Annotated in this window: 92 protein-coding genes and 1 pseudogene (1 of these 93 running past the window's edge); 56 read left to right on the top strand and 37 right to left on the bottom strand. The window is 57.9% G+C overall.

The annotated features are described in order from the left end of the window. From VM554_10440 to purK, 19 genes are all read left to right on the top strand, one after another. Positions 1-344, top strand: partial view of a hypothetical protein gene (locus tag VM554_10440; protein HVJ08793.1) — the 3' portion only. It extends 181 nt beyond the left edge of the window; 344 of the gene's 525 nt are visible here — the last part of the coding sequence; the start codon falls outside the window, past its left edge; the stop codon is at positions 342-344. Between the two features lie 203 nt (positions 345-547). Beyond that, positions 548-931, top strand: a complete 384-nt coding sequence (locus tag VM554_10435) for a hypothetical protein (protein HVJ08792.1) — start codon at positions 548-550, stop codon at positions 929-931. Further along, the gene (locus tag VM554_10430; protein ID HVJ08791.1) at positions 928-5532 is read left to right on the top strand and encodes a hypothetical protein; all 4605 of its coding nucleotides are present in this window, start codon (positions 928-930) and stop codon (positions 5530-5532) included. The genes VM554_10435 and VM554_10430 overlap by 4 nt, the downstream gene beginning before the upstream one ends. Before the next feature lie 71 nt (positions 5533-5603). Then, a complete protein-coding gene (locus VM554_10425; GenBank protein ID HVJ08790.1) occupies positions 5604-7139 on the top strand; it encodes a hypothetical protein in 1536 nt (511 codons plus the stop codon). 371 nt (positions 7140-7510) lie between these two features. Next, entirely contained in the window at positions 7511-8383 is an 873-nt protein-coding gene (locus VM554_10420) for a HipA family kinase (GenBank protein HVJ08789.1), read from the top strand. An 84-nt stretch (positions 8384-8467) separates the two neighbouring features. Then, a complete protein-coding gene (locus VM554_10415; protein ID HVJ08788.1) occupies positions 8468-9292 on the top strand; it encodes a DUF3037 domain-containing protein in 825 nt (274 codons plus the stop codon). A gap of 27 nt (positions 9293-9319) precedes the next feature. Beyond that, on the top strand, positions 9320-10678 hold the full coding sequence (locus VM554_10410) for a phage portal protein (protein HVJ08787.1): 1359 nt from the start codon (positions 9320-9322) through the stop codon (positions 10676-10678). A gap of 25 nt (positions 10679-10703) precedes the next feature. Next, positions 10704-11315 carry a hypothetical protein gene (locus VM554_10405; GenBank protein ID HVJ08786.1) on the top strand — a complete coding sequence of 204 codons (612 nt, stop codon included), beginning with the start codon at positions 10704-10706 and terminating at the stop codon, positions 11313-11315. Continuing rightward, the gene (locus tag VM554_10400; protein ID HVJ08785.1) at positions 11306-11746 is read left to right on the top strand and encodes a hypothetical protein; all 441 of its coding nucleotides are present in this window, start codon (positions 11306-11308) and stop codon (positions 11744-11746) included. Before VM554_10405 ends, VM554_10400 begins: the two co-directional genes overlap by 10 nt. A gap of 164 nt (positions 11747-11910) precedes the next feature. Continuing rightward, a complete protein-coding gene (locus VM554_10395) occupies positions 11911-12879 on the top strand; it encodes a hypothetical protein (protein ID HVJ08784.1) in 969 nt (322 codons plus the stop codon). Positions 12880-13081: 202 nt separating this feature from the next. Further along, positions 13082-13708, top strand: coding sequence for a hypothetical protein (locus VM554_10390; protein ID HVJ08783.1), 627 nt, complete (start codon positions 13082-13084; stop codon positions 13706-13708). A 173-nt stretch (positions 13709-13881) separates the two neighbouring features. After that, complete coding sequence (locus VM554_10385; GenBank protein HVJ08782.1) at positions 13882-14157, top strand: hypothetical protein; 276 nt, start codon at positions 13882-13884, stop codon at positions 14155-14157. A 13-nt stretch (positions 14158-14170) separates the two neighbouring features. Next, the gene (locus tag VM554_10380; GenBank protein ID HVJ08781.1) at positions 14171-14659 is read left to right on the top strand and encodes a hypothetical protein; all 489 of its coding nucleotides are present in this window, start codon (positions 14171-14173) and stop codon (positions 14657-14659) included. Beyond that, on the top strand, positions 14656-15609 hold the full coding sequence (locus VM554_10375; GenBank protein ID HVJ08780.1) for a hypothetical protein: 954 nt from the start codon (positions 14656-14658) through the stop codon (positions 15607-15609). Before VM554_10380 ends, VM554_10375 begins: the two co-directional genes overlap by 4 nt. Positions 15610-15703: 94 nt before the next feature. Then, positions 15704-18016, top strand: coding sequence for a hypothetical protein (locus VM554_10370; protein ID HVJ08779.1), 2313 nt, complete (start codon positions 15704-15706; stop codon positions 18014-18016). A 79-nt stretch (positions 18017-18095) separates the two neighbouring features. Further along, positions 18096-18335 carry a hypothetical protein gene (locus VM554_10365; protein HVJ08778.1) on the top strand — a complete coding sequence of 80 codons (240 nt, stop codon included), beginning with the start codon at positions 18096-18098 and terminating at the stop codon, positions 18333-18335. A gap of 125 nt (positions 18336-18460) precedes the next feature. Beyond that, positions 18461-18718 (top strand): hypothetical protein, encoded by a 258-nt coding sequence (locus tag VM554_10360; GenBank protein HVJ08777.1) that lies wholly within the window; start codon positions 18461-18463, stop codon positions 18716-18718. A 100-nt stretch (positions 18719-18818) separates the two neighbouring features. Then, the gene (gene purE, locus VM554_10355) at positions 18819-19310 is read left to right on the top strand and encodes a 5-(carboxyamino)imidazole ribonucleotide mutase (protein ID HVJ08776.1); all 492 of its coding nucleotides are present in this window, start codon (positions 18819-18821) and stop codon (positions 19308-19310) included. After that, positions 19307-20455 carry a 5-(carboxyamino)imidazole ribonucleotide synthase gene (purK, locus tag VM554_10350; protein HVJ08775.1) on the top strand — a complete coding sequence of 383 codons (1149 nt, stop codon included), beginning with the start codon at positions 19307-19309 and terminating at the stop codon, positions 20453-20455. Before purE ends, purK begins: the two co-directional genes overlap by 4 nt. 72 nt (positions 20456-20527) lie before the next feature. Here the strand turns inward: purK and sucB are convergent, their stop codons facing one another. The 5 genes from sucB to VM554_10325 form a co-directional block, all read right to left on the bottom strand. Next, positions 20528-22213 carry a 2-oxoglutarate dehydrogenase, E2 component, dihydrolipoamide succinyltransferase gene (gene sucB / locus VM554_10345; GenBank protein ID HVJ08774.1) on the bottom strand — a complete coding sequence of 562 codons (1686 nt, stop codon included), beginning with the start codon at positions 22211-22213 and terminating at the stop codon, positions 20528-20530. Between the two features lie 106 nt (positions 22214-22319). After that, on the bottom strand, positions 22320-23153 hold the full coding sequence (gene lipB / locus VM554_10340; GenBank protein ID HVJ08773.1) for a lipoyl(octanoyl) transferase LipB: 834 nt from the start codon (positions 23151-23153) through the stop codon (positions 22320-22322). A 57-nt stretch (positions 23154-23210) separates the two neighbouring features. Then, entirely contained in the window at positions 23211-24647 is a 1437-nt protein-coding gene (lpdA, locus tag VM554_10335; GenBank protein HVJ08772.1) for a dihydrolipoyl dehydrogenase, read from the bottom strand. 315 nt (positions 24648-24962) lie between these two features. Then, the gene (gene hemB / locus VM554_10330; GenBank protein ID HVJ08771.1) at positions 24963-25952 is read right to left on the bottom strand and encodes a porphobilinogen synthase; all 990 of its coding nucleotides are present in this window, start codon (positions 25950-25952) and stop codon (positions 24963-24965) included. Positions 25953-26050: 98 nt separating this feature from the next. Further along, positions 26051-26584: a zinc ribbon domain-containing protein gene (locus VM554_10325; GenBank protein HVJ08770.1), complete on the bottom strand. Its 534-nt coding sequence runs from the start codon at positions 26582-26584 to the stop codon at positions 26051-26053. 97 nt (positions 26585-26681) lie between these two features. Here VM554_10325 and VM554_10320 point away from each other — a divergent pair, with 97 nt between their 5' ends. Next, positions 26682-29159 (top strand): Smr/MutS family protein, encoded by a 2478-nt coding sequence (locus VM554_10320; protein ID HVJ08769.1) that lies wholly within the window; start codon positions 26682-26684, stop codon positions 29157-29159. Between the two features lie 124 nt (positions 29160-29283). After that, positions 29284-29925, top strand: a complete 642-nt coding sequence (locus VM554_10315) for a cytidylate kinase-like family protein (GenBank protein ID HVJ08768.1) — start codon at positions 29284-29286, stop codon at positions 29923-29925. 395 nt (positions 29926-30320) lie between these two features. Here VM554_10315 and VM554_10310 read toward each other — a convergent pair whose 3' ends face one another. From VM554_10310 to dnaA, 4 genes are all read right to left on the bottom strand, one after another. Then, the gene (locus tag VM554_10310; GenBank protein ID HVJ08767.1) at positions 30321-30851 is read right to left on the bottom strand and encodes a GNAT family N-acetyltransferase; all 531 of its coding nucleotides are present in this window, start codon (positions 30849-30851) and stop codon (positions 30321-30323) included. 175 nt (positions 30852-31026) lie between these two features. Beyond that, entirely contained in the window at positions 31027-32205 is a 1179-nt protein-coding gene (gene dnaN, locus VM554_10305; protein HVJ08766.1) for a DNA polymerase III subunit beta, read from the bottom strand. Positions 32206-32733: 528 nt separating this feature from the next. Continuing rightward, a complete protein-coding gene (locus VM554_10300) occupies positions 32734-33801 on the bottom strand; it encodes an alpha/beta hydrolase-fold protein (protein ID HVJ08765.1) in 1068 nt (355 codons plus the stop codon). 223 nt (positions 33802-34024) lie between these two features. Continuing rightward, positions 34025-35437 carry a chromosomal replication initiator protein DnaA gene (dnaA, locus tag VM554_10295; protein ID HVJ08764.1) on the bottom strand — a complete coding sequence of 471 codons (1413 nt, stop codon included), beginning with the start codon at positions 35435-35437 and terminating at the stop codon, positions 34025-34027. 542 nt (positions 35438-35979) lie between these two features. Here dnaA and rpmH point away from each other — a divergent pair. The 6 genes from rpmH to mnmE all read left to right on the top strand — a co-directional run bounded on the left by rpmH (position 35980) and on the right by mnmE (position 41580). Next, a complete protein-coding gene (gene rpmH, locus VM554_10290; protein HVJ08763.1) occupies positions 35980-36135 on the top strand; it encodes a 50S ribosomal protein L34 in 156 nt (51 codons plus the stop codon). A gap of 523 nt (positions 36136-36658) precedes the next feature. Then, positions 36659-37126, top strand: a complete 468-nt coding sequence (gene rnpA, locus VM554_10285) for a ribonuclease P protein component (GenBank protein HVJ08762.1) — start codon at positions 36659-36661, stop codon at positions 37124-37126. Next, positions 37123-37431: a membrane protein insertion efficiency factor YidD gene (gene yidD, locus VM554_10280; protein ID HVJ08761.1), complete on the top strand. Its 309-nt coding sequence runs from the start codon at positions 37123-37125 to the stop codon at positions 37429-37431. Before rnpA ends, yidD begins: the two co-directional genes overlap by 4 nt. 120 nt (positions 37432-37551) lie before the next feature. Beyond that, positions 37552-39318 (top strand): membrane protein insertase YidC, encoded by a 1767-nt coding sequence (gene yidC / locus VM554_10275; GenBank protein HVJ08760.1) that lies wholly within the window; start codon positions 37552-37554, stop codon positions 39316-39318. A gap of 186 nt (positions 39319-39504) precedes the next feature. Continuing rightward, the gene (locus tag VM554_10270) at positions 39505-40068 is read left to right on the top strand and encodes a R3H domain-containing nucleic acid-binding protein (GenBank protein HVJ08759.1); all 564 of its coding nucleotides are present in this window, start codon (positions 39505-39507) and stop codon (positions 40066-40068) included. Between the two features lie 114 nt (positions 40069-40182). Beyond that, positions 40183-41580 (top strand): tRNA uridine-5-carboxymethylaminomethyl(34) synthesis GTPase MnmE, encoded by a 1398-nt coding sequence (mnmE, locus tag VM554_10265; GenBank protein HVJ08758.1) that lies wholly within the window; start codon positions 40183-40185, stop codon positions 41578-41580. A gap of 217 nt (positions 41581-41797) precedes the next feature. Here the strand turns inward: mnmE and ftsH are convergent, their stop codons facing one another. Further along, positions 41798-43765: an ATP-dependent zinc metalloprotease FtsH gene (gene ftsH / locus VM554_10260; GenBank protein HVJ08757.1), complete on the bottom strand. Its 1968-nt coding sequence runs from the start codon at positions 43763-43765 to the stop codon at positions 41798-41800. Between the two features lie 353 nt (positions 43766-44118). Here ftsH and VM554_10255 point away from each other — a divergent pair, with 353 nt between their 5' ends. Together VM554_10255 and VM554_10250 are read left to right on the top strand one after the other, a co-directional pair. Further along, complete coding sequence (locus VM554_10255; protein HVJ08756.1) at positions 44119-44349, top strand: VCBS repeat-containing protein; 231 nt, start codon at positions 44119-44121, stop codon at positions 44347-44349. Positions 44350-44594: 245 nt separating this feature from the next. After that, positions 44595-45455: a phosphatase PAP2 family protein gene (locus VM554_10250; GenBank protein HVJ08755.1), complete on the top strand. Its 861-nt coding sequence runs from the start codon at positions 44595-44597 to the stop codon at positions 45453-45455. Here VM554_10250 and VM554_10245 read toward each other — a convergent pair. Beyond that, the gene (locus tag VM554_10245) at positions 45377-46477 is read right to left on the bottom strand and encodes a radical SAM protein (protein ID HVJ08754.1); all 1101 of its coding nucleotides are present in this window, start codon (positions 46475-46477) and stop codon (positions 45377-45379) included. The two genes, VM554_10250 and VM554_10245, sit on opposite strands and share 79 nt — an antisense overlap. Before the next feature lie 582 nt (positions 46478-47059). Next, positions 47060-50494 carry a DUF1349 domain-containing protein gene (locus VM554_10240; GenBank protein ID HVJ08753.1) on the bottom strand — a complete coding sequence of 1145 codons (3435 nt, stop codon included), beginning with the start codon at positions 50492-50494 and terminating at the stop codon, positions 47060-47062. Positions 50495-51088: 594 nt separating this feature from the next. Between VM554_10240 and VM554_10235 the strand changes: the two genes are divergently transcribed. Beyond that, positions 51089-51577, top strand: coding sequence for a nuclear transport factor 2 family protein (locus tag VM554_10235; GenBank protein HVJ08752.1), 489 nt, complete (start codon positions 51089-51091; stop codon positions 51575-51577). Between the two features lie 155 nt (positions 51578-51732). On the opposite strand, the gene VM554_10230 is transcribed toward VM554_10235, so the two are convergent. After that, complete coding sequence (locus tag VM554_10230; GenBank protein ID HVJ08751.1) at positions 51733-53736, bottom strand: GxGYxYP domain-containing protein; 2004 nt, start codon at positions 53734-53736, stop codon at positions 51733-51735. A gap of 286 nt (positions 53737-54022) precedes the next feature. Continuing rightward, the gene (locus VM554_10225; GenBank protein ID HVJ08750.1) at positions 54023-57901 is read right to left on the bottom strand and encodes a galactose oxidase early set domain-containing protein; all 3879 of its coding nucleotides are present in this window, start codon (positions 57899-57901) and stop codon (positions 54023-54025) included. A 150-nt stretch (positions 57902-58051) separates the two neighbouring features. Here VM554_10225 and VM554_10220 point away from each other — a divergent pair, with 150 nt between their 5' ends. The 10 genes from VM554_10220 to VM554_10175 all read left to right on the top strand — a co-directional run bounded on the left by VM554_10220 (position 58052) and on the right by VM554_10175 (position 70056). Beyond that, the gene (locus tag VM554_10220; protein HVJ08749.1) at positions 58052-58258 is read left to right on the top strand and encodes a hypothetical protein; all 207 of its coding nucleotides are present in this window, start codon (positions 58052-58054) and stop codon (positions 58256-58258) included. A 530-nt stretch (positions 58259-58788) separates the two neighbouring features. Beyond that, positions 58789-60183, top strand: a complete 1395-nt coding sequence (locus tag VM554_10215; GenBank protein HVJ08748.1) for a class I SAM-dependent methyltransferase — start codon at positions 58789-58791, stop codon at positions 60181-60183. A 536-nt stretch (positions 60184-60719) separates the two neighbouring features. Next, a complete protein-coding gene (locus tag VM554_10210; protein HVJ08747.1) occupies positions 60720-61778 on the top strand; it encodes a sulfatase-like hydrolase/transferase in 1059 nt (352 codons plus the stop codon). A gap of 318 nt (positions 61779-62096) precedes the next feature. Beyond that, positions 62097-63464, top strand: coding sequence for a flippase (locus tag VM554_10205; GenBank protein HVJ08746.1), 1368 nt, complete (start codon positions 62097-62099; stop codon positions 63462-63464). Continuing rightward, a complete protein-coding gene (gene glf / locus VM554_10200) occupies positions 63461-64564 on the top strand; it encodes a UDP-galactopyranose mutase (GenBank protein ID HVJ08745.1) in 1104 nt (367 codons plus the stop codon). The genes VM554_10205 and glf overlap by 4 nt, the downstream gene beginning before the upstream one ends. A 33-nt stretch (positions 64565-64597) precedes the next feature. Beyond that, a complete protein-coding gene (locus VM554_10195) occupies positions 64598-65791 on the top strand; it encodes a glycosyltransferase family 4 protein (GenBank protein HVJ08744.1) in 1194 nt (397 codons plus the stop codon). A 208-nt stretch (positions 65792-65999) separates the two neighbouring features. After that, positions 66000-66962 carry a glycosyltransferase gene (locus VM554_10190; GenBank protein HVJ08743.1) on the top strand — a complete coding sequence of 321 codons (963 nt, stop codon included), beginning with the start codon at positions 66000-66002 and terminating at the stop codon, positions 66960-66962. Positions 66963-67021: 59 nt separating this feature from the next. Continuing rightward, positions 67022-68086, top strand: coding sequence for an EpsG family protein (locus tag VM554_10185; GenBank protein HVJ08742.1), 1065 nt, complete (start codon positions 67022-67024; stop codon positions 68084-68086). Next, entirely contained in the window at positions 68028-68933 is a 906-nt protein-coding gene (locus tag VM554_10180; GenBank protein HVJ08741.1) for a glycosyltransferase, read from the top strand. Before VM554_10185 ends, VM554_10180 begins: the two co-directional genes overlap by 59 nt. Next, positions 68923-70056, top strand: a complete 1134-nt coding sequence (locus VM554_10175) for a glycosyltransferase (protein ID HVJ08740.1) — start codon at positions 68923-68925, stop codon at positions 70054-70056. The genes VM554_10180 and VM554_10175 overlap by 11 nt, the downstream gene beginning before the upstream one ends. 186 nt (positions 70057-70242) lie before the next feature. Here VM554_10175 and VM554_10170 read toward each other — a convergent pair whose 3' ends face one another. The 5 genes from VM554_10170 to VM554_10150 form a co-directional block, all read right to left on the bottom strand. Further along, the gene (locus VM554_10170; protein ID HVJ08739.1) at positions 70243-71490 is read right to left on the bottom strand and encodes a Wzz/FepE/Etk N-terminal domain-containing protein; all 1248 of its coding nucleotides are present in this window, start codon (positions 71488-71490) and stop codon (positions 70243-70245) included. 195 nt (positions 71491-71685) lie between these two features. After that, a complete protein-coding gene (locus VM554_10165) occupies positions 71686-72207 on the bottom strand; it encodes a HyaD/HybD family hydrogenase maturation endopeptidase (GenBank protein HVJ08738.1) in 522 nt (173 codons plus the stop codon). 13 nt (positions 72208-72220) lie between these two features. Then, on the bottom strand, positions 72221-73006 hold the full coding sequence (cybH, locus tag VM554_10160) for a Ni/Fe-hydrogenase, b-type cytochrome subunit (GenBank protein ID HVJ08737.1): 786 nt from the start codon (positions 73004-73006) through the stop codon (positions 72221-72223). A gap of 17 nt (positions 73007-73023) precedes the next feature. Next, positions 73024-74733, bottom strand: a complete 1710-nt coding sequence (locus tag VM554_10155) for a nickel-dependent hydrogenase large subunit (GenBank protein ID HVJ08736.1) — start codon at positions 74731-74733, stop codon at positions 73024-73026. Between the two features lie 3 nt (positions 74734-74736). Further along, positions 74737-75885, bottom strand: a complete 1149-nt coding sequence (locus VM554_10150; protein HVJ08735.1) for a hydrogenase small subunit — start codon at positions 75883-75885, stop codon at positions 74737-74739. A 213-nt stretch (positions 75886-76098) separates the two neighbouring features. Between VM554_10150 and VM554_10145 the strand changes: the two genes are divergently transcribed. Then, complete coding sequence (locus VM554_10145) at positions 76099-76881, top strand: fused MFS/spermidine synthase (GenBank protein ID HVJ08734.1); 783 nt, start codon at positions 76099-76101, stop codon at positions 76879-76881. Between the two features lie 25 nt (positions 76882-76906). Here the strand turns inward: VM554_10145 and VM554_10140 are convergent, their stop codons facing one another. The 8 genes from VM554_10140 to VM554_10105 form a co-directional block, all read right to left on the bottom strand. After that, positions 76907-77419 (bottom strand): hypothetical protein, encoded by a 513-nt coding sequence (locus VM554_10140; protein ID HVJ08733.1) that lies wholly within the window; start codon positions 77417-77419, stop codon positions 76907-76909. A gap of 7 nt (positions 77420-77426) precedes the next feature. Next, positions 77427-78974 (bottom strand): NADH-quinone oxidoreductase subunit C, encoded by a 1548-nt coding sequence (locus VM554_10135; protein HVJ08732.1) that lies wholly within the window; start codon positions 78972-78974, stop codon positions 77427-77429. 5 nt (positions 78975-78979) lie between these two features. Then, complete coding sequence (locus VM554_10130; GenBank protein HVJ08731.1) at positions 78980-80431, bottom strand: hydrogenase 4 subunit F; 1452 nt, start codon at positions 80429-80431, stop codon at positions 78980-78982. Between the two features lies 1 nt (position 80432). Further along, positions 80433-81098, bottom strand: a complete 666-nt coding sequence (locus tag VM554_10125) for a hypothetical protein (GenBank protein ID HVJ08730.1) — start codon at positions 81096-81098, stop codon at positions 80433-80435. Positions 81099-81103: 5 nt separating this feature from the next. Then, a complete protein-coding gene (locus tag VM554_10120) occupies positions 81104-82057 on the bottom strand; it encodes an NADH-quinone oxidoreductase subunit H (GenBank protein ID HVJ08729.1) in 954 nt (317 codons plus the stop codon). Then, complete coding sequence (gene hyfB / locus VM554_10115; GenBank protein HVJ08728.1) at positions 82048-84093, bottom strand: hydrogenase 4 subunit B; 2046 nt, start codon at positions 84091-84093, stop codon at positions 82048-82050. The genes VM554_10120 and hyfB overlap by 10 nt, the downstream gene beginning before the upstream one ends. Before the next feature lie 289 nt (positions 84094-84382). Beyond that, positions 84383-84565: a hypothetical protein gene (locus tag VM554_10110; protein HVJ08727.1), complete on the bottom strand. Its 183-nt coding sequence runs from the start codon at positions 84563-84565 to the stop codon at positions 84383-84385. A 58-nt stretch (positions 84566-84623) separates the two neighbouring features. After that, on the bottom strand, positions 84624-84959 hold the full coding sequence (locus tag VM554_10105; protein ID HVJ08726.1) for a metalloregulator ArsR/SmtB family transcription factor: 336 nt from the start codon (positions 84957-84959) through the stop codon (positions 84624-84626). A 103-nt stretch (positions 84960-85062) separates the two neighbouring features. Here VM554_10105 and VM554_10100 point away from each other — a divergent pair, with 103 nt between their 5' ends. Continuing rightward, positions 85063-86475 carry an MBL fold metallo-hydrolase gene (locus VM554_10100; GenBank protein ID HVJ08725.1) on the top strand — a complete coding sequence of 471 codons (1413 nt, stop codon included), beginning with the start codon at positions 85063-85065 and terminating at the stop codon, positions 86473-86475. Between the two features lie 87 nt (positions 86476-86562). On the opposite strand, the gene VM554_10095 is transcribed toward VM554_10100, so the two are convergent. After that, positions 86563-88074, bottom strand: coding sequence for a sigma 54-interacting transcriptional regulator (locus tag VM554_10095; GenBank protein ID HVJ08724.1), 1512 nt, complete (start codon positions 88072-88074; stop codon positions 86563-86565). Positions 88075-88774: 700 nt separating this feature from the next. Between VM554_10095 and VM554_10090 the strand changes: the two genes are divergently transcribed. Then, complete coding sequence (locus tag VM554_10090; GenBank protein HVJ08723.1) at positions 88775-89194, top strand: hypothetical protein; 420 nt, start codon at positions 88775-88777, stop codon at positions 89192-89194. A gap of 162 nt (positions 89195-89356) precedes the next feature. Continuing rightward, on the top strand, positions 89357-90178 hold the full coding sequence (locus tag VM554_10085; protein HVJ08722.1) for a hypothetical protein: 822 nt from the start codon (positions 89357-89359) through the stop codon (positions 90176-90178). A gap of 129 nt (positions 90179-90307) precedes the next feature. Here VM554_10085 and VM554_10080 read toward each other — a convergent pair whose 3' ends face one another. Beyond that, entirely contained in the window at positions 90308-93985 is a 3678-nt protein-coding gene (locus VM554_10080; protein ID HVJ08721.1) for a TonB-dependent receptor, read from the bottom strand. 341 nt (positions 93986-94326) lie between these two features. On the opposite strand from VM554_10080, the gene VM554_10075 reads away from it, so the two are divergent. Further along, positions 94327-95565: a tetratricopeptide repeat protein gene (locus tag VM554_10075; GenBank protein HVJ08720.1), complete on the top strand. Its 1239-nt coding sequence runs from the start codon at positions 94327-94329 to the stop codon at positions 95563-95565. Between the two features lie 64 nt (positions 95566-95629). Here the strand turns inward: VM554_10075 and VM554_10070 are convergent, their stop codons facing one another. Next, a complete protein-coding gene (locus VM554_10070; protein HVJ08719.1) occupies positions 95630-97696 on the bottom strand; it encodes an alpha-L-arabinofuranosidase C-terminal domain-containing protein in 2067 nt (688 codons plus the stop codon). A 263-nt stretch (positions 97697-97959) separates the two neighbouring features. Here VM554_10070 and VM554_10065 point away from each other — a divergent pair, with 263 nt between their 5' ends. The 3 genes and pseudogenes from VM554_10065 (at position 97960) to VM554_10055 (ending at position 100782) form a co-directional block, all read left to right on the top strand. Then, on the top strand, positions 97960-99153 hold the full coding sequence (locus tag VM554_10065; GenBank protein ID HVJ08718.1) for a tetratricopeptide repeat protein: 1194 nt from the start codon (positions 97960-97962) through the stop codon (positions 99151-99153). A 173-nt stretch (positions 99154-99326) separates the two neighbouring features. Beyond that, positions 99327-99557, top strand: a pseudogene (locus tag VM554_10060) (phosphopantetheine-binding protein). A 1-nt stretch (position 99558) separates the two neighbouring features. Further along, entirely contained in the window at positions 99559-100782 is a 1224-nt protein-coding gene (locus tag VM554_10055; protein ID HVJ08717.1) for a beta-ketoacyl-[acyl-carrier-protein] synthase family protein, read from the top strand. Positions 100783-100786: 4 nt separating this feature from the next. On the opposite strand, the gene VM554_10050 is transcribed toward VM554_10055, so the two are convergent. Then, positions 100787-101776: an NAD-dependent epimerase/dehydratase family protein gene (locus VM554_10050; protein HVJ08716.1), complete on the bottom strand. Its 990-nt coding sequence runs from the start codon at positions 101774-101776 to the stop codon at positions 100787-100789. A 1-nt stretch (position 101777) separates the two neighbouring features. Continuing rightward, positions 101778-103076 carry an aminotransferase class I/II-fold pyridoxal phosphate-dependent enzyme gene (locus VM554_10045; GenBank protein HVJ08715.1) on the bottom strand — a complete coding sequence of 433 codons (1299 nt, stop codon included), beginning with the start codon at positions 103074-103076 and terminating at the stop codon, positions 101778-101780. Positions 103077-103426: 350 nt separating this feature from the next. Between VM554_10045 and rfbA the strand changes: the two genes are divergently transcribed. The 4 genes from rfbA to rfbB are packed head-to-tail and all read left to right on the top strand — an operon-like array spanning position 103427 to position 106915. Next, a complete protein-coding gene (gene rfbA / locus VM554_10040) occupies positions 103427-104362 on the top strand; it encodes a glucose-1-phosphate thymidylyltransferase RfbA (GenBank protein HVJ08714.1) in 936 nt (311 codons plus the stop codon). After that, positions 104359-104901 (top strand): dTDP-4-dehydrorhamnose 3,5-epimerase, encoded by a 543-nt coding sequence (gene rfbC / locus VM554_10035; protein ID HVJ08713.1) that lies wholly within the window; start codon positions 104359-104361, stop codon positions 104899-104901. The genes rfbA and rfbC overlap by 4 nt, the downstream gene beginning before the upstream one ends. 24 nt (positions 104902-104925) lie before the next feature. Beyond that, the gene (gene rfbD, locus VM554_10030; GenBank protein HVJ08712.1) at positions 104926-105816 is read left to right on the top strand and encodes a dTDP-4-dehydrorhamnose reductase; all 891 of its coding nucleotides are present in this window, start codon (positions 104926-104928) and stop codon (positions 105814-105816) included. Positions 105817-105838: 22 nt separating this feature from the next. Next, positions 105839-106915, top strand: coding sequence for a dTDP-glucose 4,6-dehydratase (gene rfbB, locus VM554_10025; GenBank protein ID HVJ08711.1), 1077 nt, complete (start codon positions 105839-105841; stop codon positions 106913-106915). A gap of 62 nt (positions 106916-106977) precedes the next feature. Here the strand turns inward: rfbB and VM554_10020 are convergent, their stop codons facing one another. Both VM554_10020 and thrS read right to left on the bottom strand, forming a co-directional pair. Beyond that, on the bottom strand, positions 106978-107529 hold the full coding sequence (locus tag VM554_10020; protein HVJ08710.1) for a pyridoxamine 5'-phosphate oxidase family protein: 552 nt from the start codon (positions 107527-107529) through the stop codon (positions 106978-106980). A 122-nt stretch (positions 107530-107651) separates the two neighbouring features. Then, the gene (gene thrS, locus VM554_10015) at positions 107652-109721 is read right to left on the bottom strand and encodes a threonine--tRNA ligase (GenBank protein ID HVJ08709.1); all 2070 of its coding nucleotides are present in this window, start codon (positions 109719-109721) and stop codon (positions 107652-107654) included. 369 nt (positions 109722-110090) lie between these two features. On the opposite strand from thrS, the gene VM554_10010 reads away from it, so the two are divergent. Then, entirely contained in the window at positions 110091-110831 is a 741-nt protein-coding gene (locus tag VM554_10010) for a hypothetical protein (GenBank protein HVJ08708.1), read from the top strand. 43 nt (positions 110832-110874) lie between these two features. Here VM554_10010 and VM554_10005 read toward each other — a convergent pair whose 3' ends face one another. After that, a complete protein-coding gene (locus VM554_10005; GenBank protein HVJ08707.1) occupies positions 110875-111810 on the bottom strand; it encodes a Kdo hydroxylase family protein in 936 nt (311 codons plus the stop codon). Between the two features lie 2 nt (positions 111811-111812). Continuing rightward, positions 111813-112151 carry a hypothetical protein gene (locus VM554_10000; GenBank protein HVJ08706.1) on the bottom strand — a complete coding sequence of 113 codons (339 nt, stop codon included), beginning with the start codon at positions 112149-112151 and terminating at the stop codon, positions 111813-111815. 54 nt (positions 112152-112205) lie between these two features. On the opposite strand from VM554_10000, the gene VM554_09995 reads away from it, so the two are divergent. Together VM554_09995 and ruvA are read left to right on the top strand one after the other, a co-directional pair. Then, complete coding sequence (locus VM554_09995; GenBank protein ID HVJ08705.1) at positions 112206-112964, top strand: hypothetical protein; 759 nt, start codon at positions 112206-112208, stop codon at positions 112962-112964. Between the two features lie 204 nt (positions 112965-113168). Continuing rightward, complete coding sequence (ruvA, locus tag VM554_09990) at positions 113169-113756, top strand: Holliday junction branch migration protein RuvA (GenBank protein HVJ08704.1); 588 nt, start codon at positions 113169-113171, stop codon at positions 113754-113756. Between the two features lie 64 nt (positions 113757-113820). Here ruvA and VM554_09985 read toward each other — a convergent pair whose 3' ends face one another. Next, on the bottom strand, positions 113821-114288 hold the full coding sequence (locus VM554_09985; GenBank protein ID HVJ08703.1) for a hypothetical protein: 468 nt from the start codon (positions 114286-114288) through the stop codon (positions 113821-113823). 167 nt (positions 114289-114455) lie between these two features. Here VM554_09985 and VM554_09980 point away from each other — a divergent pair, with 167 nt between their 5' ends. Further along, positions 114456-115304: a DUF2461 domain-containing protein gene (locus VM554_09980; GenBank protein ID HVJ08702.1), complete on the top strand. Its 849-nt coding sequence runs from the start codon at positions 114456-114458 to the stop codon at positions 115302-115304. The last annotated feature ends 39 nt before the right edge of the window (positions 115305-115343 follow it).

Genomic DNA, 115343 nt, shown 5'->3' with positions numbered 1-115343 from the left:
GCAGGGTGCCGTCGGTTCTAGGCGAGTGCATGTTCCGGGGACGCGTGTCGAGCTACCGGGTACGGAGTTTTGAAGACGCGGTGATCTTTGTCTTCGACATCGAGAAGTGCTTGAAACGCCTGGACCAGGTACACCAAGGGCTGATCGCACGGATCGCGCTGCAAGAATACACGCAGGGCGAAGCGGCAGCACTGATGGGCATGAGTCTACGTTCCGTAGTGAGGAAATATGGCGAAGCGCTGGACAGGCTTACGGCAATTTTCCTGAGTGTGAAGCTGCTGACGATTCCAGGAATGGATTCGTGTCAAGATGCAGCGAAGAATGGGAGGCGGCCAAGAGGCTGAAACCATTGCGCTGAACCGTGTTGCAGGCGGCTGGCGTAACTAACTCTCGCCAGTTGCTATTCTAAGAACAACAGTGAAAGAAAAGAGGGGCAAGGGGGACGCGATCGGCGTCCCTCTTGCCTTTTTTGATGATGCCAGTGCAGAAGAAGAAAAGCGGGAATGCAGTAACGGGTCCGGTGGAAGACGAACTACGAGAAGCTAGCTTGAAGTCGAGAGCAAAGAAGACCGGCGCAACGAAGAAGAGTACAAATCCACCTACGCCGAAGAAACGAATTAGAAACTACAAGGCTCATACAAAGAAGGAGCTATCGGAGGCATTTCCGGAAATTGTGGATTCGTCGATCGAGCGAGCGAAACATGGGAGCCTGACACACACGAAGTTTCTGATTGAGATGGCCGGCGTGAAGGATGAACGGACGAGCCGTGGGAAGAAACAACGGCATGTAAGCCTGGCAGAGATGCTGATGAAAGAACTCGCCAAGCGCAACGATATGGAGACTGAAGTCGAAGATCCGAAGGATCAGGAGACGCAGGCGCAGCAACACGGACCGAAAGCCGCTGATACGCGGAGTGAGGATGAAGCATGACATTTGTGAAGAGGTTGCCGGGAGTTGTTGCGTGGCTGGGAATACTGTTAGCTTTTTTGCCTCAGAGGGCTTTGGCGGTGGCAACGGATACGGTGCAGGGTACGGTGTATCGCGCGGATGGAAGCGTGGCACAGGGGACGCTGCTGCTGAGCTGGCCCGCATTTACGACGAGTGCAAATGAGGCAGTGGCATCGGGCAGTAAATCAATCCCGATTGGAGCTGACGGATGGGTGGCGATTGGTCTCGCTCCCAATGCCGGAGCTGCTCCGGATGGAACGTACTATACGGCCGTCTACCATCTGAATGATGGGACGACAAGCACCGAGTACTGGGTTGTTCCCTCTGCTGCGACAGTCAGCCTGGCGTCGGTGCGCGCGAAGGTGATGCCAGTAGCAATGGCGGTGCAGGCAGTCACGAAGCAGTATGTGGATACCTCGATTGCCGGCGTAACTACAGGTTTTGTACCTTCGAGCGGCGGCACAATGACGGGGCCTCTGTTGCTGAACAGCGATCCAATTACCGTTCAGCAGGCAGCGTCGAAGCACTATGTGGATCAAGCAGCCTCCGCGCTGCTGCCAATGACAGGAGGCACGATGAAAGGATCGCTGACGCTAGCCAACGATCCTGTCGGGAACTACGACGCAGCCACAAAGGAATATGTCGACCGCGCATCGTCTGCTTCTGTCTCCAAGGCGGGAGACACGATGACGGGGCCTTTGACGACTCCTGTGGTGAATGGGAAATACTTTCCAGAGGGAACCACACTTCAGCAGGCGATCAATGCGGCGGGAGCTACAGGTGCGGTGGAGATCCCTGCGAATTATGCGGGCACCGACACTTTCACGAATCCATACGGCATACCCGTAATTGATTTGCGAGTCATGGAGTACCGGTCGGTCACTGACTGGGGCGTGAAGTGCGATTTCAACGGCAGCACAGGGACGGACAATTACCAAGCGCTGCATGATGCGTTCGTTGCCGCGATCAATCCCTACAAGCCCTTTGGCCTGAAGTTTCCGGCTGGGAAGTGCTATACCTCGAAGCCATTGCCCTACACCTGTCAGTATCTAAAAGGCGTGGGAACAGGACTCTCTGTATTGGTTGGTGGCCCAGGGCAGGACATCATCAGCAATATGGACCCGAACGACCGAACAACAGACGGATTGCCGGGTGGCGGAGGCAATGGCATTTGCGGTTGGCAGGGCATCGTGACCAAGGGCAAGATTCAGGATCTCACCTTGCAGGTGGATACCAGTGTGGACGTGACACAGCTTTACACCACGCTGACGAATGCGATTGGAGCCACGGATACTTCTCTGACCGTTGGCTCGACGCAGTATTACCGTCGCGCGGGTTTCGTGCTGGTGGATCAGGAATTGATTCACTACACGACAGTAAGTGGCAACACGATCACGACCAGTAACGCGGTAGATCGCGGATATGGTGGCACGGTTGCGGTGGCACACGCGGCGGGTGCTCCTGTGCACTACCTGGGCGATCTGTCCTTTTCCGGGCAGGGATCGGCGTGGGCAAACAAGCCGTGGGTCAGCTCTATCTCTCATGCTCCGGCGAGTACGCTGCGCACCTGGCCCACTGCAAACATTGGAGCAACCGATACCTCGATTACACTGGCCAGCATTGCGGGGCTTCCTACCTCTGGAGTCATCCAGCTAGGTGGCGAGTTTGTCAGCTATACCGGGATCAGCGGGAATACCCTTACGGGGCTGACCCGGGGACTATATGCAACCACTGCGGTTGCACATAACGGGATAGGTGGAAATTCGGCAGGGGAGACTGTTGTCTACTCCAGTTATCTTCCTGGAGTGCTTGGGGCGACTGCCGCTGCGGGCTCTACATCGATTACGCTGGCTTACGCGCCGATTGGCTTCCCTGCTTCTGGAACGCTGCTGATTGATTCGGAGCGTATCAACTACAGCGCCATTTCGGGCAACACCATTACCACGACGGCCACTGCACAAGCGCATGATCCCGGGGCAGTCGTCAACGTGGTGGACGGTATTGCTGCCAGCCAAACAACAATCGCCATCACGGATAATCCAGCCAACACGCCGCTAGGCTACGCGGACTTTGGCGGATACGGCGAGGTGATTGGGGCGATCGGCATAGACTACGGAACAGCCTCGAACGAGTATGCGACCTATACGGATGGCATACCGTTCATTATTCCGGGAACGACTCCGACGAAATACTTCCTTGTCTATCTCGGAGTGAAGCGCGGGCAGACTTCGACAACTGCTGTGGCTCACGCTTCCAATGCGGTCATCAATGCCGTCAATCCTTTTACTTTCACGACTCCAACACAGAACGGGAAACACAACGGAGTTATTCCTGCATGGAACATTGGCAACTGCGGGCTGGCCTTCCATTACTCCGATGGTTCGCCGGCGGGTGCGCTGGTTACCAACCCGACGTTGGGAAATCCGGACCTGGAAAATATTGAGTTTCTCGGATCATCCTCAAACAGCACAAGCTCCTGCAGCATTTTCTACCAGAGCTGGCCTTACTCGGTATCTGTGAAGAACTATCACATCTGGCACACGAACTACGGCATTGTATGGGCTATGGCCGGCGTGAACGACGCGGCGCAAGCCTACAACGGCGCCGCCGGATGGACGAATACCAGCCCCTATAACAAGTTCACCAACGGTATGGTGGATACGCCAGTGCCCTGGTTCTCTATCGCCGGACCGCAGATTATCGATGAGATGAATATCGAGAGCGGGCCGAACACCATCAATAACGTGGACCAGCCGTTTTCAGAATCTCGGCAGCCCAGCGATGGTCTTGTGACGGACGAAGCAGGATACGTAACGGGCAGCGACCTGAAGCTGAAGGGCGTCAGTGGAGAATTCAACTTAGGCACAGGCTGGCACATCAATCCGTTTTATCCTGCAGGGATTCTGCATAACGGGATGACCAGCAATGCGGAAACGATCCTTGGACCTAGCTGGTTCACGCAGCAGCCGTTCTATCTAGACACCTCGACGGCGGACAGCAAAGGACAGTTTCTTGGGAATGTCATCCTGACGGATTCATCGTTTGCGAATAACCTGGCCACTGCTCCGGCTGCCGATTACGGCAAGGACAACACGGTAACAGGTATCGCCACGGCAAATGCAGGCTATCGCAAGCTGAATGGTATAGCACAGATCGAGAACGTGGGTCAGTCGCGGCCGGATGCTTTCCTGATGGGCAACATTAACAATGACTGGTTCAACTCCCTGGTGGATATGAAGATTGAACCAGAAGACTTGATGAGCACCCTGGGAAGCCCGCGGGGTGTGAATGGAAGCATCTACTCCGATGCCACAGTGCCGCTCGGACGAGGGAAGGCGCTGCATATTCCGTATCACGGCCAATGCTGCGGATGGCAAGGAGGAGGGTGGCTGCAGGATAGCGGTGTGCCGCTGAATCAGCGGATCAACTATGGGAAGGGCACGATGTACCTTACGTTGAAGGCCGATTATGGCCCGACAACGCAAGGGTGGTCGCTCAACCTGGGAACAACCACGACCTGCAACCTGACTCCATCATGGTCGGTGTGTGCCGTTCCTTATGACACAACCATCAACGGTAGAGGATGGTTTAACACCAATGGGGGCGTAAATATCAGTTCTCAGGGGACAGCGAATGGTTCGGGTATTTCTTTAGGTCCTATCGTGTTCTCGCCTAAGTGGGACTCGATCAATGTAACGACAGCAAATGTGGACAATGTTGTTGCCAAGACTGTGAGCACGTCGAGTCAGGTCGGGACTTCGGTAGCCTCGACCATCAACACGAATCTAGGCTCCACTTCGTTGTCAACGGACGGTATTCCTTTGACAAGTACGTGCAACCCTAATTCGGTTCCTGTGAATTATACTCAGCCGGCATTTGGTGTACCTGGACAGGCAGTTATCGATAGCGAGGTAATCTCGTGGGGATCGGTGCATTGCCGTGGCGATTACAGCGTCTCTTTGGATAACTTGTCCAGAGGTTTGTTGGGCACGACTGCAACGACGCACAGCTTTGGTGCAGCGATTTCAACCATCCCTTACTCCCTGCTGATTAACAACGCATTGCAGGAGCTATGCACCTCAACGGGGTGTAACTTTGGACCGGGCAGCCCTACGTATCCTCTGTCCTTTGGCGGGGTGTACGGTGGGGATTTAAGCGGGAACTGGCATACGAATACGTTGATCTCCAATGTTGCCACGGGAACCGCTCCTATCTCGGTGACCTCTACTACCCCGGTGGCGAACCTGACGCTGGCCAGCCCTTCGCAGGTATCGGGTTTATTTGCAGAGGCGGATATAAGTTACTCGGCAACTCCAACCTTCTCGTCAACGGGAAGCGTGAACTATCTGTTGCTGACAGGGAACGTCACCTCTTCCACAATTGGAGCAGGCGCCAGCGGCCAGAGCATGACGTTTGTTGTGTGCCAGGACTCAGTTGGCGGACACACGTTTGCGTGGCCTGCGAATGTTCGGGGTGGGATGACCATCGGCGCGACAGCATCGACATGCAGTTCGCAGAGCTTCTCCTATGTAAGTGCGCTCTCGAAGTGGGTCGCTGGGAATGCGGGAGTCGCAAACGAATAGGCGCCGGTCAAGAGCGGCGGGCGGCATATGAGCCGGTGGTTCAACGAGACGGTAACTGAATCGGAGAAGAGATGAAGGCCCAGGATGTGCCGGGGGATCTGGGAGAACTGTGCGGCCTGGGGGTGGTGCTGGACGAGAGGCTGGCCACACTCAAGGAACAAACGACGGGGATGTTTTTGGCGGAGGCACTGCTGAAGGTTCGGGATCGGCGCGGACAGTGCGTGGCGTTCGTTCCGAACCGGGTGCAGAGGGAGTTTGAAAGAAGACGCGGGCGGCGAAACATTGTGCTGAAGGCCAGGCAGATGGGCATCAGCACGTGGGTTGCCGGCCGCTTTTTTCTGAAGACGATTACAAAGCCGGGGACGTTGACGGTAGAGGTCGCGCATACGCAGGAAGCGGCGGAAGATCTCTTCCGCATGGTGCACCGTTTTTGGGAGTATCTTCCAGAAGGGTTGCGGCAGGGCGCGCTGCGGACATCGCGGTCGAGCGCGCGGCAGATGATCTTTCCTGCGCTCGACAGCGAGTACCGCGTGGAGAGTGCCGGGGATACAAATGCTGGGCGGGGGATTACGATCCAGAATCTGCACTGCTCGGAGGTCGCTCGCTGGCCGGGGAATGCCGGAGAGACTTTGGCCGGGCTACGGGCCGCGATGCCTCCTGATGGAGAGATCGTGCTGGAGTCTACGCCGAAGGGGGCTTCGGGGTGCTTCTTTAACGAATGGCGCCGGGCAGGCGAGACGGGAACGGTGCGGCACTTTTTCCCCTGGTGGTGGGAGAGTGCCTATGTAACCGAGGCGGTTGCAGAACATACGCTGACCGCCGAGGAAGTGGCGGTGCGCGAGCGGAACGGTCTTAGCCTGGAGCAGATCGGGTTTCGCCGCAAGCTCAGGGCTGACTTCGATATTTTGGCGAAGCAGGAATTTGCGGAGGATGCGGAGGAATGCTTTCTGGCCAGCGGCGCCTGCGTCTTTGATGCGGATGCTATTGCCGGCAGGATTCGGGATGCGGCGGATGCCATATCGACGAGGCTGGGCGGAGCGCTGCAGATCTGGTATCCGCCGGTGCCGGGCCGGAGCTACATTGTGGCGGCGGACCCTGCGGGAGGTGGCGCTGAGGGGGACTACTCCGCTGTACAGGTGGTGGAGTTGGAGACAGGACTGCAGTGTGCCGAATTGAGAGCGAAGTTGGATACGCTGGAGTTGGCACGAGAGGCTACGGCCCTGGCGAAGGAGTATAACCAGGCACTGCTGGCAGTAGAGAGGAACAATCATGGTTCGGGGGTGCTTGCTTACCTGGGAAGTGTCTGCCGCTATGAGAGGCTTTATATGCAAGGCGGGCAGCATGGATGGCTGACCACGTCGGTTTCCCGGCCGGCAGCGTTGGCAAGGATTGGAAGCGCCCTGGTTGAGGAGCCGGAGATCTTCCAGAGCCGGCGGTTGCTCGAGGAGTGCTGCAGCTTTGTTCGCCATGCCAATGGGAAGACTGGGGCGCGGGCGGGAGAGCACGATGATTGCGTGATGGCGATGGCGATCGCGATGGGCGTGCGAGCGGAGTTGCTGGAAGGCGGGGAAAGCAGGTCCTTCGCTTCGCTCAGGATGACAAAGTAAGTCTCAAGACGACGCAGGAACTCTCGAGACGACAAAGTAACTCTCAGGGTCACAAAGGAATGCTCGAGGCTGCAAGGAACGTTCGAGACTTGTAAGGAACGTTCGAGACTTGCAAGGTGCGTTCGAGACTGCAAGGACGTTCGAAGCGACAAGCAACGCTCGGGAAGACAAAGTAAGTCTCGAGACGACACAGGAACGATCAGGGTCACAGAGTGACGCTCAGGATCGCACAGTGTGACGACCAGCTAATGTGGCATTCCTCCACTGGCCGCGCACGGTGTGGAAGGCGGTGGCCGAAGGTAGTGGGGCGGGCAGGTTCGCAGGATAGAATTTGAGGATAGACCTTAAGAAGGGGAACGACGGATTTGGCAGTGCTGGTAGTGCAGGAGATTCGGCGGATGCGGGGGGGAGCACAGAGTCATCTGATGCTGGGCGCAGACACGAACCTGTACGTGGTGAAGTTCCAGAACAATCCGCAGCATGTGCGCGTGCTGGCAAACGAGTTTCTGGCCACGAGGCTGGCAGAGGCGGTGGGGTTGACGGTGCCGCCGTGCGAGGTGGTCGAGGTGACCGACTGGCTGATCGACCATACGTCGGAGCTGAAGATGGACCTGGGGCGATCGCAGGAGAGGTGCAGGGGCGGCTTGCAGTTTGGATCGCGCTTTGTGGGTGGGCTGATGCCCGGGCAGGTAGTGGATTACTTGCCGGAGGAGATGCTGCTGGAGACGCGGAACCTGAAGGAATTTGCCGGCATGCTGGCGCTGGACAAGTGGACCTGCAACGTAAATGGGCGCCAGGCGGTATTTGTGAAGAAGCCGCGGGAGCGGCGGTATGCGGCGACCTTTATTGACCAGGGGTACTGCTTTCACGCAGGGGAATGGAAGTTTGTGGATGCTCCGCTGCGGGGTGTGTATGCCCGCAATCCGGTATACAGGGACGTGGTTGGATGGGAGAGCTTTGAACCCTGGCTGAGCCGCATTGAGACGTTTGCACCGGAGAAGGCCTGGGCGATTGCGGAGGCGGTTCCTCCAGAGTGGTACGGCGGCGATACGGCGGAGCTGGAGCAGTTGGTAGAGCAACTGCTGGAGCGCAGGCTGCGGGTGCGGGAGCATATTGATATGTTTCGGGAATCTTCGCGGAAGCCATTTCCAAATTGGATGCGGCCAAAAGAAAAGCTGGTGAAAGGTGGGTTTCCGGACCCGAAGCAGGTACAGGATACGGAAGGCCCGAAGTGGATGATGTAGGACGCGGGTGCGGGACGAGCGGGAGCTGCCGATAGAAGAAGTAGAATTCGGTTGATTTTGCAGATTGGGCGAGAAGGGGCGCGAGTGGTAGGACGCAGGCAATGCGAGTTCTTCCTGATCCGGTACGTTCCGGATGCTGTGAAGAACGAGTTTGTGAACATCGGAGTGATGCTACGGGAAGCCGGGCATACCGAGGTGCGTTTTACGCGCGACTGGCAGCGAGTGCGCTGCATCGATCCGGATGCGGATACGGCCATGCTGGAGGCGCTTGAGGTAGAGGTACGGCGCAGGCTGGCTGAGGCGGCAGATGGAACGAAGACGGTGATGCAGGTGATTGAGGACTCCTTCTCAAACGCGGTGCAGATGACCGAGGCGAAAGGATGCCTGGCGGAGTCGATTCCTGCGGAGCTGGAGCAGTTGATGCAGCTTTATGTCGATCCGCAGAAGCGGCAGCGCGAGGTGCGTAGAAGCGGGCGGGGCGCGCTGCTGAATCGGATGCGCAACCAGTTTGACAGGGTGGGCGTGTGGGACCTAATGCGCAAGCGGATCGCGGCCTCGGATTATACGAAGCCGGGCGATCCTATGCGGATTGATTGCGGGTACAGGCCGAACGGCGTGGTGAAGATGTTTCACGCAGTCTCGCTCGAGAGCGACGCGGAGATGGCGAAGGTGCTGGCGTTCAGCGCGCCGGCGCTGGTGGAGGGAGTCGCGCGGGTGGAACAGGCGAAGCTGGAATTGACCGCGATTATTGAGCCTCTGGCAGAGATCAAGGGCGCGAGCGAGGACGAGGACCGGATATCGCAATACCGATTTGCGGTAGAGACGATGGAGCAGCAGACAATTCGAGTTCTGACGACGAGCGACCTGGTGCGGGTGGCAGAGACGGCACGGAGAGAGCTGCGGGTTTGAGCTAGAGCGGAGCAGGATTCGAGAGGCATGGCGATCAACGCCATGCCTTTTGTTTTTTGGGCCAGGGTGGCGGAAGCAGTGGCGGCATTGAATGAATTTTGGAATCAGGAAAAAGGGGCGAGCACATTGAAGCTGATGGAACCGATACGAAGTGCGTGGAAGCGTCTGAGTGGCGTGGAAGCCGGGGAAGGCCAGAAGACGGAAGGACAGCGCAAGACGCTGATGCTGCCGTCGATCTTGTCGCCACACCCATCCTCTACCAACCTGATGCCAAAGCCGACGCCAGCGAATCTGCGCAAATTTGCGGAGACGCCGGTAGTGCGGCGCGCGATCAACGTGATCAAGGATCGCATTGCCAGTCTGGATTGGCAGATCAAGGTGAAGCGCGGTTACGTGCCGGCAGAGGTTGCAGACCTGGATGCGCGCATGGCGGCGATCCGCAGGGCGCTAGAAGAACCGAACGACAGCGACTCCTTCCGCACGCTGGTGGAGCAGGTGCTGGAAGACGCGCTGGTGGGCGGGTTTGGGGCTATCGAAATCGACCTGACGGGCGATGGGGAGCGGCCGTTTGCATTGTGGCCGGTGGATGGCGCGACGATCCGTATTAATCCCAAATGGGATGGCACGCAGGAGACACCGCGCTATGCGCAGATGACAGGCCGCATGGGGACGGACGGGCTGATTTCGCTGCGTGATGATGAGCTGATCTATCTGCGAATGAATCCTCGGACGCATACACCATTTGGCCTGGGCCCGCTGGAAGTTGCATTTGAAACAGTGAACGCGTTTTTGAGCGCGAACCGTTTTGCCTCGAAGCTGGCCAGCAACTCCGTGGTGCAGTATGCGCTGTGGTTGAACGAGACGACTCCGGCACAGCATGAACGGCTGATCCGCTGGTGGCAGGATGAGATCGAGGGTACGGGTCGGGTTCCGCTGTTGAGCTCGGAGCAGAAGCCGGAGGTATTGCGCTTCAGCTCCGGCACGGATGCAGACCTGCGGCTGAACTGGCAGGAGTTCCTGATGCGATTGGTGGCGAATGCATTTGGTTTGCCGCCGATGATGCTGGGGCTGGAGCACGACGTGAATCGCTCGACAGCCGCAGAGCAAGGGAACGAGGCGTTTCGCAGTGCAATTGCACCGCTGGCAAAACTGCTGGCGGAGCACCTGACCCGGGATGTGTTGGCCAAGAGGCTCGGTTGGCGGGAATTTGAGTTCGTCTTCAACGAACTGGATGCACGCGACGAGATGACGGAAGTACAGATACAAACTTCATTGCTGAAGGCGGGCGTTCTGACGGTCGATGAGGTGCGATCGATGCGAGGGTTGGGGCCGTTGCCAACGACTCAACAAGATGGGATTGCGGGCGAGTCGCGGGGTGAGCAGTAGAAGCAGAACGCGAGTGGGAGAGTGAATGAGACTTGAAGCAATGGCATTAAAGATTCCTGCAGTCGCGGGCCATCCAAACCGGATTCCCTTTGAAGGCGTGTTGACGCTGGTGGATGTAGCCAGCGACAAGGCTCCTTCGGGGGCGAGAGGCCATCGTGTGCTGTTAACACGTGCGGCAGCGATGGCGGCATTGCCCTCCCTGCTGGGAATGGCAGTGGACTATCGGCCGGGTTGGGATGGACACGATGCGCGGAGGAAATGCGGAATTATCACCGAAGCAAACGTCGAAGGAAATGAGTTGCGCGTGAGCGGTTATCTCTTCGGAAGAGATTTTCCGGAAGTGGAGGAGCAGATGACTCGCGGCCAGGAAGGGACGATGGGGATGTCCTACGAACTGGCGGATGCGCACGTGGAAGATATGCGAGCCGAGGTTTGGAGGCTAAGCAAGGCCACCTTTACAGGTGCGGCGATTCTGTTGCGGGATAAGGCGGCTTATCGCAGTACATCGTTTCGCTTAACGCAGTGCCGGTCGATGACGCGACGGCCGGTGCGGTTGGCGGCACGATGCTCGGCATACGGTTCCTCAACGGGAATGGGTGAGACGGTGAGAGAAAGGGAAGGACACTTATGGAATTAGACAATCGGGAAGTATTGGACTCGGAAGCGGGCAGCCTGGAACGGCTGGAGGCTGCTGCAACACTGCTGGAGAAGACAGTGGCATTGCTGGAACAGGGACGCGCCGCGTTGGCTGGAGATGTGCAGAAGATTGTGGCAACCGTTGAGCAGAACAACGAGGGCAGCCGCAGAGAGCAAGAGCTGGAGCAAAAGCTGATGGCGGCGGAAGAAGAGATTGCCGAGTTGAGGGCACAAGCGGCTCAGCGCGAGGTGAAGACCTCCGCAGCGCGTAAGACTCTGCCTGCTGCCACGGTGCAGTTGCTGAGCAAGCAGGGTCTTGAGGATCTGGATCGAGTGGAAGCCGGCTCACTGGACGCTGCACTTGCGGGCTTGAGCCTGGAGCAGCGAATCGCGGTGAAGGCACAGCTTCTTCGCGCTGGCTCGCTGCGCTAACACCTGGAGCTCCTCCTAAAGAAGTAGAGTGCTCTGGCAAGTTGCCTGAGAACTGCGAACGATTTATGGGGGAGTGTACTGTCGTTTTTTCAGGATGGGCAATTGCTCCTCCTGAGAATCCACGAACCACGGAACTACCGCCTGGGAGCAGGCAGAAAGAAATTATGACCGCAAATTTTCTCGACATCCATTCCGCTGCTGACTTCATTGGACCTGGCGCCATCGAACTGCCGTTGTACCAGACTGAGATCACGGATATTGTTCGCCGCCGCGGATTGTTCGGGCAGCGCATCAAGCAAGTGCCGGCGACGGGCCATCCCTCGCGCTTCTTCGAAGAGATTGGGATTCCATCTCCCAGCACATCCGGATTTGTAGATCCACGGAACATTGTCGCTCCGGTTGTAAGCCCAACGCGCGTGGAACGTAGCGTTCCATTGAAGGCGCTTGTGGCGCAGCTGAATTACAACCTGTTTGACATTGAGCTCGGAACGCAGCAGAAGCAGTTTGCCTATCTGCAGGCGAAGGACCTGGTGGACACCATCGATGGCGTGATGCGCACGCACGACGTTGCACTGTGGAATGGCGCAGACACATCGTTGAGCACTCCGACGTCGACCCAGTATTACGGCGCGTCGGCGCAGATTGCTGCCGGTGGGAATACGACGACGATCGGCACGACACAAAGCATTGTAGATGGCTTGAAGTCCACGGTTGCGCAGATGGTCTCCAACAGCGGCTTTGCGGTTCGCCCCACAGCGATCTATGCCAATCCGGTACTACTGGATCTGATTGACCGTGAGATGAAGAGCGAGTTCAACGTTGTCCTGAACTCGAAGGAAATTGGAGCAGGGTTCACGGTCAAGACGCTTTCGACCCAGGCCGGCGACCTGCCTCTCATTCCTGAATGGGCGCTGAGCTATTCCGGTACCCCGGGATCGGGAACAGCGGTGCTGCCTGCCTACATTGTGACGGAGGATCTGATTGAGTATCACTGGCTGAGCGATTCTTCTCCTCGCGTCTTCCAGCTTGGAGTACCTGGATCGCTGGCTTCGCAGTATGTCGTCGTGAAGTTTGGCGGCGTTGTGGTGAAGGGCGCCAACTATGCCCACTACCAGGTTCTGGTAGATCGCTAGAGTCCTCCCTCCACGAGATAGTGTGAGGGAATAAAGGAATCCAGACTGGGTCGAGGCAACCACCTTGAGCCGAGTTTATCTGGATGCGTAGATACACGGCCAGACCCGATGGGAATATCGGGTCTGGCCTTGATGCGTTCTGGGAGATGGAGCAACAACGATACGGCACAGTAACTGTGGCGTATTGAGATGAAGGGTAAAGATGGGATATCTGCAGCCGACGGACTACGAGAATTTTGGATTGGCTCCGAACACGACGGATGACTGGATCACGGCGGCTTCCGCATTGATGGATGCTCACTGCCGGCGAACCAGCCTGAGTGTGACGCAGTATGTGGAGAGATTGCGCGTCGTGGAGGGAAGCCAAAGTATTCGGCTGAGTTACCTTCCACTGGCAGTCGTTGCACCGGGAACCTCACCATGGATCACGGTAAGGGCCCGATATGCGCGGCCCAGACGCGGAGAGATCGTTCTAGAGCCGATGAGATCGGAGATTGCGTGGGCATTTTCCCTTCCGGGAACATGGACGATGCTCGATAGCTCGACGCTGGACTTTGTGGCCGACACGGGTGAGGTGACGCTGCCTTATAACCTTCTCGGGCTTCCATACAACGAAGTGGAGGTTACTTATACGGCGGGGCTGACTGTGATTCCCAGTGCCGTGCAGAGCGCGTGCGCACAGATTGTAAAGAATGCGCAGGCGACACCTTCGCTCAACGTGAAATCGACAAAGATGGACACGATGCGTATGGATTACTTCGCAGCGACGCTGCTTGACGAGCAGGTGAAGGCGTTGTTGCGGCCGTATGTTTCGTGCCGGTTGGGGTAACTGATATGGGAGCGGATGTAAGTGTACGGAATCCAACGGAGGCTGCACAGCGAGCCGCGGATGCGCTGTTACGGTCGCTTGGAGGCACTTCAGTTCTACTGCGATTGCCGACCGCACCGTGTGCCACGGACGGCGATCAAGTGGGCCTAGACAGCGGTTCTTATCAAGATCTGGTGCTTAGCCCTGTCGTATTTCGCCGCGTGCGGGCAACGATGGTCGAGGGCTCGGAGTACAGGTGGGAACTGCTGCTCTCGGCATGTGCCGTGGAGGCGCAGCTCAGCGCTTCCCAACTGGGCTCCGCGGAAGCTCTATTCGCCGAGGCGGTCTCCATACTGGTGGGGACGAACACATTTCTGATTGAATCTATCTCCGCCTCGGAGTGGTGTGGGCGGATATACCTCTACAGGCTGCTTTTACGCGAAGCCTTGCCGAAGGCGCAGGGGATATAAGCGAGGCGAAAGAATGTTGGATGCGAAGGACACGTTTTATATCGCGCTGCGGGACAGATTGGCAGTGGTCAATCCCCAACGCACGATGATGGTGCGTGGAGCGCTGAGACCAGGAATCCTGGTAGAGGACGCCGAGCCGGTGGCAGCAAAGATGCCGCGGAACGTTTTTGTGCTGCGATGGACCGTGCTGGAGAAGGACCCGGTGTTGCCACAAACGATGGCAATCCTAGGATGCGAAATCCACTATGGGACGGTGGGAACCGAGGCGGCACTCGGCCTGGATCGCGGACGGCTCTTGGCGATCATGGACGAGGAATTGCTGCAGATCCTTAGACCGCTATCGGCACCAGTCATGAATTACAGCGTGGTCCCTGCGACGGCTACGGGAATGACTGTCTTGTGGACCGAACCTGTATTCGGCGCGACGACCATGAGTCGCGATTCCCTGGAACGCGTGGTCAAGGTCACAGTTCTAGCCCGGCAAGCAGGAGGAGTGCAATGAGCACAGCAACGACTCAAGGTTGTGCTGTAAACGCTTCGGCGCCCATCACTCGTCGCATTCGGGCATATTTTGCGCCGGTTGACCGCACGCTGCCTGCTCCGGTTCCATTTGATGCTGCACAGTTCGGGAGATTCGATCTCGAAAATCCTCCGGCGCCATGGATAGATCTTGGCTGGGTGGATAACTTCAGCAGGAAGTCGGCGAGCGAGATTGGCTCATTGGCTGCAGGTGCGCCTGGTGCCAGCAAGGTACAGGTACGGCAAAAGATCGACGCCTCGGTATCGCTGCGCTTTCTGCACTGGGGAAAGCTGCAGATGGCCCTGGCCGCAGGGTCGGATCATTGGAATCTGCTTACTCCTCCGGGCACGAACGCGGTATCTCTAGTCGCAGGGTCGACTGCAACGACGTTAATGATGAGCTCTACCGATGCAGCAACGTTCAGCGTTGGACAAAGAGTTGCGGTTGATGTGGATTACACGGGGCAGACGGGATATGTGGGAAGTGGCGCCTCGTGTGCGTACATCAGAAATGCAACGGCAGTGCAGGGCGATGTTCACTATGTGCGGCGACTGACATTGAACGTCTCCCGTGTTGCCGCGGTCGGAGCGGGTTCCGTTCAACTTGAAGAGCCACTCCTTGCTGGTGCGCCATCTGCGGCGATGCGCGTACAGACCGTAGCCGGATTCATGGATCGCGAGGGCGGAACATTCTTCCAGGAATGGTCTGCACTTTTCGTCATGGATGGGGAGGAGGGCGAGCGCATTCTCTACAACTATCCGCGTCTGCAGGCGATGAAGGGCGGACAGGAGTCTACGCATCCTGTAGCTGGAACGCTGGAGAGGATCTGCCTAGCGGCGGAGTTTCGGGCTATGCCTGTAGTGGATATCAAGGATGGACAACCGGCATTGTGCTATCGCAGCTTTCTGCCAGCGGCAGGGATGCCTCTCTAATTTTCGCTGCTGCTACTTTCTGTGAAGAATCGCGAAGGGCAGCGTCAACCAGTTCGCGGAACCACGGTGCGGGGACCATCGAGAAGGATCGCTTGTGAAGATAACCATTGATTTGCTGGACGGGACAGGACCGCGTGACTACAGCTCGACGATAGATGCGAAGCACCCTCTAAAGATTGTCAGAAAGCTCAACGAGCCATCAACCTGCACCTTCGGTGTACTTTCGACAGGCACGTCACCAACACTGTTACGAAATTCGCGAATCGTAGTTGGCAACGACAGTGGGGTTCTTTATTTTACGGGCTACGTAGCAACGGAGCCGGTGCTGGAGTATCTGGGCGCTGGAGTCGAGGGGACAACATTTAGTGCAGTTATTTTCGCGATCAGCGATGAGCTTCTGCTGGATAGGCAAGAGCTCTCCCGTAGTAGCAATACCTCGGGACAGCCTGCTTCGACGCTCATGAGCACTCTGATTTCCCGGGCAGGAGGTTTGCTCCAACTAGCGGGCGGTACTGGCTCGCCGTTGCTCGGGAGGTTCAGCCCCCAGGAGACGGAGAGCTGGTCAAAAAACGCGCAGGTGGTGGCTTCAACAGCACGGTCCTCCTACCGAGCCCTGAATGGTAGTGTGAGTCTGGCGCCGATAGGCACGACGGTGCACCAACTGAGCGAGGCAGATGGAACGCTGCAGGTTCAGACGCTGACCGCAGCGAAGACGAAGATGCTCGTGAATGACGCAACTCTCTGTGGAGAAGAAGAGCCTTCAGCCTACGTGACCGAACTTTTTCAGGGAGATGGAACGACCGCGGTGTTCAACCTGACGGCCAAACCATTTACCTCTACGGGTAGCGGCAAGACCTGGTATCAGGATGACTTCAATAGTCCAAGCATCGATACCCGGATGTGGCAGGTGGTGGATCCGGGATCCCATCTGGCCGTGACCGCCGCAGGACTTACTTTTAATGGCGGGAGCGGGATTGAGGGACAAACCTATCTCTCCTCGGTAAACACGCTTGAGATTGGCGGGTCACTGCTGCTGGAGGCGAGCGGAGTAAGTCTGGGTGCCGGGAGCGATGGATTGCTGCTTAGCCTTTGCCGGGGAGCCAGCACGGAGGCAAATTGCTTTGCGGGTTTTCGCGTGAAGCAGGTTTCCGGGAGCACATGCCTTGTACCAGTAGTCGGTGGCACCGAGGCAGGTGCTGCTTTGCCGATCAGCACGGGCAATTTGTACACGCTACGGTTACGTGTTTACAGCGTAGAGGCTCAACGTGTGTTGGAGAGCTTCTACTCTCTGGGGGATGCGGGGCTGGAGCAGTTTGGCGGGAACTTGATTCCTGCGGCTGCAAGCGTGTTGATGGAAGTGCAGGAGACCGTGAATGGGATTCCTGGAGTAGCGACGATTCTATATGACGGATCGATTAGCCAGGCTCCGGCGGTATGCAGCCTGGTGCTCGCGAGCAGCACTAGCTTGACGGGGAGTTTGCGGAGCATGCGGGTATGGGAACGCATTCCTGTATGGGTCCAGGTCGAGCCGCAAGGCGGAGGGTGGGCAAGCAAGCGAGTCGGCACGAAGAGCACCGATGGCGATTGCAAACTGGATTCGGCGGGAACGCTGCGATTCTTTGCCGGTTCTGTTCCGCCAGCGGGATCAAGTATCAGCGTTTGTTACAGAACACGACGGCGTGCCATCGCCAGGCTCTCTCAACCAGCGAGTGTGACGGCGGAGAGCAGGGGGGCGATCCCTGGAACTTCTCGTCTGACAGGCACGCTGACGCGGCCCAAGGCGAGGAGCTCCGCAGACTGCGAGAACGGCGCACTGGCATTGCTAAATACTTCCTGTAGCCGGTCGGCTGCTCTTGAAGGTAAGTACACAATGGCTGTGCTTGACGGAGACACGACACAGGCTGATGTGTGGCCGGGAGATCTACTCGCTATCAACTTTGCATCCGGTGCTTTTCAATCTGACGTCGTAGTTCGCGAGGTCAAATTGGATCTGACGCCGAGTGCGCCGGAATTACTGCAGTACACCATTGATGTTGCGAATGACTGGGCACGAGAGCTTTCGCTGGCGGTTTCCTCCGCAGTTCCAGCGGATGCGTGGATTCCACAGAGTCCTGACATTCCGGTGCTGAGCAATCTTCCGAATCTGAGCGCCCAGGTGAGTGGGGGGACAATCGCGGTGGATGCAGGCATGGCTCCTCCGACAGGGGGAGGGTTCGAGGTGCGGCGGCGCGACTGGGCTTTCGGTCCGGGTACGGACAGTGATCTGGTCCTGCGCAGCCCGGTTCAGCACTTCAACATTCCACGCTGGGCAGCGGCTGAACAGTACTACATTCGCATGTACGACGGATCAACCCCACCTGTGTATTCGCGCTTTTCCAGCGCGGTGTTTCTGAACTTACCAATGTAAGAGAGGGCGATAAGCCCGAACGTTCGAGAGAGTTGAGACCGGGAGACGATCGTCTCCGTTGGTCAGCAGGGATAGAGAGATGAACGAGTTTGAGGCGCAGGTGCTGGCGGACCTGTGCGTATTGAAGAATCAGATGGCCACATTGCTAGGGGATGGCCAGACTGGCCGGCTAGGTGTTCTGGAGGGGCGCGTAGAACGGCATGAGTTGCAGTGGCAAAGAGCCAAGGGCTTTGCGGCAGCGATGGGAGCGCTTGTCACTTTGTTGCATTTAGCAAGCGAGGTAATGCGACGCCATTCCATCAGCTTCAGCTTTCTCTGAAGCGACAAGGATCGATGGGGAGCTTGTTCGCTTTGGGGGCTCGAAGCTGGAGTTGGGGATAGCTCGATGGTCGGGATGAGAAGTTTTTTGAATTGAATTGTGAACCGAAAGAAGAAGGAGCAAGAATGAATTTTTTGAATATGTTTCTGCGTGGTCTGGCAGTTCTGCCTGGGATGATTCAGGGTGTGGAGAGTTTTGTTGGGAATGGCAACGGGGATCAGAAGAAGGCGGCGGCCTTGTCGATGGTGGGATCCGCCATCAATCTGACCGATGCTATTGCCAATAAGCATGTGCTTGATCCGGCGCAGTTCCAGGGTGGTCTGGGCAAGGTAATCGACGGCATTGTGGATTGCCTGAACTCCAGCGCCTGGAGCAAGCTCTAAGCAGGCGGACTGAATGGCGGGGCGCGCCGGCCGGTTGGCGCGCCCCAGCCTTCCATTTTTGCGGTAAGAACAGAAAAGCCGGCGAAGTATAATCAGCATCATGGAACAAGCGCCGGTGGTCGGTGTAGTAATGGGCAGCAAGAGCGACTACGAGGTGCTCAAAGCCGCCGTAGACCTGCTGAAAGAGTTTCTCATTCCTTGTGAAGTGCGGGTGGTATCGGCACACCGCACGCCAGATTGGCTATTTACCTATGCAGAGCAGGCTGAGACCCGCGGACTTCGCGTGATCATCGCCGGTGCCGGTGGCGCTGCGCATCTGCCAGGGATGCTGGCGGCGAAGACGCTGGTTCCCGTGCTGGGGGTCCCAGTACCCGCGACGATGCTGAATGGCATCGACTCGCTGCTATCGATTGTCCAGATGCCGAAGGGTGTTCCGGTAGGAACGCTGGCGATTGGCAAGCCGGGCGCGGCGAATGCTGCCTTGTTTGCGGCGGAGATACTGGCGGTGACGGATCCCGAGTTGAGAAACAAGCTACGTGCATGGCGCGAACGGAATCGGCAGGAAGTGATGACTATGGAGCTGCCCGAGTGAGTGCAATTCTTCCAGGTTCGACAATTGGAATTCTTGGCGGCGGGCAACTGGGACGCATGACCGCCATGGCTGCGCGTACTCTCGGCTACCGGGTGCAGGTGATGGATCCTGATCCTTCCTGTCCGGCTCGTTTTGTAGTGGATGCCTGCTTCGAAGGGGCATGGGACGATGCGCGCACGGCGGCCAACCTGGCGCGAGGATGCGATGTAGTCACGCTGGAGATCGAGCAGATTGCGATTGCATCGTTGCAGGCGGCGCAGAAGTACGCGCCGGTGCGGCCAGGACCAGGGTTGATGCGGATGGTTCAGGACCGGATCCTGCAAAAGACCTGGTTGAAGGATCAGGGCTTTCCGGTAGGAGAATTTCGCGCAGCACGCACAGAGGAAGAACTGGTCAGGGCGATTTCCGAGTTGGGTGGCCGCTGTTTTGTGAAGAGTGCGCGAGGGGGCTACGACGGGCGCAGCCAGGTAAAGGTTGGATTCGAGCCTACGTCGGCCTCCAGCGAAGAAGTGGGCCGCGAGACCTGGGCCCTCCTGGGGAAGGCGCCCTGTGTTGCCGAGAAAGCGGTGGATCTGGACCAGGAGATCTCGGTGATGGTCGCGAGATCTCCGCGCGGACAGATTGTCAGTTTCCCTTCTGCGTCGAACCATCATGAGAACCAGATTTTGGTGTGGAGTGTTCTACCTTCCTCGATTCCACCGGAGTTGGAGTCAAAGGCACAGGAGATGGCTCGCGATCTAGGGTGCCAGCTGATGCTGGAAGGACTGCTGGCGGTGGAGATGTTTCTGACGCGGGATGGCGCGCTGTTGATCAATGAACTTGCCCCTCGTCCACATAACAGCTACCACGCCAGCGAGAGAGCCTGCGTAACCAGCCAGTTTGAGCAAGCGGTGCGCGCCATATGCGATCTTCCGCTGGGCGACACGAGTATCCTGCGGCCGGCAGCAATTGCAAATCTTCTGGGTGATTTGTGGCTGGATCATGAACCAAGATTCGATCAGGCATTGGAGGTTCCCGGCGTGGGGCTGCACCTTTATGAAAAGTCTCAGCCGCGGAAAGGGCGGAAGATGGGGCATCTCTCTGCAGTAGGAGCCACTCCGGAAGAGGCGGTCAAGCGGGTTTTAGAAGCGCAACAGTTGCTGTGACAATTAGAGATAAGACAAGCAAAAGGGGGCAGGCCAGGCTGGTCTGCCCCCTTTTACTGTTTACGAATTAACCTAGCCGATATCCTCGTTCCAATTCTCGAGATACTTCTTTACCTCAGACATAAACTTCCCTGCATCCGCTCCGTCGACGATACGGTGATCAAAGCCCAGCGTCAGGCGAACGATGCTGCGGATGGCGATGGAGTCCGAACCGTTCTCATCTGTAACAACGGTTGGTTCTTTGAAGAGACCTCCGACGTCGAGGATGGCGCTCTCGGGCTGATTGATGATCGGCGTGCCAAATTGTTCGCCGAAGATGCCGGGATTGGTGATGGTGAAGGTACCGGAGCCGACTTCATCCGGCTTGAGCTTCTTGTTGCGTGCGCGACTCGCGAGATCCGCGATCGCGCGGGCAATGCCGAGGAAACTCTTCTCCTCCGCCTGCTTGATGACGGGAACGATGAGGCCCCAATCCAGCGCAACGGCGATGCCGACGTTCACGTTCTGGTGATAGCGGATGGCTTCGCCCTCCATCGAAGCGTTGACGATGGGCATCTTGCGCAGGGTGGCGATGACGGCGCGCGTGATGAATGGCATGTAAGTCAGCTTGACGCCGTTGCGCTGCTCATACTTCGACTTCTCCTTCTCACGAAGGCGCACGATGCGCGTGAGGTCGATCTTGAAGCAGGTATGGACGTGGGGGCTCGTGCGCTTGGACTCAACCATGCGCTGCGCAATGATGGAGCGCATACGGCTGAGTGGCACCAGGTCTCCTGCGACGGGAGCAGCGGAAGGAACCGGTGCGGCAGGCGACGGGGCAGCAGCAGCGGCGGCGGCTGGTGCTGAAGCCGGAGCCAGAACGGAAGCCGCCGGTACAGGGGCGGCGGGAGCGGGTTTCGTTCCACGCTGCTCAAGAAAGCCGAGTACATCCTCTTTCGTGACACGACCCGCTGAGCCGGAGCCCTTTACCTGATGCAGGTCCAGATTGTTTTCCTTCGCAATGCGGCGCACGAGCGGCGAGGAGCGAACGGGTTCCCCTAACGCCGCTGCAGCGGGTTCCACTGCGGCAGCCGCTTGCGGTTGGGAAACGGGCGCCTGGGCCGTTGGCGGAGCAGAAACCGAAGGTGCCGCTGCGGGCTGTCCTGTGGCCGCGCCACCGAGCACAGCGACGACGGTGTTGATCTGAACGGTCGTACCCTCGGGCACCTTGATCTCGGTGAGCACTCCGGCGGCGGGCGACGGGATCTCGGCGTCGACCTTATCCGTCGATATCTCAAACAATGGCTCGTCCCGCTGTACTGTATCGCCTACCTTCTTGAGCCATTTCGTAATGGTCCCCTCAAAAATAGACTCCCCCATCTGGGGCATGACCACGTCAGTCGCCACACCAGAGGCTGCTGCGGGGGCAGGCGCCGCTGGGCTGGCTGTTGCGGGAGCCGCCGGTGCGGGCGCGGCCTTGGGGGCCTCTGCCTGAGCCGGAGCAGGGGCGGGAGCCGCAGGTGCAGAAGCCACTGCGCTTCCTGATTCGCCAAGGGTGGCGACGACGGTGTTGATCTGAACGGTCGTGCCCTCGGGCACCTTGATCTCGGTGAGCACTCCGGCGGCGGGCGACGGGATCTCGGCGTCTACCTTATCCGTCGATATCTCAAACAATGGCTCGTCTCGCTGTACCGTATCGCCTACCTTCTTGAGCCATTTCGTAATGGTCCCCTCAAAAATAGACTCCCCCATCTGGGGCATGATCACGTCAGTCGGCATCGATTCCCTTTCCCAATTGCTTTACAAAACAAGTCTGCTGGATACCCCGTATGAGCGGATTCAGCCGTCGCAAGGTGGATTATAAACGCCACGCTCAACCTATAGCTTATGCAAGAAACGAATCCTCTTCGCCGTGCAGCCTCCGCAGTTCCTGGGGCACGCGAAGGGGAGTGTCGTCCGGAACTCGCTGTATTTCCTTCACAGGCGTTTCCGTTAAATGTTCAGATGCACCCTGCGCGCTGCTGCCTGCGAGGAGATCGTCGAGCGACTCAACCGCGAGCACCTGATCCTTGAATACCCACCCGAACTGGCGGGCCACTTCATTTGCCGCCTGTTCGAGGCTTGGAACGCGTTGGCAGGTCTCATTCTCCAGACTGGTAACGTCTTTATCCGCAATGCCGCAGGGGACGATCAGGCCAAAGTCGCGGAGATCGGTCGTGAGGTTGAGAGCAAACCCATGAGAGGTGATGCCGCGCGAGATGTGAACGCCGATTGCAGCGATCTTCTTTTCTTCTGCAGCACAATTTGGCGTGGTCCAGACGCCGGTGCGCCCCGCGATGCGGCCGGTGGAAACGGCATATTCCGCGCAGAAGCGGATGAGAGCTTCTTCCATAAGGCGCACAAACTCGATCGCTCCTAACCGCGGCGTGAAGCTTCTAAGATCCACAATCGGGTAGCCGACGAGTTGTCCCGGGCCGTGATACGTGACGTCGCCGCCACGATTGATCTCGTGAACCTCCACTCCGCGGCGCTCCAATAGTTCGTCGGATGCAAGGATGTTCGACCGGTGGGAATTGCGGCCAAGTGTCAACACTGGCGGATGCTCGAGGAACAGGAGCGTGTTGCCGATTCGCTGCTGGTGACGTAATTCGACAAGCTGCTGCTGCAGGGCGAGTCCGCGAGCGTAGTCCGTGCGGCCGAGATACAGATAACTGAACATCCGAACCTTTGCTGCGTAACCGTGAAGAGCCTGTCACGCGACAGGCTCTTCGAAGTCTTACGCGTTGATCGCCATTCCTTCGACGCTGCCATAGGCATCGAGGAAGGCTTCCGCCAGCGTCGGGTGGGCGTGAATGGTAAACATCATTTCCTCAATCGTGGCTTCGAGCTCAATCGCCGTCACCGCTTCCGCAATCAACTCCGTCGCCGAAGGACCGATGATGTGCACGCCGAGAATCTCGCCATGCTTGCCATCGGAGACGATCTTGATGAAGCCATCGTGCGAGTCAATGATGGAAGCCTTCGAGTTGGCGGAAAACGGGAACTTGCCCACCTTCACGTCGTAACCCTTCTCTTTGGCTGCGGCTTCCGTCAGACCAACGCTAGCGACCTGCGGCTCGGTATACGTACAGCCTGGAATTCGGTTCCGATTCACCGGACGCGCGTATTTGCCTGCCAGGTGTGCGGCGACGACCATACCGGCCATCGATCCCACATGAGCCAACTGCGGAAGGCCAGCCACGATGTCTCCAACTGCGTAGACGCCCGGCTCCGCAGTCTCCATCCATTCATTTGTCGGAATGAAGCCACGGTCTGTCTTGATCTTCGTCTTCTCCAGGTTGAGGTTTTCCGTGCGGGGTGCGCGGCCAACGGCCACCAGCACCTTCTCCGCTTCCTTCACCACGGGCTTTCCATCGGCACTGGTAAAGGTCACCTTGACGCCATCCTTGGTCTTCTCCACCTTCTCCACCTTCGCGCCGACATTGATGTCGATACCGCGCTTGCGATAGAGGCGCGCCAGTTCCTTGCTGATGTCTTCGTCTTCGACGGGAACGAGACGCGGCAGATATTCGATAATCGTCACTTCGGTGCCATAGCTGCGAAAGATGGAGGCAAACTCCACCCCGACCGCCCCGGCTCCAATCACGATCAGCGACTTGGGAACCTCATCCAGGTTAAGGATCTCCATATTCGTCAGGATGCGATTGTCGGCCTGCAAGCCGGGAAGCAGCTTCGCGTCAGAGCCGGTTGCCAGGATGATGTTTCTGGCCTTCACCTGACTCTGCTTCGCCGCGGGGTCGCCAGGTGTTCCGGCGGTAACCTCAACCGTATGGACCCCGTCCTTGACTGGGCCCGTCAAACGGCCATAGCCGGAGATCACGGTCACCTTGTTCTTGCGCATCAGGAAATCAAGACCCTTGGCATGCTTGGTGACGATGCCGTTCTTGCGCTTGAGCACCTCGGGCCAGTTCACCTTCACCTCTCCCACGCCCTCGATGCCGTACTCCTTGGCATGCTTCAGGTGGTCCCATATCTCGGCGTTGAAGAGTAGAGCCTTGGTGGGAATGCAGCCCCAGTGGAGACAGGTGCCCCCGAGCTTGCTCTCCTTTTCAATCAAGGCTACTTTCAGTCCATATTGACCGGCACGGATGGCCGCCGTATATCCGGCCGGACCTCCGCCGATAATTGCCACGTCATAAATTGTTTCTGCCAAGGGATGCTCCATTCGGTGGTGATGCGTGGTGGGTCGGAAGGGAACTCCGCCAATACAACCCCAGTGTACCGAATTATCTGATTACGATCTGGCCCGGAAGGATGCAACAACCTCTGAAGGACCACACGCAATACTCGCCGCGCTGGAGATGGAAGCGATACGCATATCTGGATCGTGGACCCAGCTCTGCGTATCGCCTATCAGGGCACCTCTGCCGGTTTTGAGCGGCACGGAACGGCGAACTCTCTATGCCGGAGACGCCGATCCCCGTGGTGCTGGCCGATTTATTTGCGGAACTGGACCGGGTAGCGGCTCCTAAGCCAACGCCCTGGCCGCCTCCTGCGCAAAGTAGGTGATGATGAAGTCCGCACCGGCCCGGCGAATGGATAACAACGACTCCAACATCGTCCTCTCCGGCTCCAGCCATCCGCGCTGGAATGCGGCCTGAAGCATGGCATACTCGCCCGAGACCTGGTAGGCGCCCAGCGGAAGATCGAAGTTCTCGCGGGCTGCGCGGATCACGTCCAGATAGGGCATCGCGGGCTTCATCAGGATCATGTCCGCTCCCTCCCCAATATCCAGATCGATCTCCCGCATCGCCTCGCGCAGGTTTGCCCCGTCCATCTGGTAGCTGCGGCGATCGCCAAACTGGGGAGCCGAGTCCGCGGCCTCGCGAAATGGCCCATAGAAGCCCGAGGCAAACTTCGAAGCATAGGAAAGGATCGGCGTCTGTTCCAGTCCGGCGTCATCCAGGCCGTCGCGAATGGCGGCCACCCGGCCATCCATCATGTCCGATGGCGCAACGATGTCAGCGCCTGCCTTGGCCAGCGAGGTTGCGGTGCGCGACAGCAGTTCCAGGCTGGAGTCGTTCTCAATCTCATACTCGTCGCCCGTCTTCTTCACAATCCCGCAGTGGCCATGCGAGGTGTATTCGCACAGGCATACATCGGCGATCAGGACGAGATCTTTCAAGGAGCGAAGCTGCTTCATGGCCCTCAGTCCGCGTTGCACGATGCCATCCTCGGACCACGCGCCGGTCGCCTCTTCGTCTTTTCGCTCTGGCAGGCCAAAGAGCAGCAGTCCTCCAACGCCGAGCGCCGCGGCTGCTTCCGCATCCTTGACCGCTTCGTCGACCGAGAGGTTGAAGACGCCGGGCATGGAGCCGATCTCGCGGCGAATCCCCTCGCCGGGACACAGGAAAATCGGGGCGATCAGCGCTCCGGGATGCAGGTGAGTTTCGCGCACCAACGCGCGCATGGCCTCGGTTCGGCGCAGGCGCCTGAGTCGTGTAATGGGATAGTCCATAGCTTAGATTCTACTCGGGCGCGCTGAACTGAGGAGCAGGCACATCTTCTTCAGCCGGCAATCCCGAGGAAGCCGATCCCACCCGGTAGCGAAATTCCCTACCCCACCAGTTCCTCGTACTCGCGCGCCGACTCCGACGGCAGAAGCACCCAGAGCGTATAGATTCCCAGCGCCGTGCCACTTAACGGCTTGATCAAGGCGAGGAATCCAGCCACCAGGGCCAGGGTTCTCCCCCAACGCTCATGGCGAATGAGCGCGATCCCCGTCAGAATCCCCAGGATGGATCGGCCGACCAGCATAAACGTGATAAAGGGCAGCATCCAGGGCATATGCATGAATGGAAAGCCGGGCCCGAAGGGACCCATCGGGCCAACTGGACCCCAGGGGCGGTGCATGCCAAGCATTCCGGCAAAGAACGTGGCTGCGAAGGCCCAGGTAACCAGCAGCCAGCCCGCATAGACCAGCCACAGGATGGCGAGCGTCTGCACGTGCCGCTCCACTCGCGAGGGGAATAAGCCGGCTGGCGGCGGTCCTGCCTGCGTGGCAGCCGGTGGCATCGTGACCGGCCGACCGCACTTCGGGCATACCTGCTGGCCCTCCTGGAGTTGTTGACCGCATGTGCTGCAGTACATGGAATCCCTCCCTGACGACGATGGCTGACAAGCCTAAGCCGCTCTGTTTGAGGTACGCAAGCGGCAGCACCCGGGTTCCCGGCATTACCATAGACGAGTGGCACTCCTGAACCCCATTCCGTCGCCAGTCGAGGAGACCGGCGGCGCGGTCCTCGAATGGCCGCGCCTGCTCGAACTCCTGGCGGGCTATTCGCACTCCGCACTGGGCCGCAAGTGGATTCTCGACCTTGTCCCCTCCAGCGATCGCGTGTGGCTGGAGCGCCAGCATGGACTGGTAGACGAGATGCGCCTGCTGCTGGAGCAGGGAGCCTCGGTTCCTCTTTCCTCGCTCTTCGATCCGACAACCTTGCTGGACAAGGCGCGCATTCCCGGCGCGGCGCTGGAGCCGGAAGAGCTGCGCGCGCTGATCAACCTGATGGATGACATCGGCTCCTGGCAGGGCCTGATGAAGACTCCGCCTGCGCGCGTGGCGGATCGCCTGCCCCAGCTCCTGGCCCTTAGCGCACCGCTGCTTGTCTCCGACCTGAAGCCGCTGCTCGATTCGCTGCGGGAAAAGATCCTGCCCGACGGTTCCTTAGCGGACAATGCCTCGAGCGACCTGCGACGGATCCGCCGCGAGCAGGAGCGGCAGCAGCGCCTGATTGAAGAAGGATTGCGCGCCACCCTGCGCAGGCTCTCCGAAGGCGGCAGCACACAGGACGATCTGATCACCATCCGCGGCGACCGTTTTGTCATCCCCGTCAAAGCGGAGTGGAAGCGGCGCGTCTCCGGCGTCGTGCACGGCGCCAGCTCCAGCGGACAGACCGTCTACGTGGAGCCGCTGGAGACCATTGAGCAGAACAACGAACTGGTGCGCCTGCTGGAAGAGGAACAGGCGGAGATTCACCGCATCTTTCTCGCCATGACGCGACAGGTAGCCGGATATGCGGCCACCATCGGTCCCGGAGCCGCCGTGCTCGCCGAGGTAGAGTCGCTCGTCATCCGGTCGCGCTTCGCGCACGACTTCCAATGCGTGCGTCCACACTTTGCCGATGCGGATAACCCCGCGCTGGACCTCACCAATGCACGCCATCCGCTGCTGGAGAAGCGCCTGCGCGCATCCGGTGGAAGAGTGGTGCCCCTGTCCATTGCGCTTACCGGCGATGCGCGGCAACTCATCATCAGTGGGCCGAACACCGGCGGCAAGACCGTCTCCCTCAAGACGACAGGGCTCCTGGCGCTGATGGCGCAGGCGGGAGTCCCCATTCCTGCCGACTATGCGGTGCTGCCCGTCTTTCGCAGCCTGCTGGCGGATATCGGCGATTCCCAGTCGATCGAGCAGAACCTCTCCACCTTTTCCGCGCACATCCTCAACATCGACCGGATCTCGCATCTCGCCGGCACCGATTCGCTCGTTCTGCTAGACGAGCTCGGATCGGCCACCGACCCGGAAGAGGGTGCAGCACTGGCGGTCGCCATCGCGGAATACTTCCTTAACGCCCGCGCCTGGTGCCTCATCTCTACCCATCACACCTCGCTCAAGGTCTATGCCGCGAATGTCAGCGGCGTCCTCAACGCGGCGGTTGGCGTAGACGAACGAACGCTGGTGCCGAATTACCAGTTGAGGCTCGGCGTTCCGGGAACTTCGGCGGGCATCAACACCGCGGAGCGCCTGGGCCTGAACCACGCCATCGTTAGCGGGGCGCGCGCCAGGCTGGGATCGCAGACCGAGGATATTGCCCACTTTCTGGAGCAGCTCCACCGCCAGCTCGAAGCCGTTACCCAGGAACGCGCACACCTCAGGCAGCGCGAGCAGGAGGTGGCGCGGGAGAAGGCACGGCTGGAGGCCGAAGGAGCCAAGGAAGCGCGCGCCAAGACGCGGGAGATGGAGTTGAAGCTCACCTCCCTCCTCAAGGACTTCGAATACCAGGCGCGGGAGACCGTTCGCGTCATCGAGGATCGCGCGGCGCAGCAGAAGCTCTCCAAAGAAGCCGAGCGGCGCATCGCGCGTCTGCGTCGCGAGTTCAGCGAACAGTTCAACGCCACCGTGGTTGCGCACAACACCGGAGCCGACCGGGGAGATGCCAACGCACAGCCGCACGTCGTGCGCCACGTCGCCGTCGGCGATATGGTAAAGCTTCGCTCCATGGGCAAGACCGCGCTGGTAAAGCGGCAAATCGATGAGAGCACCTTCGAGGTCTCCATTGGCGCGATGAAGATGCGGATTGCCCGTGACGACATTGCCGAGGTGGTTTCCACTCCCCAGCAGGCCGGTGGCACTTCGAGCAGCCCGTTACAGGCCGCTCGAAGCCGTGGTGTCTCCGTCTCCGTCAGCGAACCCGATGAGAACATGCGTGCGGAAATCAACCTGATCGGCCGCACCGCGGACGAGGCCACAGACGAGCTGCGGAACTTCCTCGACCGCGCCTTCCTGGCCGGACTGCCGCGAATTCGCGTGGTTCATGGCGTCGGCATGGGAGTGCTGCGCCGCACGCTGCGCGCCTACCTGCAACAGCATCCGCAGGTAGCTTCCATCGCCGAACCGCCGCACAACGAGGGCGGAGCAGGGGTGACCCTTGCCGAATTGAAGCAGTAGGTGCTTGATAATGCTGACTGTTCTATGTGCCTGGCACCAATTCCTAAAATAGTTCTGGAAATAGAACCGGCATTTGCGTCATCGTAAGAAACAGCGCAGATCCATCGCGCTGCGAGGCAAGGAAATGATCCGGATCATTACAGTGGAACGGGAGTACGGCAGCCAGGGTGCTGAGTATGCCATGCATCTGGCGCGCAAGTTGAACTGGAAGCTGATCGACCACTGTCTGATCGAAGAAATCGCTCATAAGGCAGGCATTACCAGTTCGCTTGCGGAGCAATACGACGAGCGCCTCGACCCCTGGTACTACCGCGTCGGCAAAGCCTTCTGGCATGGCAGCCTGGAGCGTCTGCCAGGCATCCCTGATGCCGAGGTCTTCGACAGCGAACGCATGGTCGGCTTCGTCAAGAATGCACTCCTGGAGGCTACGGAGAAGGGAAACTGCGTAGTTGTGGGCCGGGGAGCATCCTGCGTGCTCAGCGGCGTTCCCGGCGTCTTCCACGTCTTCGTCTATGCATCCATGGCGCGCCGAATGCGCTGGTTTGAAAAGAACTTTCCCGAGCAGGCAAAGATTTCCGAGCAGGAGATCCTCGCCACCGATAAGCGCCGCGCCGCCTATATCCGGCGTTTTTACGACCGCGACTGGACCGACCGCCACATCTACCAGCTCATGATGAACTCCTGCATGGGCTTCGATGCCATGGTGGGAGCAACCATCGAAGCTGCCGGGCTGGTGCAGGCCGCAGAACAACAGCACGTCGGCTAAGGCCTTTTCTCCGAATACTATGGCGCGGGAAGGAACCGCTACGCCAAACCCAGGCCCTCGCCTGCCCCCTGTCTTCGACGAACCGATGCGTTCCGGTGTTTTATCATGGTCGTGATATGCCTTTCCCCATCAAGATTTGCGCTATTTGCGGTGAAGAGTTTGAGCTGAGACCAGGTAAACCCGGCTTCGCGAACCAGTGTCCGCCGTGCAGCACATCCGAATCCGCGGACTCCGACGGTGAGCAACATGTAAGCGCTGACGAACGCAAGGCTCAGAGCGAAGTGAACGATGCCAGGCGGCGAGCGATCCGCGAGCTTCTATACCGCAAGGATCAATAGCTGCTCCCAGAGAACAGGTTCAGAACATAGCCCGGTCTTCAGCCGTCGGAGCGCATCTTAGTTTTCTTTGGCGAGCTCTGAGATTTCTTTGCGAAGAAATACGGTCGCTTGCGGATTATCGTTATAACGTTCGCACGGACGATACCCGCGTTTCCGATAGAGATCGAGTGCGGCTTTCAGATCGTCATAACTGTCCAGGTAGATCCATCGCAGGCCCTGGCTCCGGGCGAAATCCTCCAGTGCATCCAGCAGCACCCGGGCAATACCATGTCCGCGGGCCTCCGGCCGGACATAGAGACGCTTACACTCTGCGGCGAACGGAATGGAAACGAGCTTTCGAAGCACGACGCATCCGACAGCTTTGTCGCCTGCTTCATTTCCCGCCGATTCCTTTCCGGCTCCTTCGTCTCTTAGATAGCCGAGCCAAACGCCAGAGGAGGGGTCATCGATAATCTTCTGGATCGCCGCAGGAGTGTCCCGCTGGACAACGTTGATTGCTTCGTAATACTCCTGCAGCAGCCGTAACGCATCCTCATTGGCTTCCATCAAGCGAACGATCCGAACGGCGCTGCCTTGATCTTCGTTCAATAGAGCACTCTTTCTCTCAGCCTGTTTCTCTCCGCCTCACCTCGTCGATAGCTCAGGCTTACAGCGGTCAGGCCATTCGACTGCATGCAAACAACCCATAAGCTGGCCAACGGGCCAATTTATGGGTTGTTTTTTCCATCATTCCCTCTTGTTGTTGTTCTTGGCTGACCGTGCTTCAAATCCTCATCGGCATGATGATGTAGCGGTACTTGTAATCCTCACCGGGATCTTCCGGACGCATCTGCCCTGCCGATTGTGCGTCTTTGAACTCCAGCCGTACCTCTCCTTCAGATCCAACCGCCTTCAGAAAATCAATCATGTAGGAGGAGTTGAATCCGACCACGATGGGATCGAAGTTGTAGGGAGTCTCGATGGTGTCTTCCGATTCGCCGGAATCGGTGGAGGAAGAGGAGATCCTCAGCTCGTTCTGTTCCATCCGCAACTTGATGGCTCCCGAGCGCTCGTCGGCAAACTGCGCAACACGCTGAATGGAACCACTCAGGTCCTGGCTGCGCACCACGACAAATTTGTTGTTATCGCGTGGCATCACAGCCTCGTAGTTGGGGAATTGCCCGCTCAGCTTGCGAGTCGTGAGCACGCGATGCCCGATGCGGAAGAAGAGCGTGTGCTCATCGTCGGCAAAGTCCACAAACTCGCTGTCTCCCGATCCCAGCAGAGATTGCAACTCAGCCAGAGCCTTACGCGGAATCAGGGTCTTCCGCTCCCCGCTCACATTGCTCAGCGTCTCGCCGCTCTTTTCCACGTAGGAGAGCCGGTGTCCATCGGTTGCTACCATCGCCATGCTCTCGGCCTTCAGGATCAGCAATGCGCCATTGAGCGTATAGCGGGATTCCTCATTCGAGATAGCGAAGATCGTCTTGTTGATCATCCCCTTCAATGACGAAGCGGGGATGCGCGTAATGCCTGCCTCCGGGAATACCGGCACTTGCGGAAAATTAGCGCGCGCCATACCGACCATCTTCGTATTCGAACGGCCGCTACGAATCTGTACCCAGTGGTTTTCCATCAGCTTGATGCTGATATCCCCGTCGGGTAGCAGCTTGATGTAGTCGTACAGCTTGCGCGCAGGAATGGTGCACGAACCGGCCTTCTTCACCTTGGCCGCACATGAGGTCTTGATGCTTTGATCCAGATCCGTTGCGGTGATAGCGAGATGATCCTCGTCCGCTTCCAGCAAAAAGTTCGACAGGATCGGGATGGTGGTCTTACGCTCCACCACACTCTGCGTAGCTGTCAGCTCGCGCAGGAGGTCCTGCCGGCTAACGCTGATTTCCATTGCCGCGCTTTGCGCCAGCGGTCGTTCCTGCTCAGTTCCCACGCCCGGCATGCTCATCCGCCCCCCATCCAACCAGATTGGCCCCACTCTACAACACTTTCGTTACGATCCTGAAACGCAGAGTGCAGCCGAAACCATTCTAGTGACAAAAGCCCTTGCATGGCTCGATGTTTCTTTCTGGAAAAACGGTATGCCGAAGTGGAAAGAAGGACGGGACGGGGAAGCGCCGGAAAAACGCAAAAACAACGGCTGCTACGGCTAAGACAAAAAAGAGATTTATATAGTTTCTTTCCAGTAGCAGTAACAGTTCGGCGCGGAAAAGTGGAAAGGTTGCCCCAAATGCCTTTGGACGCGGGTTTGCGAAGGGACCCTTTTTTAGAAAACTCGTCCGCAAAAATAGCAAAAGCAGGAAGACCGTGTGAAATTCCCGCCACCCCTCCCCAGTTCCCCGCAGCTTGCACAATCCGATTTCCGCATTGTGCAAGGAAACCAGGGACCGGAAGTGGAAATTGCGTCCCAGGGCGCATCTGGAGCGGCTTTGAATCTCCTACGCTTTGCACATGGAACGCGATTTCCTAGTCTTCCTCAGCGCGCCCGGGTCCAGTGTTCTTCGTGGCGATCGTCCCGGTACAGCAGCCCTCGAATTTGCCCCGTTGCATCTTTTTCGAAGCAGAGGCGTGTCGATCCGCCCCAGGGGTAGAAGAAAGTCGTCGGGCTTTCCGGCTGCAACTCGGTCACTTCACCGTGCCCGTTTTTCTGGAAGAGAGAGTCTCCCTGCCGGAATATGGTCACCATCACCACATTTTCGTCACGGTACTCCCCAACATAGGCGTCGTAGATCGCAGGATTGATACGCGCCGGAGTGGGCTGAGAGGGAATCAGCAGACGCTCCGCCAGCGGTTCGGTGTGGGCAATATCCGCGAGACGGTGCGCGAGCAGCCAGCGAGGCAGCTCCGGCTCGGCATAGCCCTTATCCCAGGCGCTGTGCTTGACGCCCACATACTCCCACAGGCGCACGCAGCCGCCGGAGGCCTTCAGCGCCTCATAGAGCAGGACCGACTGCTTCGGGGAGACGACCGTGTCCTCGGTGCCATGAAACATCCAGACAGGCGTGCGGCCGATACGGGAGGCATATTCCGCTGGCAGGGAAGTATCGCGCCAGCGTTGCGGCGGTGCATACGACCAGTAGACACCACCAGAGATGGGTACGATCGCCGCAAAGACCCCGCGGTAGGTCTTTGCCAGCTCCCATGTGCCATAGCCGCCCATGGAAAGGCCCGTCAGGTAGGTGCGCTGCGGATCTCCGTTGAATTCCCCGGACTCCGCACGGAGCGCGGCCATCGCCATCTCCATCATGTCCGGATCGGTCCACCAGTGATGGTTGAAAGGCACCTGCGGCATGACCACGACGAAGGGCCAGCGCTCTGGATGGGCCCGGATCGCTGCCGGAAGACCTACCTGCGTCTGATCCAATCCATCGGAGCCACGCTCCCCGCGCCCGTGCAGAAACAGAATGACGGGCCAGCGCTGCGAGCTGGACCACTGTTCCGGCACATAGACCTGGAATTTGTAGGTGGTTCCGCGAAAGACAATCCGGCGGTTGAGGAAGCCGGTATCGCGCGGATGCGCGAGTGCTGGCGTGGCGAGAAACAAAGCAACCGCAAAAAGGAGAGTGTGCTTGAAAGGTGCCCAGTACCGCATACCGGAAGGATACAGCGGGTCAGCAAGTCAGCGGGTTAGCAAGTTCGCAAGAATATAGCTACGCCCGACAGCCCCTACCTCCCCGCTCGCCCTGCTTCAGCAGCCTTGAACAGCAACCTTGAGCGGTCCGCCGGCCTGCTGACCGGCTTTTTCACTGATTTGCTGATCCGCTGCCTTAGGTATTCAGCTTCTCCATCAGGTCGTTGACCATGGCGTTCATGCCCTTGTCAGTGCGGCGTTGCTCGTCAATCTTGGCGATCGAATGCATCACCGTCGTGTGATGCTTGCCGCCAAACTGGCGCCCAATCTCGGGCAGGGATGCCTCGGTCATCTGCTTGGCGAGGTACATGGCGATCTGCCTGGGTACAACGACCTCGCGGGAATTGTTCTTCTGCTTGAGCTCCGCCACGCGCTTGCCAAAGTGTTCCGCTACGGCCCGCTGGATGGCCTCGATGGTGATCTTGCGCACCTGGGTATCGATGAACTGCTTCAGGCATTGCTGCGTGGTTGGCAGCGTGATCTCCATACCGTTCAGGCTGCACCATGCAAAGAGCCGCACCAGCGCACCCTCCAGCTCACGGACGTTGGTGCGTACATTCGATGCGATGAAGAGGGCGACATCCGTCGGTAAAACGACATGCTCCGACTCAGCCTTCTTTTGCAGGATGGCGACCTTGGTCTCCAGGTCTGGCGGCTGAATGTCGGCGATCAATCCCCACTCAAAGCGGCTTCGCAGCCGGTCTTCAATCTCGGGCAGCTCCTTGGGTGGCCGGTCAGAGGCGATGACAATCTGCTTCATGCTGTCGTGCAGCGCGTTGAAGGTGTGGAAAAACTCCTCCTGCGTGCGTTCCTTCTGCGCGAGGAACTGAATATCGTCGATCAGCAGTAAATCCACCGAGCGATACTTGTCGCGGAAGCTCGTCATCTTGTCGTAGCGCAACGAGTTGATCATCTCGTTGGTGAACTTCTCGCTGGAGACATAGCAGATGGAGGCTTGCGGCTGGCGGGCCTTCATCTCGTGGCCAATGGCCTGCATCAGGTGCGTCTTGCCCATGCCCACTCCGCCGTAAAGAAAGAGCGGGTTATAGGCCTTCGATGGGCGCTCTGCCACCGCCTCCGCGGCAGCGCGGGCAAACTGGTTTCCGTTGCCGATGACGAAGTTTTCGAAGGTATAGCGGGGATTGAGCTGGGCGGCCGAGCTCCAGTCAAACTTTGCCTGGTGCGGCGCGGTCGCGCGGGAATTGTCCTGACGGGGGGCATTGGTGGCATGCGACGGCACTGGCGCAAATCCTCCATCTTCCCGCACCCGCGGCGCTGTGGGATCCTCTTCGGCCGTGACGAAGGTTACATCCTCAAAATCCAGCTCGAGAGCTTCCATTGCCTCCTGAATCAGGTCCGCATAGCGATCGCCAATGTGCTGAAACTCGGGCGTGGGGATCCGCACGTACAGCATCTTTGCAACTGCATGACTGAAGCGCGTCGGTTTCAGCCAGGTGTCGAAGGACTGGCGGTTCACTTTCTTCTCGAGAGCTCCGAGGATTCTGACCCATGGATTCAGGGTGGTCGTGGCCGTTGGTGCAAAAGACATATGTTTCCTTACGCGCTACATCCGCGTGACTTGATGCTATCGCCGCAAGTAAGAAAAGACTGCTCAGCGCGCTGGCATATTCTCAGGCGCGCTGCGATCTCTCCAATAGCGGGGATTGCGCGGGTCACGAAAACCCCTGCGCAAAGCGAGATGCGTCAAAAGTTCAAGGCAGCTGGACGTGCAGAAAATTACTCTTAAACGCTGCCGATACTAGCACAATTGCATGACCAGAGAGCTACTCTTTCTTGCGAAATCGAAGTTTTGGACTGGAGTTGCACCACCCTATGTGAAGTTTCCTGCTAGAGCGCGCTGAGCCATGCCTCAAGCATCACCCCCGGTAGCACTGCGGTCACAGTCCCCGGTCACCACTGCCTTACTCCCTATGCTAGCCTCCTGTGCTAGCCTCTCGTTCCATAGTGTGTTCCCCATAGTGTGTCGCAGCCTGCATTTCATGCGGTCTTTGCGGCTTTTTCCTCAATCGGTTATACTCAGGACTTGCCCTATTGGCAGAAATCTCACACTAGATTCAGGAGCGCAGTTCGATGCCTAAGCGCACATTTCAACCCAACCGTCGCCGTCGTGTAAAGGTGCACGGATTCCGGGCTCGCATGAAGACCAAGAGCGGCGCAGCCGTTCTCTCCCGCCGCCGTGCACGTGGCCGTGTCCGCGTTGCCGTCAGCGCCGGTTTCCGCGACTAGTTCCGTTTTTCTCACGACTTCGAGCAGCCGTTTGTGACAGAAGCAGTCCACCTCGCCGAGGCGCGAAATCTCCTCCAAGAGTTCTGGTCACCCAGGGTCATCGGCAGCGTAAACGACCGATTTGTAAAGATTGGCAAGGCGAAGGCGACTTTCCCTGGCATAAGCATGAGCACGAGGATGAGCTTTTCCTGGTGCTCAGCGTTCTGGTGTTCAGCGGCAAGCTCTCGATCCATCGCGAACCTGCCGATGGCGGCACGATACCATTAGGCCCCGGCTAGCTGTTCGTGGTTCCTCATGGCATGCGGCACAGCACCTCGGCCGAGGAAGAGACATCCTGCTGGTGGAGCGGAAGACCACAGCTCACGCCGGCACGACGAATACCTCTCTGGCACGAAGCATCTCCGAGCAATTGGGCCAGGAGTAATTGACCCATCTGTGACGAGCCGGGATGCGGTGAGGCCTCGGGGTCTTCAGCCTCTGGCGGGTGGGACGATCTCCCGGTTACGACGATCCGGATACGACCATGACGACGCATCTGCAGCGTCCCCGAACACCGCCTGATTCGACCGCCGCGGCACCGCTCACCATGCGCGGCGCCCGGTTGCAGAAGCACGCCGATTATCAGCGCGTCTACAAGTCCAGCCGCAAGCATTTCGCGCCGACCATGGCGTACTTCTTCACCCCGCGTACCCAATCCTTGCCTGCTCAGCCATTGACGACTCCGAAGGGCCCACGAGTGGGGCTGACCGCCGGCAAGGTGCTCGGCAATGCGGTGGAGCGAAACCGCATCAAGCGGCGCATGCGCGAGGCGGTACGGCGCCACGTAGCTCTGCTGCCGGCGGGGGTAGACGTGATCCTCCATCCCCGCAAGTCCGTGCTGACCATCGAATTTGAGCGCCTTGACCGCGAGGTGGAGCGGATCTTTACGACTATTCAGCAGGCCCTGGCGACGCTGCCCGCGAAGGAGCCGCAAAGGAGGCCCGGTCCATGACTGTCCGCGTGGCCTCTGCCGCACATGCGCTGTATAAGAGGACGCTCTCGCCTCTGCTGCACTCGGTAACGGGGACCTCCGGGGCCTGCCGCTTTCAGCCCACTTGTTCGGAATACGCGGTGCTGGCCGTGGGCAAGCACGGTTGGCTGGTTGGCAGCGGGATGGCCGTTCTGCGAGTCCTGCGCTGCAACCCGCTCTTCCGCGGTGGATTCGATCCCGTCCCCGGAACCTGGCCTCCGCCGGACCATTTGCCGGTAGAGGATGCGACAGACTCCTGCAGAGTTGGGCCGCGCCAGTTACCATAGGAGAGCGTGGAATAGGCGGCCATTCCGGTCGTCGGCACGGTGTACACGATTGGCCTGGCGAAGCATCCGCCCGGCACGCATCGACAAAGTTTTGACCGTTGATACTTAGGAAAAGTTCACTTGGCAGAAATTAAGAACCCGAATCAGCAGGGCGGTGGGCAGGATTCGCGCACCATTCTCGCGTTTTCCACGATCTTTCTCCTGATCTTCCTTGGGCTGCAGTACCTCAAGCAGAAGAAGGGGCCGGAGCCGCCACCCCAGCAGCAGCAGCAACTACAGGGTGCGAATCCCGCTGCGCCGCCGGCCACGGCCATCGTGCCCTCCAGCGCACCTGGAGAAGCGGTAACATCCAGCATCCAGGCAGCGAGCGAGAGCGAAACGATCCTGGAGAACGACCTGTACCGTATTCGCTTCTCGAACCGCGGCGCGCAGGTCACCTCGTGGATTCTGAAGAAGTACACGAACGAAGCCGGCAAGCCGTTGGACCTGGTGAACAATGAGGCCGCGTCGCAGCACGGGTATCCGCTGTCGCTCTACACCTATGATTCGGCGCTCACGCGGCAGCTTTCGCAGGTGCTCTATGAGCCCTCCGCGACCGGCACCCTGACCGCGCCTGCCAAGCTCACCTTCACCTATGCCGCGGGCAACCTGAAGGTCACGAAGACATTCAGCTTCGACTCCAGCTATGTGGTCAGCGCCGATGTCCTTGTGACCAACAATGGTGTGCCTGTCAACGCAATGCTCGCGTGGCCTTCGGGATTGGGCGACCAGGAGACGCTGCAGAGTTACAACACGAACTCGCAGTTCGATACCAGCCTGAACGGGAAGTCTAACTATGAATCCCCGAAGAAGGTTATAGGCGGAGCGACGCTTGCGAGTCCCTACGACTATGCAGGCATCAGCGATCTCTACTTCGCTGCCATCTTCCTGCCTGAAGCTCCGGCGCGCACCACTGTCGTCACGCTGCACAACAAGATCGCCATTCCGCGCAACCGCAAGGAGCCGAATGTGACCGATCAGGCTTCCGTATTGGGCGCGGCCGTGGGAGACAGCAGCGGGCATACCCGCGTGCGTCTCTTTGCCGGGCCAAAGGTCATCGAGGTGCTCGCCTCTGTGCGCGCAACCTCGCCGGATGGCTCCTTTACCGGCCCGGACCTGGAGCCGATTATCAACTTCGGTTGGTTGAAGGTCATCGCAAAACCGTTCTTCCTGGCGCTCCGCTGGATCTATCAGCACATCGTCCACAACTGGGGATGGGCGATCCTCGTCCTCACCCTGTTCATCAATCTGGCGATGCTGCCGACACGCGTGCAGATGATGCACTCCGCGCTGAAGATGCAACGCATTCAGCCGGAGATGGATGCCATCAAGAATCGCTACAAGAACTACAAGATGAACGATCCTCGCCGCCAGGACATGAACAAGGAGATCTTCGAGCTGCAGAAGCGGGAGAAGGTCAACATGTTCGGAGGCTGTCTGCCGATGCTGATCCAGATGCCTCTGCTCTTCGGCTTCTATAAGATGCTCTCGAATGTGATCGAGCTGCGTCATGCGGACTGGATGTGGCTGCACGATCTCGCCGCACCGGATCCGCTGCACATCCTCCCCGTCTTCTTCATCGTCACCATGTTTCTGGTGCAGTTTCTGACGCCATCGCCCGGCGTGGATCCGGCACAGCAGAAGATGATGGCCTTCACGATGCCGGTCTTCTTCGGCTTCATGACCTGGAATCTGGCCTCCGGGCTGGCTCTCTACTGGTCCTTCGGCAATATCATCAGCGTCATTCAGCAGACGATCATGAACCGCACCAAGCTGGGCCGCGAGATGAGGGAGATCGCCGCGCGCCGAAACGCCAAGCGCCTCGGAAAAGCCGCCGCTCGAAAATGAAGCGTCAATTAAAAAGATAAAAACTGAGTACCTATAAAAAAGTTAAGTTTGGGGCGCCAGAGGGATTCCTCCCTGGCGCCCCTTCTGTTTTCCGCAGGTCGATGCCGCGACCGCGAGCACAAGGAGCGCCGACGAATTGCATCTCCCGCTGACGAATTGCACCCCATGGTGCGATACTGTCTAGCGATGCCGATTGACGATTACACAGCCGCAGCACACAAGATTGCAGACTTCCTTAAGACCCTGACGACAACCGGCGGCCTGCGCCTGAAGTACAGAATCACCGCTGGCAGCGGAGCCGCGGACCCGGATGGCCTGGAGAATCGCGAGATATACGTGGAACTGGCAGGTCCCGATGTCCCGCTCCTGACCGAGCGCGGTGGCGAACTGCTGCGTTCGCTCGAGCACATCGCCGCCAAGATCATTCGCCTGGAGCCGGAAGAGCACGATAAGGTCTCCTTTGACGCCGCCAACTTCAAGGCGATCCGCGCCCGGGAGCTGCGTCTTGCCGCCGAGACGGCTGCCGAAAAGGTTCGTCGCGGAGGCCAGCCCTACAGCTTTTCGCCCATGAGCTCTCGTGAGCGGCGCATGCTGCACCTTGCCCTGCGCAGCTATGAAGACCTGGAAACAGCCAGCAGTGGCGAAGGAGCACGGCGCTTCGTCGTCCTGTATCCGCGCGGCTGGCAGCATGACGAACCTGCCCCCCGGACTACCTCACGGGCAAGCCGCGACGCCAGCCGTAGCCGGTAGGCCATCGCTCGCAGCGCAGCCCTGCACACGTCTTCCAGGAGGAAGCGTGGAGGCTGCGCTTCCAGAGTCTTTGCCCGGCGGTATTCGTCCCGCAATGTTTCACGAAAAGACGCCATGCAGCGAAACGATCCAGCCACCGCCTCGCAGCCCTTGCAGAACGACACGATAGTCGCCATCTCCACGCCACCCGGTCGCGGAGGCATCGGCATCGTGCGGCTCTCCGGGCCGGAGGCAGCGCCTATCGCCTGTCGGCTGGTGCGTTCGCGCCATCCGCTCGCCCACGCCCAGGTTCGTTTTGCCGAGGTGCTGGACCCGGATAGGCCCAGCGACGAGGAGCGCATCGATGAGGCGCTTGTGACCTGGTTTGCTGCTCCGCACAGCTACACCGGCGAAGAGCTGGTAGAGATTGCGGCCCATGGTTCGCCCGTCGTGCTCGACATGCTGGTTCGCCAATCGATCCTGCATGGCGCGCGCCTGGCGGAGCCGGGTGAGTTTACACAGCGCGCCTTTCTCAGTGGCCGCATCGACCTGACCCAGGCCGAAGCCGTACGGGATCTAATCGATGCACAGACGCTCTATCAGGCTCGCGTGGCAGCCCAGCAATTGGGCGGAGCCCTCTCCCGCCGCATCCATCCCATCAAGCACCAGCTGGTAGAAACGATCGCAACGTTGGAAGCAGGGATCGACTTCGCCGAAGACGATGTCGATGTCATCAGCGATGACGAGATCCTCCGGAGAATCGCCCAGGTCGAGCAACCGCTTGCCGCTATCGCCGCGACCTTTACGCAGGGGCGCATCGTCCACTCAGGATTAACGCTGGCAATCGTAGGCCGTCCAAACGCGGGAAAATCGTCTCTCTTCAATCGCATTGCGGAACGCGAGCGCGCCATCGTTACCGCGATCCCCGGAACCACGCGCGATCTGGTTACAGAGCGCGTCTCCATCGGCGGCATCCCGGTAGAGCTCGTCGATACCGCTGGCCTGCGCGAGGCGAGTGATGAAGTCGAGTCCATGGGAATTCAGAAGACGCGCGAGGCCTTGTCGGATGCGGACATCGTGCTGCTTGTGCTCGATGCAACACAACCGCGAAATGCCGAAGAGACGGAGTTACTCGCAGCCATAGTGCATCGCCCGGCGCTGGTCGCCTGGAACAAATCGGATCTGGGAAACGAGAGTGACCTTCCCGCAGATCTCTCCTCGCTCACCGTGGTGCACACCTCAGCGTTGACGGGCGAAGGCATCGACGAGTTGCGCCAGCAGGTTCTGGCCAAGGCTGGAGCGAGTGGCGAACCGCAGAGTGGATTGTTGACGAATCTGCGCCAGCATCAGGCCGTCACAGCCACACTGCAGGCAGTGTCCGCTGCGGCGAGTGCCGTTTCCCATCGCACACCACACGAGATGCTGCTGATGGATCTCTACCAGGCCCTTCGCCAGCTAGACACCCTGACCGGCGAAACCACCCCCGACGACATCCTGAACCTGATCTTCTCCACCTTCTGCATCGGAAAGTAACGGCTCTTCCAACGGCATCCAGCAGAATCCAGGTTCTCGTCGTAACCCCGTATGTATCAATGAAACGCTGTCCAGCCTCGTCCGGTTTCTGAAGCGAAGATTCCAGAAAAGCCGCTGTGCGGCAGGACGTCAGCTCCAGCGGGTCAGGCAGTGAGGGCAGGGAGGAATCTGGTCTCCGTGCTTTCGGAAGAAGGCCTCGTGTCTTCTCAGCGCCTTCTCATAGGAACTGAGGGCTGGCTTTTCCGGAGGGAAGGGTGGCAGGGGTTGTGCCGCTCGCCGAAGTCAGAGATGTTTTCGCCAACGCATCTTTCACGACGCTTCCGCTCACCGTCTCCTGCTTCAGCAGTTGCTGGGCCACCGTCCTTAGAGCGGCGTCGTGACTCTTCAATAGTTCCTGGGCACGAACCAATTGTTCAGTTACCAGACGCTGGACCTCTCCGTCGATGGTTAGGCGGGTTTCTGGACTAATCTGGCTATTGTCCTCAACCGATTTTCCAAGATATTGGAGCTGCTGACCCGCATAGCGCACGGAGCCGAGTTTTTCGCTCATACCAAACTCTGTCACCATGCGGCGAGCCAATTCAGTCGCACGCATAATGTCATCGCTGGCACCGGTACTGATAGTCCGGAATTCAACCATTTCCGCTGCACGTCCACCCAACATAACGGCGATCCTGTCCTTCAACTCATCGATTGTGAGCAAATAACGATCTTCAGTTGGCATTTGCATGGTGTAGCCCAAGGCACCTCGACTGTGAGGAACGATGCTGATTTTGCTGACCGGCTCGCCATGTGGAACCAACTCAGCGACCAACGCGTGGCCAGACTCGTGGTATGCGACTGTGGTTCGTTCTTGCTCATTCATTACCCGGCTCTTCTTCTCCGAGCCCGCAATCACCCGTTCGATAGCAGCCTCAAAATCGTTTAATGTGACCGCAGAAGCCTTGCGCCGTGCAGCTAGTAAAGCCGCTTCATTTATGGCATTCGCCAAATCCGCGCCACTGAAACCAGCCGTCATCCGAGCAGCTTGCTCCAGTTCAAAACCTGGATCCAGCTTCACGTTCTTGCTATGAATTCGCAGAATCTGTAATCGGCCAATAAGGTCCGGGTTACCGATGGCGATCTGTCGGTCAAAGCGACCCGCGCGCAGGAGCGCCGGATCGAGAACCTCTGGGCGGTTCGTCGCAGCCATGATGATTACTGGGGCACTAGCATCGGTCTTGAACCCGTCAATCTCGGCCAGCAACTGGTTGAGTGTTTGCTCGCGCTCGTCATCGCTGCCCAGGCGCGCCACGCCTCCCCTGCTTTGGCCGATGGCATCAATCTCGTCAATGAAAACGATCGCAGGAGCGGCCTTGCGCGCCTGCTCGAAAAGGTCTCGCACGCGTGCTGCTCCCACACCCACAAACATTTCAACAAATTCGGAGCCGCTCGTCTCAAAAAAAGCGACTTGCGCCTCCCCGGCGGTGGCCTTGGCCAGCAGTGTCTTGCCCGTGCCCGGTGGCCCGACCAGCAACACCCCCTTGGGGATGTGACCGCCGAGTTGAGTGAACTGCTCCGGCGTCTTCAGGAACTGAATGATCTCCTGAAGTTCGGCAATAGCCTCATCCGCCCCGCCCACATCTTTGTACGTGACCGTGACATCCTCGGGCTTGACCTCGATCGCTTTGCTCTTGCCGACTCCAAAGACCCCACCCAACCCTCCTCGTCCGGCCGCAGCCGCTCGCTTATAGGCCATGTACCAGAAGCCGCCTAGCAGCAGGAGCGGCAGCAAATATCCCAGCAAGATGCCACCCAGCGGATTCGCCGGGCGTTTGAACTGATAAGTTGCATTGGCGGCCTGCAATTCCTGAATCAGCTGGGGATCGCCAGCAGGTGCGGGAACGGCGGTGAAAGGAATTACTGCAGGCGATGCGTTGGGCTTGGGATTTTTCGCCTCACCAACAAGCTCCCTCTCGCCGATGGTCACGTTCACGATCTGGGAATTTGCCAGCTTCGTCTTGAATTCGCTGTAAGGAATTTCCTTGCTCTGGGTGCTTACGAAGAGCAGTGGAAACAGCCACAGGGCAATCAGGCTCGTAATCAGGTAGCCCACGCCGAATTGAAACTGGCGCTGGCTGTGCTCCGTGCGCTTCTTGTCATTCTCGTGGTTAGGTTTCCCTGAGGACGATTGCGGTTCGTTCAACGTCCACCTCGGTCGATAGCGCCTCCGCTGGCTGGCCTGACAGCTATCGACGATCTTGAACTGACTGACGATTATAGGCCGCACCTCGATTGCCGTCACAAGCTGCCGCGTGGCAACAGATCCGCAGATCCTTCTTTTAAGGAGAAGGTGTCGGAGAAGGTGTCGCTGCCGTCTCCTTTTGGAAGCTTCCGGCCCGCTCGCGCTGTTTCCGCAGAGCTTCCTCGCGTTGTGCGGTCACGAGAGTCCTGGTCTGCTGCCCTTCCTGCTGGGCCTCTGCGTGAAGCCCCAGGTGAGCATATGCCGGCGTTGAAGACAAGGACAATTACTACGGATTCACCGCCATCTTCGTCGACGTGAACAACGACGGCAAACCCGACATCGTCGTCGGCAACTATTCCGTGCCCAACTTCCTCTGCATCAACAAAGGGGACGGCATCTTCGATGATCAGAGCTATGTCTCCGGCATTGCTCCCCACATGCTCTGCTGGCTGCACTATTTCTGCATTGAGCGCCAAGCCATACATATAGGGCAATCGTGCCGAGATTTTGTTATGGAGGCGGCCTCCAATCGGCGTGGCGAATAGCATGATCCAATCTCAATCTTGTACCCTTCGACGTTTACGGGGATTTATCTGGCCGACCGGCCTTGAAGAGTTTTCCAATCAGCGGGTCAGATTTGCGGCGGGGAGAGTAATATCTGTTGATTCAGAGGGTTCGCTCCGGAGCATTTCTTCCGTTGCCAACTCCGCATTTACTTAGCCCTTAAGGTGCTTCCGCAATCTGAACGGAGCACTGCGGAAATCCGCGGCCTTGCGACGACGGGGAATCGATGCGAACGTCCGAATGGATTCAGGGAGGCTTTGCCTGCGCAATTGCGATTTCAGCGTGGCTGGTTCCGCTTTCGCGGCAGCGGCGATGGACGATCAGTTTGCTTGCACTTTGCGCGCTGGGCGGCGTCGGTTTGTCACGCGCTTCCACGTTCTTTCTGGCCCCGGCCCCGGCTGCGATTCTGCGCGACTGGCTGCCAGTAGTCATCACGCTGATTCCCTATTGGCAGACGGGACAGTTCTTCACCGGGTCGAATAAGAAGATTGAAGCGTGGCTAGCTGCCTCGGACCGGTGGTTTCTCAAGCTGTTCTCCTGGACGCGGTGGAAATTCGGCAGGGCGGCGCGTCTGTCCATGGAGTGGGCCTATTTTCTCTGCTATCCCATTGTGCCGCTTGGCCTGGGTGCGCTTTATCTTGCCGGTTTGAGGCGGTACGCAGATGTGTATTGGTTCCTGGTTCTTGTCCCGACTTACATCTGTTATGCGATCACGCCGTTCTTCCCGGCCTTGCCGCCGCGCAGCCTGGTTGAGGGGAGCCAGACAGCCAGAACCAAGAGCCGCAGGTTGAATCTGTGGATTCTAAAGTTGGGAAGTATTCAGGCGATCTCGTTCCCCAGCGCACATGTGGCTTCAGCGCTGGGGGCGTCGCTGGCGGTTTGGCATTACTTCCCGATGGCAGGACTCATTTTTCTCGCCATCAGCTTCTGGATCGCTGTGGCGGCTGTTGCAGGCGGGTATCATTACGCAATCGACGTGGTGCTGGGAGCGGCCGTAAGCGCAGCGGTTTATCTCGTTTGGCGTGCCGAATTGATTCCGAGCAGCCTCTTCACTGCGCCCGCGATCACTTTCGTGCCTCTGCTCTGAGTTTCGCCCTCGACGGGTGGCAGAAAGAGGGAAGAGAGGAATTTGACGCCGAATGGAAGCTGCACGGATTCCTCTGGAGCGGTCGGTGGGAAGAACCTGGCCAGTGCTTCGCGAGGAGTGTTGCGCAGTTGATCGATCATGGCAACGCGGTGGACGCAGCTTACGGTGCAAAATGATGCACAGGGCTTGATAGTGGAGTATTCGCGCTCGAGATCTGCAGCGGAGTACTTTTCGAGAGGAATGGCCGGATAGCCACGCTGTTGCGAACAGTAGTGAACGAGCCCGTTCTCGCAGATATACAGATACCGGCTCCCTGCGCCGCATTGCCACTGATTCGGTTGGCCGGCCACGAGATTCTTCTGGAAGAGATTGTCGTAGGCAAAAGCCCAGAACCCGGGCTTGCGCTCGCGTTGAATCTGCTCGTAGACGGCGCGATCCGCGTCCGGCAGGGGACGCAATTGTCCGTCGTGATCGTGAATCGCTCCGACAGAGGTATCGAATCCAAGTTCGAGCGCGCGCCGCGTGATGGTGAGCGCGTCTTCCGGGTGGCCGACGCCGGCTCCGATGACTGAATTGATGTTGATGTCGAAATGCGCGTACCGGGCAAGCCATTCAAGCTTCTTGTCCAGCACCTTCAGGCTCTTTTTCGAGACCTGATCGGGTTGCACGTTGTCGACGCTGATCTGGAGGTGCTCCAGGCCAGCCCGATTCAGCCGTCGAATGCGCTCCGGAGTCAGAAGATATCCGTTCGTGATAAGCGTCGCAATGCGGTGATGACTGCGGATACGCCGGATCAGTTCGTCAAGATCGGGGTGGAGTAACGGCTCACCGCCGCTGAATGTAATGATCTCTGTTCCAAGCGCGGCGAGAAGATCAATGCGATGCAGCATCTCCGCTGTGGGCACCAGGCTGGAGACTTTATCGTACTCACTGCAGTAGGCGCAGGAAAGATTGCAGCGGCGGACAGGAATAATGTGCGCAAGGATAGGGTGATGGCGCGACTTGAGGGAACGCGCGATCATTTTCGCCTGGCGAAAGCGGCGCCCCATCGATCGGATCTGTCGCAACCCCTCTGCGGACATCATCAGGTCACTCACACTATATAGACGTCAAGAAACACGAGTAATGGTGTACGCGGTCGATAAATCGTTGGTAAAACACCGCGCATTTTGCCGGTCAGGGAATGAATATCGGCGCAATCGTGCCAAGAACCAGAAGGCGAGCCATTTGCGGAGACGCTCAGGTGCGTCAGAGTAATCCACTTGGCCCACGGCCACGCTATGCCACCACTACATCGTTCACCTGGCCGCCATGCGTCTGAGCCGAACGTGCGCTCTGATTCTGAAGCGCATATTTGGATATCACTCGAGGAGTCTTCAGGTTGAAGGCGGTGTCAACAACATCCCTGCACGAGAGTATTCGGAGTTTCTCTTACGCGCGCAATCCCTGCCGGAATGGAGTTGTCTTCCGGAACAAGGCCGAAACCTTTTCGTCAATTTGTCCTACATTTTTCCGCGGTGTGATTAACAGGACTTCAACCTCACCGCCGAAATCTCGCCCAGGACGAGCGAGATTTCAGGCGGTTCTGCCCTGCTTTCGCCGAGCTAAGGCGTGGTGACGGACACGTTATCGAAGGTCGCCGTGCATAACTGGGAGTTGGTCCGACTGCTGACCACCAATCCGATATACACGTTGCTCGCCATCGATATGCTCACTGTGCCCTGTTGGGTCCAGTTCACCCCGTCCGGTGAAAAATAACCGGTGAAGGTGCTGCCGTTGCGCACGACGCGAACCCAATAGGGTGCTACGAGGCCGGCGGTTCTGCTTCCGCTCGTGCCGCCGTTGGTGGCCGTGCGATAGACCCAGGTGACGCCGTTCGACGGTGTGACGTTGATGTTCGCCATCGTTGAACCGGTGGCGAGCGTCTCGCGGATCATCACGCCCGCCTGCGCTCCGCTGTTGGTGTTGGTCATGCTGACAACCCTGGCCGTGATTGTGTAGCTCGTGCCTGCGGCCTGGTATGCATAGTTGAACTGATCTGCCGTGCCGCTAATGCTGGTCCCGGAACCGTTCACCGTGAACGTGCCATTGCTGTAGGTAGCGCTGCCGGCGATGCCCACGCTTCCAATGTCTTGATCCGTCCAACCCGCCGGCAGACTACCTGTGGCTGCGTTGACAACCAGAGTGACTGTCGTCGAGTGCGACAGGGTTCCGCTGGTGCCGGTGATCGTCAGAGTGTAGGTCCCTGCTGGAGTTGTCGTCGCTGTCGAGATCGTCAGCGTCGAGTTCCCCGAGCCGGCGACCGACGTCGGGTTGAAGCTTGCCGTCGCCCCGGTAGGCAATCCGCTGACGCTCAGGTTCACCGTGGCGGTGAAGCCGTTCAGTGCACTGATCGACGTGGTGTAGGTGGTGCCATTGCCCTGTGTCACCGTCTGCGAACTCGGACTCGCCGATATGCTGAAGTCCGGCGGCCCCTGGACGACTAACGTCACCGTCGTCGAGTGCGACAGGCTGCCACTGGTGCCGGTGATCGTCAGAGTGTAGGTACCTGCTGGAGTTGTCGTCGCTGTTGAGACCGTCAGCGTCGAGTTTCCCGAGCCGGCGACCGACGTCGGGTTGAAGCTTGCCGTGGCCCCGGTAGGCAGCCCACTCACGCTCAGGTTCACCGTGGCGGCGAAGCCGTTCAGCGCGCTGATCGACGCCGTGTAGGTGGTGCCATTTCCCTGCGTCACCGTCTGCGAACTCGGACTCGCCGATATGCTGAAGTCCGGCGGCCCCTGGACGACTAACGTCACCGTCGTCGAGTGCGACAGGCTGCCGCTGGTACCAGTGATCGTCAGTGTGTAGGTACCTGCTGGAGTTGTCGTTGCTGTTGAAACCGTCAGCGTCGAGTTCCCCGAACCGGCGACCGACGTCGGATTGAAGCTTGCCGTCGCACCGGTAGGCAACCCGCTGACGCTCAGGTTCACCGTGGCGGTGAAGCCGTTCAGTGCACTGATCGACGTGGTGTAGGTGGTGCCGTTTCCCTGTGTGACCGTCTGCGAACTCGGCGTGGCCGATATGCTGAAGTCCGGCGTCGGGTTGCCGACGGTCATCGTGTGGACGATGATTGAGTTGTTGTTGTAGTTGTCCTTGCTGACCAGATACTGGCCATTATTTTTTTGATAAGCGCGGATGCCGTACATCGAATCCACATCGTTGCCCACAGCCACGTTGGGATCGGCGCTGGTCATCGTCAGGTCATCGGCGCCGGTCGTAAGGTTATAGGCGTCGATATCGGGCACGGTATGGACATACGAGATGAACAGATAATTACCCGCTGCCGCCCGTCCCTTGGGGTTCTGTGAGGTCTTCAGGGTGATGACCGGGTTGGGATTGGTGGTGTTGCCCGCCTTCCAGCCGTGGTACACCTCGACGCGGCCGCCCAGCGAGGTCCAATCAGTGGACAGCGCGTTCATCAAGATCATCGTGTCGGTGGACGGGATGTACTCGATGCCGCCCAGGGGCGCGATGGTTGACGGCGTCGGCGTGGTTGTCGGCGTTCCATAGATCGGCACGCCATTGGCGTCAAAACCAGTCAGCGGGTAATGGGTGATCGCGTTGGTCTTGTCCAACCCCACCCAGATATCTCCGTTCGTGTCGAGGGAAAATCCATTCCGGACCCGGGCTGTCGTGTTGAAGTAGTTGGTATAGCCCGGCGGACTGGTCTGGCCCGGGAGGGTGCCGAAGGGAATCGACGCATACTGGTTGGTGGGGAAGTAGGAGAATATGAAAAGGTCTGGATTCTGGCCGGTAGAGGCAAGGATTCGATGGCCGTTCACGCTCGTCATGATGCCAAAATCGAATCCGCGGCTGTTGTTGGTCACGTCCACGCGCGGATCCGTCGGATAGTCAAGCGAATCGACGCTGTTACCCACGTATCCGCTCCCGCCCGAGCCGGTGAAAACGTCCTGGCCGCTATACAAATACGCGCCATCTGTGCCGGGGTCGAAAGCGCCGTTGCCTTCGAAGTTCAGCCCCTGCAGCGTGTACTGCAGCACGCCGGAACTGTTGTAAGCGTGGATATCGGTCTTCCCGTTTCGTCCCAGGTCCCAGGTTCCTCCCCAAGGATTGTTGAGGACATACAGGTTTCCGGAGCTGTCCTTCCCGATACCGACTACGCGCGTGAATCGTTTGTCCCCCGTTTGCCCCTTGACTCCCGTAGTCGTGTCCAGATATCCGCCCTGCACGCCGAACGTGCCCACCAGGGATGGAGCGGTCGACAGATTTCCGTAGATTTGAATGTTCATGTTCGGCCCCTGGTCGCCGACCATCAACTGGCTATTGGCGCTGTCGTAGTACAACGCCGAAGGCCGCGCGCTGGAGCCCATATTGATGGTGTTCAGCATGTTTCCCGATGGGGCGAATTCCTGGATCGTGCCCTCATTCATCTGGGCGACCCATATGTTTCCTGATCCGTCGACGGCGATCGCGCCGGGATCCGTGAGGCTCCAATCCGATTGCCATACCCCAGCGGTCGTGTAGCACCGCACCAGGTTGTCGGGATGGTCGCTGACATATACGAGCGTGCCGGTGTCAGCGATCCCCGTGATCACGTCCGCGCGCCGCTCGGTCGTGTCTGAACTCGCGGACCACGTCAGATCCCGCGTCTTGGTGCTCCGATTGTATCGGCCTATATAGCCGCTGCCGCCAAGACTGGTGTTGAATTGCAGCGCGGCGAAGATGTCGGTGGCATCGCCACTGATCGCACCGCCCTGGGTTTCCCCATGAGCGCCTATGGAGCCTGTTTTTTGGCCGTTCTGGTAAATATTGATACTTCCCTGGCTCTCGTCCCACATGGATGCGGTATAGACGACGCCTTCCGGGGCGACCCACATTGACCGCATGGCGTTCCCCACGTACGTGGGGGTAGTCGAATACGTGTTGGCTACCCACGACGTCGTGTAGCTGACTTGAGCATGGCTGATCGTCGCGCTTATCAGCAGAACGAACATCCAGGCGATGGCGAAGAATGTTATCCAACCTCGTTTCGCAAGCATAGGGCTCTCCTAAGCCTTCTGCTTTTGTTAATGGCTAGAAGGCGTTAGCACGGTGTGGTTTTGTTCACGAGCCTTCTAATTTGCTGTACAAAGGCGTGTCAACATGAACGTCCACTCAATACCCTCGAAGCCAAGCGTTTCATTTTTACATTTGCTCCGCTGGTAGCGCCTGCTTGTTTGACTGAAGCAATTTCGGACGAGAAACGCGAATCTTCTTGAACTACGCTGTTCCTAAACACGCACCCTAGGTGTCGCGTCAGATCTTAAGTTTGTTTCGTACAGTAAAACTATCGGCAGTGGATGTGATCCCTTCCAGTGGGTTTGTGCTCAAGCCTCGTCTCCTGCGGCAGTGACGAGTGCTTGAGATAGTGAATATCTGTATGTATGGAGTTTTGAAGTCAGTCACCGCGACGCACATCTCCTTCCCAGGGCTTGGACACATCTACAGGATCCAGCGGTCTGTCATCAACTGTAGCTGCCGCCCAGCGCCGAGATTCGAAAGCAAGTAAATGCACGCGGACACCCTCATTGCCTGAACCGCTCGGGTCCACGATACGTATAAACAGGCAGTCTTATTCTCGGGAGGGAACCGCTATGAACTTGAGAAGATTTCTGCTCCTATCTTTGCCTGTTCTTGTATCTCTTTTCACCCTTCCGGTCCGCGCTCAATCCAGTGGACAATCCGGCCCTCTGTTCAAGACGATACAGTCCCTGGATACAAAGCTCTTCGATGCCTATAACCACTGCGATCTGACGACGCTAGGTGCGATGGTATCTGACGACCTGGAGTTCTATCACGACCAGACAGGGCTATCCGTGGGGAAAGCGCCGTTTCTCGCGGCCATTAAGCAGAACGTCTGCGGAAAGGTGGAGCGGGCGCTGCTGCTGGACACACTGGAGGTCTACCCGCTGAAGGGATATGGAGCGGTGGAGATCGGGATACATCGCTTCCACCACCCCGGACGCCCAGAGGATGGTGTGGGGGATGCCAAGTTTGTGACGCTGTGGCAGAACAAGGATGGTGTATGGAAAGTGACGCGCACGATCAGCTTCGAGCACAACCAAGGATTGTTGGCGAAGTAGACGCCGATGGAGTGCGGGGAACTCGGGTACGCACTGATCTGTCGCGCAGAAGTCCGTCTACAGCTTATGGATTCAGGCAAACCTTTGCTGTTTCGCAAAGGCTTGCCTGGTGTTCACGAGGGCACCCGCACAGGGTCCGAAAATCCCATGCGCGACTAGCCCTTCATTGCCTGCTTGATCAACTGGAAAAACACGTCAGGGCGAACCACTTCGAACTCTGACCCCAGCGAATTCACAAGGTTCTTGGCGTCCGTGGGAGTCATGTTCCACGACTCAAGGCCTGCAGCCACGAACAACGGGCTTGTGCCGTCCCAACCTGCGGCTATGGACGACAGCGCGGAAGTACCGCTGTTCGTATCGTTCACGCCTAACAAAGTTGCGACCGGAACGCCATCGACCATGCTTGGAACACTCGTGGATTCGTAGTTGTACATGATCCCCTGAAGGCCGGGAACATACTTGTTGTACAGATCCACCAGCCCGCTGCTCAAAGCCAGATCGGTGCTGCCGTTGCGGTTGTAGGCAAACAGCACCTGCATCCCCGTTTTGGCCATGTAGGATCCGCTGCGCTGTACGAATCCCGGCAGAGTTGTCGAGGGCCAGACTGCTGGGTACGTATAACCCGCGCCGGATGGCCCCGCCACCAGCAAATCGTTGATGGTTTGCGTCTGCTGGAAGTAGCTCAACATGGCCGGCGCAATGTCCAGCAGCAGGACGCTGATACTCCACCCAAGCGGCACCGCGCCGCGCCCCGGATCGTCCCACATCTGGCGCATGCGGTGCTGATTGTACTGGATGTTGTCGCCTTCCACCATGGTCAACGATAGATAAATCTTGTTCTCCAGCTTCGGCTTTTCCACCACTGGCTGGCTGTCCGCGATCGTCGCCCGTACGCCACTGAAGGCGCTTGCGTTGTAGAAGAAATCCGCCGCAACCACGACGGTCGAGTTCTGGCCGCAGAGCGTCACGCCCGTCATCTCATGGCCGTGCGGGAACCAGCCAAGATACGGAGTATCAGGCTGCACGGTCTGGAGAATCTGCGTGAACAATGCGGCTTCTTCCGTCACTTCGGGATCCAGCCAGAAAACCGGCGCATTGGTTGCCGCAATGTAATCGCGGAAGTTTGGGTTTGCAACCTGAATGGTGGGCGCCGTGTTCGTCGCGGTCACAAGGTACTCGTTCCACATCACCGTCGAAAGGGTCAGCTGCGTGGTTCCGGCGGGTGGAGTGAACTTGTAGATGAAGTAGTTGTTTCCGTCGGCAAACCGCCATCCTGACGCCAATTGGGAACTGTCCGGGTCGAACAAGAACGGCTTCTCCGCATCCGTACCTGGCTGGAAGGACGCAATCACGGATCCGTCTGCGGTGATCGTTACCTGCGAAACCGAGGGCCCCCATCCATCGCCGGGATAAGCATCCTGGTAGCGGACATAGACGCTCTCCCCTCCGAGCTGCCCTGAAAGATCGGCGGTGTATGTTCCCCTATTCGAGGCGTCTGTGACGGGTTGCGAAACCTTCAGCAGGGTCGTCCAATTCACGTTCGGAACCGCCTGCTGATTCGTCGGGCCGATTGCCGTCAACAGTCGGTTCGTCACCTTCGGCCATACATTAGCCAGCGCCCACTGATACACGTGGAGCTTGCTGGTAAAGCGTCCCTGCAGGTCTTCGATGATCGGCAGGTTATGGATCGCCGCCAGATCTGCGGTCGCAATCACTCCGCCTTTCATGCCCGCCATGGTGGTCGCCAGGTTCACCGTGTCTGGAACGTTGGTGTCGTAGAGTACTGCTCCTTTGATCTCGGAGCGGTACTTCGTGAACAGAGACCAGGGATCCGTCGTGATTGTATGGGGCAACTGAATCGTATTCAGCCACTCCAGGTTCGTGGGGTCGCTTCCCCAGTAGAAGTACAGGCGAGGCTGCGTGCGATTCACCACGCCCTGGAAGGTGGCCAGCAGGCCCTGCTCATCGCCGGACAACGAGGACAGATCGGCAGCGTCCAGGGAGATCGCCGCAGGAAACGTGGGCAGAGCCTGGCCGGTGGGCCAGTAGAGGCCCCCGTTCGACTCGGTGGCAGTCTGTGAAAAAGCTGTGCCATGCACAGCGCTTGCCCCGAGGGCAGCGCCACTCAGGACCATAAATTCTCGACGGGTAACGGCCATAGCTCTTCCTTTGCAGGGGGGATTGGGATCTGCAATGCGAATAGCAGACGCAATGGAAACGATTCCATGCGCGCGAAAAGAGTATGTGCGGCGATTTTGGATTGTCAAGGAAACGAACGTAACCTATGGGCGTTGTGCTCCGGAATGCTGTGGGGCTGAAGACTGTTACAGAGCACGGAGTCGAAGTGATCATGGCTTTGCGGACAGTCTTCGAGCCAAGTCTGGTTGATACAGTCACAGCACGAATGCTGGCGTTGAAGTTTCCTGATCACGGGGCGGATAAATCCTAGCTCGGTGACTTGCGTGCGCGCACAGAGATTTTTGCGTCGATGTGCATGTCCACTTCGGTTCCTACCGGCAGGACGATCTCTCCGCTGACGCGGACGGAATCTTCGTTGCACGTCTCATGGCAGGGTTCCTGACATGGTTCGTCCGCGGGTTCCGGATGTTTTGGGTATCTCGGTGGTTTGCAGCCCCTTTCTTTGGGACCATGTATCACGATGGGGCGATGCGGTCCCGCTCCCCAGGGAGAAGGCAAGACTGTGCTGGGATTCCCTCCCAAAGCCTTTACGCGATCGGAGAGCTCAGCGACCATTCGCGTGAGGATTGGAAACCAGCGGTCGCTTGTCGGTGTGAGGGCAAGCGAGTGCATTAGGATAGCCAGGCTGTCCTTATCTTCGACGAGTAGTTTGGACTTATCCTTGTCGACTAGAACACGTATTTCGAAAGCACCCGAGATCTGCTGCGTCCCGGCAAATTGCTGACCGATGAGCTGGTAAACGTGACCGTGCTTCACCCCGAGTGGCAGACGGACTGTGAGCAGACCGGGAACGGTCCGGCCGCGAACAGACTCCGGCAGAGGAATTACTGAACAATCACCGAGGCCGATGCAGCGCAGAGTGTGGTCGTCTAGCGCAATCAAAGTTTGTGCGTAGGTCGAGGGTATCAATGCCAGAATCTCAGCTACCGAAATATTCGGAAGATATACGTCCGCAACCGCATCGCGCGGGATAGTGTTCCACCAAAGAACAAGGGCATCGATGCCGGGTAGTCGATTGCGGGAAAATCTCCTGCCCCCAGTTGAACTCACCCCGAGCCCAGTTGCGCCAGCGCTGATTTTCAACTCAAAGGAGTGTTGAATAGTCCGCGTCGCGGTAACGCCTGGATTGGAGGATGTAGTGAAGGCGAGGTTGCGTTGCGAGAGCTTGTCTGTGCTCGAAGGCGAGTCGCCTGGAAGCGGAAGATCCGGGGAAGCCGGGTCGAGTTTGTAATGAACCTCTGCAACCAGGCATTGATGGAACCCCGTGATTAGCTCTTGAATACTGAGAAGATCGCCGGCTGGAACGCCGCCGAAGGTAGTCGCCGAGCCTGGATAGCGCGGAAATCGCTTCTGGGTCGGCTGATTGATGTCGAGCCAGCAGCCGAAGAAGCGCACCTGTTCCCCACCGCCAGCGGGCAAGGTCAGCAGATTCGGTGCATCCGCCTGTTGCGCCATGTCCTGGGTGGCTGAGTTTCGCGGGTTGGCGAAGAATGGGATGGAGATGATATCCGGAGTCTCCACGCCGAGCAGGGGAATCGCATCCTCGGTCACTTCGCTGCCAGATTCCATAATCGGGCTGACGGCGCGTCGATAGATTGTTGCCGTGTTGTAGTTGAGGGACGGCCGCTGCGTTCGAAATAGCCGGAAGAGAACCCGGACAAACCTCGCCTGTTGCGTCTTGCTATCCAGCCGCACGCGAGCGAGCGCGAAGTTGTAGATTGGCGTTCCGGTCGGTGTCCCGTCCGTGGTGGGCAGCAGGCTCAGCGCGCTCAGTTGCTCATCTGTCGTGAGAATCGAGAAGAGGTTTTCACCGCGAGATATATCCTCATTCAGCCAAGTCAGCATCTGCGCGATGTAGTCGGTGGGGTTGGTCCATGAAGACCCCGGGAAATAGGATGACGAACTTTGCGGCGTCACCTGGAAGACCCGTATATCTTCGCTCAACCAGGAGGGATCTCCGTCGAGCATGAACGGGCTCGGTTCCATCACCAATTCAAGCTTTGAAGAGCACTGATAATCGCCCGCCGCGATATGGACATCCACGGATCGGATGGAGTCGGCGCCCGACATTCCATTGAAGGCGTCGGTGCCTTCGAACATGAGATCAAAGGCATAGATCGTGCGCTGAATGAGTTGCGGCGCGTCCGGATTCTCAAGCGCGGGGTTGGGAACAGGCCAGGAGGATGAGAGGACCGCGGATATGCCGGCCTGCGAGAACGTCGCGCTCACCGAAAGCGCGTCGATTTCATTTGCGATGAACCCGTCGAAGACCGCGTAGAAAGCGCGCGTATAAGTCGTTGTGTTGAAGATTGGTATTTGGTTTGCCTGGACGTCGTAGATTGAGATGACGGACTTGTCCATCTCCGCGTACATGCGCTGGGAGCCGATCCGCAATACGCCCGCTTGCACACAAGGGCGACCGCCGCTGTCGAGCAGCCAGAGCATGTAGTAGCCCGGAGGCGCAACCGCGGCATTGGGCGGAGCAACCACCTGCAAAAGGCCAGCGCCGACGACCTGGAATTCGAGGCCCACGTAGCGCTGGTCGTAGTTGAAGGCATGCGTGACCGAGCCGTACCGGATTACGGCCACTCGTGCAACAGTCGGAAAGGTGGTTCCGGGGCTTAGCTGGTAATGAACCTGAAAAGTATCCCCATAACTGACGCTGGGAGGATTGTGAGTGATCGTCATCCGGTTCGGAGAAGCGATGTAGTCGGGCTCGAAAATCTCCATACGAAACTCCGAACTGGGAGCTCCGAAGATATTGTTCTTCTCCGACCCGGTGGTCAGCACGCGGCCGTCCGGCATCAACAAAGCTACTGAATGGTAGCCGCGGGGCACCGTGGCGGGCGCATCGGTCAAAGCGGTCCACGAATCGGTAGCTGCGTTATAAATTTCGGGCACGAGGACGGCGAAGGCTTGATCGAAGCTCTGTCCTGCGGGAGGATTCGCGGCCCATTGATTGATGCCGCCGGAAACGAAAACCTCGCCGGTGGGCAACAACGTCGCAACCGAATGGGCACGCGGAGGAATAACCATCGTACCGGCCTGCGAGTAAAACGCCTGCCGCGCCGAAGTCGCTGTCCAGGCGGAGGAGCCTTCGCTGCCTGCTACGACCGTTGCCGTGGCCGCTTTTACTCCGCCACACACAAGAGCCGTCGCCTTGTAGTCTTGCTCGGGCATCAGTGGTAACAGAACCGACGTAGTCGGCTGTGCCGCATATCCTGGATTGAGATAGTCGCCCTCGATTACCTGCGGACCGGGGAATCCAGCGATAACGGTTTGACCATCAGGATCGTAGACAATGGATTTGAGCGCCCAGGTCAATGTCGGATCGATTGAGTCGACATTGTTGTATAGAGGCTGAACGATTAGCAGCAGTCCTGAAGGCAGCACGTGTGCGCGCGGATAGAAGACGGCGAAGTCATGCTGAAAACCCTCACCCAGCCCCGCGGGGTTAAGCTGTTCCCAGTTGTTGATGCAAGGCCGGTATCGGTCCGGTGAGTTGTTGTCGTGGCGCGGATCGTCTTCCGTCGATGGATAGGTTGCTGGGTCGGCCTCGTCGAAGCTGCTATTAAAGATTCGCGGATGGCCGCACAATGCGAGAACCGACCCGTCCGGGAGTGTAATCAGACTTGGATACCAGCGGCCGCCCCCTTGTCCTTCAAAACCCGCGACGGGACATGTGTTCATGTCCGCGATGCGCTGCCACGGTGGGGAAGCCGCAGGGTCGAAGACAAACGCCTCGCGCAGTCCGCCCCAGTGGCCATTGTGCGGATTTGTCGAGTCCACGGCCATTGCGCTGGTTCCACCCGCCACCATCAGGCGTCCATCGGCGAGCAGAGCGTGGCCGCTGCAGAACAGATCGTAATAATTGTTTGGATCGAGACCACCCGCCCCCTGCGGAGATCCCGGCCGTATCACGGATCGACTGCCGTAATCGAACAACACGGCGTGATCCACATTCCCCGCGCGATGATTTCCCGTGTCCCAGCGATTACCCGAAAAGTAAACCAGAGAGCCCATTGAACCTCTTGGCAAAAGAGCAATGTGGACTGCAAGAGCCTTCTTGTTGTCATCGCTCTCGGAGGCCTGTGGATCGAAGGGCGGCTGCCATGTATGGGGCATGAAGTCCTCTCTCTCGTTACCTTCAGGTCCAGATAGTGAATCCGGGATGGAATTCGTTTCCGAAGAATGGGCCCGACAGGAAGAAGCTCAAGAATCGGAATCTTTGGGGGAGGATGACCAGTTGACCAGGCAGGCGCCGATCTCAGCCGAATGTCAATCGTCGATTGCATCTCCGCCATGTGCTCAGGCAATGTCTTGTTCCTCGCCGGCGTAGCCAACCGCAATTGCCCCGATCATGAGCAAGCGGAAGCGATTCGAGCCTTACTGATCCCTCCCGGCTGCTGCACGAATACGCCGATCGGTATCGATCCCGCGCCGGGCTTTGTTGCCATCCATATAAGGCGCTCTGTGGGCTGACTGTTCAGGCGCTGAGGCGCGTTCCGAATTCCCATATCGGAAATCTGAGTACATCCGGGACAACGAACTCCCGCGTCGCCGATGCAGTCGAACGGTCAGATCTATTTCGGATCTACGATCTTGATTGGTCAACGATCTTGATTGGTCAACGGATTTGATTGGTCAACGGATTTGATTGGTCAACGGGTTTGATTGGCAGCTCCAAAAGGAGCCCACCGCAACTTTTTGAGCAGGTTTCCGGTCTAACCAATCAAACACTTAGCCAAAAAGCGCACCTCTTTTTGCTTTGAGGAATTTGATGATTTTGAAACTGCGATATGCACTTGTGACATTTGCCTTATTCCTTTGCCTTAGCCTTAGTTGTGAAAAACGAGCATATGCCTATGTGGACCCGGGTTCGAGTCTCCTCATGTTCCAGAGTGTTAGTGCCCTGGTCACAGGTGCGGCATTTTATTTTCGTCGGCGCTTAAAGGCGCTTTTTACAAAATCAGAACACGGCGAGACGGCTCCTCCGAAAGAGTTTCACTGATATGGCGGAGTTGAATACTTCGCCTCGATTCCACACCTTTCGTGACCCCGCGGGTAGCGTGGAGATAAGGCACGATGGAGCATACCGCAGCATCTATGCTCCTCATGGCACGGAGATGATCGCCTTCCTGCGGACGCCGCTGGCCACCGCTCTTGTCGCGCAGGGAAAGCTTGTAGCCAGCGACATCGTCGCCTCTTCGCCTGGTGTCCAGGGAATGATGCTTCGTCACCCCCTCATCTCTTTCCGCACTTATCCGTGGGAGTGGCCACCTAAGCTGTGGCTAGCCGCTGCGGAACTGACGCTTAGTCTCTGCGGTGACCTGATAAGGGAAGGCTGGATTCTTCAGGATGCAACGCCTCTCAACATCCTTTTCCGGGGCATGCAACCGGTGTTTGTCGACGTGCTTTCCATCCGCCGCGCAGAACCGCATCAGCCAATCTGGCTCGCTTACGGGCAATTTGTCCGGACCTTCCTGCTACCCATGCTGGCGTACCAAAGGCTTGGCTGGCCCCTCAATGCGACTCTTTTACGCCGGGACGGTTATGAGCCGGAAGAAATATATTCCGCCCTCCCCTGGCACATGCGGTTGCGCCAACCCGCCCTATCGGCCGTCACGCTGCCGATGCTCCTAGCAGGACGGACAAGCATCGGGACTGCCAACCTTGCCGCCCCTTCCATGAAAGATGCGGACATTGCGAAGCAGGTCATTCTCAAGACTCTCGACCGGTTGCTGAGCGGTATGCGGAAGGTCACTCCTTCCTGTCACGCGTCTACCTGGTCGGACTATGCCCAGACTGCAACCCATTACAGCGCGGAGGATCACGCGGGGAAGCGGGATTTTGTCGTTCGCACTTTGGCCGCGAGCAAACCCGAGCGAGTTCTGGATGTCGGCTCGAACACCGGCATCTATTCTGCGCTCGCTGCGGATGCAGGCGCAGAAGTTGTGGCCATCGACACCGATCTCCAAACGGTAGATCAACTTTGCACGAACCTGGGCAGTAGCGGGAAAAACATCCTCCCACTCTGTGTTGACCTTTCGCATCCTACGCCCGCTGCGGGATGGGAAAACCGCGAAAGCGCGTCATTCCTCGATCGTTGTGATGGGCACTTCAACATGGTGATGATGCTGGCCGTGCTGCATCATCTTCTTCTGCGAAGTCAGGTGCCGCTGGAGCAAATCGCCGCCCTTTGCAGCAACATTACCACGCGCGACCTCATCGTCGAGTGGGTGCCGCCGAGCGATGCAAAGTTTCAAGAACTTCTTCGTGGTCGTGGCGCTCTCTATGCGCACATTACAGAAGCTACCTTCCGCGCCGCTTTTGCAAAGTACTTCACCGTGGTTGCAGAGACCAAGCTGGCAAACAACCGCATCCTCATACATTTCCAAAGAAGGTAGTCGTGAAGAAGTTCACTCATCCAGCCATCGTGGCGTTTGGCACAGCCACTCTTTGTACGCTCTTCCTCACTGGTCCACTCGTTTCTCCCACACATTATACGGTTTACCATCTGAGCGGATCAGCACGCTCGCTGTTTTTCGCTGTCGGGCTTGAAGTTGGTCTTTTATGGATTGTGCTGGCTGGACTCCTACTGCTCGCTGAAAAGTGCACCTCTTTTCGCATTCCGATATGGTCGGGCCTCATTTTATTTCTCCCCTGGGTGCTAATGAAGAACACAGCATCTCTAATGGGGTGGATGATGCCACGATCGATTAGCCTCCCTGTCTTGCTTGTGCCGTGCGTCTTCTCTACTACTGTTTTTTGTCTCGGACGGCGGTCTAGCTTCTATCTCGTCTTCAACTCGGTCCAGCGTCTCGCGGCAACTCTACTGAGCTCCTCGGCTCCGATTGGAGTCCTAGTACTGATTCAGCTACTTTGGTTCGGTTGGCAGGCGCGGAATTTGGATTCGTCTCCCCAATTACACCAACGGCAAATCGTGTCAGGAAGCGCCGCATCACGAACGCGCATCGTTTGGATACTGTTCGATGAACTCTCCTACCAGCAGGTCTATGAGCAGCGCTTTCCACGCCTGCAACTTCCGGCATTTGATCGGCTCGCAATGCAATCCACGATCTTTACTCATACAATTCCTGCCGGCATATTTACCGAAGAGGTAGTTCCCTCGCTTATGACGGGCTTGCCCGTCGATCGACTCAACGTTTCAGCCGATGGCCAACTGCAATCCCTGCACAACCCGCTATCAGGAGCGTGGCAGGCCTTCGATCCCCACCAGACCGTCTTTCAGGATGCGTTGAATCGTGGCTACAGCACTGCTGTCGTCGGCTGGTATAACCCCTATTGCCGCATTCTCTCGCAGGTACTGGATCGGTGCTCCTGGGCATCTCGCTTCCTATACCCCGGAAGCATTTCCTCGGAGAAATCTATCCCAGCAAATGTTGTGAGTCCCCTTCGACAAGTCCTTTCTTCTGTATTAATGCATCTGCGGTTTCGACCTGGTCCCTCAGCCGCTGAAACCAGCGCAGCAGAGATGCACATCTCCGATTATCGCGACCTTCTAGCCGCTGGTGATACTCTTCTCGCTGATCCCTCTTTGGACTTCGCCTTCCTGCACATGCCGATCCCTCACCCAGGCGGTATCTATGACCGCAAGAGTGGGTCTTTCACCACCACCCATTCTTCCTACATTGACAACCTCGCCCTTGCGGATCAATACCTTGACCATGTTCGCAAACTTTTGGAGCAGCATGGACAGTGGGACTCGTCCGCTGTCATTGTGATGGGAGACCATTCCTGGCGGACCAAGCTCATCTGGTCTTCGTCGCTGCAATGGACTCCTGAAGAGCAGAAAGCCAGCCATGGTGGTAAGTTTGACGACCGTCCGGCATACATCATCAAGATGCCCTATAAGCGGGAGGCAGTCCGAATCGTTAGCCCGTTCGCGGCGATTCATACGCGCGCGCTACTCGATGGCATCATCGAAAATCGGCTTCGCACGTCTGATGGCCTTCAGACCTGGGTCCAGCAGCAGAGGTGACGCCGTTCGAAATCGTCGTATTAGGCAGCATGCCATTCACACTTGAATCGCAGAGTTAGCTTAAAATAGATCTTCGACGGCGGCGATCATACGATTTCCACGGCCAGAAGTGGCCTATTTAACTAGCCTACGGCTCGGCCTGACGCATAGCTGGGATGGCGCATGTATCTTTCGGTCCTGGTCCTGCGTGGTTCATGCTGTTTTTCGCGATTGGGGCATTTTCATGGCCTTGCTCCCATCCGGATTTCAGCATCTCGCGGATGATCCATAAGTTGGAGTAAGACTATAAATTCTCAGCAAAGTCCTCTTTGTTAAGAGATGAAGGATATCGTGAGCGAATCGTGCGAGAAAGATCCTGCTTCCGTGTCAGTTTGTGACACAAAAAATGCTCGTCAACTTCCCATGATGGAGCCACACGACTCTGACGCACGCCGTAGCCTGACGGAGAGCATTCTATCGCTATATGTTCTACAGGGGCTCAACTATATCATTCCATTGGCGGTACTACCCTATTTAGTCCGCGTCCTGGGAATGGATATGTATGGCCTGATGGCTTTTGCCCAGTCTTTTGCACAGTACTTCTCGGTTCTGACCGATTACGGATTCAACTTCTCAGCAACCCGCTCCATCGCTAATCAGAGCGATAACCATGCGCGTGTTTCGCTCATTTTTTGCTCGGTAATGGTGATCAAACTATTTCTTGCGCTAGTTGGAGCGCTGATCCTGTTGGCAGTAATCACCTCGGTACCGCGGTTCCATCACGATAGCGCATTTTTCTTTGTCGCTTATGCCGCCGTGGTCGGAAATGTTTTATTCCCAACCTGGTTCTACCAGGGAATGGAAAAGATGAGGTACATCTCAGCTATTGTCGGAGTATCTAAGCTATTAGGGGCGATTGCATTATTTGCCTTTGTGCATCGTCCCTCTGACGCTCTCCTGGCTCTCGCAATCCAATCGATTGCGCCAGTGGTTGGCGGCATGGTTGGGCTATGGATTGCCTTCCAGGGATTTCCACTGCGCTTTGTTCGGCCGACCTTAGGTGACCTGCGGCTGGCATTGGTGGAGGGATGGCATCTGTTCATCTCGCAGGCCGCTGTGAGCCTTTACACGAATACGAACGTGTTCTTAGTGGGACTCCTCGCCGGGAATCTCCAGGCAGGTTACTTCAGCACTGCCGAAAAGTTGATCCGTGCAGCACTAGGTCTCATTGCCCCGATCAGCCAGGCAGTGTTTCCACATGTGAACGCGTTGGCAATTCGCTCTCGTGATCTAGTGGCACGCTTCACCTCCCGCATACTATTGTGGACGGGAACCATCACACTTTTCGGCTCGTTCATCCTCCTTTTCTTCGCCCGGTCTGTTGCATTGATCTGTTTCGGGCAAGCAGCAACCGGAAGTGTCCCGATCATTCGCTGGATCTCGCTCCTGCCTTTCCTCCTAGCCATAAGCAACGTGCTGGGTGTTCAGACGATGATTCCGTTCGGCCTTGATAAGCAATTCAGCCAAATATTAATTGTCGCGGGGTTGTTTAACGTTTCTCTTGCAGGCCCTCTCATTTATCTATTTGGAGCGCGTGGAGCGGGTGCCTCTGTGCTTCTAACGGAGATTTTCGTCACAACCGCGATGTTTCTCGTCCTGCGTTGTCACGACATTCGGATTTACGTTGGAGAAAAACTATCCATATGAAGGTTGATGTTCTTGTAGTAGGTGCCGGATTCGCCGGCAGTGTGATTGCCGAGCGCTGCGCCTCAGCAGGTAGAACGGTGCTGGTTATCGACAAACGTGAGCACATCGGCGGCAATGCCTTCGACGAACTGGATCGCCACGGTGTTTTAGTGCATCGTTATGGGCCGCACATATTTCACACAAACGCTGCTGTGGTTTCCGAATACCTTTCCAGATTTACTGATTGGCTATCGTATGAACATCGCGTTCTGGCCAAGGTAGGTGACGAGTTTTACCCCATTCCTATTAACCAAACCACTGTGAATAGCCTCTACAGGCTTTGTTTGGACGAAGCGGGTGTCGCAGCGTTCTTCGATCGCGTACGAGAGCCGCGTGATCCCATCCGTACCAGTGAAGACGTGGTTCTATCCAGTGTAGGTCGCGACCTTTGTGATAAGTTTTTCCGCGGATATACACGCAAACAGTGGGGGCTGGACCTCTCCGAATTGAGCGCCAGCGTTGCCGCACGTATTCCTGTTCGTACCAACACCGATGATCGCTATTTCACTGACTCATTCCAGAAGATGCCCGCGGAAGGATATACCAAGCTGTTTGCGCGCATGCTCGATCATCGCAATATTCGCGTTCAGCTCGGTACAGATTTCCGCGAGTTCCGCAAACAGTCGTCTTGGAATCTGCTCTTTTACTCCGGCCCAATCGATGAATACTTCGAGTATCAACTAGGCAGGCTGCCCTACCGCTCGCTGCGATTCGACCATGAGCACCTGTCCGGGGTAGATCAGTTTCAGTTGGTTGGAACGGTTAATTACCCAAATGACCAGAAATTCACACGCATCACCGAATTCAAGCACCTGACCGGCCAGAAACTCAGAGGTACTTCGATTGTTCGCGAGTACCCTGAAGACGAGGGCGAACCCTATTACCCGGTTCCACGGCCGGAAAACCAAGAAGTGTTCCAGAAGTACAGCACGCTAAGCAGGAGAGAACGGGACGTATTTTTTGTCGGACGACTAGCCCAGTACCGATACTACAATATGGATCAGGTCGTGGCCGCCGCCTTGAAGATAAGCGATCAGTTGTTTTCTGCTACTAACAAATAGCCGCCTCCGCGGACCACGGATGATTGGGGTATCTTGGCAAAAATCAACTTCATTGTTCCATCGATTTCGTCGCATAAGTACTCTGGCGGAATCTGGTGTATTTTTGAATACGCTCACGGTCTTATGGAGCGGGGTCATCAGGTCTCGATTGTCCCGATCCTGCCGTCGGACATTCCTCAGTGGTTTCCGTGGAAGTACGGAACATTTGTTACCGCGGCTAGACGTGAAAGAATTTCCGGTGCACTAGCCTCGTCATGGTGCCTAGTTGAGGCTTTACTACGTAGAGAGGGATGGAAGGTGTACCTGCGGCAGGCTGTCGAGAAGTTTATGCTTATGGCCCCGCCGGTTTTCCCCGAAGAGGTACAGTCTGGATTGGCTGAAGCATACTTGCCCACCATTGCTCCTTTGGCCGACATCACTGTTGCGACAAGCTTTAATACGATTCGACCTGCTGCACTTCTCTCTGGGCGTAAATTCTATTTTGGGCAACACTTTGAGACATATTTTGCACGAGAGTTTAATAAACACGCGTATGCGCTCGCTGTTGCCGAGCAAAGCTATCACCTTGGTTTCAAAATGATCGCGAACTCGACATGGCTGAAAGCAGAGCTTTGCCTGGAAGCTGGTCTTGATCAGGTTCAATTGTGTCCTAATGCGATTGATCACCAAACATTTTATGGCGCACCACGTCGCTCTTCCGAATCAAAAAAGGTTGTTTTGATTAGCTATGGGGGGAGAGATGCCGTCTGGAAGGGCTTTCGTGAGATGGCGGAAGCAGTAGCGATCGCTCGATCCAAAACGCCAGATGTTGACATTGAGTGGAGAGTATATGGATCAGCGCTGCTTCCGCCTGACAACGCTATAGCACCTTACAAAGCCTTGGGCTTTTTAGCGCCTAAGATTCTCAGCGAAGCCTATCGCGATGCCGACATTTTATTGAGTGCATCCTGGTATGAAAGCTTTCCACTATTTCCCATCGAGGCAATGGCATGTGGGCTGGCTGTCATTACCACCCAGCCTGGGACGGAGGAGTATGCGATCCCCGGACGCACAGCGGAAGTCGTTCAGCCGCGTTCCGTAGAATCTATTGCTGCGGGCATACTCAAGCTTATTCGAGAGCCTGAATATCGATATCGCCTTGCATCGGAAGGTAATAGTATCAGCAAGCAATTCACATGGGATCGTTCTGTTGATAGATTCGAATCGATTCTTTTAGAGGCTAATTGAAAGTGACCCCGCCTTCGTATGATTGCAGGGTTAGCCGGTCTTTGGGGTCGTCGTCGTGCCGGGGGGTACTCTCGGAGAGGGAAGCGTAATCGGCGCCAATTTTGTCGTTGCACTCAAGAAATTCGATTCAGCAGATAAGGAATGGAGAAGGCTCTGATCTGTTCCTGTCGTCATGTGCCGAAGAATTCTGAAAACGCAGGATATCATCTTGGAGAACCTTGAAGTTGAGAACACCCCGGAACGCCGCCGCGACGATACTCCAGCCAAAGGCTCCATTTTAGCTGTAGTCGTTCTTTATGGCATGTCGCCTCGCGAGTCAGCTACTCTGCGAACCCTGCAAAAATCGATACTTTTGTCGCAGAGTATGGGCAAGTTTAAGATCCTGATTTACGACAATACTCCTGGCGGTCATTCCCTAGAGATGAATTCGAATGATTACGCCTATCATGTGTCCAATGCCAACATCGGCCTTGCTGGAGCTTACAACTATGCATTGCAAATGGCCGAGGAAGAGGGCTTCGAATGGCTTCTCACTTTGGATCAGGATACGGAACTAACAAGAGAGTATGTCGGCAGATTGTTCCAGCTTGTTCAACGTCTTTCTCCTGATAATCGAGTCGCGGCTATAGTTCCCTGCGTAGTGGATCAGGGGATGATCATTTCCCCTCACGCTAACTTCTTGGGATTCGCCTGGGAATTCCCAAAGCGCTTTGAAGGTCTTTCCGAGAGGGAAACTGCAGCTATTAACTCAGCAACGAGCTGGCGAGTTACGACCCTCCGAGCCATAGGGGGCTTTAATCCTCTTTTTTGGCTGGACTACTTGGACTACTGGGTTTGCCATTCCATCCACCACCTAGGCCAACGGATCTACGTGGACAGCAATCTTGTAATAGATCATCAACTATCCCTGCTGGACAAGAATAATCGAATGAAGAAGGACAGATATGCCAATTTTCTTGGTGCTGAGTCGGCATTCTATGATCTGTATAAGACGCGAACCGAGGGTTTCCTCCTCACTCTGAGGATCGGTTGCCGCATGTTGAAGCAAATCGTCAGATGCGAGAATGCCCAATTCAGATCGCTTACGTGGGACTCTCTCAAGAGACGTCTTTTGATGTCGAGACAGGCCCGCACCGAGGATTGGCGATGCAAAATAGGACCGTCCGGTTAGTAAGTGAGGAATGCGACAGGGCCAGCGAAATGTGATTTATCTGAGCATAGGTTGAAAACATGTTGATTTACGGGATGATGCTATCGATTATTTGCCTTCTTGGGCTTTTCTCTCTCTTTTTGCCTAGTAGGCAATACGCGCTTCGCATTGCTCTTGCATCTTTCGCTGCTTTGCTACTGACAGGATTTATGGGCCTCCGTGATCATGTAGGAGCGGACTGGCCAGCATATGACAACATATTTGAGATATATAGCCGCGTACAATTACGAGATGTATTCACTACCACAACAATTGAGCCATGCTATGCGCTGTTAAACTACTTAGCGCATTGCGTTGGTGGAGATATACATCTCGTTAACCTTGTGTGTGCCTTTCTTATGGTGCTCGGGCTTATACGGTTCGCCTACCTCATACGTGTAGACGCCTGCCTGCTGCTGTTTCTTGCAACCCCATACCTTCTCTATGCTGTAGGGATGGGGTACACGCGACAGGCGGTTGCGATTGGAATAGGCTTTGCGGCTTTAGGATATTGGGTTCGCGGTGAGCATAAGAAATGTTATGCGTGCATGGGACTCGCAATTTGCTTTCACTACTCCGCAGTGTTTCTTTTCCTCCTTATAGCAATGAAGAACGGGCGCCGTGCTCTGCTAGTGCTTCCAGTCGCTCTCCTCGGCGCGTTTTTGCTGGTAAAGATATTGCTGACATCGTACCTATCTCTCTATATCCAGAATACAGAGGATCTGCACTCAAACGGGGTCTGGTTGCGGCTTGCAATTGTGCTGATAGGAGTGGTGACGTTCATGGTTCAGCGGAAGCGATGGAAAAGCGACCCGGGAATGTTCAACATGCTGTCAAGTGCGTCAGCATTAGCAGTTTTCTTGGTTCCAGTTGCGGTGGTGGCTTCCACGTTAGCCGATCGTGTTTGCCTTTATCTATTCTTTGTATATCTAGCCGCGTGTGGACGTGCAATCCACTTTTCCAGCCCTGCAGCCCGCCAGGTCGCCATGGGGATTCTGGTTGCGGCTACCTACGGGTGTTTTTTCCTGTGGTTTACGGTTTCTCCGTATGCGGCGAGTTCGTGGATTCCATATCGCAGTTGGCTGTTTAGTCAGTCTGGCTATTAACAAGATGAAATATATGTATAAGGCTATGTCGAATTGTTTTATTGTTTCGCGGGATACGGGTGCAATGGGATCTCGACCGAGAATCTCGGTTTGTATGGCGACCTACAATGGGGAGCGATACATCGAAGAGCAATTGAGATCAATTCTTGCCCAATTGACGGACACCGACGAGGTAGTAATAGTAGACGACGATTCTAGTGATCAAACTCGAACGCTGATTGGTGAATTTAGGGATCCTCGCATTCGTCTATTTCTCAATGATGACAACTGCGGTGTCTTGGTCAGTTTTGAAAAGGCGATTCTAAATTCTTCCGGCGATATTCTTTTGTTGAGCGATCAAGATGACGTATGGAAACCGGAGAAAGTAGCAACCATATTTCAAGTATTTGCAAATAATCCGGAAATCATGGTGATTCAGACTGACTCGTCTATCATCGACGAAGCTGGCCAGTGTGTGGCGGACTCCTATTACTCAACGCGGTCGAAATTCACAACGAGCCTAATCGGAAATCTAGTTCACTTTCGATATCAGGGTTGTGGAATGGCTTTTCGAAGAGAGATATTTCCAGAAATATTCCCATTCCCACATGGCTTCGATGTGCTGCACGATCTTTGGATTGGCTTAAGAACTACAATCTCAGGGCATGAAATTCTTTATTTGGATTCTAAGTTGTTTCAATACAGACGGCATTCATCGAACGCCAGTTACACATTGCCTCGAAGAAGGCAGATCAAGGTACGTTTACACTTAATGGCTTCACTCTTGGTTGATGGAGCACGACGATGCATGTGTCGGATTGCCAACTCTCTTGGGATGGGGGAGCAGACCAATAAGTATGATTCATAGAATCCTACATGTCGGCAAGTACTATCCGCCACACCGGGGTGGTATGGAAACGCACCTGCGCGATTTAGCTGTTCGCCAGACCGGCGCAGCCAGTGTCAACGTCATTGTTGCGAATAGTGCACCTCGGCATGAGCGTTCCGTCATTGAGGAAGTTTCCGTTACCCGGGTTGCGAGGATAGGAACTATTGCATCGATGCCTATCTGTCCGGGCTTGATGGCGGCCATTCGTAGCACCCCCGCCCACCTTGTGCATGTTCATATGCCCAATCCCGGCGCAGCCTTGGCCTTTCTTATGAGCGGGCACTCGGGGAAACTGGTAATTACACACCATGCTGACACGATGGGCAGGCGGTTTCTGCGTGAGTTCAGCGATCCTTTTGTTTACCGCCTTATGCATCGAGCGGACCGAATTATAGTCACCTCTACGCGTTATCTCGACTCATCTTCAGAGCTTGCGCCCTTCCGTGAAAAATGCCGTGTTATTCCACTTGGTATCGAAATTGAGGACCCTACGATCACTGGCCACACCACGCGTGAAGAGCTAAGCCGACAATTTGGGCCCCGGCTAATTCTGGCTGTCGGCAGGCTCGTGCCATACAAAGGCTTTGACGTTTTGATTCGAGCCATGAAGCATGTCGACGCGCGGCTTCTTCTTATTGGAACTGGCCCAGAACACAAAGCGTTGGCGAGCCTCGTAGAGGCCGAGGGGGTGAAGGAGAAGATCGCCATGCTAGGTCGTGTTGATAATCTTGATCCTTATTTTGCGGTGGCATCTGTCTTTGTACTTCCATCTGTGACAAGAGCGGAAGCATTTGGCATTGTCCAAATGGAGGCTATGGCTGCGGGCTTGCCAGTGGTCAACACAGACATTGATTCAGGCGTACCTGAAGTTTCCGTCCATGGTAAAACAGGAATCACGGTGCCTCCGGGAGACGTAACTGCCTTATCTGAAGCCATGCAGTTGCTCTTGGAGCGAGATGATCTTAGACTTCAATTCGGAGAGGCGGCAAGGGCTAGAGTAGAAACTGAATACACGGCTGACCTGATGACTGCTAGAACTCTATCCATATACTCGGAAGTACTTGGCCAACGAGAAACGTGGGAGAGGCAGGATGGGACGTAGCGAGAGATCGCGAAAAGAGACATGTCCACCAGCGTGTCCACCGAGTGAACTCTCATGACGCAAATCATCGATCTTATAGATGGTTACGGCGAGTTTCTACCTTCTGCATCGATAGGGAGGCTTCTATTTAATGTCTGACGAAGGGCTCACCTTCTAATCACTGCTGGCTTGTATTGGCGGGGATCGCTACCGGGTTGTCGATTTGATGGATAACATCGTTCTCAATTGTTCGAGACGTTCTTTGTCTTCAGGATTCTTCCGAACGTTTTCCAGGGCTGCTGCGACTAAGACCCAAAAGATCGCTACAAATAAGCCGCCTATAGTTGCCAGCAACACGATAAGTGCTCGTTTGGGGAAGGACCTGCGATCGGGAGGAATGGCGCGATCGACTACCTGGATCAAGGCTCCCTGTCTTGCTTCGTCGAGCTTGGCCATCTCGAATTGCTTTGCAAGCAGCTCGAAGATCGTGTCGTAGTACTTTACGTCGCGTAGTTTGCGGACGTACTCCAAACCGGCACCGGGCACTTGTCCTTTGGACAGGAGAAGTTCATCGCCTGTCCCTCCCTGGCTTCCCGTCAAGCGGCTAAGCTGCGCTCGCCATCCTGCAAGCTGTTGCTCGGCCAACGCCAGATCGGGATTCTGATCCGAAAGGTAGGAGCGCATGGCCTTGATTTCGACCTCTTTGGCCGCAATCTGCGCTCGTATGGAAGCCGCTGATTCAATCAGCGCTTTTGCCTGGCTGTCCATTTGGATCATGCCAGTGGTCTGCTGGGTCTTTTTCAGCGCTTCTTCGGCGTTGGCAAGGTTATCTTTTGCCTCTGCGAGCTGTTGCTCAAAGAAAAGCCTGCGCTGGGAGGCTTCTGTAACGGCAAGCGTGCCGGAGAACTTCTTGTACTCTTCAACATACGCATTCGTCATCTCTGCCGCACGCTTAGGGTCGCGGTCGGTGACGGAGATATGAATCAGTCCATCCTTGGCGTTGTTCTCGATGTCGCAATGCTCCTCGAACGTCTTCCGCGCGTCGGATTTCCGCTTGGCATGATACTCAGCCGTGAGATCAAATCTGGCGACCATGGCGTCTTCCACGGTCCGGCTCTTCAGCATGGCGACATACATGTCGTTTGGGTTCTTGAGCCCGAGACTGCCGCCGGCGAGCGATGCCATCGGTCCCATGGTGCCGAGTTGCGATAGCAAAGCAGATCCGGCAGAGGAGCTTTGCGGAGGAAGAATGACGGTTGTGGCGGTATAGCGGCTGGGGAGGAGCAATGATATGACCGCTGCAACAACACCGAATCCCAATGTCAGCAAGAGAATGAATCTCTTGCGCCGTGCAAGGACTATCAGCAGATCCAGAAGAGAAATCTCATCCTCTTCGTTTGGTCGGGGCGGCAGGGCGTCTGGTCGCGCCTGGATTTCAGTGTCGACGGTTTGCATGGTGGTTTCTTCAATTCTTAAGTGCGTTGAGCGGAAAAGCAAACCTCTTTTGGCCCAATAGGGATGAAAAGGTGCTGGTCCATTTCAATATGGTGCAAGTACCCGATCCAGGACCCACCCGTAGTTTAACCCAGCGCTCCTGCAGGATAGAGGCGAGGCTATTTACTATGCAACGGAGATAACCGGTTTGCTGGATCAGGAACAGGCTTCCGCCGAAGCGAGCGCGTCGGCGGTGCGCGATTGCCAGGCGGCGATCTGGTCGAGGGCGGCCTCGATCAGGCGGGGCAGGGAAGCCTCCACGGTTGGCGTCAACTGGGTACCCCAGCCGGTAGATTCCGGCTGAATCCCGATCAGAACTACCTCGCTTGGAGCCCGTTCGGTCAGGCGCAGAGCGCTCAAAAGATCAGCCATCCCCAGTAGATGGATGCTTTGGCCGCAGGGCAGCGCCTCGACCGCCTCTCCTCGGAACAGCATCAGGGTGCCCGGAGGCTCCTTTGCATCCACAGCATCCAACACCAGCAGCAGCGAGGCGTGCTCCACCTGGTAGAGTAACTCCAGTCCCAGTGTTCCGCCTTCTACCAGGCGAACTCCAGCGGGCAGGCGCTCGTCGCCAGCCAGGCGGGTTAAGGCGAGCATGCCGGCGGCATCGTCGGTGCGCATAAGGTTGCCGAGCGCGAGGACGACTACGTTCTGCGACGCCAAGTTTATCGGATTCAATGTACCTTCGCTTTCAATGTACCTTCGCTGCGTTGGCAACGGCCGCATGCGCAGCTTCGGACGAATCCCCGCCATATAAGGCGGCATCGATCTCTTCGTCCAGCAGCGACTCCGGGGCAAATTTATAGCCGGTGTAGATGCTCTCCATCAGCGCATTGCGCTCCTCGCGTGCTACCAGAATGGCGCTGTAGACGTGATGGATTCCAAAACCAATCAGAAGAAACATGAAGAGGTAGTGCGTCATGCGCAGGGTCTGGATGTCGATGATTCGAGGGATCCAACCGACCAGGGAGTACAGCATGCCCTTGCCCAGAACTTCGCTGTAGAGCACGACCCCCGTCAGGCACTCCCAGCCGAGGATTGCGAAAACCACGAGGTAAGTAAGCGCTGCCAGCGTGTTATGTCCGATCTGGGGAAAGGGCTCGCCACGCTGAAACGTGTAGTACTGGAAGGCTCCGCGCAGACTCTTCCGCTGGCGTGCGGTCAACGGAATGAAGGCCCGCCAGTTGGCCCAGATGTTTCCCTTGAACAGCCAATAGAGGCGAACAAGGAGCGAGGCCAGCAGCACCCAGCCGCTGAGCACATGGACGTACCGAATGGTTGCCATCACCCACGCCGTGCGGGAATGCACGGCGACGAAAGGGTTGTGCATGTAGTAGCCCGTGCAGGCGAGAACGATGAGGGAGCAGACGAATCCCCAGTGCGCCAGACGCACCGGTAACTCCCATACGTAGATACGCACGACCTCATGGTCGGAATTGTGATTCCCAGTGCTAAGCGGGACTGCTGCCTGCTGCATGACTTCCTCCGCTCGGTTCAGAGCTTTTCGTACTCGAATTCACGCCCATTGGCATCGACCACATGCACGGCACAGGCCAGGCACGGATCGAAGGAGTGAATCGTGCGCAGAATCTCGACCGGACGCGCCGGGTCTGCCAGCGGCGTTCCTGCGAGCGAAGCCTCGTAGGCGCCCTTCTGCCCGTGCGCATCCCGCGGCCCCGCATTCCACGTAGAGGGAACCACGGCCTGGTAATTCTTGATGACCTTGTTCTCGATCTCGATCCAGTGACCCAGCGCGCCGCGGGGTGCCTCATGGAAGCCCGCTCCCTGAGCCTGCTTTGGCCAGCTTTCCGGATCCCATTTCTCGCCGGAGTGAATCTGCACATCGCCGTGGGCCATGTGGTCGTCGAGTTCTGCGATCCACTGGGGCAACTGATCCGCCATGATCTCCGCTTCGATGGCGCGTGCCGCAATCCTGCCCAGGGTGGAGAAGAGCGCGGAAGGAGGCGCGTTCAACTTCGCCAGAGCCGCGTCAACATGCTGCTTCACAATTGCGTTGCCGGAGGCATAGGCCACCAGTGTGCGCGCCAGCGGACCCACCTCCATTGCCTTGTCGTCGTAACGCGGAGCCTTGAGCCAGGAATATTTCTGGTCCGTATCGAGCTGCTCGAATGGCGGCTTTGGCCCGCTGTACTTCGGAGTCGTCTGGCCGACCGACGGATGCTTGGCGACGCCGTTGCCGCCGTCATACTCATACCAGGAGTGCGACACGTACTCGCTCACGTTCTTCGGATCGAGCGGATGTACGGTCGAGAGATCCCGCCCGAGAATGATGCCGCGCGGCATAAAGAATTTGCTGGTTTCGTGGATGCCGCCCATCGGGTAGCAACCATAGGCCATGAAGTTGCCCAGCCCCTCGCCGCGGGTGAACCAGTCGCGATAGTAGCCGGCAATTGCCAGCACGTCCGGGATGTAAACCTGCTGCACAAAGGTCTGCGCCAGCTTTGCCAGCTCTGCCAGCAGCGTGATGCGCTCGGGATTAATGGTGGCATTGGGCTCGTTGCTGTCCATCGACGCCGCCATGCCGCCGACCAGGTAGGTCTGCAGATGCGGATTCTTGGCGCCCAGCACGGCGTGGATGCGGATGAACTCCCGCTGAAATTCCAGCGCCTCAAGATAATGCGCGACGGCCAGGAGATTGACCTCCGGGGGCAGGGTGTACGCCGGATGCCCCCAGTATCCGCTGCTGAAGAGGCTTAACTGCTTGCTCGCCACCAGGGCCTTCACGCGATCCTGCACGCCTTTGAAGTAGGCGGCGCTCGACTTAGGCCACTCCGAGATGGATTGCGCGATGACCGAGGTCTTCGCCGGATCTGCCTTCAACGCAAGGGTTACGTCCACCCAGTCCAGCGCGTGCAGATGGTAGAAGTGCACGACATGATCCTGCACGTTTTGCGCGCCCGCGATGATGTTGCGGATGATGCGGGCGTTATCGGGAACCTCTATGCCTAATGCGTCTTCCACGGCTCTGACGGAAGCGAGAGCATGCACCGTGGTGCAGACGCCGCAGATTCGCTGGGCCCAGATCCAGGCCTCGCGCGGATCGCGATTGCGGAGGATCAGCTCAATGCCGCGAAACATCGTGCCGGAGCTCCATGCGTCGGTAACCGCATGGCCGTTGGTTTCCGCCTCAATCCGCAGGTGTCCCTCGATTCGGGTGACTGGATCAATCACTACACGTGCCATATATCAGTCTTCCTTGTCTGCGGAGTTCGCTTCCGCTGTCTCTTTGGCTTTCCTGTCTGCCTCGCGTGCTTCGTGTGCTGCCGCACCCGGTCCATGCAGCCGGTACGCCGTGATCGCACCGTGTACCGCAGTGGCTGCGGCAACCGTACCGATGACGGCCGCGCCGATCTTGCCCACGGGTACATCGACGCCGAATCCCGGCACACTGGGAAGTCTCTCGTAGAAGGGGGAGCGGGTATCCCAGAAGCGGTGCGACGCACAGGCGATGCAGCCATGACCAGCCTTAACCGGCCAGCTCGTGGCATCGTTATAGCGCACCGTGGGGCAGTTATAGGTGGCCTCGGGCCCTTTGCAGCCCATCTTGTAGAGACACCATCCTTTGCGATGGCCTTCGTCTCCCCAAATCTGCACGTAGCGTCCCGCATCATAATGCGCCCGGCGCTCGCACTGGTCATGGATGATGTTTCCATAGGCGAAGAGCGGCCGGTTGTAGGAGTCCAGGGCGGGCAGCTCCCCAAAGGTCAGGTAATGGGTCAGCACCGCAACGGTGTTTACCGGATTCTGCGGGCATCCTCCAAGGTTGACGACCTTTACGCCTGGCACCGCCTCCTGCAGGCCCACGGCTCCCGTTGGATTGGGCGCCGCCGCTACGATGCCGCCATCCCAGGCGCATGCTCCCACCGCCAGCGTGGCTGCTGCACCGGCGCACACTTCGCGCACAATGCTCAGTGCCGTTCGCCCGCCAATGGTGCAGTAGATACCGTCATCGGCGGTCGGGATCGCCCCCTCCACCATGACGATGTACTTGCCCTTTTCTTCGCGGACCACACGAGCCAGCGCCTCTTCGGCGGCCTTTCCTGCTCCGGCCATGATCGTCTCGTGATACTCCCACGAAAGCACGTCGAGCACGATGTCTGCCACCACGGGATGCGGAGAGCGCAGAATCGCCTCTGTGTTTCCTGCGCAGTCCTGGAACTCCAGCCAGACTAAGACGGGCTTCTTCTTCTCAGTAAACGCTTTGGCTATATCCGCCGCATAGCTGGAAGGAATGGCCAGCGTTGCTGTCATCGCCGTGCAGAATTCGATAAAACGGCGGCGGGAAACCCCGCGTTGGAGCAGGGCATCATAAATCGACTCTTCCGAAGAACTCATTGGAGGCCTTTCCTTATCAGAACCCCGAGATACACTTGGAGCGACGGAAGAAAGTGTGTGCCCGAAGAAAATGCCTGTATGTGACAACGATCACAAAAAAGTAAAACGAGGAAGTGCTGCAGAACCGTTTTGGTCAGTAGCTTGTCTCGCGAAGTGGTTGCATGCCGCGCAGACGCAGGCATTTATTAGGACATCTACCGAAGACACCTATTTATGGACATGGAATTGAGTTCTGCCGAACCCACCCCGGTCGAGTACGACGACTCCTCAATGTCGCCCCCCACCGCAAGGCCCTTTGTGCATGAGTACGACGGCACATTGACGCTGCAGTTCGAGATCGGAGCGGTGCAAAGTAAGATGCACGTGGATGTTCCCCACCAGCTAATGCTGGGTTACACCCGCAGCATCATGGGGTTTCTACTCTTCAAGCAGCGGCCCCGGCACATCGGCATGATTGGCCTGGGCGGAGGCTCCCTCCAGAAATACTGCCATCGTTATCTGCCCCACACGCGGATCAGCGTTGCCGAGATCAGCCCGGAGGTCATCGCGCTTCGGGATCACTTCTACATCCCGCGCGACGATCACAGGTTCACCATCTTCTGCGAGGACGGAGCGGACTTTGTGGCGCGACACAAGGATGAGTTTGACGTGCTCATCGTGGACGGCTTCGACATTGGCGGGCAGCCTGCCCAGTTATGCAGCGAGCGCTTCTACCAGGATTGCTACAACGCACTGGCCCCGGACGGCATCCTGGTGGTCAACCTGTGCGATTGCCCCTTCAAGACATTGATCGCCCGGATCTCCCGCAGTTTCGCGGAACAGGTGATCGTCGTCGATCCCGAAGATGGAGAGAACAAGATCGCGTTTGCCGGCAAAGGCGGCATCCTGTCGCAGAGCGAAGAACAGTTTGCGCGAAACCGCAGATACGTCGATCAGCATCACGCCATCAGTTTTGGGCATACGCTTCGCCAGCTTGAGACTCGACGCGAGGCTTAGTACTTGCGAGCGGGGAACCCATGCTCTACGCCAGCGTGGTGCGAACCGTATGCAGAATGCCGGTGAGAATCGCAGACGGGCTGGGCGGGCATCCGCTCACGGTATGGTTCACGGGCAGGACGCTCGCGACTCCTCCGCGGCTGGCATAGCTGGCGCCAAAGATGCCTCCGCACGCGCCGCAATCGCCCACAGCCATCACCAGCTTGGGATCGGGCATGGCATCGTATGTGCGCCTCAGTGCTTCTTCCATGTTGACGGAGACGGGGCCGGTGACCAGCAGCAGATCGGCGTGCCGTGGGCTGGCGACAAAGTGGATCCCCTCGCCTTCCAGGTTGTAGTAGGGATTGGTCAGCGCCTGAATCTCAAGCTCGCAGCCGTTGCAGGATCCGGCGTCCACATGGCGGATGCACAAGGCACGCCCCAGAATGGCCAGGAGATCCTTTTGCACGCTGCTGACTACGGGAGCCGCATCGGCGCTTTCCTGCAGAGGCTCGGTTAGCCTGCCCGTGCGGAGGATGTGTAGAAGGACGTCAAACATGCTTACCTCACCCGTCCTGTCCGCTATAGGACAAGTTGAATGATTTGTTGATCAGCGGGAAATCCGGGACGATGTTGTCGAGGATTGCGTACTCGAGCAAGGGCCAGTTCTGCCACGAAGGATCATGAGCATGGCATCGGCGGATTGTACCCTCTGCTCCAGCTTCGAGAGCAATCATCACCGGCCCCCGCCATCCTTCGATCAGGCCGATGCCCAGACGCCCCGCCGCTGCCGGGGCAAAGGTCTGCTGGATGGGGCCGGAGGGCACCTCCCGCAGCAGCGCATGGCATAGCCGGATCGATTCAAAGACCTCATCGAAGCGCACCTGGACGCGCGCCGCGACATCGCCTTTCGGCTGCACAATCAGATTCGGTTCCAGTTGATCGTAGGGCGCGAAGGGGTGATCGACGCGCAGATCCTGAGCAATCCCGGAGGCCCTGCCTACCAGTCCTGTCGCGCCAAGTTTTTGCGCCACGCTTTGCTCTAACCGTCCGCTCTCGCGAAAGCGATCCTGCAGGCCGTCGTGCTCGTCATAGATGGTGCGCAACTCCGCGACCGCATGTTGCAAGGTGAAGTAGAAATCCACCAGCAATCCATATCCATCCTCGGGCAGATCAACGGCCACTCCGCCCGGTACTACGAAATCGAAGAGATAGCGCGCTCCAAAGACGCGGACGTTCGTTCGCAGCAGATCCTCTTTCAGGCGGGAGAACTGGGTGAGCCCAAAGGCGAAGCCGGCGTCGTTGCCGAGTGCCCCGAGGTCTCCAAGATGATTTGCGATGCGCTCATGCTCCAGTGCAAGGGCTCGCAGTGTGAGTGCCCGGGCGGAGCAACGGATCTCGGCGATCGACTCCAGCGCCGCGCAATAGGCCCACGAGAAGGCCACTGCAGAATCACCGGAGAGACGCGCCGCCAGTTGATGGCCGCTCGTTTGCGAGAGGCCTTCGAAGCGCTTTGCCACTCCCTTGTGGGTGTAGCCGAGACGTTCCTCAAGCCGCAGAACCTTCTCCCCCACGACGGAGAAGCGGAAATGGCCAGGTTCGATAGTACCGGCGTGGACTGGTCCCACAGCGATTTCATGCACGCCATCTCCCTCGACCAGCACAAAGGGATACGGTTCGGAGACGACGGGATACTGCTCGGCATCCACGTCGCGCCGCAGCGGGAACAGGGACTCCGGCCAGCCACCGTGACGCAGCCAGTTTCGTGTATCCGGGTCATCGGTTGCGAAGCCGAGCAGGTCGTGGATGCCGCGCTGCATCCGCTCTGCCGCGGGGAACAGAGTTGCCAGGCTGGGATAGGCCGGAGTGGAAGTCTCTTCGATGACGTGCTCCACCACCAGCAGATCATGCGGCAGCAGATAGGCGGAGTAGATGCGAAAGCAGCCGTCGCGGTCCCGATCGTCCGCCCCCCACATCGTCAGCAGTTGCGCCTCGGAGGCTCGCAGCACGCGTGCCGCGTCCAGCCATTGCTGGCTGTTGTCTACGCTGATGCGGCGCGCGGGGAGATTGGCCGCCAGCGGGATGCGTCGATCTTTGAGGAACTCTGGCCACATATGCATCATCCGATCAACCTGGCGGCGGCGCGGAACCACGCTGCGAGCGCAGGAGGCATATACACCCCCAGGACAAGCACCATTGCGAGATGGGCAAAGACCGGCACCAGCGCCGGCGAATGCGGTAAAGGCTGAGCGTCGCTCTCGCCAAATACCATTGGCTGAACTCGCCGGAAGATACCGGCAAAGGCCACGCCGAGCGCGACCAGCAGAAAGGGAGTCGACCAGGGATGCTCGCGCATGGCAGTTGTCAGAATCAGGAACTCGCTGGCAAACACCCCAAACGGTGGCATCCCGAGAATTGCGAGCGAGCCCAGCATCAGCCCCCAGCCGATGGTGGGACTGATGCCAACCAGCCCGCGAATCCCATCCATGCGCTGCGTGCCTGCCGTTTGCGAAGCATGCCCTGCGGCAAAAAAGATCGACGACTTTGTGAGCGAATGCACCGTCATGTGCAGCAGCGCGGCAAAGTTGGCAACCGGGCCGCCTAGCCCGAAGGCAAACGTGATGATGCCCATGTGCTCGATCGACGAATAACCGAAGAGTCTCTTGATGTCCTGCTGTCTCCACAGGAAAAAGGCGCCAAGCACCGCGGAGAGCAGTCCGAAGCCCATCAGCATGTGACTCGGAAGCCAGGAGCCGATGGAGCCTTCAACCAGAACCTTGCAGCGAATCACTGCGTAGAGCGCCACATTCAGCAGCAGCCCGGAGAGTACGGCGGAGACTGGCGTCGGTCCCTCGGCATGCGCATCCGGCAGCCAGTTATGCAGCGGCGCCAGCCCGACTTTTGTACCGTAGCCGACCAGAAGAAAGACAAATGCGAGTCCCAACACCCGTGGCTCAAGTTGTCCCTTCACGGCATTCAGGTGAGTCCAGAGCAAAGCGGTCATTCCTTCGCGTCCCAGCGTCTGCTCCGCGGCAAAGTACAACAGCATGGTGCCAAATAAAGCCTGCGCAATTCCAACGCCGCACAGGATGAAGTACTTCCACGCTGCTTCCAGGCTGGCGCGCGTGCGGTAGAGAGAAACCAGCAGCACCGTCGATAGCGTTGCAGCCTCCATCGCCACCCACAGCAGCCCCATGTTGTTGGTGATCAGCGCGAGCAGCATGGCAGCCATAAAGAGCTGGTACATGCTGTGATAGAGACGCAGCCGCCGTGGGGTCAGGCGTCCGTGCTCCTCCTCGATGCGCATGTAAGGCCGGGAGAAGAGTGCAGTGGTAAACCCTACAAAGGCCGTGAGCGCCACCAGGAACACATTGAACGAATCGACCAGGAACTGCTCATGGCCAGCCAACATGGTGCCGTAACGAATCACACGCAACACAAGAAACGCGGCGGCGAGCATGGTGGCAAAGCTGATGCCGGCGTTGAGGTCCGCGGCAAAGCGTCGCGCTCCGAAGAAGGCCAGCAGGAGCGCGCCCAATACCGGCAAACCTAATACCAGAAGCAATTCCACTTCAATCCTCCCTGAGTGCTTCCAGGTTGCTGAGATCGAGGCTCTCGAATTGCTCTCTGATCTGGAAGAAGAAAATGCCGAGAATAAATACGCCAACCAGAACGTCGAGCGCGATGCCCAACTCGATGACCATTGGCATGCCATAGGTGGCGCTTGTCGCCGCAAAGAACAGACCATTCTCCATGGCAAGAAACCCGATCACCTGCGTCACTGCCATGCGGCGGCTGATCATCATTAGAAAGGCCAGCAGCATGACCGCGAGCGCGATTCCCAGGGTGTTGCGCGTGATCGTCGTCGCCAGCATGCTGATTGGCTGTGCCAGCCCAAACGCGAAGATAACCAATGCCAGTCCCACCAGCATCGTGATCGGCACGTTGACCAGCTGCTCGCTCTCCCATTGAATTCCCAGGCGATGGATCAGTCGATGGAAGATCCATGGCAGCGCAAGAACCTTCAGCAGCAAGGTAAGCGCCGCCGAGTAGTAGAGCTCTCGCAGGCCGGCACTGTAAGCCACAATGCAGGTGGAGAGAAACAGAATTGCTCCCTGCGCTGCCAGCAGCGGAATCAGACGCCGGGTGCGGCGCTGCGAAAGCATGGCAAAGGAGATCAGCAGCAGGATGGAGGCCAGCAGCTTGAGCAGTTCGGTGATGAGATGAGACAGATGCATCCTGATTAAGCTCCCAGCAAAATGTGGACCAGCAGGCCAAGCACGGCAAGCAGAAACGCCATTGCCAGAAACTCCGGCGCACGGAATAAACGCAGCTTTGCAGACAACGTCTCCACCAGCGCCAATGCCGCGCCAGCCACAGTGAGCTTTATGATCAGCACGGCCACGGCGAGCAGCAACGCAGCTCCTCCATCTGCGCCGTGGGTTGCGATGCCCCAGGGCATAAAGAGAGCAAAGCCAATGCAGGCGTAGTTAAAGAGCTTCAGGTTTGAGGCCCACTCCACCAGCGCCAGATGGCGCGCCGAATACTCAAGCAGCATCGCCTCGTGGATCATCGTGAGTTCAAGATGCGTGGTTGGATTGTCAATCGGGATGCGTCCATTTTCCGCCAGCAGCACCATCACAAAAGCGACGGCAGCAAAAGTAAGGCTGGGATTCAACGAAAGCGGATGAGCGGAGTAAGCCTCAACCAGGCTCGGCAATGCCGTGCTGCCCGACATTAGAAATGCATTGAACAGCACCATCAGCAAGGCAGGCTCCGCGAGGAAGCCGATCATCATGTCGCGTCGTGCGCCCAGGCTACCGAAGGCGGTTCCGATATCCATCGCGGCCAGCGAAAGGAACACACGTGCCGTTGCGAACAATCCGATGAGCGCGATTGCATCTGCCACGCGCGCGAATGGCAGGTCGGTAGCGATGGAAGGAATGATGGCCGCGGCCAGGACCATGGCTCCAAACTCGACATAAGGAGTGGCGCGAAACAAAGGCGATGCACTTTCGGCTATCGCAACATCTTTGAGGAACAGTTTGCGCAGCATGCGATAGGGCTGCAGCAGTGAGGGAGCCGAGCGGCTCTGCAGCCACGCCCGGCATTGCGCAATCCATCCGGCAAAGAGAGGGGCCAGCGCGATGGCCAGCAGTACTTCGCTGCATTGACGCACAAGCGAGATCACGCCCATAGCACAAACACCAGCAGACCAATCAAAGTGAGAAAGCTATACAGCAGGTAGACAGCTAGGCGTCCACCCTGCAGGGCGCCTATGGCGTTCGAAAGACGTTGCACCGCAAGCGCCAGCGGCTCATAGACCGCACGCCACAAGCGATCCTCAATGTAGATTCGGTAGTGTGGAGAACTGTCCGAGGGCGAAGGCATCTCGCGCTCCATCCGGAAGAAGGAGCCAAACATGTGCCGGATCGGCTGGCCAAAGCCCTCTGCCGTGTCCTGCATCCGCGACGTCTGCCAGGGATAGCCGCAGTCCCAGGGAGCCGTCCGGCGTATGCGTCCGTGTGCCAGAATGCGCACCAGGATGAAGGTGACGCCGACCACGAGGACGATTCCGCCCAGCAGCACCAGGCCGCTATAGGATGCCTGCGCGGGCGTAATCGGAGCGATCCATAAGAAAGGCGAGGTGACGTTCACCGCTTTGCCCAGCAGAGGCCCGGTAACCGCACCTGCCGCGCGAAGAGCAATCTGTGGCAGCACACCAATTAATATGCAGCCAAGCGCTAGCCAACTGAGTCCGAGGCGTTCGAGCCAGCCTGGATCATGGGCTTCCACCAGAGAGGCCTCGCGCGGCTGGCCAAGAAAAATGATGCCGTAAAACTTCACCATGACGTAGGCGGACAGCGCAGCGATGAGCGCCAGCGCCGCCGCACCCAGCGGAATCACCATGTTGAGAAAGGCGTGGGGAATCTGCGGCGTGAAGAGAAAGGATTGCAGCAGCAGCCACTCGGAGATGAATCCGTTGAGCGGCGGCAGGCCCGCGATTGCCAGCGTGCCCACCAGCGCCAGTCCGGCCACCCATGGCATGCGGCGAATGAGTCCGCCGAGTTTGCCCAGGCTGCGATGACTTGTCGCATGCAACACCGAGCCAGTCGCAAGAAACAGCAGGCTCTTGAAGAGCGAATGATTCAAAGAGTGGATCAGAACCGCAGTCAGCGCGAGTGCAGCGAAGAGATTCAGATGGAAGGCCTCGAACAAAATTGCCAGGCCTATGCCGGCAAAGATTATTCCGAGATTTTCAATCGAGGAATAGGCCAGCAGACGCTTCATGTCCGTTTGCACCGCGGCAAAGATCGCTCCGAAGATTCCCGAGAACAGTCCCACGAGGAGCACCAGGACTCCCCACCACCAATACCGCAGGTGCAGCAGATCGAAGGTAATCCGCAGCATGCCGTACACCGCGGTCTTGAGCATAAGGCCGCTCATCATGGCCGACACCGGCGAAGGTGCAGCGGGGTGCGCCTCGGGCAGCCATACATGCAGCGGCACCAGGCCTGCCTTCGCGCCGAAGCCGAGCAGCGCCAGCAGGAACGCCGTCGCCGCCCAGAACGGGGTGAGCCGGGCGCTGCGCATCGCGTCGAAGGTGAATTGCCAACTGCCACCCTGCAGCACGCCGAAGCTGAGCAGGATGCAGATCGCTCCTACATGCGCAATCAGGAGGTAGAGGAAACCCGCACGCCGAATCTCGGGGATGCGATGCTGCGAGGTCACCAGGAAGTACGAACTCAACGCCATCGTCTCCCACGCCACCATGAAGAAGTACGCGTCGTCCGCCAGCACTACCAACGCCATGCTGGCAAAGAAGACGTGATATTGCAGGCAGTGCAGACCGGGCGCCGTGCCTTCTCCCGAACGGAAGTAGCCCGCGGCGAAGATCGAGATGCCCGCTCCAGCGATCCCCATCAGAACGAGAAAGAACCCCGAGAGAGCATCCAGCCGCACATGGAAAGGCAAGTCCGGTAACCCAAGGCGAAGAACCGCAACCTGCGGAGCATGGCCTGCGACCAGCGCCAGTCCGCCGAGAAGGGCAACACCCAGCGCGAGGAGCGCTCCGATAGGGAAGAGCACGGCGGCGACAAAGCCAACGCGATGCGGCCGAATCAAGCCGGCAAGCCCGACCGCGAACCAGCCCAGCACCAGGATCAGCAACAGCGAGAGATCATGTGCGGAGAGGATCGCAGCGTATTGGGCTATCCAGCCGGGGAGGCTCACGCAGAAACCTCCGGGGAATCGCCGTGGCACGTGCCGCAGGCGACGCACCTGGCAACCGCCATTTCAAAAATGCAAAGACTACTCAACGCACTGAATCCCTTCGAATTATTTTTGGAGGATTCTCTTGCCAGCGTGCATACGCGCAAGAAATGGGAGAGCGCCTGAGTGCGCCTGAAAGAACTCCGCCTTCGGCAGGCTCAACCCTGGCATACGAATATGATAATAACTGAATGTTACGATGTATAGAACCAAATCGGCACTAGCCCGTAAGGCTCATCATTAGAAGTGCTTAAGCCTTTGCTTGCGCTTTCTTCAGGAGCCGCTCGTATTTTTCTGGCCGAGGCTGGCAGAGGGAGTCGGCAATCGCCTTGCGATATCCGCCGCTATAAATCGAATACATGACTGCAAGCGCGCAGCCCACGCCCAGCGAGAAGCCAAAGAAGAAACCCATCAGAATGTTCAGGATCATCATCGATTCTCCGCCGCCTGAGACGTTGGACAGAGAAGGCATCTCAGTCACGCCAGTGTTTCTATTTGGCTTTGCTCGTCGTCTCCATCTGAGACAGCATGTTTCGCACTCCCACCAGACGAGTGTTGAAGATCTTTCGGGCGACATCGAGCAGGCGGAAGATATCTTTGTCCCTGACCGAGTAGAAGACGTTAAGCCCGTTCTTTCGCGCTACCACCAGGTCGCGGGCTCTCAGGAGAGCAAGGTGCTGGGAGAGTGTACTCTGTTCAACGTCTAAACGAGAGCTGAGTTCATTGACGCCCGCCTCACCATTCCGCAATTCATCCAGGATGCGTATACGCAGCGGGTGGGAGAGGGCCTTGAAAAACTCGGCCTTAAATTGGCTCAATTCAGACATATTTGTATATTAAGGTGTTTGGGAAAAGGAAAGATACTTTTCCTCTAATTTTCTGGCGCCTTTTCGGCCAGCTTTTGAGCGTTCGGATTCAGAGAAAGGAACCATGCGAATCATATTCTGGGGAGCTGCTCAGGAAGTTACCGGTTCGATGCATGAAGTTCAGACGAATCAGGCGCGCATCCTGCTGGATTGCGGTTTGCTGCAAGGCAAGCGGCAGCCGACGTATGAAAGAAACTCTCATTTCTCCTTTAAGCCGGAAGATATCCATGCGGTAGTTCTGTCGCATGCCCACGTGGATCACAGCGGAAATCTGCCCACTCTCGGCAAGCAGGGATTTGGCGGAACCATCTATACCGGCGAAGCGACTGTCGATCTATGCAGATACATGCTCGCGGATAGCGCATCCTTGCAGGAGCGCGACCAGGCGTTTATCGAGCGTCGCTGGAAACGCAGGAAAGATATTGGAATGGAAGTGGGCGCTCATGCCGTTCCGCCGCTGTATACCCTTGAGGATGTGACCCGGATCATGGGCCAGTTCTCTCCCTTGAAGTACGGACAAAAGCGGGAGGTTGCTCCCGGCATCACGACTACCCTGAGAAATGCCGGACACATGCTGGGGTCCGCGTTCGTGCAACTGGAACTCCGCGAGAACGGAAGAACGTGCCGTGTGCTTTTCTCCGGTGATATGGGAAGGAAGGGTCTTCCGATTCTGCGGAATCCGGAACAGGCTCCTGCAGCCGACTATCTCATCCTTGAGAGCACCTATGGCGATCGTCTGCACCCCACGCTTTCCAATGCGAAAGAGAAGCTCGCCGAATACATTGGCCGGACCATTGCGCGAGGTGGCAGAGTCATCATCCCGGCCTTCGCCGTGGGCAGAACCCAGCAGCTTGTCTTTCTCCTCCATCAACTCATGGTTGAGTCGTCGCTGCCGGAGATACCGATCTTCGTCGATAGCCCACTCGCGTTGAACGTGACGGAGATCTTTCGCCGGCATCCGGCGGAGTTTGACTACGAAGCGAGTCAGTTCCTGAAAGACGGTAAAGACCCATTTGGTTTTGCGCGATTGCGCTACTTGCGTTCGGCGGAGGAGAGCAAGGCATTGAATGATCTGCGCACGCCCTTCGTCGTGATCTCGTCCGCGGGAATGTGCGAGGGAGGCCGCGTCCTTCACCATCTTAAGAACGGTATTGAGGACCCGAGGAATCTAATCCTGCTTGCCGGTTATCAGGCGGAGCACACTTTGGGCCGTCGCATTGCTGAGCGACAGAGTCCTGTTCCCATCTTCGGAGAGCCTTATGCGCTGAGAGCCGAAGTCGCTATGCTGGACGAGTTAAGCGGGCATGCCGATCAGCACGACCTGGTCCAGTGGGTTCGCCCCATCGCAAAGTCACTGAAGAAGATCTTTCTCGTCCATGGAGAGCCGAAGGCGCAGCAGGCTTTGGAGGAGCTGCTGACTCGCGAATTTGCGATCCCCGTCGTTTGCCCGGAGCGCGCCAGCAGCTGCGAGATCTAGTGGTTCTCCGCTTTGAATTGCGGCACGCTGTGGTGTCCCTAGCTCAGGTAAGTGCTTCCACCTGCCAGCTCTGCTTGTGTTTTTCTGCTACTCAACTTCCTGCAGGTGAGACTTCAGATCCAGATTTCGTACCAGCCTGTGCAGGTACTTGGGGTGAATACTCAACAGCCGCGCGGCTTCGCGATAATTACCTTTGGCATCGCGAATAGCGCTGAGCACCAGGTCTTTCTTTGTTCGTTTGAGCGCGTCGTGATACCGCGCATCTTTTGCCAGTACCAGTGCCTGTTCTTCCAGAATCGCGTCCGGCAGATCCTCGGGAAGGATTTCCTCCGTTAGACCGAGCACGATTGCATGTTCGATTGCGCTCTCCAGTTCGCGAACATTCCCCGGCCAGCTATACCGCAGCAGGATGGCGCGCGCTTCCTGCGAGATTCCTTTGAAGGGGCGCTTGTTTTTGGCCGCATGAATTTCGGCGAAGTATAGGGCAAGCAGCGAAATGTCTTCGGGCCGTTCGCGCAGAGGAGGCACCGTAACCGAGACGACATTGAGCCGGTAATACAGGTCCTGGCGAAACTCTCCGGACTTGATGGCAACCTCAAGGTTCTTATTGGTGGCTGCGACGACACGGGCCTTGAATGCGATGGAACGATTTCCTCCCAGCCGCTCGAACTCCCGTTGCTGTAGTACGCGTAATAACTTCGCCTGCAGCAAAGGGGCCAGCTCGCCAATCTCGTCGAGGAACAAGGTTCCGTCCTGTGCCGCTTCGAGCCTCCCCATTTTTACGCCGACGGCTCCGGTGAACGCGCCCCTTTCGTGTCCGAACAATTCACTCTCCAGCAGTGCCTCGGGAATTGCGGCACAGTTGATGGCGACAAATGGTCGATCCATCCGCGGACTCTTGTTGTGGATGGCACGGGCGACCAGCTCTTTGCCGGTGCCGCTTTCTCCGCGTATCAATATCGTGGAATCGCTCTGGGAGACGCGCGAGATGAATCTCTGCAGTTGCTCGATCTGGCGGCTCACACCGACGAGCTTGCTGGCCGCATGGGGCGCCTCTTTCAATCGAGGTTGATCGCCGCTGAGAGAATTCAAGGCGAGGATATTTTCCAGCGTCACCGCTGCGATTCGCGATGCCACGCTGACGAAGTGCACGTGATCGTCGCGGAACGGGGACGGGACTTCAGAGGAAGCCAGATAGATGACTCCGATCGTCTTTTCCACTCCCACCAGGGGATGGCAGAGTACGCTCTCCCTGTTGTTTGAGTCAGGGTTGTTTAAGTCTGGGCTGCTGAGTATGGGCGTGCGCTCCCACAAGGCCCTGCGAACCAGATCCTGCTGGACCGAGATGGGGTGCTGGTCTTCATGGGGGCGGCTCCACGTGCAGACTGATACCCGATCATCGTTCCCATAGGGGCGCAAGACTATAGCACCGCGCTCGGCAGGGATGACTTCGAAGATAAGCTGCAAGAGCTCGCGTTGTAGAAGATCAAGGTCACGGATGGAATTGATGACACTGCTAATGCGGAACAAGGCAGCCAAATCACGCGTCATGCGCCCGACATCAATCCCAAAGACAGGAAGCATTGGTGTGTGATCCACTTCAGTTTTCCTCAGTTCGGCAAGGAAAAGCGTTGCTTGAGAGCTATGGAGCATTCATGACCTTCGTCCTTGCTGCACGATGATCGTGAATTCAGGACCCTGATCGTATCCTCGAAACCAGGGTTACTCGGTGGGCGCCGCGAACCGGTTGAGAATCGGTGAAATGCATCGCAAGAACTGCCTGCGTGTTTTGCCGAGCGCCCCGTGGAAAACCACGGAATACCTGCTTATATACTCCTTACAAATAGAAATGTCACCACGCTTGCGCAAGTACAAGCATGTCGGCTGGTTGTCTTTTTCAACGTGTCTCAACTTCATCGAGAGAGCCTGATCGCTTGCGCAGTTGACCCCGCGGCAGAGCGTCGAGGAAGCCTTCCAACCAGCGTCGCAGGAGCCAATCGGTTCCACATTGGTATCCATTCGGATACCAACATCACCCGTGAATATTGATTCATCCAGCTACGTCGCACATGCTCCGCATGTATGTCGTTGGAAAGATACAGGCGCGTTCCAGCGGAGGAGATGCGAGGTTATCCGCGGAACTTTGGCGACGCAGATGCTATATCCCTGCGCGTAAGAGCAGCCGTACTGAAGCAGTCGAGATTCAGGGATTAGCGAAGCAGAATTCAGTTCGGGTTCCATGGAGAGAAACTTCCACGGAACTGTTGGAAGAATGTGCCGTAGAAATGGAGACAACACCATGAGACGTATCCTTTCAGTAATTGCACTCCTCGCCGTTGCGAGTTTCGTTACTGCCAACCGAGCTTCGGCACAGGAACACGCCATCAAGGCAAACGTTCCCTTCGACTTCACCGTGGGCGATCAGTTGCTCCCGCCCGGAACCTACAGAATTACCTCAGGGACTTCGCACGAGGTGTTACTTGAGGGCAGAGGCGTGGGGATTTCTGTGTTCGTCATGGGAACCGCCGACTACAAGTACGCGGACGCAGCCCCCAAGCTGGTATTCCACAAGATCGGCGACCAATATTTTCTGAATGAGGTTGTTTCAACTTCAGCCAGCGGCAGCGTTATGCTCCTGCCTACAAAGCTCGAGAAGAGAGCCAGGATGCAAAACGCAGCTCTTCGGAATGAAGAGAGGACCATAGTTGCGATGAAGTGAAACGAAGTCTACAACTACTGCGACTATATGGCCCAGAGCGTGCCGCGCTCTGGGCCCGCTCTTTCTGCACCCGGCATGAACGAAAGGCATGATCAAGATAAGCCCCGGACATGACCACTGGCGTGCATCCATGGATAGGGTCCATGCGTCCATATACAAAGAATGAAAGTTCTCTCGAACGACAGCAGCGGGAGCCGGATGTGGACTCCCGCATGGACCCTCTTCCTCTGCCTCTGGATAACGCCGCTCGTCGCGAACGCCGCGTTGCGGCCGGAAGCGAAAGCGAAATACCAGGATTACATCGCCGCATTGGAAACGCACCTGGCGGTGCAGAACCATGCCGGAAGCGGCTTCCTGTGGATCGATCGGGATGCGCAGCGCCAGCAGTCCGTGCGGAGTGGTGGCATCGTCACCTCGCACATCGGCTCCGTCGCCGTCCCCGGAGGCATGATCCAGCATTGGATTGGGGGAGTCTTCTTTCCCGGAGCCTCGCTCGAGCAGATCGAGCAGGTGGACCAGGACTACGCCGACTACGCGAGGATATATAGCCCCGAGATCAGCCAGCCCAGGGTTCTCTCGCATCAGGGAGATCATTTCGTGGTCTCTTACCGCATAACGAAGAAGAAGGTCCTCACCGCTGTCATGGACACCGTTCACGTCATCGACTATGCGCGAGTCGGGCCGGACCAGCTCACGATCCAATCGCGCAGCGAGTCGGTGCGCCAGGTGGACGACGCCGGGACTCCCTCCGAACATGTTCTTGCGGAAGGCGAAGGAACAGGGCTGCTATGGGCGATGAACTCCTACTGGCGGATGCAGCAGCGGGATGGCGGAGTCTATGTGGAGTGCGAGGCGATTACGCTCAGCCGGGACGTCCCCTTCGGGATGGGAAGGTTGATTGATCCCATACTCCGGTCCTTTGCAGAAGAGTCTCTCAAGCGAACCCTCGAAGAGAAGCGGCAAGCCGTTGCTTCCCGTAGATGAAGCGCTCCGTGTAGACGGGTGGAGGAATCACAGCAAGTCCTGATAACAAGATAGAGCTCTGCTGAAAAGGCAAGGGGTGGATTTGAGATCCACCCCTTGCCTTATTGTTTTTCAGTTGTGGCCCGGCAGCTAGAACGTAAATCTACCGGTGATCTGAATGTTACGTGGGCCATCGATGGTATAGGTCGGCACGCCATAGTAACTGCTATATGGATTCAGATCGGGTGTGCCAAAGATGTGGCGGTTTAAGGCATTCAGGAACTCCGCCTTCAACTGGAAGAACGTGCCTTCCGTGATGTTGAAGTTCTTGAGCAGGCTGAAGTCCTCGTTAAGGTAGAGGCCATTGCGAACGTCCGTGCTGACGCGTGGCATGTTGCCAAAGGAGTACGGTCCCGTTCCACGGTTGACAGGGGCGTTCTGCGACAGCAGAGCCGGATTCGGTTGCAGCGCCGAGTAGAGAGGCGCGTCCGGTCTCTTCAGGCCGTTGAAGAGGCTGTTGACCCTTGGATTCGGGCCGTTCGTGTCGATGACAAACGGGTTGATGTGTTTGATGTGGCTGGAAAGATCCGATCCGGGTAGACGGGTAAAGCGGATGCAGTTATCCCATCCCGGAATGCCATCGGCGCAGCCAAACGAGAGAGGCTGACCCGACTGGTAGCGTTGCACGCCGCCAATCTGCCATCCACCCAGGAATGCGTCCACGAGCCGGTTGGTTCCGCCCAGGAACTGTCTGCCCCTGCCGATCGGCAGTTGATAGATGTAGCTGAGGACCAGTGTGTGCGGAATGTCCTGGATGCTGACGGCCTTTTCCTGCCGCAGGTTAAAGGGATTCTGCTCCTGGGCCACACCGCCATTGATGCCGGGGAGTGAGGAGTCGGCATCGGTGATGGTCTTGGACCAGGTGTAGGAGGCCTGCAGATTCAGGCCATTGCTGAAGCGGCGCTCCAGCGTTGCCACCAGTGCGTTAAAGGTGGATTGGCCGACGTTCTGCAAGCAGCAGTCGGTTGCGATGAAGCCGTATTGCGGGAAGGGCCGCAGTGCCTGTTGCACCTGGCCATTGAATCCCTTGTACGGACTCGGCACGCTGTCCACCGTCGTGTCGTTCGGGCCAAAGCGATCGAGCAGCTTGTTGCCCATGGAAAATGCGGAGAGCGGCATGTTGTTGATGTTCTCGATGCCGGAACGAAGATGCGTGCCGTGCGAACCAATGTAGCCGATGGTTGCAATCAGGTCGTGCGCCAGTTCCTGCTGCACCTGCATGTTCCATTGCTGGATCATGGGCGGACGGCCATAGCTCGCCTTGATGTAGTTGCTGAATGGGATCGGCGCGGATGCGTTGCCGTTGTCATATTGGCCCGGATCCAGGTTCGGCGGAGGCTTGTAGGCCGGGAAGCCCGAGTCAATCTGGAAGGCGGGTTCAAATCCATCCGAACCAAAGTTCGGATTCGCCGCATAACCCTGGAGCATGGAGCCGCCAAAGTCGTTGTACTGCAGCGGGCCATACAGGATTGCGTAGCCGCCGCGTATAACCACCTTGCCGTCGAGGGTTTGTGGAGTGAACGCGAAGCCGACGCGAGGAGCGAAATCCTTGAACCAGGTGTCCGCCCAGCGCTTGTTGCAGCTACCGCAGTTGCTTGCGAAGACCAGCGCTCCCGGCCGACCGTTCACCGGATCGATGGCGGTTGGGCTGAAGTTCGACGTGGCGTTGGCAACCTCTCTGCGGGGCTGATCGATGTCATAGCGCACACCGACGTTGACAACCAGGGATGGGGTGACCTTGATGTCATCCTGAGCAAAGACGGCCCAGTAGTTTGAGATCCAGCGTGGCTGGTGCAGCCGGACTCCCAGATTCGCGTCGTTGACGCCGCCCAGCAGAAGGCTGGCGAGACCATTCCCGGTGTCGGGGGTGGTGGAATCATCGACCCTTGTCTGGTTGCCGCTGAAGTTGAAGTTGCCCGCTTCATTGTCGTGCGCGATGTTCGAATACTGCTGATAGCGATAGTCGCCACCGAACTTGAAGCTATGGCGCCCATGAATCCAGTTGATGCTGTCGTTCAAACGGAGACCGTTGTCCACGTTTGCATCCGCCTGGGATTTGCCCAGTTGGGGGATGCCTTCAGCATTGGCACGGATCACCGGGAAGGCGGTGCCGAAGACATTGCCGATTCCCAGTTGCTTCGCCCAGTTTGTCTTGCCATTAGCCGCTTCGGTGAAGTTGATGCTGTTGCTGCGGTTGCTGCCGAATACCAGGTGGTTCAGCAGGTTTGGCGAGATCGCATAATCCCAGCCGGTGCGGAAGAAGTGAGTGATGAAGTCCTGCTGCCACTGGTTGTTTTCTACCGGGTATGGGAAGGTGCGGTTGGACTTCAGGTCGGTATTCTCGCGTGCCGAGTAGGTTCCCCAAACCTTGTTGCTCTGCGTAACGTTGCCGTCAATACGGATCGTGTACGTCGTATTGTTGAGCGGATATGGGGTGTTGTTGGAGTAGTTGTTCTGCAGATTGGAGTTCTGCGGAGCCGGATAGAACTTCATGATGTTCTGCGCGACCGGGCTGAACCTGGAGAGCGGAATTTTGTTGCCAGGGAAGGCCGTGCGGCACCGTATCCTCGTGGTGGAGCCATCAGGATTCGTAACCGAAACTGTCCTTTCCGTCAGCGGATCAAAGATCTGCCCGGCGATGATCGGGGTTCCGTCGCATACGTTGGTGTGACCATTCGGTGCGAGCAGGCGATCGGAGAAGTCTCCTCCGCGCTCGGCTACGGTGGGCACAGTCGTGATGTTGGTTCCACCCCTGGTCTGGCGGAACTGCTCCCACGAGAAGAATCCGAAGAGACGGTCCTTGGCATTGAAGACATGGGGAACGCTGAGCGGGCCGCCGATCGATCCGCCGAAGTCATGCTTCTTATCCAGGCCGCGCTGACGCCGCGACCGGCAACCGGTATCGCCCGAAGCGCATAGCGAGAGATAGCCATTGTTGAACCAGTCATTCGCATTCAGATCTTCGTTGCGGAAGATTTCGAAGGCGGAGCCGTGGTACTTGTTGGTTCCGGACTTGGTCACAAAGTTCTCAATGCCACCCGTGGTCCGGCCAAACTCGGCAGGCGGGGTCGATGTGGTGACCTTGAATTCGGAGAGTGCTTCTACCGAGGGGGCTTCCTCGTCATAGGACGAGCCGTTCTCGGAGCGCGTCTGGCTGGCGCCGTCGATCAGGACTTCGTTGCCGAAGTTCTGGCCGCCGCCGATCTTCGAGATGAAGATGCCGTTGTTGCTGTTGGCGCTGCCGGGTCCCACTGTGCCCGGAACCAGGAAGACGAAGGCCTCGGGAGAGCGCATCGCGCCCACGCCGCCAAGTGCCAGCGGAAGTTCGAGAACCTGCTTCGTGTTGACGATGCCGCCGACATCCGAAGACTGAGTCTGGATCTGTGGCGCTTCAGAGTTGACCGTTACCGTCTCGCTCGAACTGCCTACTTCGAGACTGATATCCAGCGCGGAGACGTTGCCGATCTGCACCAGCACGCCGGTCTGGTGATTCTCCTTGAAGCCGGGTGCCTGAACGACCAATGTGTAGCGGCCGGGCTGGACTTCAGGGAAACGATAGCTTCCCGCAGAAGTGGAGGCCCCTTTGTAAACCGCACCCGTTGCATCGTTTGTCGCCGTGATGGTTGCGTTGGGTACGGCGGCTCCCGTCGTATCTACGACATTGCCAGCCAGCACGCCCTGATTGGTTTGTGCGTATGCCGTCCATCCGGAGAGAAAGAGGAGCAGGCCCAGGAGCAGGCCGCTTACTCGCAAAACTCTTCGATTCATTGTGCCCCCTCAAAAACGCTCTTAGCGGAAACAGACCGTCGGCTCTGGTGATCGCAAACTAGATGCTGGCCGGGCTGCTGTAATCGCTTTCATAGCCTGGATAAGTGTCGATACCAGACCGCATGAAAGCTTACGTAGACGAGGTGTACACGCACATGAGTAGGTTGGGCTACCTGAAAATAGTTCAAATGAACTATTTCTGGACAGTGAGCGATGCAGCCGGAAATTGCGGCGGCCTGGGGAGCCTCAGATGCTGCGGAATGCCCGGAGCCGTGGTTTAGAATCGCCACTGTCTCCTGCCCGGCCGGGAAGCATTGCCGCAATGGATTCATGGCTCACGAATGGCTCGCAGATTCCAGAGAACCGCTGTCTTGCTCACCGGTGCTGTCTTGCTCGCCGGTTTGATGGGCGGCTGCCGGTTTGCTCTGGCGCAGACCATTGCCGCGCCGGGGGCCTCAACTTCTCGAGCCGGGGCCACCGTTGCCCGTGCGCATCGCCTCCTGGAGCAGCAGCATGTCGCGCAGGCGGAAAGCGTGCTGCAGATGCTTCTGGCGAGGGATCCCGGCAATGCGCCTGCGCTCGAGCTGATGGGGGAGATTCGCGAGCGTCAATCCCGAAGCGGCGAGGCGGAGGACTTCTACCGCAAGGCTCTTGCATCCGATTCCACGCTGCTGGCTGCGCGTCGTCAGCTTGGCCTGCTGCTGCTGGCGGGCCGCCATTGGGAGGAGGCAATGTCTTCCCTTGAGCCGGTTCTGCAGGCAAGGCCCGACAAAGTCGCGTCGAATGCAGAGGTTGAGTCCGCTCTGGCAGTGGCCCTGGAGGCAAGACGCCGCAGCGACCGCGATGGCGCGCTGATTGCGCTGCTGCGGGCCAGAAAGTATGTCCCCGACAACGTCAAATTGCTGGTGAGCCTCGGAATCCTGGAAGATGAAATGCGGCTCTACAAAGATGCCGACGAAGCCCTGCAGCGCGCTCTCTTACTAGAACCCTCCGATCCAAACGCGCTCTATGCCGCCGCACGGGTCCAGATGGATCTGCAGAACCTTCCTCAGGCCGATACCTACTTCCGCGCTTATCTGAAGCAGAGGCCCGAGGACGCCACCGCGCACTACGGTTTGGGCCGCGCTTTGCTGATGGCGCAAAAGCCGGCTGAGGCGCGCAGAGAATTTCAGCGCTCGGTCGAGTTGCGTCCCCAGCAGGTCGAGTCGTACTACCAGCTCGGCGAGATCGATCTTGAGGCAGGCAGACTGGAGAGCGCCCAGGAGTACTTCCAGAAGGCGCTCGAACGCGATCCCCAGCACGGTGGAGCGCACTGCGGATTGGGCATGATCGGTTATCGCAGAAAGCAGTATGACAAGGCAGTCGAGGAGCTCGCGCTGGCGGTGCAGAGTGCGCCGGACTACCAGAAAGCGCGTTATTACTACGGCCTTGCGCTTGCCAAGGTAGGCCGCAAGGAGGACTCCGAGCGGGAACTCGCCATTGCTACCCGGCTCGCAGATGAAGAAAATCGCAGGCAGGCAGGCCGCCTCCAGTTAAAGGGCCCTCTGCAGACCGTGCCTCCGGCTTCTCCCCAGAAATAGCCTCCATGCAAAAGCGGAGGAAACCCGATGCCGGACCTCCTCCGCCGGGAAATGACCTCGGCAGCTACGGCTTCTTGGCAGGGGAAATCGTAGTCAGCGAGATTCTGGTTACGCTGGCGCGCGGAAAGATGTAGCGGAAGCTCTCCCCCACTTTGGCCGTGTGCTTTTCCGGCAGAATAGCCTCCGGGTCCATCTCACTGTTGACGGCATACAAATCCTCCGAGCGCAGCGTCAGGGTGTCCGCGCTGGGTTGTACCTTTGCGCCTGCCAGAGAAATCTCCGTGGCGATATCCCGCTCCAGGCTACGGTTTACGACGAAGAGCGTTACATGCTTCCTGTCTGCACTCGTTGTCGCGGTGACGTCGAGATACGGCACATCGGCGATCTCCGGCAGGCGGGTGATCCCCTGGTGCACGCTGTAGCTGCCGCTCTCCGTCGTCGCAGGCAGCAGGTGATCGGCAGCGGCCGTCGAGTACATCTGAAACACATACGAGGCCGGGGTTCCGAAGACGCGTCCCCGCTTCTTCCAGATGCCCGCGAACTCAATGACGCCGGTCATATCCGAGACCGGCACATGGTCGCTGGAGCGCAGCAGCATGTTGTACATCGCGCCAGTGGTGATTGCCCCGGCAACGTTGTCCCATCTGGCCGAGGGACGACGATTGCCGCTGACCCAGAGCCATTCCGTGAATGCGATGCGGGTGTGGTCTTTGCTGGGCGAGCCGTCGATCTGCGCCTGCATCGCCTTTAGCCTGCGTTCGAGTTCGGTGGTCATGGCGAAGGAGGACTGCGCGAGAAATTCCGGTGAAGGATCGCTCAGCCTGACCTGATCGGTAGTCACCACGAAGTGGGTCGAGAGGTAGTCCTCTGTGCCGGCAGGGTTTGTAAGTTGCACGGCGTTCCACTTCTGGTAGGCATCCGGATCCTGACCGGTTGCGATCAGCCTCGCCTTGGGATCGACCTGGCGAATCGCGTCGCTGAAGGCCTTCGTTCGCGGCGCCAACTGCTCAAGCGTTGGCCATCCGGTGTTCCAATTGCCCCATAGCTCATTGCCCAGCTCCCACAGCAGCCCTCCCCGCCGATCTCCCCAATGCTGGTTGATGTAACTCACCCACTCGGCGGCTTCCGAGGCGGTGCCCGTGCCAAGATTCACCGCAACCTGCGGCTCCGCATCGACCAGTTTGCAGAAGCGCAGGAATTCGTCTGTGCCAAAGGTGTTGTACTCGGGAATTCCCCAGGCAATATTGGGCATGCTCGTCCGCTTCTCGATTGGGCCAACGCCATCGCGCCAGTGATAGCCCGAGGTGAAGTTGCCGCCATAGCGGATCAGCGGTGTATGCATATCCTTGACCATGCGGACCATGTCGGGATCGAGGCCGTCGATGGCATCCGCCGGCAGCAGCGAGGCCTGGTCGATCAGGATGCGCGCATCGTCCTTCACCGCCAGCACGAAATCCGCCGGATCGAGAGGAGCCAGTGCTCCCGGCTTCAGCTTCAGTTCCACGGAATACCTGGTCCACTCCGGGGCAATCGTCGCCACCGTGGCCTCTGCCAGCACTTCGCCGGAGTCACGCTTCTTCAGCTCGATCGAGAGTCCCTGCGCTCCGTCCAGGTGCCGCGCATAGACGCTGGCCTTGTAGACAAGCTCACGATGTACGGGCAGATAGACTCTCTGCTGAATCCCGGTCTGCTGGCCGGGGACGCCCATCAGGAGGAAAGACCGCGAGGAGTTGGCCGCATCACCATAGCGATACTCATACCGATTCCCCTGCGCAGGGTTCAGAACCTCCCACGGCAGCGGAGCGCCAAGCTGGGACGATTGCACCAGCTCCGGCCGTTCGTGCAGCATGTTCTGCACGTTGCCTGCGCTCCATAGCCCTGCTTCAAGGCTGGGATTCTCCAGAATCTCCGCCCACAGGCCGTTGTAGGTCGAGTTGCCGATCGGCTCCAGAAAAGTGCCGAAGATGGTGCGCGGAATGGAGCGCTCCTCCGGGTGCGCTGCGTCCACATGGATCCGGGCAAGAGAGGGAATCGCCTGGTCTACGGTGATTTGGGCATGAGCTGCTGCCGTGGCAACAGGCAGAATTGTGGAGAGGGCCAGGGCGGTTCTCAGCAGGGTACGGATCGCCATATACTTCGCTCTTTTCGCGCGTGCGTTAGCGAGTGGATCGACCCTGAAGGCCGACGCCATGCTTGCAGGCGGAGTGGATTCTTGAGGGATCAACCTCAGATGGCCTCACAGTGTAATCGATTACTTTGGCGGTGCAAAGCGGCGAGGGGACGACCGTCAGGTCCGGCCGCCGCAATCGCAAGTCGCTGAGGCAGCCAAATTCCAGAAAATGTCTCCCACTTGAAATGTTACGGAGCGACCTAGTACGGTGGAGCGAAACCCCCATGACCCCTCCCATGACCCCTGCCCGATTCAAGATCCCCTCTTTCGCTGTTCTCCTGCTGTTGGCAGGATTGTCGGCCAGTCTTCCGCTTCCCGCACAGAACGCCCATGTGGATTCCCGCGTCGATTCCCGGGTCGAATCAAAGATGAACGCCGGGTTGCAGGCCTTACAGCAGGGACGCACTCCGGACGCGGTGCAGGACTTTACCCAGGTAACCCGGCTTGCTCCGTCGCTGGCCGAGGGGCACATGAACCTCGGCATCGCCCTGATGCGGGCAGGCCGCTTGGAGGAGTCCGTCTCTTCGCTGAAGACGGCGTTGCAGTTGAAGCCCACGCTCTCCGGGCCGAATCTTTTTCTCGGAATCCTCTATTTCGAAGTTCACCAATACGACAAGGCGCAGGAGTCGGTTGCCAACGAGCTGAAGCTGAATCCGGACAACCCCGAAGCGCTGATGCTGGCCGGGACAATCGCGCTCGCCATGGATGAGCCGGAAAAAGCCATCCCTCCGCTCGATCACGCCAGCCAGTTATCGCCCAAAGACCTGGAACTGCTGGACATGCTTGGCCGGGCTCACATGCTGGTGGCGAAAAAGGCCTACGCCAGAATGTTCGAGCTGGCGCCAAACTCCTGGCAGGTTCACCGCGTTCGTGCCCGTCTGTATGCCGAAGATGGCCTGCACAAGGAGGCGATTGCCGAGTACAAAGCAGCCATCCAGATCGAGCCGAACCAGCGGGATTTATATGAAGATCTTGGCGTCGAGTACCACAAATCCAGCCAGCTTGACCTGGCGGAGCAGACCTACGCCGCAGAGTTGAAGCTCGATCCGTCCGACGTGGGAGCGATGTTCAATCTTGCGAGCATTCGCGTGGAACGGGGCAATTCGGCGGAGGCGATTCCCATGCTGGAAGAGGTGGTGAAGGCCGATCCCACTCGCACGGACGCCTATTATTTTCTGGGCCGAGCGCTGGCCAGCGCAGGCCGGGATGCGGATGCCATGGCAGCTTTTGAGAGGGTGGCGAATCCGCAGTCCAGCGGTGAGATGGTGGAGCAGTCCTACTACAACCTGGCCCGCCTGTATCGCAAGGCACAGCGGCCGCAGGACGCGCAAAAGGCCCTGGCTGCTTACCAGAAGCTCAAGGAAGCTCGCGAGAAACAAGGCGCGCAGACTGTAGAAAAGTTCCGCGAGACGAAGTAGATCTGAATAGTAGAAGTACAGAGCACACCCGCGCGGAGCGCACCCTTCAGGGCCGCTGCCCGACGGAAAGGGTAGAAAATTGCCCCCTACGAGAGTATCTTCAGAGAACGTTCTGTGAATTTTATTTCGCCAAAGGGTCTATGTCCGAATCAGTTTAGGATCGAGTCGTAAGAGTTATTGGAACCACCCGTCGCATTCCACTGGAGAACGTGCGACCCGAGAGCACCTTTGAAGAGCTGGGGATCGATTCTCTGGACCGGCTGAACATCCTGTTTGATCTGGAGAGCGAGTTCGACATCGAGATCGATGACGAGGAGGCGAAGCAGGTTACAAACGTTCGGGAGATGGTTGCCGGGATTTCGCACCTGTTAGCGGCGAAGGAAGCGGCTTCTTCTGAAGGCTGACATGCAGCGGGTGGTCATCACAGGCGTTGGTGCGATCTGCGGAATCGGACGGAACCAGCAGGAATTCCTGGCAGCACTCGAGGGCGGGCGCAGCGGCATCAGCCCCATCGACTGCATCGACCCGACACGGGGAGAGGTACGCTTCAAGTACGCCGCCCAGGTGCGCGGATTCGTTCCCGAAGAGAAATTTTCAGCCAAGGAGCTGGCCTTCATGGACCGCTTCGCGCAGTTTGCCTTGACTGCCGCCGGGGAAGCGGTGGCACAGTCGGGCATCGAGTGGACCCCGGATCTGCAGGAGCGCACGGCGATTGTCACCGGCTCCTGTCTGGGCGGCCGCGCTGCTGAGGAAGCTGGCTACTGGGAGCTGTTCCATCACGGAAGATCGCGGGTTCACCCGCTGACCATCCCCCTCGGCATGAGCAATGCCGGTGCCAGCCACATCTCCATGAAATATGGGATCCATGGACCGGCCTATACGGTCTCGACCGCATGCGCCTCATCGGCCCACGCCATAGGGCAGGCTTTCTGGATGGTTCGTTCCGGAATGGCTCCAATGGCCATTGCCGGAGGAAGCGAAGCCCCCCTGTTTCTGGGATCGTTGAAGGCCTGGGAGGCGATGCGCGTGATCAGCAAGGACACCTGCCGCCCCTTTTCCGCGGATCGCTGCGGAATGATTCTGGGTGAAGGCGCCGCCATGCTGGTGATGGAGCCGCTGGAGGCGGCTCTGGCGCGCGGTGCTCGCCCGCTCGCGGAGATCGTCGGTTTTGGAATGTCAGCCGATGCCTGCCATATTACGCAACCCTCTTCGGAGGGGGCTGCGCTGGCGATACGTTCCGCGTTGCGCGATGCTGGCCTGGCGCCGGAGCAGATCGGATACATCAATGCGCATGGGACCGGGACGGAGGCGAACGACCGCACGGAGACTGCCGCGATTCGTTCCGCCTTTGGCAGCCACGCCGATCGCCTCGCCATCAGCTCCACCAAGTCCATGCATGGGCATACGCTGGGCGCCGCGGGCGCTCTGGAAGCGGTTGCCAGCGTGCTCGCCCTGCAACATGGGGTGCTGCCGCCGACGATGAACTACACCACTCCGGATCCTGCCTGCGATCTTGACGTCATTCCCAACCAGGCTCGCCGGGTGTCGGTGGAAGCTTGCCTCTCTAACTCCTTTGCCTTTGGTGGGTTGAACGCAGTGTTGGCCTTCAAGGCTTTGCCAAACGCCTGAGCTGCTAGGCCTGTCCGCAAGCCTTCAACCATGCGATGGAGCGGTCGATTCCTTCTGCGAGGCCAACTCTGGGAGAGAAGCCGAGGATACGCCGTGCTTTTTCTACGGGAAACTCCTGATTCAGTCCCAGCAGATAGACCGCGTGACGCGTCAGCAACGGCCGTCCGCCAAACCTCAAATGGGTGTAAGGAAACTCCATTGCCCGGGCAACTGACATCGCAACCCGGAAAGGGAGATTGATCCGCGGTCGACGGGTGCCGAGGGTTGCCGCGAAGAGAGAGAGATAGTCCGCCCAGGTGGCCCCGGTCCCATCCGCGATGTTAAAGGCTTCTCCCTCCGCCTCGGGAACTGTGGCTGCCTGGAGCATCGCATCGACAACGTTATCGACATACGCAAATCCGCCGGGGGCTTTGCCGGAATCGATGGTAGCCATCCATCCCTGCTGCAGCAGCTCCGCGATATCCGTGACAAACGCCTTGCCCCGTGGCCCGTAGATGGTTGCGGGACGAAGAATCACGATGGGCAGGCCAGACCGCTCGCGCTCGTTCCAGACGGCGACTTCCCCCTGGCACTTGGTGCTGTTGTAGGGCAGCCCGATATTCTTCATCGGCTGCGACTCTGCGCACGGAACGCGCGGATAGCCGTAGATATCGCTGGTGCTGACGTGCACAAATCGCTGCAGGCTGGCAGCATCCCGCGCCGCCAGGAGCAGGTTTTTCGTGCCGGCTACATTCGCCGCGTAGTAGGTGTCTAGCGGTGCCCAGTCTGTGGAGCAAGCGGCGCAATGGAAGATCTGGCTTGCGTCGCGAACCGCCTGCCGCAGGGTGGGCAGGTCGCCCAGATCTCCGCGAACGATACGGAGGGGGAGATGCGAGAGGTGCCGCATGTCGGCGCTGGCGCGAGCGAGGACGACTACCTCCTCTCCTCGCGCAACCAGCACTTCGGCCAGTCTCCCCCCCAGAAATCCGCTGGCCCCTGTGAGGAAAACGGACATATCAGCTTTGCAGCATCTTCTGGAAGACGTCGAGCGCGAACTCCAGGTGTTCCTGGGTGTGCGCCGCCGTCACGCACAGTCGAAGCCGCGCCGTTCCCTGGGCTACTGCGGGGAACATGACGGGGCTGGCGAGGATCCCGTAATTCCTGAGCTTTCTCGCAAACAGCGCTGTGGCCCTTTCATCCTCCAGCAGGATGGGGATGATCGGAGTCTCGGACAGTCCCGTGTTGTAGCCCAGGCTCTGCAGCCCGCTGCGCAGGAAGTTGGCATGGTGCTTCAAGCGTGCCAACCGCTCCGGATCGCTCTTGATCGCAGCCAGCCCGGCGCGTGCCGCAGCTACTGCGGGAGCGGCAATCGATCCCGAAAAGATGAACGGCGCTGCGGCATGCTGCAGAAAGATCGCCATCTCCTGCGTGGTCGCAACAAAGCCGCCGTTGGAAGGAATGGACTTGGCCAGCGACCCGGTCCAGAGATCGACCTCCGAGGCGGGAATGCCAAAGTGCTCATCGGTACCGGTGCCGTGGGTTCCAAGCACGCCCGTCGCATGCGAATCGTCCATCAGCAGGAAACAGCCGAATTCCTTCTTGATCGCGATCAGGTCCGGCAGGCAGCAGATGTCGCCATCCATGGAGAACACGCCATCGGAGATGATGAGCGTCCGATTGGCCGTAGAACCATTCTGGATCTCGCTTCGCAGCGACTCGGGGTCGTTATGACGAAAGCGCTGAATCTGCACGCCGGCCATCCGGCAGGCATCGATCAGGCTCCGGTGGCACAGGGCGTCTGCGATCACGCGATCCGCGGGGCCAAAGAGGGAGGTAATTACCGCGATGTTGGCCAGGTAGCCGGAACTGAAGGTAATGGCTGCCTCGGTCCCCTTGAACTCCGCGACTTCCTTCTCAAGCTGGCGGTGCAGATCCAAAGTCCCGGTGAGCAGTCGCGCTCCCCCGGTGCCGGTGCCATAGGTATTCACAGCATCGATGGCCGCCTTGTTCACCCGGGGATCGCCGATCAACCCCAGATAGTCGTAAGACGACAGCAGGAGCATTTCATGTCCATCTGCCTGAACAATAGGCCCGGACATGCTCTGCAGCGGAATCTGAAAGGGATAGGCATCCGCGGCGCAGCCGAGCGCGGTGGATTCGAAGAGCCTGCGAGCACGTGCATCGAGCAGGTCATGCTTCTTGAAGCTCCAGCTTCTGCCAGGGACAAAGTATTCCTCGAACATCTCACCAGACGATGAGGCGAAAGACTTGGGTTGACCCTGAGTGTCGGTTTTGGTTTCCAGTAGGTTGTCCATTTGAAGTATTACGTAACTCTAGTGGAAAACTTCGAGCTTTGGAAGGAGAGGCAAGAGGCTCGCGGTTTGGAGTGGAGCTCCTGTAGCGGCCATCGCAAGGGAAATGAGCCACGTAACTCTATATAGAAGCAATGCGCTCTATCCAAAAGTAGTTCCGAAGCAGGAAGCTGTGCCATAGCAGGAACGGCAGGCAGCAAGACGGCAGCTGCAGGGATGGCGAAGTCAGAGGAGCCATACGCATCGTGGTATTCTCACAGTGTTTCCGGCGTTGAGTTGATTCGCGCCCGATGCGGTTATGTGCAAACAAGTCGGAGACTTTCCCGCTTTGCGCGGACAGGAAAATCACCCAGGTGACCTTGAGTACTTTGCAGACGAGTTCTAAGCCGATGAAGGGAATTGTCCTCGCTGGCGGTTCCGGCACTCGACTCTATCCGGCAACGAAGGCGGTCTCCAAACAGCTTCTTCCGGTCTATGACAAGCCTTTGATCTACTACCCGCTGAGCGCCCTGATGCTCGCGGGGATTCGTGAGATCCTCATCATCTCCACCCCGCAGGACACACCTCGATTCCAGCAACTGCTTGGAGACGGGCAGCAGTGGGGATTGCATCTGCAGTACGCCGTGCAGCCGAGTCCCGATGGACTGGCGCAGGCGTTTTTGATTGGTGAGGAGTTTCTCGGCGGGAGCTGTGCCGCGCTGGTGCTGGGCGACAACATCTTCTATGGACATGATTTCTCGAACCTCGTTCGCGAGGCTGCCAACAAGGTGCAGGGCGCGACCGTCTTCGCCTACCTGGTCAATGATCCCCAGCGATATGGCGTGGTTGAGTTTGACCCGCAAGGCAAAGCCATCAGCATTGAGGAGAAGCCCGGACATCCGCGCTCGAATTTTGCCGTGACCGGGCTGTACTTCTATGACGACAAGGTCGTGGAATACGCCAGATCGCTCCGCCCCTCGAAGCGAGGCGAGCTTGAAATTACGGATCTGAATCGGCTGTATCTTGAAGCGGGAACCTTGAATGTGAAGTTGATGGGCCGCGGCTACGCCTGGCTCGATACCGGCACGCATGAATCGCTGCTGGACGCCTCGATGTTCATCCAGACGGTAGAGAAGAGGCAAGGCACCAAGATCGCCTGCCCGGAAGAGATTGCCTGGCGGCAGGGGTACATCGACACTGCCCAGCTTCTTGTGCTGGCTGCCGAAAATGAGAAGAACGGCTACGGCCAGTATCTCTTCAAGATCGTGGAAGAGAAGAACGCATTTTCAGCCCACCTGGGGAGCAGATGAAGGCTTTAAAGACGAAGATTCCCGAGGTGCTGGTTTTCGAGCCGGAGGTATTCGGAGACGAGCGCGGCTTCTTTCTGGAGAGCTACAATCAGCGCAAATTCCACGATCTGGGACTCGATCGGGATTTCGTGCAGGATAATCACTCGCGCTCCAGCCGCGGAGTTTTGCGCGGACTTCATTATCAGTTGCAGCAGCCCCAGGGGAAGCTGGTGCGCGTGGTCGCCGGTTCGATCTGGGATGTCGCCGTCGATCTTCGGCGCAGCTCTTCGACATTTGGGCAATGGGTAGGGCAGGAGCTTTCCGCGGAGAACAAGCGAATCTTCTGGATTCCTGAAGGCTTTGCTCATGGATTCGTCGTGCTCTCGGAGACGGCGGATGTGCTCTACAAGGCGAGCGATTTTTATGCGCCCGCCCATGAGCGCTCACTGCTATGGAACGATCCGGAATTGGCCATTCCGTGGCCGATCGACGGAACGCCAATCATCTCCTCCAAAGACAAGGCAGGGGCCTTGTTGCGGGATGCGCCGGTTTTTGCCTGAGAGGAATCCTGAGAGGATCGTTGGATGCGTATATTGCTGACTGGAAGCACTGGGCAGGTGGGAAGCGAACTTGCTCCGCTGCTTCGGCAATTGGGTGAGGTTGTGGCCGCCGACCGGGCAATGTGCGACATGGCTTCTGCCGAAGAGGTGCGTGCCCTGGTGGCCGACATTCGCCCTTTAGTGGTGGTCAATCCCGCGGCCTATACCGCGGTCAATGATGCCGAGACGCATGCGGATCTGGCGAGAGCCATCAACGCCACGGCTCCGGCGGTGCTGGCGGAAGAGGCCCGGAAGCTCGGCGCAATGTTCGTCCACTACTCCACCGATTACGTCTTCAACGGCGAGAAGCTAGGCCCCTATGTTGAGACGGACGAGCCCGCTCCGCTGAACGTGTATGGAGCCAGCAAGCTGGAGGGCGAGCGCGCCGTAACGCAGACGGGAGGACGCTACCTGCTGCTGCGTACGAGTTGGGTGTATGGCTCCCGCGGCAACAATTTTCTTCTCACGATGCGCAGGCTGGCGAAGGAGCGCGAAGAGTTGAAGGTTGTCTGCGACCAGATGGGAGCGCCGACCAGCGCAGGACAGATAGCGCGTGCGACGGCGCGTCTGGTCCAGCAGTATGCACACACAAAGCAGGATCAATTTCCTGCGGGCCTCTACCACATGACCGCTGCGGGCAGCACTTCCTGGTACGGATTTGCAGAGGCGATCCTGGATGCGATGCCGGATCGCAAGGCGAAGCGATTGCTGCCTGTTCCTGCAATGGAGTATCCGTCCCCGGTGCGGCGGCCGAAGAATTCCGTTCTCGACAATACGAAGTTCGAGCAGACCTTTGGCTTTCGATTGAGCGACTGGAAGACGGCAACAGCCGCTGTTCTGCGGGAGATCGAAGTACGCCAGGCGGCAAAGATTTAGATCAACACCAGGATCCTTCATCATGCGCGATTGCATTCTCGTTACCGGCGGCGCCGGATTTATCGGCTCCAACTTTGTTTGCCAGTGGATCCGAAGCGGCGGCTCGCAGGTCGTCAATCTTGACAAGCTCACCTATGCGGGAAATCCCGGCAACCTGGCCGAGCTTGCAGACGACGATCGCCACGTATTTGCTCGTGGAGATATCCGTGACCGCGCCGGCGTTCACGATCTCTTCGCGAAATACCAGCCGCGGGCCATCGTCCATTTTGCAGCGGAGAGCCATGTGGACCGCTCCATCCTCGGGCCAGAGGAATTCATCCAGACCAATGTCTTCGGAACCTTCGCTCTGCTGGAGGAGGCGCTTGCATACTTCCGCACGCTGCAGGCAAGTGAGCAGGAGCGGTTTCGCTTCCTCCACGTCTCCACGGACGAGGTTTATGGATCGCTGCGGCCAGAGGATCCGGCATTCTCTGAAGAGACACCCTACGCTCCCAACAGCCCTTACTCGGCATCGAAGGCTGGATCGGATCACCTGGTTCGCGCCTATCACCACACCTATGGATTGAAGACGCTCACCACCAACTGCTCCAATAACTACGGTCCGTTCCAGTTTCCGGAGAAGCTGATTCCGTTGATTCTGCTCAACGCTCTCGCCGGGAAGCCACTGCCGATTTATGGAGACGGGCAGAACGTGCGCGACTGGCTCTATGTGGGCGATCACTGTGAGGCGATTCGCGTTGTGCTGGAGGAGGGAAGGCCGGGAGAAACCTACAACATCGGCGGAAATAACGAGAAGACTAACCTGCAGGTGGTGGAGACCGTCTGCGCTCTACTGGATGAACTCCGGCCCAATCCGTCGGCCGGTTCCTATCGTTCGCTCATCACGTTTGTGAAGGACAGGCCGGGCCACGATCGCCGCTACGCGATTGATGCCGAAAAGATTGCCAGGGAGCTAGGCTGGCGGCCACGCGAGAGCTTCGAGACGGGCATGCGGAAGACGGTAGAGTGGTATCTTGCCAACCGGCCCTGGGTAGAGCAGATCCTCTCTGGCGATTACCAGCGCTGGATCGAGGAGCAATACGGCTCGCCTGCGCGCTGAACTGCAATGGCGTAAGGATAGGTGTTTCAGAATGGAGTCGGCCAATAGCGGCGTGGGGATACCTAGCCTGATTTGGCGACAATATTGGTCGGGATCGCATCAATGCTTTCCTGATTCTTTGTCGCCCAGTATTGGCGCATTCCATCCTCGCCCTTTCTCGTGGCCCAGTCATTCAGCAGCTCTCGTTCGCCGACATAGTCAAAGTACGGAATCGACATGCCGCAAGAGCTTTGTACCAAGTCAACGGCAACACTGAAGATCTGGCGAGCGCCGGGGAATGGTTTGAAGAGGCGAATTAACTCGTCCCACTCTGGGTCAGAGCGATGAACAACCATTGCACGGCCATAGAGCCTTAAGACGAGAGGCTTGCCTTCAAAGGCGCAGAACATGATCGTCATGCGCGGATTGTTTTGGATGTGAGCCGACGTTTCGTTGCCGCTGCCGGTCACGTTCAGCCAGGCAATACGTTTGCTATCCAGTACGGCAAAGGTATCCATGCCTTTTGGGGAGACGTTGACTCGGCTGGTTTCCGTCGCGGTGCCTACAAAAAATATCTTCTGCTCAGAGATGAATTGAATGTGGCTTTCCGAAAGTTCCTGAAATCGCTGACCCACTGAAGACCCCCTTAGGAGCGGACATCGTGCGGGATGCAAATTGCTTTTAGCCGATAAGAGCCGAAGCTCTCGCTGCGATTTGCTTCCCGCTATGCTTCAACTTTGGCATTCGCCCGTTCCGCTTAGAGATCCGTTGACCGGCTTGCAATCAGGGCTTCGATGCGGCCAAGGAACTCCGCGAAGGGCACCGAGCCCTGGTCCCCCTTGGCTCGTGTCCTGACGCTGACGGAACCAGCAGCTTCCTCTTTATCGCCCATTACGAGAATGTAGGGAATCTTCTGCATGGTGAGATCGCGGATCTTCGCATTCATCTTTTCGTTGCGGCCATCCAGTTCCACGCGGATTCCGGCATTCTGTAACTGTTGTTGTATCTTTTCCGCGTAGGCGAGATGCCGTTCGCTGATGGGCACCAATCCCACCTGCACCGGAGCAAGCCACAGCGGAAATGCGCCAGCGTAATGCTCGATGAGCACGCCGAAGAATCGCTCCACCGAGCCGAACAGTGCGCGGTGAACCATCACCGGCTGATGCCGCTCGCCATCCTCCCCGACATACTCCAGCTCAAAGCGTGCCGGCAGATTGAAGTCGAACTGCACGGTGGAGAGCTGCCACAAACGGCCCAGGACATCGACCAGCTTGATGTCGATCTTGGGGCCATAGAATGCGGCTTCGCCGGGAATCGTCTTATAGGGAATCTGCTTCCGCTCGAGTGCGTGTTCCAGCGAGTGGATGGCGAGATCCCACTTATCGTCGCTGCCCGCGTAGTGGGCGCGATCCTTCGGATCCCACGTCGAGAGCTCCACCTTGAATTCCTTGAAGCCGAAGGTTTCGAGGACGGATTGTGCAAAGTCGATACAGGCTACGACCTCGTCTTCCACCTGTTCGGGCGTGCAGAAGATGTGCGCGTCATCCTGCGTAAAGCCACGTACGCGCAACAAGCCATGCATCGTTCCTGAAAGCTCGTAGCGATAGACGTTGCCCAACTCCGCATAGCGCACCGGAAGATCGCGATAACTCTTTGGCGAGTTCTTGTAGATCAGGATATGGAAGGGGCAATTCATCGGCTTCATGCGGTAGTCTGCATCGTCCAACTTCATGGGCGTGAACATATTGTTCGAGTAGAAGCCTTCGTGGCCGCTGGTCTGCCACAGGTTCACGCGTGCTACGTGCGGAGTGTAGACCAGCGAATACCCGCGCCGAATGCACTCCTCGCGCATCCAGTCCTCCATGATCTTGCGGATCATGGCGCCCTTGGGATGCCAGAAGATGAGCCCCGGCCCGGCCAGCTCCTGAATGGAGAAGAGATCCATCTGTTTGCCGATTACGCGATGGTCGCGCTTGGCCGCCTCTTCCAGCCGCGCGAAGTGCGCGTCCATCTCTTTCTGCGAGAAGAATGCGGTGCCGTAGATACGCTGGAGTTGCGGATTCTTTTCGTCGCCCAGCCAATAGGCTCCAGCGATGCTGAGCACTTTGAACGCCTTGACGCGGCCCGTGGAAGGAACATGCGGCCCACGGCAGAAGTCCACAAAACGGCCATTGCGATAGAGCGAAATCTCCTCGCCGGGCTTGGTGAACTTCTCGACAAAGTGAACCTTCATGAAGTCGTTGTCGGCCTGGAACTCCTGGAGCCCCTTCTCGCGAGGCTCGTGTTCGCAGACGAACTTCTCGTCGCGTGCGACGATCTCGGCCATCCTCGCTTCAATCGCCTTCAGGTCGTCGGGGGTGAACGGCGTGGGCCGGTAAAAGTCATAGAAGAAGCCCGCATCGGTTGCCGGTCCGTGTCCCAGCTTTGTTTCGGGAAAGAGTTCGAGGACTGCTGTAGCCAGCACATGAGCCGCGGAATGACGCACGACTTGCAGCGACTCCGGATCCTTTTCCGTGAGCAACTGGAGCTCGACATCCGTGCGAAGCGGTGCGCTCAGGTCTACGAGTCTTTCCGCATCGGGATCGTTCGCCGCATACATGGATTCTTCGGTGGCTGCCGTCTCGGTTGTGTGGCTTTCCGCTGCTGTGGTGTGCAGCGGCTTAATGCGTGCTACTACGGAAGCAGCGGCAAGACGCGGCGAGATGCTGTAGGCGACGTCAAAGGCGGTCGCGCCACCGGGAAACGATTTGACCGTGCCGTCGGGCAGTTGAACCTGGATTGTATCTTTGGCGATTGTATTTTGGATCGTATTTTCGGATGAACTCATAGTTTGTGCCGTTGTGAAGTCTCTTTCAGGATATTGACTTAAAGCGGCTTCGTCGAGATGCGTGTCCCTACAGCGCAAAAAATGCCACGCCGCGTGCGCTGTTATGCCCTTGGCAGGGTTGTTATAAATAACAGATGGGCCTGCTTGCTTTTTCGCCTAAGAAAATGCAACGAGATGCAGCTTTTTACGTCTAAAGCAAAGTGAGTACACACTTTTCATTCAGCCGCTTGAGTACTTTGCGCTGAGACAAGGGCCCCTTCTCCGGGCCGCGATCGAAAGGAAATAGTCATTAGAATCCAACGCAGTCGTCAGGCGATCCTACGAGAAGTTGCAGGCGCGGCTTTTCTTTTACTCTTTGCTGCGGTGCCGATGCGTCTGCACGCGCAAAAGGCTGAGCCAATCGAGGTCGCAGAGCTGCCGGATGCTCCTGGTGTTTCCTCTTCGGACTCGGCGCAGCAGATCTCGTCATCGACATCCACCGCACCCGCATCTACGGTTACGGACGGTAAGCAGACCAAGCGGATTCTCTTCATTGTTCCGAACTTCCGATCGGTCTCGGCGGATGAAAAACTTCCTCCACAGTCCTCCAAGGAGAAGTTCAAGCTGATGCTTGAGGACAGCTTCGACTACTCCTCGTTCATCTATGTCGGCATCCTCGCTGGCATCTCCGATGCGCAGAATTCTTACCCCGAGTTTGGTCATGGTGGTGTCGGTTACGGACGCTACTACTGGCACCAGTTCGCCGACAATCTTGACGGAAACATCCTGACGGAAGCCGTGCTGCCTAGCGCCCTCCATGAAGATCCCCGCTATTACACGCTGGGACACGGAGGAATCGTCAAACGCTCGATCTACTCCGTCAGCCGCCTCGCGATCACCCGCTCCGACCTGACTGCAACCAACTCGGCGCACAATACGCTGAACATCTCGGAGATCGTTGGGAATGGGGCGGCGTCAGGCATCTCGGGCCTCTACTATCCCAGCCCGTACCGCACCTGGACCAAGACCGGGCAGAGGTGGCTGGTGCAGATCGGACTCGATGGCGCCTCCAATCTCGTGAAGGAATTCTGGCCCGACATCAACAGCTTCGTCTTTCATAGCAAGTACTGATCTCACAAGACCCAGGTTTCGGTCCGCTACGTACCGGCCGGCTCTAGCGGAGCCGGCTGCCGGTCATTCGCTCCAGGATTGCGACCGGTGAACTGGAGCGGTCGAGTTGCGCCTCAGGCGATACCAGAAACGTCTGCTCCACCGCGAACTGGCCCGACAGTACAGCATGGGGAACCGTGTCGGTGTAGACCATCCAGCTTGAGCCGGGAGGGAATTCGATGTGCGTCTTTGCGCAGGTGGCCTGGTAGACCGAATTCTCTTTCAAAAAATTATGGAAGCGCAGCATGAACTCGTCATAGGGCGAGCGCTGAATCGCGGGTAAAATCCGGCTTAGCCCCAGAGCCCTCCCCAGCGAATCCAGCGTCTGAACCGCAAGGCTCTTCGGGTGGGGAAGCGGAATCTCCCGCGGTGCATAGGTTCCGACGATCTCGCCAAAGGGATCCCCAACAATCCAGTCTCTTGTGCGCGTGGGGTTAATGTTGTTGAAGAAGCGCAGGATGCGCGCACCTTGCGTTGGCCGGGTGGGAAACGCATCGGTGTGCAGCAGGTCATTGCGGCGATGCAGGGGCAGATCGCGGCCCTGTTCCTCTACCGGGCGAAAGCTGGCGTAATCCAGCTCCCATCGAGCCTGGTATGGCGCCAGAAAGCCATGGAGAAAATCGGTTACGGCGAGAGAGTAAGCGCGCAGGATGGAGTGGAGGCGCTCGATCGCCTGCGGCGGCATGCTCTTGGAGTCGATCCCCGTCAGCAGGTCCTTTCCCGGTTTGTAGGCAATGTTTTTGTGCAGTCCGCTTGCCGCCTGGTGCTGGCTGAGCAGGAAGTCAAGGTCTTCCGCCGGTATCTTTACTGGCGTCTTGGGAAAAAGAAGAATATCCCCCGCCTCAAGGTGAAGGCACCAATCCCGGTGGTGCTCCACGAAACGGCTGTCATGAGTAGCATCCTCAAGCAGCGCTTCTGGCGGTATGGACACGATTGCCACGGCTAGTCTCCTGAGAGTTTTCGCCGTACCCAGACAGTCCCGAAGAACAAAAGGCTTACGGCCAGGACCACGATGCCGACGGGAAAGGCGATCCGCTTATAGGCAATTGCAAAGTCCATCGAGTGGTGGCCAAGAGTGTTGTAGAACAGGATGCCAAAGATGGCGAAGAACGTGGTCAGGAAGAAGGCCACAAATCCTGAGGAGAACGCGATCAGAAGGCTGGCAAACAGGCCGAAATCTCCCAGGGGTAAGCCGAATACTCTTCCGGAGCGGGCAGGGCGGGTCAGGTGCGTTCCGGCTGTGCTGGCGTTTGGTCCTGCATGGATTGGCTCGGAGGTCATCCTCAAGTCCTTTGTTCAAGCAGCGAGGCTGATGCTCAGTTAGAATACAGCGTTATGGCTGAAGCCGCTCAGATCGAGTTACTGCCTGCCGCCAAAGTGGTGCAGGAAAACGCAGTTCAGCAGGCCACCAACGGAATCTGCTATGCCACTTATGGCGAAACCACCCCGGCTAGCGCGGATCTGGAGCAGATCCTGCAGGCTGTGCCACTGTCTATGGCTGCGGCTCTATCCCACCATGCCTACTACTTCGTTCCGCTGACGCTGGGCGAGAATGACGAGACGCTGGTGGCGCCCAGCTACACCGTGGATCTGGGCGATCGTGCAATCTGCCATCGCAACGTCAAGTTCGGCAGCGCGGATTGTGTCTTCATCTCGACCCGCCTGATGCAGGATCGCTTTGCGCTGGCCTTTGAGTTCTTTATCAACGCCGGACACCATTTTGTGGAGGCTGCTGGGGTTCCCAAGAGCTTTGCCGATCTGGTGTGGTCCCAGGCGGAGGCAGATGTCCGCGGGGAAACCAGCCAGGATGCCTACGAGAATCGCCGCCGCGCCCTTGATCGCCGCCGCTCGGACGGCTCCGAAGGCGCGGTGGATGAGAAGGCCCGCAACAGCTTCCTCGAAGCCGCCTTCTCCGATGCGATCGCCATCTACCTGCTCTCGCTTACGCTGGATTTCGATTACTCCGACCTGCGCGAGAGGGAGTATCCGCTGCTGGCGGCTCCTGCTCTTGCAGAGAGGCTTCGCCACGTTGCCGGGCTCTTCCCGCCCAATCCTGGCTACGAGTTCCAGATCCTCTATCGTCGTCGAGGCTAACGTCAGGGCTCAGCTAATGTGCAGATCCTTCGCTTCGCTCAGGACAAAGCTGGGGATCGCAGGTGGCGGCAGGGCTTAGCTGCGTCGCGGCTCGGTACTGTGCAGCCGGGCCGCTGGTCGCGGGCTGGCTCCTCAACAGCTCATCGACAGTTCCGCGGCCAGGGAACCGCCGTCCGTCCCGCTACCCGCGATACAATCGCCGCAATGATTGCACATCTGAGCGGTAAGCTCTTCTCCAAGCAGCCGGGCCAGGCCATTGTGGATGTTGGCGGTGTTGGCTACGACGTCGTCATCAGCGTGCCCACCTTCACCGCGCTCCCGGCCGAAGGCAAGGACGTTTCGCTCTTCATCTACACGCAGGTTGCCGAGGGCGTTCTGGCGTTGTACGGCTTTCTCGATTTCAACGAGAAGCGTCTCTTCGAACGCCTCATCAAGGTCAACGGGGTTGGCCCCAAGCTGGCTGTGACCATCCTGAGCGGGCTGAACCCGGAGCGCACGGTCGCTGCCATTCGCGCACAGGATCATGCCACGCTGACCCGCATTCCCGGCGTGGGGAAAAAGCTGGCAGAGAGACTGGTTGTCGAACTGAAAGACAAGCTTGAGGATATGGCGTCCGCACCGGTTCCCGTCGTTGGTGGCCCTGCGGCAGAGGATGTTCTGTCGGCGCTGATCAACCTCGGGTATCAGCGCGCCTCGGCACAAAAGGCAATCGAGAGTGTGGTCACGAAGAACGAAGCTGCGGCCGGGGACTTCGATGAACTCTTTCGTGCTGCGATGCTGGTCATTCGATAGGCGAGGATTGCCGCAAGCCTGGCCAGTGGCGCGAGGGATCAACCGTGACTGTATCGCATCCGCGCTAGTTGCTTACGGTCTCTGGTGTCTTTCCGCAGCCAACGACCTTTGCCGCTGCAGCTTCATCTGCGAGCGCCGCGCCGGTCTTCTTGCGAATGGCGCGTTGAACCCGCAGCAGTTCCGGGAAAGAGTAGTGCTTGCAGAGGTTCAGCTCCCAGGTATCGCCGGTGCGCGCGTTTACGGCGTACATGGCAAGTGTTCGATCCTTCCCCGGCTGGTGTGGATCCACCGCGATGAAGATGAAGCTGAAGTAGCCGGAGACAAAGGAGCCGTTGCCATCCATCGAGTCAACCATCGTGTCGGCGTCATCGACGTTGATCGACTCGTGGCGCGCGACCAGCATGGCCACACTGCGCGCCTGTTCGAGCGTAATCTGCGCGGCTCCCGCACCCGCTCCAGCGGGGAGCGCCAGCGTGAAGACGAAGAGCGCTAGAAGAACTCGACCGGCACTGGTGACAGAGAAACGGAGCATAGGAACATTCTGAGCGAAGCCACGCTCTTGCGATGCTGCACGAAGGTTGCAGAGCGTTCTCCCCACACCATGGGTTTGGATGTGCGCTCCCGGCACGAAACGCTCTGCTCCGAAAAATCGCTTTCTCCAGAAGGTAACTCGTCGAAAGAGTCTTAAAATCAGGCCTGATGACGCCAGAAAAACGAAGTGCCCCAGCCCACGAGAAGAAAGGGGCAAGCCGGGCCAGCAATAGAGTCCGTACGCCGGCGAAGCCCACGGCCCAGCATGGGACGCGGAACTCATCTCCAAAGCCGCCAGCCCATTTTCAGCCAGCCGCGCTGAAGTTTCTGCGTGGCCTGGAGCGGAATAACCGGCGGGAGTGGTTTGAGCCGCGTCGGGAGGAGTTCGAGCGCGAGCTAAAGCGGCCCATGCTTGAGATTATCGGCCAGATCACAACCGCAATGGCAGATTTTTCTCCAGCCCATGTGTGTCCGCCGGAAAAGTGCATGATGCGCATCTACCGCGACACGCGCTTCTCTTCTGACAAGAGCCCCTATAAGCGCCAGGTTGCTGCCTGGTGGTCGCACGCTGGATTGCAGAAGACATCGGGAGGCGGCTTTTACTTTCACGTCTCTGCCAAAGAGGTCGTCATCGCCGCCGGTGTCTACATGCCGGAGCGTGAGCAGCTTCTGGCCATCCGAAGCTACCTGCTAGAGCACCATGAGGAGGCGCGGCGCCTGCTCCAGGACAAGAAGCTGCGGAGCCGGATGGACCTCTTCGAGGGACTTCCCCTGACCCGGCCGCCTAAGGGATTCCCCAGGGAGCATCCGGCGATGGATCTGATCCTTTGCCGGCAATGGGGAGTATCGACGACACTGCCCGCAGAGGTGGCTTTGGAGCCGGGCTTCGTCCGTGAGATCGCGAGCCGCTTTCGCCTGGCTTCTCCACTGGTGAACCTGCTGAATACGCCCCTCTCCGGCGCATTGGAACGCAGGAAGCGAGTGCTGTTCCCGATGGACGGACGCCTCTTCGGATAGGCAAAATGAGCCGAAAAACCAAGGAAAATGGTTAAAAAC

The sequence above is a fragment of the Acidisarcina sp. genome (assembly GCA_035539175.1).
Classification (GTDB): domain Bacteria; phylum Acidobacteriota; class Terriglobia; order Terriglobales; family Acidobacteriaceae; genus JANXZS01.
This window is presented reverse-complemented; position numbering and strand designations above follow the sequence as displayed.

Excerpts from the sequence above, each read along its gene's own strand:
- VM554_10430 (HVJ08791.1), top strand. The coding sequence starts at position 928 with ATGACATTTGTGAAGAGGTTGCCGGGAGTTGTTGCGTGGCTGGGAATA.
- VM554_10425 (HVJ08790.1), top strand. The coding sequence starts at position 5,604 with ATGAAGGCCCAGGATGTGCCGGGGGATCTGGGAGAACTGTGCGGCCTG.
- VM554_10410 (HVJ08787.1), top strand. The coding sequence starts at position 9,320 with ATGGCGATCAACGCCATGCCTTTTGTTTTTTGGGCCAGGGTGGCGGAA.
- VM554_10405 (HVJ08786.1), top strand. The coding sequence starts at position 10,704 with ATGAGACTTGAAGCAATGGCATTAAAGATTCCTGCAGTCGCGGGCCAT.
- VM554_10400 (HVJ08785.1), top strand. The coding sequence starts at position 11,306 with ATGGAATTAGACAATCGGGAAGTATTGGACTCGGAAGCGGGCAGCCTG.
- VM554_10395 (HVJ08784.1), top strand. The coding sequence starts at position 11,911 with ATGACCGCAAATTTTCTCGACATCCATTCCGCTGCTGACTTCATTGGA.
- VM554_10390 (HVJ08783.1), top strand. The coding sequence starts at position 13,082 with ATGGGATATCTGCAGCCGACGGACTACGAGAATTTTGGATTGGCTCCG.
- VM554_10380 (HVJ08781.1), top strand. The coding sequence starts at position 14,171 with ATGTTGGATGCGAAGGACACGTTTTATATCGCGCTGCGGGACAGATTG.
- VM554_10375 (HVJ08780.1), top strand. The coding sequence starts at position 14,656 with ATGAGCACAGCAACGACTCAAGGTTGTGCTGTAAACGCTTCGGCGCCC.
- VM554_10365 (HVJ08778.1), top strand. The coding sequence starts at position 18,096 with ATGAACGAGTTTGAGGCGCAGGTGCTGGCGGACCTGTGCGTATTGAAG.
- VM554_10360 (HVJ08777.1), top strand. The coding sequence starts at position 18,461 with ATGAATTTTTTGAATATGTTTCTGCGTGGTCTGGCAGTTCTGCCTGGG.
- purE (HVJ08776.1), top strand. The coding sequence starts at position 18,819 with ATGGAACAAGCGCCGGTGGTCGGTGTAGTAATGGGCAGCAAGAGCGAC.
- sucB (HVJ08774.1), bottom strand. The coding sequence starts at position 22,213 with ATGCCGACTGACGTGATCATGCCCCAGATGGGGGAGTCTATTTTTGAG.
- lipB (HVJ08773.1), bottom strand. The coding sequence starts at position 23,153 with ATGTTCAGTTATCTGTATCTCGGCCGCACGGACTACGCTCGCGGACTC.
- hemB (HVJ08771.1), bottom strand. The coding sequence starts at position 25,952 with ATGGACTATCCCATTACACGACTCAGGCGCCTGCGCCGAACCGAGGCC.
- VM554_10325 (HVJ08770.1), bottom strand. The coding sequence starts at position 26,584 with ATGTACTGCAGCACATGCGGTCAACAACTCCAGGAGGGCCAGCAGGTA.
- VM554_10315 (HVJ08768.1), top strand. The coding sequence starts at position 29,284 with ATGATCCGGATCATTACAGTGGAACGGGAGTACGGCAGCCAGGGTGCT.
- dnaN (HVJ08766.1), bottom strand. The coding sequence starts at position 32,205 with ATGAGCATGCCGGGCGTGGGAACTGAGCAGGAACGACCGCTGGCGCAA.
- dnaA (HVJ08764.1), bottom strand. The coding sequence starts at position 35,437 with ATGTCTTTTGCACCAACGGCCACGACCACCCTGAATCCATGGGTCAGA.
- rpmH (HVJ08763.1), top strand. The coding sequence starts at position 35,980 with ATGCCTAAGCGCACATTTCAACCCAACCGTCGCCGTCGTGTAAAGGTG.
- rnpA (HVJ08762.1), top strand. The coding sequence starts at position 36,659 with ATGACGACGCATCTGCAGCGTCCCCGAACACCGCCTGATTCGACCGCC.
- yidD (HVJ08761.1), top strand. The coding sequence starts at position 37,123 with ATGACTGTCCGCGTGGCCTCTGCCGCACATGCGCTGTATAAGAGGACG.
- VM554_10270 (HVJ08759.1), top strand. The coding sequence starts at position 39,505 with ATGCCGATTGACGATTACACAGCCGCAGCACACAAGATTGCAGACTTC.
- mnmE (HVJ08758.1), top strand. The coding sequence starts at position 40,183 with ATGCAGCGAAACGATCCAGCCACCGCCTCGCAGCCCTTGCAGAACGAC.
- VM554_10250 (HVJ08755.1), top strand. The coding sequence starts at position 44,595 with ATGCGAACGTCCGAATGGATTCAGGGAGGCTTTGCCTGCGCAATTGCG.
- VM554_10245 (HVJ08754.1), bottom strand. The coding sequence starts at position 46,477 with ATGATCGCGCGTTCCCTCAAGTCGCGCCATCACCCTATCCTTGCGCAC.
- VM554_10240 (HVJ08753.1), bottom strand. The coding sequence starts at position 50,494 with ATGCTTGCGAAACGAGGTTGGATAACATTCTTCGCCATCGCCTGGATG.
- VM554_10235 (HVJ08752.1), top strand. The coding sequence starts at position 51,089 with ATGAACTTGAGAAGATTTCTGCTCCTATCTTTGCCTGTTCTTGTATCT.
- VM554_10230 (HVJ08751.1), bottom strand. The coding sequence starts at position 53,736 with ATGGCCGTTACCCGTCGAGAATTTATGGTCCTGAGTGGCGCTGCCCTC.
- VM554_10225 (HVJ08750.1), bottom strand. The coding sequence starts at position 57,901 with ATGCCCCATACATGGCAGCCGCCCTTCGATCCACAGGCCTCCGAGAGC.
- VM554_10220 (HVJ08749.1), top strand. The coding sequence starts at position 58,052 with ATGTCAATCGTCGATTGCATCTCCGCCATGTGCTCAGGCAATGTCTTG.
- VM554_10215 (HVJ08748.1), top strand. The coding sequence starts at position 58,789 with ATGGCGGAGTTGAATACTTCGCCTCGATTCCACACCTTTCGTGACCCC.
- VM554_10205 (HVJ08746.1), top strand. The coding sequence starts at position 62,097 with ATGAAGGATATCGTGAGCGAATCGTGCGAGAAAGATCCTGCTTCCGTG.
- glf (HVJ08745.1), top strand. The coding sequence starts at position 63,461 with ATGAAGGTTGATGTTCTTGTAGTAGGTGCCGGATTCGCCGGCAGTGTG.
- VM554_10185 (HVJ08742.1), top strand. The coding sequence starts at position 67,022 with ATGTTGATTTACGGGATGATGCTATCGATTATTTGCCTTCTTGGGCTT.
- VM554_10180 (HVJ08741.1), top strand. The coding sequence starts at position 68,028 with ATGCGGCGAGTTCGTGGATTCCATATCGCAGTTGGCTGTTTAGTCAGT.
- VM554_10175 (HVJ08740.1), top strand. The coding sequence starts at position 68,923 with ATGATTCATAGAATCCTACATGTCGGCAAGTACTATCCGCCACACCGG.
- VM554_10170 (HVJ08739.1), bottom strand. The coding sequence starts at position 71,490 with ATGCAAACCGTCGACACTGAAATCCAGGCGCGACCAGACGCCCTGCCG.
- cybH (HVJ08737.1), bottom strand. The coding sequence starts at position 73,006 with ATGCAGCAGGCAGCAGTCCCGCTTAGCACTGGGAATCACAATTCCGAC.
- VM554_10155 (HVJ08736.1), bottom strand. The coding sequence starts at position 74,733 with ATGGCACGTGTAGTGATTGATCCAGTCACCCGAATCGAGGGACACCTG.
- VM554_10150 (HVJ08735.1), bottom strand. The coding sequence starts at position 75,885 with ATGAGTTCTTCGGAAGAGTCGATTTATGATGCCCTGCTCCAACGCGGG.
- VM554_10145 (HVJ08734.1), top strand. The coding sequence starts at position 76,099 with ATGGACATGGAATTGAGTTCTGCCGAACCCACCCCGGTCGAGTACGAC.
- VM554_10140 (HVJ08733.1), bottom strand. The coding sequence starts at position 77,419 with ATGTTTGACGTCCTTCTACACATCCTCCGCACGGGCAGGCTAACCGAG.
- VM554_10135 (HVJ08732.1), bottom strand. The coding sequence starts at position 78,974 with ATGTGGCCAGAGTTCCTCAAAGATCGACGCATCCCGCTGGCGGCCAAT.
- VM554_10125 (HVJ08730.1), bottom strand. The coding sequence starts at position 81,098 with ATGCATCTGTCTCATCTCATCACCGAACTGCTCAAGCTGCTGGCCTCC.
- VM554_10120 (HVJ08729.1), bottom strand. The coding sequence starts at position 82,057 with ATGGGCGTGATCTCGCTTGTGCGTCAATGCAGCGAAGTACTGCTGGCC.
- VM554_10110 (HVJ08727.1), bottom strand. The coding sequence starts at position 84,565 with ATGATGATCCTGAACATTCTGATGGGTTTCTTCTTTGGCTTCTCGCTG.
- VM554_10105 (HVJ08726.1), bottom strand. The coding sequence starts at position 84,959 with ATGTCTGAATTGAGCCAATTTAAGGCCGAGTTTTTCAAGGCCCTCTCC.
- VM554_10100 (HVJ08725.1), top strand. The coding sequence starts at position 85,063 with ATGCGAATCATATTCTGGGGAGCTGCTCAGGAAGTTACCGGTTCGATG.
- VM554_10090 (HVJ08723.1), top strand. The coding sequence starts at position 88,775 with ATGAGACGTATCCTTTCAGTAATTGCACTCCTCGCCGTTGCGAGTTTC.
- VM554_10085 (HVJ08722.1), top strand. The coding sequence starts at position 89,357 with ATGAAAGTTCTCTCGAACGACAGCAGCGGGAGCCGGATGTGGACTCCC.
- VM554_10080 (HVJ08721.1), bottom strand. The coding sequence starts at position 93,985 with ATGAATCGAAGAGTTTTGCGAGTAAGCGGCCTGCTCCTGGGCCTGCTC.
- VM554_10075 (HVJ08720.1), top strand. The coding sequence starts at position 94,327 with ATGGCTCGCAGATTCCAGAGAACCGCTGTCTTGCTCACCGGTGCTGTC.
- VM554_10070 (HVJ08719.1), bottom strand. The coding sequence starts at position 97,696 with ATGGCGATCCGTACCCTGCTGAGAACCGCCCTGGCCCTCTCCACAATT.
- VM554_10065 (HVJ08718.1), top strand. The coding sequence starts at position 97,960 with ATGACCCCTCCCATGACCCCTGCCCGATTCAAGATCCCCTCTTTCGCT.
- VM554_10055 (HVJ08717.1), top strand. The coding sequence starts at position 99,559 with ATGCAGCGGGTGGTCATCACAGGCGTTGGTGCGATCTGCGGAATCGGA.
- VM554_10050 (HVJ08716.1), bottom strand. The coding sequence starts at position 101,776 with ATGTCCGTTTTCCTCACAGGGGCCAGCGGATTTCTGGGGGGGAGACTG.
- VM554_10045 (HVJ08715.1), bottom strand. The coding sequence starts at position 103,076 with ATGGACAACCTACTGGAAACCAAAACCGACACTCAGGGTCAACCCAAG.
- rfbC (HVJ08713.1), top strand. The coding sequence starts at position 104,359 with ATGAAGGCTTTAAAGACGAAGATTCCCGAGGTGCTGGTTTTCGAGCCG.
- rfbD (HVJ08712.1), top strand. The coding sequence starts at position 104,926 with ATGCGTATATTGCTGACTGGAAGCACTGGGCAGGTGGGAAGCGAACTT.
- rfbB (HVJ08711.1), top strand. The coding sequence starts at position 105,839 with ATGCGCGATTGCATTCTCGTTACCGGCGGCGCCGGATTTATCGGCTCC.
- thrS (HVJ08709.1), bottom strand. The coding sequence starts at position 109,721 with ATGAGTTCATCCGAAAATACGATCCAAAATACAATCGCCAAAGATACA.
- VM554_10010 (HVJ08708.1), top strand. The coding sequence starts at position 110,091 with ATGCGTCTGCACGCGCAAAAGGCTGAGCCAATCGAGGTCGCAGAGCTG.
- VM554_10000 (HVJ08706.1), bottom strand. The coding sequence starts at position 112,151 with ATGACCTCCGAGCCAATCCATGCAGGACCAAACGCCAGCACAGCCGGA.
- VM554_09995 (HVJ08705.1), top strand. The coding sequence starts at position 112,206 with ATGGCTGAAGCCGCTCAGATCGAGTTACTGCCTGCCGCCAAAGTGGTG.
- ruvA (HVJ08704.1), top strand. The coding sequence starts at position 113,169 with ATGATTGCACATCTGAGCGGTAAGCTCTTCTCCAAGCAGCCGGGCCAG.
- VM554_09985 (HVJ08703.1), bottom strand. The coding sequence starts at position 114,288 with ATGCTCCGTTTCTCTGTCACCAGTGCCGGTCGAGTTCTTCTAGCGCTC.
- VM554_09980 (HVJ08702.1), top strand. The coding sequence starts at position 114,456 with ATGACGCCAGAAAAACGAAGTGCCCCAGCCCACGAGAAGAAAGGGGCA.